The organism is Antribacter gilvus, from assembly GCF_003946865.1.
GTDB classification, from domain to species: domain Bacteria; phylum Actinomycetota; class Actinomycetes; order Actinomycetales; family Cellulomonadaceae; genus Antribacter; species Antribacter gilvus.
Genome location: NZ_QXTH01000012.1, coordinates 57672 through 145525, shown reverse-complemented (window position 1 = coordinate 145525; position 87854 = coordinate 57672). Strand labels below are relative to the sequence as shown.

Below are 87854 nucleotides of genomic sequence, written 5' to 3'. Positions count from 1 at the left end.
AACCGCACCCGCAGCTGATCTGCGTCCGATGAAGACGACACGGTCCTCGCAACCCCCAAAAACTCTGGGTGTTGCGAGGACCGCTAGATAGCCCCGGAGGTCGGGGGCCTTCTGTGTCGCTGTCTCAACGAGTGTCCGGAGGGGGACTTGAACCCCCACGCCCGATAAAGGGCACTAGCACCTCAAGCTAGCGCGTCTGCCATTCCGCCACCCGGACAGGTGGAACCCTCGCGGCGTTTCCGCCGTTCCGGTGCGTGGAAAAAGATAGCACGGTGGAGGGGTCGAACGTGAATCGGCCGGGTTGTGACCGCGCCCACCCCGCGCCCACCCCGCGCCCGCCCGAGTCCCGGCGCGGGACCCGCGACAGTCTGCGGAAAACGCACGCGCGGCCCGTCCGCCCTGCCTCCGCGAGGGCCCTGCGGCAGACTGGGCGCACGGACGGGGTGCCCGGCCGGGATCTGCGGAGGTGGCCTGGTGGCGAGAGGCGAGCAGGGCGTCGTCGGGCACGGGCCCGGGCCCGCGCCCGGTCATGTCACGCCCCCACCCGACCAAGCCACGCAACCTGACCGGCCCGCCCGGGAACGGAAGCCCGGCAAGGACGGTGCTCGCGCATCCGCGGCGCCGGCCACCCTGACCAAGCCCCTCCACGTCGCCACCCTCGCGCTCCCGGCCCCCGTGCCGGACGGGGTGCCGGCGTGGCTGCGCACGTCGGCCGGCTACTCGTGGCGCCTGATCGCGGTCACCGCGGGCGTCGCCCTCGTGTTCTGGGGTGTCAGCCAGGTGCAGCTCGTCTTCGTGGCGGTGTTCCTCGCGCTGGTGTTCACGTCGGTCCTCAACCCCGTGGCCGACTTCTACTCCCGCATCATGCCGAGGCCCCTCGCCACGGTCCTCGCGCTCCTGTCGAGCGTGGTGGTCATCGGAGGTCTGCTCACGTACGTCGTCGCGTCGGTGGCTGGGCAGTGGGAACGGCTCGCCGAGCAGTTCAACACCGGTATCGACCAGCTGGTGGTGCTGGTCGAGGGCCTCCCGTTCAACATCGACCTGGACCAGCGGGAGCAGTGGCTCGGCGACGCCCGCACCTGGATCCAGCAGAACTCCGACTCGCTGCTCTCGCGGGCCGCGCAGAGCGCCGGGTCCTTCGCGGAGGGCTTCGCGATCCTGGCGCTGTCGATCTTCTGCACGGTGTTCTTCGTGTCGTCGGGCAAGTCGATGTGGGCCTGGTTCCTCGGCCAGATGCCCGCGCGGCAGAGGCCGCGGTGGCAGGCCTCCGCGGGCGCCGGCTGGTACACGTTCTCCGGCTACGCGCGTGGGACCGTGATCGTCGCCCTCGCCGACGGGCTCCTCGCCGGCATCTTCCTCGCGATTCTCGGGGTGCCTCTCGCGGCGCCGCTGGCGGTGCTGGTGTTCATCGGTGCGTTCATCCCGATCATCGGCGCACCCCTGGCGATGATCATCGCCGCGGTGGTGGCGCTGGCGGCAAACGGCTTCTTCACCGCGATCATCGTGACCATCGGCATCGCGGGCATCGGCCAGCTCGAGGGGCACGTGCTGACGCCGCTCATCATGGGCAAGCAGGTGGCTCTGCACCCGGTCGTGGTGGCCCTCGGCGTCACCGCCGGCACGGTGGTGAGCGGCCTGCTGGGCGCGGTCATCGCTGTGCCGCTCATCGCGGTGGCCTGGGCGGTGTACAGCACGCTGCGTCGCATCGAGTCCGAGGAGGACGACACGGAGCAGGCGGCCGACGCCGGACCCGCACCTCCCGGCACCACCTCGCCCTGACCCCGGGTCGCCCGGGTTCGGCTGGCGCAAATCTGCAGGTCGCAGCCCCTTTCGGTATGGCAGAGTGGGTCCATGGAGCCCTTCGTCCTGGCGAACGAGACGGTCCGTCTGTCCGTGCCCACGCTGGCCGACGTCGACGACGTCTGGAAGGCCTGTCAGGACCCTCAGATCGAGGCCTGGAACACCGTGCCGACCCCGTACGCGCGCCAGGATGCCGTGGCGTTCCTCGAGGGCGTGGTGGCTCCCGGGTGGTCCGCAGAGCGGTCGTTCACCTGGGCGGTCCGCGCACCGGGGGAGTGCGACGGCCCGGTCCTCGGCATGGTCGGGCTGGACGTCGAGGACGCGACTCCGGGTGTCCGGTCCGCCGGGCTCGGCTTCTGGATGGCTCCCGCCGCGCGCGGCCACGGCCTCGTGACCGCGGCCTGCCACCTGGCTCTCGACTGGGGCTTCGACCCGGAGGGTCTCGAGCTGTCGCGGGCCACCTGGCTCGCCTATGTGGGCAACTGGCCGTCGCGGCGCGTGGCCTGGAAGCTCGGGTTCCGGGTCGAGGGCACCATCCGCGGCCAGGGGGTGCAGCGGGGCCGACGACGCGACGCCTGGTTCGGCACCCTCCTGCCGGGCGACCCGCGGGAACCGAACGAGGCGTGGCCGGCGGAGGCCCCGGCGTCGGCTGAGGCTGTGCTGCCGCGTACCTAGCCGGGTCGCGGACGCGCCGCCGCACCCACCCCGGGACTTGTACGGTTGCCTCCATGCGACTGGCGGTGCTCGATATCGGCTCCAACACCGGGCACCTGCTCGTGGTGGACGCCCACGGCGGCGCGGCTCCTCTGCCCGCCCACTCGTACAAGGAGCCGCTGCGGCTCGCGGAGCACCTGGACGAGAGCGGCGCGGTGTCGGCGTCGGGCGTCGACGCCCTCTCCGCGTTCACCGCCGAGGCCGTCCGCCTCGCCGACGCCCGCGGCTGCGCCGACCTGCTCGCCTTCGCGACGTCGGCGATCCGGGACGCCGTGAACTCGGACGAGGTGCTCGCGACGGTGCAGGAGCGCACTGGGGTGCGCCTGTCGGTGCTGAGCGGCGAGGACGAGGCACGGCTGACGTTCCTGGCGGTCCGCCGCTGGTTCGGGTGGTCGGCGGGCCGCCTCGCCGTGTTCGACATCGGCGGCGGCTCGCTCGAGATCGCCGCGGGCGCGGACGAGGCGCCCGACGTCGCGTGGTCCCTCCCTCTGGGTGCCGCCCGGCTGGCACGTGAGCTCCAGCAGCCCATCGCCGGCGCCGACCTGGCAGCCGTGCGGCGCCGGATCCGCATCGAGATCGCGCACGACGCCGGCAACCTCCTCCGCGGCGGCCCGCCGGACCGTGCCACGGCCACGTCGAAGACGTTCCGGTCGCTCGCGCGGATCTGCGGTGCGGCGCCGTCGTCGGACGGGGTGCTGGTGCGGCGCGTCCTGACGCGCGACGCCTTGCGGGAGTCGATACCGCGGCTCGTCGCGATGGCCCCCGCGGAGCTCGCCCACCTGCCGGGCGTCTCGCCGAGCCGCGCGCACCAGGTGGTGCCCGGCGCGCTCGTGGCCGAGGCCTGCTTCGACATCTTCGAGCTCGCGGACCTGGAGATCTGCCCGTGGGCGCTGCGCGAGGGCATGATCCTCGAACGCCTCGACGTGATGCCGCTCCGCACGGCCGAAGCCGGGGCCGTTACGGGATAACCCTGATGTGCCGGACGTCGCTCCAGCCGTACGTTCTCCTTACTTACCGGCCTGAAAGTACGGGGGGACGATCATGCACTCACACCCGCGGCGCCGCACCCTCGGCGCCCTCACCGCACTGCTCACGGCACTCCTGACCACCGTCGCGCTCCTGGGCGGGAGCCTGCCCGCCCAGGCGGCCACAGGCGCCATCACCGGCTACGGCGGCAAGTGCGTCGACGTCGCGGCGGCCAACAGCGCGAACGGCACGCAGGTACAGCTCTACACCTGCAACGGGACCAGCGCGCAGTCCTGGGACGTCCGCGGCGACGGCACGATCCGCGCGCTCGGCAAGTGCCTGGACGTGGCGTCGGCCAACAGCGCCAACGGCACCCGCGTCCAGCTCTGGGACTGCAACGGCACCCCGGCGCAGGCCTGGACGGCGGGCTCGGACGGCACGCTGCGTGCCCTCGGCAAGTGCCTCGATGCGACCGGGCCCAGCTCCGCCGATGGCACGCCCCTGCAGATCTGGGACTGCTTCGCCGGCGAGAACCAGCGCTGGAGGCTCCCGTCCGGCGGTGGCACCACCAACCCGGCGAAGATGCCGGGCTCGCCGTACCTCTACCTGGGCTGGGGCAACCCGCCGAGCGCGACGTCGGTCATGAGCCAGACCGGCGTCCGATCGTTCACCATGGCGTTCATCTTGTCGTCCGGCGGCTGCAACCCCGCGTGGGACGGCAACCGGCCGCTCACCGGAGGCGCCGACCAGCAAACGATCAACGCGATCAAGGCGGCGGGCGGCCAGGTGCAGATCTCGTTCGGCGGCTGGTCCGGCAACAAGCTCGGGCCGGCGTGCTCCACCCCGGCCGCCTACGCCGGTGCCGTGCAGCAGGTCATCAACGCGCACCAGCCGAACGTGGTGGACTTCGACATCGAGAACACCGACGAGTTCGAGAACTACACCGTCCAGGACCGCATCCTGCAGGCGCTCGTCATCGTCAAGCAGAACAACCCGAACGTGAGGATCGCCGTCACGATCGGCACCGGGCAGAGCGGGCCCACGGGCGCGGGGACGCGGCTCATCAACCGCGCGGCCGAGCTGCGCGTGCCGATCGACAACTACACGATCATGCCGTTCAACTTCGGCTCGTCGAACGTGGCGCAGTCCACGATCAGCGCGGCCGAAGGACTCAAGGCGCAGCTCAAGGCCGCCAACGGCTGGACCGACGCCCAGGCCTACGCACGGATGGGCATCTCCGGCATGAACGGCCTGTCGGACTCGGGGGAGGTCACCACGACCGCGGCCTGGACCCAGATCCGCGACTACGCCCGTGCCAACGGTCTGACGCGGCTGGCCTTCTGGTCGGTGAACCGCGACCGGCAGTGCGCCGGCGGGCTCACGGACTCGTGCAGCGGCATCTCGCAGCCATCGTTCGAGTTCACGCGGATCACGGCGGGCTTCTGAGCCGGGGCCATCACGGCGGGGGCGCTACGGCGCCTCCGCCGTGAGGTACCTCTGCACGGTGGGCGCGAGCCAGTCCACGATCTCCTCGCGCTCGAGCCGTACCGCCGGCTCGAACCGCAGCACCAGCCGGGTGAGTGCCAGGCCGAGCAGCTGCGACGCGATCAGCGCTGCCCGCGCCGGGGCCTGCGCCGGGTCCGGCACCGCCTGCAGCACCGCGGGCAGCACCTGGGCGGCGAAGATCTCCTGCATCCGCACGGCCCCGGCGGGGTGGGTGACACCCACCCGCAGCAGCGCCGTGAGCACGCCCCGCAGGTGGTCGTCCTCCCACAGGCCGAGGAAGTGGACCACGACGGTCCTCCCGAGCGCATCGGTCGGGACGTCCGAGAGGTCCGCGAGCCGGAGGTCGACGTCGACCGCCGCCGCGAACAGGCCCTCCTTGGAGCCGAAGTACCGCATCACCATGGCCGGGTCGATGCGCGCGTCCTGCGCGATGGCACGCACGGTGGCACGGTCGTAGCCGTCGGCGGCGAAGCGTTCGCGGGCGGCCGCGAGGATCGCGGCCCGGGTGGCGTCGGAGCGGCGGGCCGGGGCGGCCGGGGCGGCCGACGGCGGAGGTGCGGTGGCATCCATGTCAACAACTGTAGGCCAACAAGCGTTGACATGCCTGCACGCCCGCGCCTACGCTGTCAACAAGTGTTGGCCAACAGTTGTTGACATGCCCCGGAGCGGGGCGAGGAGGAGGCCCGGATGAGCGAGCACGCACAGCAGCCCGAGGCGGACGTCGTCGTGGTGGGAGCAGGCCCCACGGGCCTGCTCCTCGCCGGCGATCTCGCGACGGCGGGCGTCCGCGTCACTCTCGTCGACCGCCGACCGCCGGGCATCAGCAACCTGTCGCGGGCGTTCGCCGTGCACGCCCGCAGCCTGGAGCAGCTCGACGCGCGCGGCCTCGCCGACGACCTGGAGGCCCGGGGGAGGGCGCTCAGCACCCTCCGCCTCTTCGGTTCCCTGTCCCTCGACCTCGCCACCCTCCCGTCGCGGTTCGCCCACGTGCTGGTGGTCCCGCAGTACGAGGTGGAGCGCGCCCTGGAGGCGCGTGCGGTCGCGGCCGGCGTCGCGTTCCGCCACGAGACCGAGGTGACGGGCCTCGAACAGGACGCCGGGGGCGTCGTCGTGCACGGGACGACGCCGGACGGCCCGGTCTCCCTGCGCGCCGCCTACGTGGTGGGCTGCGACGGGCACCGGTCCGCGGTGCGCCGGCTGGTGGGGCTGCCGTTCCCCGGACGCGCGGTGATCCGGTCCATGATCCTGGCCGACGTGCGGCTCGCCGAGCCGCCCACGGACGTGATCACCGTCGCCGTCGAGGACGACGCGTTCTGCTTCGTGGCCCCCTTCGGCGACGGCTACCACCGCGTGATCGGCTGGCGCTGGGGCCACGACGTGGCCGAGGACACCCCGCTGGGGCTCGACGAGGTGCGCGACACGATGCGCCAGGCGCTCGGTACCGATCTCGGCCTGATCGATGCGCGCTGGACCTCGCGCTTCCACTCGGACGAACGGCAGGCGCCGTCGTACCGGGTGGGCCGGGTCTTCGTCGCCGGGGACGCCGCCCACGTGCACTCGCCCGCGGGCGGGCAGGGCATGAACACGGGCCTCCAGGACGCGGCGAACCTGTCGTGGAAGCTGGCCGCGGCGGTGCGCGGCGACGTGGCCGATGCCGAGGCGTTGCTCGACTCCTACCAGTCCGAGCGGCACCCGGTCGGCCGCCTGGTGCTCCGGATGAGCGGCGGCCTGGTGCGGGCCGCCCGGTCGCGCGGGCTGGTCTCCCGCCTGCTGGAGCTCGGGATCTCGGGCGTGGCGGGCCACGTCGCCCCGGCACGACGCCGGGCGATGGGCCTGGTGTCGGGCATCGGCCTCGCGTACGGGCGCCCCCGGGGTGCGCACCCGCTGGTCGGGCGCCGTGCGGCCGACGTCCCCCTGGTCGCGGGGCCCGCGGGCGAGCGCCTCTACGAGGCGTTGCGGTCGGGCCGGTTCGTCCTGGTCCTGCCGCCCGACGTCCTGCCGCCCGACGACGGTCCGGGGTCGCCTGCCCGCCCGACGCCCGGATCGCAGTACGCGAGGTGGGCCGACGGCGCCGTCGTCGTGCGCCGTGCGGACGGCGAGGGCACCGCCCTGCTGGTGCGGCCGGACGCCTACGTGGCCTGGGCCGCCTGACCGCCGAGGGGTGCGCGGCCCGGCGCAAATCATGTTGCGCCAGGTCCGGGGCCCGTGGCACCGTGGGGACGTCCCCGCGGGTGTTCCGCGCGTGTCAGGGATGACCAGAAGGACTGTGATGACAGACGTCGCCGGCGGTCTCGAGACCCTCACGCGCTGACGCCTGCCTGGGCGCCGGCGCTCCGTCGCCACCCCGGGAGTCCTTCCACATGCAGAACCCCTCCGTCGTGCTGCACGACGTCACCTTCGCCTGGCCCGACGGCACCGTCGCGCTCGACCACCTCAGCGGCGCCTTCGGCCGCGGGCGCACCGGCCTGGTCGGCCTGAACGGCGCGGGCAAGTCCACCCTGCTGCGCCTCGTGGCGGGGGCGCTGCGCCCCACGAGCGGCACGGTCACCACCTCGGGGATCGTGGACTACCTGCCGCAGCGCCTCACGCTCGACACCGCCGCGACGGTCGCCGACCTGCTCGGCCTGCGCGCGGTGGTCGACGCGGTCCGCGCCATCGAGTCGGGCGACGTGCGGCCCGAGCACTTCGACACGGTCGGCGACGACTGGGACATCGAGGAGCGCGCGGTCGCCGCGCTCGGCGCGACGGGCCTGCCCGAGGGCCTCGACCGCCCGGTCGGCACGCTGTCGGGTGGTGAGGCCGTGCTCACCGCGCTCACCGGGATCCGGCTGCGCGGCGCCGCCGTCGCCCTGCTCGACGAGCCCACCAACAACCTCGACGGCGACGCCCGCGAGCGCCTCCACGACCTCGTCCGCGGCTGGCGGGGCGCGCTCGTCGTGGTGAGCCACGACCTGGCCCTGCTGGAGCTCGTGGACGACACGGCCGAGCTGCGCGGCGGGACGCTGACGACGTTCGGCGGCCCGTACAGCGCGTACCGCGAGTGGCTGGGCGTGCAGCAGGAGGCTGCCGCGCAGGCGCTGCGCACCGCCGAACAGGTGCTGAAGCGGGAGAAGCGGCAGCGGATCGAGGCGGAGGAGCGCATCGCGCACAGCGAGCGCCAGGGCCGCAAGGACAAGGCGAACAGCCGGTACGTGGCGGCGGTGATCAACGACCGCCGTAACTCGGCGGAGAAGTCGCAGGGCGCGCGCCGCAACCAGCTCGACGACAAGGTGGCCGCGGCCCGCTCGGCGGTCGACGTGGCGGAGCGGGCGGTCCGCGACGACGACCGCATCGTCGTGGACCTGCCCGACCCCGGCGTCCCCGCGGGCCGCCGGCTCGCCGTGCTGACCGGGTCGGACGGGCGCGAGCACGTGGTCCAGGGTCCGGAGCGGGTGGCCCTGACGGGCCCGAACGGCGTGGGCAAGACGACGCTCCTGGAGCGCCTGGTCGGGTCGGCCACCCCGGGCGGCGAAGGAGGTCCGGGCGGCCCGACGCCGGACGGCGCGCCCCAGGCGCAGCTCCTCACCGACCGTGTGGCGTACCTGCCGCAGCGGATCGACGTCCTGGACGACGACGCCACGGTGCTCGACGCCGTCCGCGAGGGCGCACCGGACGTGCCGCCGGGCGAGCTGCGCAACCGCCTGGCACGGTTCCTCGTGCGTGGCGCGGCGGCGGACCGTCCCGTGGGGACCCTGTCCGGCGGCGAGCGGTTCCGGGTGGCGCTCGCGCGGCTCCTCCTCGCCTCCCCGCCGGCCCAGGTGCTGGTGCTGGACGAGCCCACGAACAACCTCGACGTGGCGAGCACCGAGCAGCTCGTCGACGCGCTCACGGCGTACCGCGGGGCGCTCGTCGTGGTGAGCCACGACCGGGTGTTCCTCGACCGGATCGGCCTCACCACGGAGCTGCGGCTCGAAAAGGAGGGCAGGTTGGTGCCCGTGAGCAGGTGAAGATAGGGGGATGGACAACCCCATGACCTTGCCCAGCACGCTCCCGTACGAGCTCCCCGACTACACCGCCATCCGCGAGGAGCACTTCGAGCCCGCGATCCTCGCCGGGATGGCGGAGCACCGGGCGGAGGTGGAGGCGATCGCCACCCACCCGGACGCCCCGACCGTCGAGAACACCCTCGAGGCGCTGGAGCGCTCCGGTTCCCTGCTCGGCCGCGCAGCCCGGGCCTTCTACAACCAGCTCTCGGCCGACGCCACCCCGGGACTGGAGGGGGTCGAGGAACGCCTCGCGCCGCAGTTCGCCGCGCACGAGGACGCGATCTACATGGACGCACGCCTGTACGCCCGCGCCGTCGCGATCGACGAGGCCGCCCGGGCGGGCGAGGTGACGCTCGAGCCCGACACCGCGTTCCTGCTGGAGAACCTGCTCAAGAAGTTCCGCCGGTCGGGCATCGAGCTGGACGCCGCCGCGCAGGACCGGCTGCGGGAGCTGAACGCCGAGATCACCTCGCTGCAGGCTGCGTTCGGCCGCAAGCTGCTGGCCGGGGCCAACGCCGCGAGCGTGCTGGTCACCGACGAGGCCGAGCTCGAGGGCCTCGCCGCGGACGCGAAGGCGGGCGCCAAGGCCGCCGCCGAGGCGCGCGGCCAGGAGGGCTGGCTGCTCGAGATGCAGCTGTTCAGCCAGCAGACGGTGCTGTCGTCGCTCGCCCGGCGCGACGTGCGCGAGCGCGTCCAGCAGGCGTCGGAGTCGCGCGGGGCCGACGGCGGCGAGCACGACACCCGGCAGATCGTCCTCGACCTCGCCCGCCTGCGCGCCGAGCACGCGACCCTGCTCGGCTACGAGCACCACGCCGCCTACATCGCTGCCGACGCGACCGCCGGTACCACCGCGGCGGTCAACGAGATGCTGGGCCGGCTCGCCCCCGCCGCCGTCGCGAACGCCCGCAAGGAGGCGGTGGACCTCGAGGGTGCGCTGACCGCGGACTCGTCGTCGGCCGGCGAGGGCCTGCGCGCCTCCGACTGGTCGTACCTGTCCGAGGCGGTCCGCAAGGAGCGCTACAACCTGGACGACGCCCTGCTGCGCCCCTACCTCGAGCTCGAGCGCGTGGTGCACGAGGGTGTGTTCAAGGCCGCGAACCTGCTGTTCGGCCTGTCGTTCGTCGAGCGTGCGGACCTCGCCGGCTACCACCCCGACGTGCGCGTCTTCGAGGTGTTCGACGCGCCGGAGCCCGGCGAGCCCGGCGAAGGGCTCGGCCTCTTCCTGGCCGACTGGTACACCCGCGAGTCGAAGCGCGGCGGCGCCTGGATGAACAACCTCGTGGACCAGAACACCCTGCTGGGCCAGAAGCCCGTCGTGGTGAACAACCTCAACATCGTCAAGCCGCCGGCGGGCGAGCCCACGCTGCTCGTGTGGGACGAGGTCATCACGCTCTTCCACGAGTTCGGGCACGCGCTGCACGGTTTGCTGTCCGACGTGCGCTACCCGTCGCAGTCGGGCACGGACGTGCCCCGCGACTTCGTCGAGTACCCGTCGCAGGTCAACGAGATGTGGGCGTGGGAGCCGGTGATCCTCCGCAGCTTCGCCGCCCACCACGAGACCGGCGAGCCCATGCCCGCCGAGTGGGTCGGGACCATGCTCGCCTCCCGCCAGTTCAACGAGGGCTTCTCCACCACGGAGTACCTGGCCGCGGCCCTCCTCGACCAGGCCTGGCACCAGCTCACGCCCGAGCAGGTGCCCACCTCCGTGGACGACGTGCTGCCGTTCGAGGCGGCGGCGCTCGCGGCCGCGGGCGTGGACTTCGCGCCCGTGCCGCCCCGGTACCGCACCACGTACTTCAACCACATCTTCGGTGGCGGGTACTCGGCCGGGTACTACTCGTACATCTGGTCGGAGGTGCTCGACGCCGACACCGTCGAGTGGTACCGCGAGAACGGCGGCCTCACGCGGGAGAACGGCGAGGCGTTCCGGCGTCGCCTGCTCGCCCGGGGAGGGTCGCAGGACCCCTTGACGTCGTTCCGGGAGCTGCGCGGCCGTGCCGCGGACATCACGCCGCTGCTGACCCGCCGGGGACTGCTCGTCTGAGCGACCATTACGGTGGGGGCATGACCGACATGCATGCCCCCACCGTGCCCTCCTCGGCCGCCCCCGTACCGTCGTCGGCCGAGGACGAGGTCGCTCGCATCTGCCAGGACCTGATCCGCTACGACACGTCCAACTTCGGCACCGACGAAGGGCCGGGGGAGCGGGCCGCCGCCGAGCACGTCATGGGCCTCCTGCAGGAGATGGGCCTGGACCCGGAGCTGTTCGAGTCGTCCCCGGGGCGGGCGTCGGTGGTGGTCCGCCTCGCGGGCGAGGACCGGTCGCGGCCGGCGCTCGTGCTGCACGGCCACCTCGACGTGGTGCCGGCCCAGGCGGCGGACTGGTCGGTGGACCCGTTCGCGGGCGAGGAGATCGACGGGCTGCTGTGGGGGCGCGGCGCGGTCGACATGAAGGACATGGACGCCATGATCCTGGCGGTCGTGCGGCAGATGGCCCGCGAGGGACGCAAGCCCGCCCGGGACGTCGTCGTCGCCTTCTTTGCCGACGAGGAGGCCGGCGGCAGGTACGGGGCGTCCTGGGCGGTGGACAACCGCCCCGACCTGTTCGAGGGCGCCACCGAGGCGATCAGCGAGGTGGGCGGCTTCTCCGTGGAGCTCGGCGGGCGCCGCGCCTACCTGCTCCAGACCGCCGAGAAGGGCATCGCGTGGCTGCGCCTCGTGGCCGACGGCCGCGCCGGGCACGGTTCCCAGGTCAACACGGAGAACGCGGTCACCGAGCTCGCTGCCGCGGTGGCGCGGATCGGGGCCTACTCCTGGCCGATGACGCTCACGCCCACGGTCGACGCGCTGCTGCGGGGCGTCGCCGACCTCACGGGACTCCGGTTCGACCCGGAGGACCCGTCGACGGTGGACGCCCTCGTCGCCGCCCTCGGCCCCGTGGGCAAGTTCGTGGGCGCCACCGTGCGGCACACGTCCAACCCGACGCAGCTCGACGCCGGCTACAAGGCCAACGTGATCCCGGGGTCGGCGTCGGCCGTCATCGACGTGCGGCTCCTGCCCGGCCACGAGGAGTCCGGGCTGGCGACGCTGCGCGAGCTCGCCGGCCCCCGCGTACGGATCGAGCCGGTCCACCAGGACGTGGCGCTCGAGGTGCCGTACACGGGGACGCTGGTGGACTCGATGGTCGACTCGGTGCTGGCCGAGGACCCCGAGGCCACGGTGCTGCCGTACACGCTGTCGGGCGGCACGGACAACAAGTCGCTGTCACGGCTCGGGATCACGGGCTACGGGTTCGCGCCGCTGCGCCTCCCCGGGCACCTCGACTTCGCGGGCATGTTCCACGGCGTGGACGAGCGGGTGCCGGTCGACTCCCTGAAGTTCGGCACGCGCGTGCTGGACCGCCTGCTGCGTACCTGCTGACGCCCTGGGCGGGCCGCGGTCCTCAGTCGCTGTCCAGGGTCGACGCGACGCGGATCACCTTGCGGCGCAGCCACACCTTGCGCTCGCCGCCCACGTAGAGCCGGGTGCGGGCGAGCTCCCAGCGGCCGTACTCGGCCTCGTCGGTCAGCATCTTCCGGGCGTCCGGGACGCTCGTGGTCCGGTCGATGGTCATCACCCGGTACTCGTAGTGGCCGTGCTTGCGCCAGGAGGATCCGCTGTTCGCCATGGTGCACACCGTCCTTCGTCGCATCCGTACGTCCCGCGAGCAAAGCCCGCGTCACCGGTCTCCAACAGATCACAGCCGACATATCGTCCGGGATCAAGTGTGAATTACCCACACCGCGGGCCAGGGCCCGGCGGTACAGTTCAAGGCATGACCGTTGATCCGCGTGCCGCGCTCGACCGCCTCGTCGCTGCCCTCGAGGCTCACTACCACGCGGTCGCCACTCGAAGGAGTGACGACGACCCCGCTGTCGACGACGCCTACGACGTGCTCGCAGACGCCTACGAGGTGTACGAGGACTCGCTGGCGCAGGTGTTCGGCGAGGTGACGCCGTTCTACCTGGCCGAGGACCTTGACGACGAGGACGACGAGGACGAGGACGACGACGAGGAGGAGTCCGACCTGGAAGAGGTCGACTTCGACGACGACCTGGCGCAGGCGGAGACGGCCGACAGGTGACACCGCCGGGCGCTGCTCACCAGCGCTCGGGATAGCCGATCTCGGGGGCGGAGACGTCGTCGAGCGCCGCGTGCACCTCGTACGGGAGATCCAGGTCGAGGGCAGCGATCGACGTGCGGAGCTGCGCGGGCGTCCGCGCGCCCACGATCGCTGACGCCACCGTCTCGCGCGCGAGCAGCCAAGCGAGGGCCACCTCCAGCGGTGCGCGCCCCAGCCCGTCCGCCGCCGTCGCCACGGCCTCCACCACCGCGGAGGAGAGGCCGTCGAGGTACGGCTGCACGAAGGCGGCGAGGTGTGGCGACGCGCCCCGCGAGTCGGCGGGCAGGCCGCGCCGGTACTTGCCGGTGAGCACGCCGCGCCCCAGCGGCGACCAGGCGAGAAGGCCCATGCCCAGGGCGTCCGCCGCGGGCAGCACGTCCCGCTCCACGCCGCGCTGGAGCAGCGAGTACTCGAGCTCCAGGGCCGCCAGGCCCACGTCGCCCTCCAGCAGCGAGGCGGCACGGGCCGCTGCCCAGCCCGGCTGGTTGCACAGGCCGACGTAACGGGCGCGACCCGACGTGACGGCCAGCCGCAGCGCGGAGCAGGTCTCCTCGAGCGTGGTGTTCGGGTCCGGGCACGCCACGAGGAACAGGTCCACGTGGTCGGTACCCAGGCGAGCCAGGGACGCGTCGAGAGAGTCCAGGAGCCCGGCCCGCGAGGCGTCGACGACGTGGCCGTTGCCCGGGCGTGGCGACGCCCCCGGCCGGCTGTCGTGACGGATGCCCGCCTTGGTGGCCAGCACGATGTCCGAGCGGTCCACCTTGCCCTGCAGCAGGGACCCGATGATCCGCTCGGCGTCACCCTCCGCGTACGACGCCGCGGTGTCCACGAGGGTGCCGCCGGCGTCGAGGAAGTCGCGGACCTGTTCCGCCGCGTCGATCTCGTCGGTGTCCCGGCCCCACGTCATGGTCCCGAGGCCGAGCTCGGAGACCCGCAGGCCTGACCTGCCCACCCGACGACGCTCCATGTCCCGCAGAGTACCGGCGGGGCCCCCGCTCGGCGCGGAAGCGCTCCCGGGCGTGGCGGTACGCGCCGTGTGACGTTCTGCACCCGGGCGTGTCGGCCGTGCTGTAACGTGACGGCCCGTGACTGCGTGGGAAGCCATCCTCCTGGGCCTGGTCCAGGGCCTGACCGAGTTCCTCCCGATCTCTTCCAGCGCGCACCTGCGCATCGTGAGCGAGCTCATCGGGGCCGGGGACGCGGGTGCCGCCTTCACGGCGATCACGCAGCTCGGGACCGAGACCGCCGTGATCATCTACTACCGCACGAAGATCGGCCAGGTCCTGGTCGCCTGGTGGCGCGCGCTGCGCGGCGCCAACGGGACCGGGTGGCGGGCGCGGGCGGGCCTCGACCCCGCAGGCGGGTCCACGGACGTGCGGCACCGCAGGGCCACGATGGGGATCGCCGACCCCGACGCCGCGATGGGCTGGTACATCATCCTCGGCTCGATCCCGATCGTCGTGCTCGGGCTGCTGTTCGAGGACGCCATCGAGACGTCGCTGCGGAACCTCTGGATCACGGTGACGATGCTCACCGTGTTCGGCGCCATCCTCCTGTGGGCCGACCGCACCGCCCGCCAGCAGCGCGTGCTCTCCGACCTGGCGCCCCGCTCCGCGATCACCTTCGGCTTCGCTCAGGCGCTCGCCCTGATCCCTGGCGTGTCCCGGTCGGGCGGCACCATCACGGCGGGCCTGTTCATGGGGTTCACCCGCGGCGCGGCCGCCGACTACTCGTTCCTGCTCGCCATCCCGGCGGTCTTCGGCTCGGGCATGTACCAGCTCCTCAAGACCGTCGGCGAGCCGATCCCGGAGGGAGCCCCCGGATGGGGCGCCACGATCCTCGCGACGATCGTGGCGTTCGCCGTGGGCTACGTGGTGATCGTCGCCTTCCTCAAGATCGTGCACAAGTACTCGTTCCGGCCGTTCGTCTACTACCGGTTCGCGCTCGCCGCCGTGGTGGTCGTGCTGCTGCTCACGAACACGATCCCGGCGGAGGGTGGGCTCGTCGTCCCCGGCAGCTAGGGTGGGGGCGTGCACAGCTGGCCTGCCCCCCAGATCCCCGAGCTCCCCGGACCGGACGGCCGCCCGCCGATCCTGGTGCACGACAGCACCACCGGTGCGCTCGCCGAGGCCGCTCCCGGGAAGACGGCTCGTCTCTACGTCTGCGGCATCACCCCGTACGACGCGACGCACATCGGCCACGCAGCCACGTACGTCGCGTTCGACCTGCTGGTGCGCGCTTGGCGCGACGCCGGCAAGGCGGTGGTCCACGCCTCCAACGTGACCGACGTCGACGACCCGCTGCTGGAGCGCGCAGCCGCCACCGGCGTGGACTGGCGCGACCTCGCGCTCGAGCAGGAGGCCCTGTTCGCCGAGGACATGACGGCGCTCGGTCTCGTCCCGCCCGCCACCTACACCGGCGCGGTGGAGTCCGTGCCCGCCGTGGTGCGCGCCGTCGAGGCGATGGTGGAGGCCGGCGCGGCCTACCGCGTGCCGGTCGAGGCCGGCGCCGGCGGCGACACCGCCCACCTCGGCGACGTCTACGCGGACCTCTCCGCGGACCCCGACTTCGGCTCGGTCTCCGGCCTGGCCCGCGACGAGATGCTGGCGCTCTTCGCCGAGCGGGGCGGCGACCCCGCCCGCGAGGGCAAGAAGGACCCCCTCGACCCGCTCCTGTGGCGCCGCGAGCGCCCGGGCGAGCCCTCCTGGGACGGCGGCGAGCTCGGCACCGGGCGGCCCGGCTGGCACGTCGAGTGCGCGGTCATCGCGGCCGACGGCCTCGGGCTCTGTACCGACGGCGGCCAGGTCGGCGAGCGGTTCGACGTCCAGGGCGGCGGCGCGGACCTCCTCTTCCCGCACCACGAGATGTCCACGTCGCACCTCCGCGTCCTGTCAGCCATCGGGGCGCTGGTGCCGGGCGGTGTCCGGCTGCCTTCCGCCGGGGCCGCGCGCCCGGCGTCGCGCACCGGGGCACGCGTGCACCTGCACGCCGGGCTGGTCGCCTACCAGGGCGAGAAGATGAGCAAGTCGCGCGGCAACCTGGTGTTCGTGTCGGCGCTGCGCACCGAGGCCGACCCCATGGCGATCCGCCTGTCCCTCCTCGCCCACCACTACCGCGACACGTGGGAGTGGACGGCCGGCGACCTGCCGGGCGGCGTGGCACGGCTGGAACGGTGGCGGTCTGCCGTGTCCGGCAACGGCGGACCGGACGCGACGCAGACCCTGGCGGAGGTGCGTGCGGCCCTGGCCCACGACCTGGACGCGCCGCGGGCGCTCGCGGCCGTGGACACCTGGGCCGACACGGCGCTGGCACCCGGGCGCGACACGTCCGCAGACCAGGAGGGCGCGCCGGGCGTGATGTCCCGAACGGTCAACGCGCTGCTGGGCGTGCGCCTGTAACGCTCCCTCGGCGCGGGCTCAGGAGGCGCGGGCTCAGGACTTGTCGGGTCCTGGCTCGCGCCCGGGTCCGCCGGGTCCGCCCGGACCACCGGACCCGCCCGGCCCGCCGGAGTCCCGCCCGCCGCCGTTGATGTCGCGGCGGCGCAGGTAGCGCTCGAACTCGCGCGCGATCGCGTCGCCGGACGCCTCGGGCAGCTCGGCGGTGTCCTTGGCCTCCTCGAGCTGCTGCACGTACTCGGAGATCTCGGTGTCCTCGGCGGCGAGCTCGTCCACGCCGTGCTGCCAGGCGACCGCGTCGTCGGGCAGGGCGCCCATCGGCACCGGCTCGCCGAGCAGCTCCTCGATCCGGGTGAGGATCGCGAGGGTGGCCTTGGGCGACGGCGGGTTCGCGACGTAGTGCGGCACCGCGGCCCAGAGGGACACGGACTGCAGGCCGCGCTGGGACGCCTCGTGCTGCAGCACGCCCACGATCCCGGTGGGTCCCTGGTACGTGTTGGGCTCCACGTCCAGGACCGACTGCAGGCCCACGCTCTCCGACGTGGCGGTCATCGGGATGGGGCGGGTGTGCGGCACGTCGGCCAGCAGGGCGCCCAGGGTGACGACCGTGCGGACGCCCAGCTCGTCGGCGATGCCCAGCAGCTCCTCGCAGTAGTGGCGCCAGCGCATCGACGGCTCGATGCCGTGCACCAGCACCACGGTGCGCTCCGCGAGGCGGCAGACCGACACGGACGTGGTGGGCCACGTGATGACGCGCTGCCCGTCGTCGCCGACGCTGACGTAGGGGCGGTTCACCTGGAAGTCGTGGTACTCCTCGGGATCCAGCTCGCGCAGCTTCTCCGAGCCCCACACCTCGCCGAGGTGGGTCAGCGCCGAGGTGGCGGCGCTGCCCGCGTCGTTCCAGCCCTCGAACGCGGCGATCATGACGGTCTGGCGCACCGAGGGCCGCGGCACGGGGTCGCCCGCCTCGGGCCCGGGACGCAGGTTCGGCTCCTGTTGCGCGTCGGTCATCTGCCCAGCCTAGGGCGTGGTGGGCTGGGCGCGTGGCGCGCCGGGGGCGAGTTCTGCGACCGGCTGAAACTCCGTCGCTCAGGATCGGTAGCGGGGTGGACACCCTGTTCAGCGCGACGCCCGCGGCCCTACCGTTGGCCCGAGCATCGCCGAAGGAGGCTGGATGACCGGCATCAGGACCGTCCCGAGGACGGCCGCACCGTGACGCCCCAGCGGGTCGGGGTCGTGGGCGGCGGGATCGTCGGGCTCGCGGTGGGCCGGGAGCTCGCCCGCCGGCACGGCGTGCACGTCACGGTGCTCGAGAAGGAGCAGGCTCTCGCCATGCACCAGACCGGGCACAACTCCGGCGTCGTGCACGCGGGGATCTACTACCGGCCGGGATCGCTCAAGGCGACCCTGTGCGCGCGGGGCCGGCACCTGCTGCGCGACTTCTGCGCCGAGCACGGCATCGCGTACGACGAGTGCGGCAAGCTCGTCGTCGCGCTCGACCCGTCCGAGACCGGCCGGTTCGACGCCCTCGAGAAGACCGCGCACGAGAACGGCGTCCCCGGGCTGCGCCGGCTCGACGGCGCGGAGATCGCCGACGTCGAGCCCTACGCGACCGGGCGCGCCGCGCTGCACTCGCCGCGAACGGCGATCACCGACTACCCGGCGGTGGCGCGGGCGCTCGGCGCGCAGATCGAGGCGGCCGGCGGGGAGGTGCTGCTCGGCCGGGAGGTGACGGGCATCCGGCAGGGGGTGAGCGGCGTCGTCGTGCGCTGGGCCGGTGGCCCGGACCCGGCCGAGCGGGTCTTCGACCGCGTCGTGGTCTGCGCGGGCCTCCAGTCCGACCGGGTGGGCGTGTCGGAGCGCGGACCGGTCGTCGTCCCGTTCCGCGGCGAGTACATGCGCGTCGCCGCGGGCAAGCAGGACCTGGTGCGCGGGATGGTCTATCCCGTGCCGGACCCGCGGTACCCGTTCCTCGGCGTCCACTTCACGCGGCGGGTCGACGGCACGCTCGAGGTGGGGCCCAACGCCGTCCTCGCCCTGGCCCGCGAGGGCTACGGCAGGTGGGGTCTCGACCTGGGCGACGTGGCCGACGTCGTGCGCTGGCCCGGGTTCTGGCGCGTCGCCGCGGCGCACTGGCGCACCGGGGTGCGGGAGCTGGCGGGCTCCCTGTCCGTCCGCGCATACATGCGCGCCGCGAGCCGGTACGTCCCGGCGATCGGGGCCGACGACGTGGTGCGGGCCGGGTCGGGCGTGCGCGCACAGGCCGTCGACCGGGACGGGTCTCTCGTGGACGACTTCCGCATCACGACCTCGGACGACGTCACCTGCGTGCGTAACGCACCTTCACCCGCGGCGACGTCGAGCCTCGCGATCGCGGAGCACGTGGCGGGCCTGCTGCGGTAGGACGGCGCCCGCCGGGCCGCGCCGAACTTCACCCGTTCGGCGCGCCGGACCAGGCGTGTCGTGGTCAGATGGGGCAGACGACGCACCCCGTACCCCCGCTGGAGTCGGCCTCATGCACGGTCCCCGCCCCGGAGTCTCGCTCCGCCGACGTGTCGCGGCGACCGCGGCCCTCACCCTCGTCATCGTCTCAGGGGTGGGGGCCTTGCCCTGGGTCGTCCCGCCCGCGTCGGCCGCCGAGCCGACCCCGACCACGTCGGTCATCCGGATCACCACGGGAGGCGACCGGCTGGCGAACGGCACGGTGGCGCCCCTGGCGGGGGTGACCCTGGTGGCCTACCGGGACGCGGCCAACTCCTCGCCGTCCGACCCGGCGCAGGCCACTGTCGAGGTGGCCCGCTGCGTGGCGGACGCCACGGGGACCTGCGACATCGTGATCCCCGACACGCGCGGCCCGGACGGCGCCAACTTCAACAAGCGCCTCTGGGTCAAGCAGATCCACTCCGTGGAGGGCTGGCACCCCAACTACACGTTGCGCACGGGCGGGAACAGCGCGACGCCGGCCTACGTCACGCCCTACGCGTTCCGGACCCCCGCGCTGGTGGCGAACACGCTGTACCGCAGCGGCAGCGCGCAGTTCATGGACTCGAGCGGCGTGAACCGCAACGAGCGCCTGGCCTCGACGGGCACGTGGCAGAAGTCGCGCAACAACCCGGCCCTGGCCCCGCAGTGCGGGCTCGACGTGGCGCTCATCGCCGACTGGTCGTCGTCGGTCGCCGTCGGGGACCCCACCTACAGCCGGCTCAAGGGTGCGCTGGACTCCGTGGTCGACGCGCTGACGGGCACGCCCTCGCGCATGTCGTACTTCGCCTTCGGCTACTCCTCGCCGCTGAGCAGCACGAACCCGCGCCTGTCCAACCTCCCCACGCCCGTGGGCGTGTCCACGGCACAGAGCGCCGCCACGCTCAAGGCGCACTGGGCCCCGTGGGCGTCGCCCGGCGGGGTCTCGGTGGGTACCCAGGCCACCAACTGGGACGCCGGCCTCTACGCCGCGATGGCCGCGCCGACGGACTACGACCTCGCGATCGTCATCACTGACGGCAACCCGACCGTGCACGGCGGGACGTCGTACGAGGGCTACGCGTTGACCAACCAGCTCGCCGACGTCGAGGCGGCGATCTTCAGCGCGAACGGGCTCAAGGCGGAGGGCACGCGCGTGGTGGCGCTCGGCGTCGGCGACGGCGTGGCCCCCGCCTCGCACGCCGACCTCAACCTGGCGGCGGTCACCGGCACGACCAGGTACGACGGCACCAACCCGCTCGTCGCCGACTACTACCAGGAGACGTCGTACACGGCCGCGGCGACGGCGTTCCGCCAGCTCGCGGCGGCCTCCTGCGAGGGGCAGCTGACCATCGTCAAGCAGGTGGTGCGGCCGGGCGGGTCGATCAGCCACGCCGACACCGTGGTCGCAGGGCCCGGCTGGGAGATCACCGTCACGGGCGAGGGGGTGGGCGGCACGCAGACCACCACCACCGACCAGACCGGTGCGGTCCAGTTCGACCTGAGCTCCTCGACGGCGGAGGCCCTCGACCTCGGCGTGCACGAACGGCAGTTCCCGGGATACCAGCTCCTGGCTGTGGACGGGACGGCGACCGGCCCACGGGCGGACTGTCGCAACATCGGTACCGGGGCCGCGTACACGGTGGTCAACGACCCGGACGACCCGGACGGGTTCACGGTCCAGGACGTGGAGCCCTTCGGCGCGACCACGTGCACCATCTACAACCAGGCGCCCGAGGGAACCACGTCCGTCCAGGTGGACAAGCAGTGGGTCGTCAACGGGGGAGACCCCGTACCGGACGGCTCCCAGCCCTCCGGCGTCCACGCGGACCTGACTCTGGACGCCAGGCCCGGCGCCACCGGGCAGGAGGTCTCGATGGGGGCCGTGACCTGGGGCGACCGGTACACGCAGTACGGCACCGAGGGCGAGGCGCTGGTGCCAACGGACGAGGTGGTCATCAACGAGACCACCGGCGTCAACGGCCGGCCGTACTGCACCGTCGACGAGGACGCCGCGACCATCCACGGCCTCGACGAGGACCTGGAACCGACCACCCCCGTGCCGCTCCAGCCCGACCACACGGTGAGCCTGCGCCTGCAGCCGGAGTTCAACGAGTACGTCGTCACCAACTACGTGACCTGCGAGTCCCGCCTCAGCCTGCACAAGGAGGTCGTGGGCGGCGACGCCGCTCCCGAGGACTGGACCCTGTCCGCGACCGCGAGCACGGCCGGGGCGCTGCCCGGGTTCTCGGGCACGGCGGGCGGCGCCGCGGTGACGGAGCAGCCCGTCACCGGCGAGGCGGTGTACGTGCTGAGCGAGTCGGGCGGCGACCCGCTGTACGTCCAGGACGACCACCGGGCCGTCGGCCCCGACGGACAGCCCGTCAACCCGGAGGCGTCGGGGTCGTGGGTGTGCGGTTACGCGGACGAGCCGGGCGGGTCGGCCGGGACGGCCGACGTCTCGGGAGGCGACGGGGTGGTGCAGGTCCCGGTGGGCCGGCACGTGGAGTGCACGGCGACGAACCGCACCGCCACCCTCGTGCTGGGCAAGGACGTGACGAACGACGACGGCGGCACGCAGGGCCCGGGAGCCTGGGAGCTGACGCTCACGCCGGAGGGCGACGACGTGCCCGCCGGCCTCGAGCCGGTGACGGTGACGGGCTCCGCCACGGGTGTGCCGGTGAACCTGCGGCCCGGCACCGTGTACCGGGTCAGCGAGACGGGACCGGACGGTTACCACCAGGCCTCCTTCACCTGCAACACCGAGGGCGTGGTGGGCCCGGACGGCACCACCGTGACGCTCGCCCCCGAGCAGTCGGCGGGCGCGGGCGTGGAGTGCCGCATCACGAACGACGACGACCCGGCCACGCTCACCCTGGTCAAGGAGGTGGACCCGGGCGACTCCGGCTCCACGGCCGGGCCCGCGGCCTGGACGCTCACCGCGACGCCGCAGGGCATCGCCGGGCAGGACCCCGTGTCGGGGCCCGGCGACCCGGCGGCGGAGGGCGGCGTCAACGCCGTCGAGGTGGAGCCGGGCGCCTACGCGCTGGGTGAGACGGGTCCGGCGGGCTTCACCGCGGGGGCGTGGTCGTGCTCGGACGCCTCGGGCGGGGTCCCGGTGGTGGCCGACGTCGTCACGGTCGCCCCGGCCTCGGACGTCACCTGCACGATCGTCAACACGGCGGTCACGCCGAGCCTCACGCTCGTCAAGCAGGTGGCCGGCGGCCCGGCGTCGGCCGGGGACTGGACGCTCACCGCGGACGGCCCGGCGGACCTCTCGGGTGCGAGCGGGAGTCCGGCAGTGTCGGGGGTCGAGGTGCCCGTGGGCACCTATTTCCTCGGCGAGTCCGGCGACGTGGAGGACTACGTCCCCGGGGGGTGGGCCTGCCTGGACGCAGAGGGTGCCGACGTCCCCGTGACGGACCCGGCGACGAACCCCGTGATCACGCTGGCGGAGGGCCAGGACGTCACCTGCACCGTGGTCAACACCTGGACGCCACCGGGCACGCTGACGCTCGTCAAGGAGGTGGACCCCGGCACGTCGGGCTCCACCGCCGGCCCCGCCGACTGGACGCTGACGGCCACGCCGCAGGGCATCGAGGGCCAGGACACGGTGTTCGGCCCGGGCGACCCCGCCGCCGAGGGCGGCGTGGCCGCGGTGGAGGTCGAGCCGGGCGCGTACGCGCTGAGCGAGACGGGCCCCCCGGGCTTCACCCCCGGCGCGTGGGCGTGCGCCGACGCGGACGGGGCGCTCGCGGTGGTCGACGGCGTCGTCGAGGTCGCCTCGGGGGCGGACGTCACCTGCACGATCGTCAACACGGCGGTCGCGCCGCGCCTGACCCTGGTGAAGGAGGTCGCGGGCGGTCCCGCGACGCCGCAGGACTGGACGCTGAACGCGACGGGCCCGGTCACGATCTCGGGTGCGTCCGGGTCGACCGCCGTGAGCGGCGTGGCGGTCCCGGTCGGCACGTACGTCCTGAGCGAGAGCGGCGGGACGCCGTCGTACGTGCGGTCGGGTGTGCACTGCGAGCAGGCGGACGGCAGGCCCGTCGACGTGACCGACCCGGGTGGGACGCCGTCGGTCACCCTCGCGGAGGGCGACGACGTGACCTGCGCCATGGTCAACACCTGGATCCCGCCGGGCACGCTGACGATGGTCAAGGTCGTGGACCCGGGGGTGTCCGGCACGCCCGAAGGCCCCGCGGACTGGACGCTCACGGCGACGCCGCAGGGCCTCCCTGCCCAGCCGGTGGTGAGCGGCTCGGGCGACCCCACGGCGGACGGCGGCGTGAGCGCCGTCCCGGTCCTGCCGGGCGACTACACGCTGTCCGAGACCGGCCCGGACGGGTTCACGGCCGGGGAGTGGGCCTGCGAGGGCGGCACGGTGACCGGTTCGGTCGTCACCGTCACGCCCGGCGCCGCGGTCCGGTGCCAGGTGGTCAACACCGCCATTGCGCCGAGTCTCACGCTGGTCAAGGTGGTCGACGGCGGGCCTGCGGTGGCGCAGGACTGGACGCTCACGGCGTCCGGCCCGGTCACGGTGACCGGCGTCTCGGAGGCGCCCGAGGTGACCGGCGTCGAGGTGGCCGTGGGCGAATACCTCCTGGCCGAGACCACAGGGGTCGAGGACTACGTGGCGGGGACCTGGAGCTGTGCGGACGCCCAGGGCGTGGACGTCCCGGTGACCGACGGTGTGGTGAGCCTGGCCCTGACGCAGGACGTCACGTGCACCATCGTCAACACGTGGGCGCCGCCCGCGGTCCTCACGCTGGTCAAGCAGGTGGACCCCGGCAGCACGGGCGCCACGCAGGTGGCGGCCGACTGGACCCTCACGGCGACGCCGCAGGGGGTCGAGGGCCAGGAGACCGTCACGGGGAACGGCGACCCGGCGTCGGGCGCGGGCGTCAACGGGGTCGAGGTGGTCCCGGGCACGTATGCGCTGGCGGAGGCAGGACCGGAGGGGTTCGTCGCGGGCGGCTGGGCGTGCGAGGACGCCGTCGACGGCCCGGTCGACGCGAGCGGCGGCGCCGTGACGCTGTGGCCCGCCGCCGACGTGACCTGCACCATCGTGAACACGGCGGTCCAGCCCGAGCTGTCGCTCGTGAAGGTCGTCTCGGGCGGCGGACCGGCGGACGCGTCCGCCTGGACCCTGACCGCGGACGGCCCGGTGACGCTCACGGGGACCACGGGCGGCACGGAGGTGACCGACGTCCCCGTCCCGGTGGGCTCGTACACCCTGTCCGAGGCGGGCGACCAGCCGCAGTACACCGCGGCTGCGTGGACCTGCGTCGACGGCGAGGGCGCTTCCGTGCCGGTGACGGACGGCGTGGTGGCCGTCGGGCTGGGGGACGACCTGGTCTGCACGGTCGTGAACACCTGGATCCCGTCCGGGACGCTGACGCTGGTCAAGCAGGTGGACCCCGCCGGCACCGGTTCTCAGGCCGTGCCCGTGGACTGGACGCTGTCCGCGACGCCGCAGGACGTCGTCGACCAGGGGGACGTCAGCGGTCCGGGTGACCCGGCCGCCCCGGGCGGCGTGCTGGCCCTGCCGGTCCGGCCGGGTGGTTACCTTCTCGCCGAGACGGGCCCGGCGGGCTTCGCGGCGGCGGCCTGGGCGTGCGCCGACGCCTCAGGTGCTCTGCCCGTGACCGACGGTGTCGTCACGGTCGCCCCGAGCGCGGACGTCACCTGCACGATCGTGAACACCGCGGGGATGCCGCACCTGACCCTCCTCAAGGAGGTGGACGGCGGGCCCGCCGACCCCGCGGAGTGGAGCCTGTCCGCGACCGGCCCGGCGACCGTGAGCGGCACGTCGGGAGTGGGCGCCGACGTGCCCGTCGGGTCGTACGAGATCACCGAGACCGGCAGCCGCACCGACTACACCTTCGCGGGCGTGGTGTGCTCCGACGACGCCACGGGCGAGCCTGTCGCCGTCGACGGCGCCACCGTCACGCTGACCGAGGGCGTCTCGGCCACCTGCACCCTGGTCAACAGGTGGATCCCTCCGGCGCTGCTCACGCTGGTCAAGCAGGTCGAGGCGGGCGACTCCGGCGCCACGGAGGGGCCGGCCGACTGGACGCTCTCCGCGACGCCGCAGGACGTCGAGGGCCAGGACGCGGTGTCCGGCCCGGGTGACCCGGCCGCGGAGGGCGGGGTGGACGGCCTCCCCGTGCGCCCAGGCTCCTACGCCCTGGCCGAGGCCGGGCCGTCCGGCTTCACCGCGGGTGGGTGGGCCTGCGCGGACGCGCAAGGCACGCCGCTGGACGTGACCGACGACGTCGTCGCGCTCGCCTCGGGCGCGGACGTCACCTGCACGATCGTGAACGCGGCGGTGGCACCGCGGCTGACGCTCGTCAAGGTGGTCGACGGCGGCCCGGCCGAACCCGCCGACTGGACGCTGGCCGCCGACGGACCGGTGGCGGTGTCCGGTGTCTCCGGGTCCCTGGAGGTGACCGGCGTGCCGGTCGCGGTGGGGACCTACGCGCTCTCGGAGGTCACGGACGTCGCCGAGTACGCGGACAGCTACCTCCCGGGTGTGTGGGGCTGCACGGACGCCGGGGGCGAGACCGTGCCGGTCGAGGACGGGACCGTCGTGGTGGGTCTCGCGGAGGTGCTCACCTGCACCGTCACGAACGTCTACGGCCCGGGGCCCGAGCCGACGCCCACGCCGGAGCCGAGCCCGACGCCCACGCCCGAGCCGACGCCGAGCCCGTCGCTCACGCCCGAGCCGAGCCCCACGCCCAGCCACGCCCGCCCGCCGGGCCTCCCGGTGACCGGGGCGCAGGGGACCGGTCTGCTGATCGGCGCCGCGGTCCTGGCGCTCGTGGTCGGCGGGACGCTCCTCCTGCTACGCCGCCGGCGGGCCTGAGCGGTGGCGCCGGGGCCGGACGGCGCCACGTAGGCTGCGCCCGTGACTGATCTCCCCGCCGCCGTCCTGTTCGACATGGACGGCACCCTGGTCGACAGCGAGCCCTACTGGATGCAGGCGGAGCACGAGCTCGTCGCCCAGCACGGTGGAGCCTGGACGCACGAGGACGCGCTGGGCGTCGTGGGGCAGACCCTCCTGGTGACGGGCGCCCGGCTGCAGGCCGCGGGCGTCCCGATGGAGCCCGCCGAGATCGTGGCGTGGCTGGTCGACCGGGTCAACGCGCGGCTCCGCGTGGAGGTGCCGTGGCGCCCGGGCGTCCTCACGCTCCTGGGCGACCTCCGGGCGGCGGGCGTGCCGTGCGCCGTCGTGACGATGTCGTACCGCAGCCAGGCCGAGGCCGTCGCGGCGGGCGCGCCCGCGGACACGTTCTCGTACCTGGTCACGGGTGACGAGGTGACCCACGGCAAGCCGCACCCTGAGCCCTACCTCACCGCAGCGAGCCTGCTCGGCGTGCCGGTCGAGGAGTGTGTCGCGATCGAGGACTCGCCCGTCGGCATCTCGTCGGCCGTGGCGTCCGGTGCGCGCACGCTCGGCGTCGAGGCCGTGGTCCCCGTCGAGGAGCGGCCCGGCCTCAGCCGGGCGCGGTCCCTCGAGCAGGTGGACCTGGGCGTGCTCGCGCGGATCGCCTCGGGCGAGGTCGTGGACCTCCTCGCCTGAGCGAGGTCAGCCCGCGTCGATCCCCAGCCGCAGCCGCACCGCGCCCTCCGGGATCTCGGGCGGCGTGCCGCCGAACTCTGGGCACACGTCCTGGTGGGCGCACCAGCCGCAGAGCTTGCTCTTGCGGGTGGGCCACGAGCCGGTCCGGGCGGACTGCTCGATCGCCGACCAGACGGCGCGGATCTTCTGCTCCGTGTGCCGCAGGTGGTCCTCGGTGGGCTCGCCACGCAGCACCTGACCGTCGCCGAGGTAGACGAGCTGGAGCATCTTGGGCAGCACCCCGCGCTCGCGCCACAGCACCAGCGCGTAGAAGCGCATCTGGAACAGGGCCGAGCCCTCGTAGCCCGGCCGCGGCGACTTGCCCGTCTTGTAGTCCACGACCCGCACCGCCCCGTCGGGCGCCACGTCCAGCCGGTCCACGATGCCGCGGAGCAGAGGCCCGTCCTCCAGCCGGCTCTCGACCAGGAGCTCCCGCTCGCGCGGCTCCAGCCGGTTCGGGTCCTCCAGCGTGAAGTAGGTGCCGAGCAGCGCCCCCGCGCCGGCGAGCCAGCCCGCGAGGTCCTGCCCGTCCGGGCCCACACCGTCCGTGAACAGCTGCGTGTACCGGTCCTCCGCCTCGAGCAGGCGGTCCCACTCGCCCGGCAGGAGCGCCTGCGCGGCGGCCAGGGTGCGCTCGCCCAGCGGCGCGTCGTACAGCCGCTCGAGCACCGAGTGGACGAGGGTGCCACGGGCGGCGGCCGCGCTCGGTGGCTCCGGCAGCCGGTCCACCGTGCGGAACCGGAAGAGCAGCGGGCACTGCATGTAGTCGTTCGCCCGTGAGGGGGACAGCGCCGGCGGACGGGAAGGCGCAGCGACCTCACCCGGCACGGCGGCCGCCGGCCCTGCGGTGCTGCCCGGCGTCCCGCCGGCGAGTTCCGTCCCCACGGTGATCGTCATGCCCGCAACCCTACGGCGGTCCACCGACAGTCCCGGGGATCTCTCCACAGGCGGCTAGCCTGAGCGGTGTGACCTCCGACGACACCGGCCCCGCCGCGCGCCCGGCCGCCACGCCGACCCCCGCCCCCTTGCCGGGCCGCTCCCGTGGGTGGGTGGTGGGCCGTGTCGCGGGTGCCCCCGTGGTGATCACCCCGTCCTGGTTCCTCGCCGCCGCGGTGCTCACGCTGCTGTTCGCGCCGAACGTGCAGGCCATCGCCCCGGAGCTGGGGGCAGGCGTGTACGTCGTGGCCTTCGCGTTCGTGCTCCTCCTGTTCGGCTCCGTGTTCCTCCACGAGACCTCGCACGCCCTCGTGGCGCGCGCCCGGGGCCAGCAGGTCACGGAGCTGGCGGTCACGCTGTGGGGCGGCCACACCGCCTACACCGGCGGCCTGTCCCGGCCGCGCGACGGCTTCCTCGTCGCCGTCGTGGGACCGCTGACCAACCTGGCGCTCGCCGCGGTCTTCTGGGCGCTCTACCTTGCTCAGCCCGTGCTCTCGGTGCCCACCCTGCTGCTCTACGCGGCGGCGCTCTCCAACACCTTCGTGGGCGTCTTCAACCTGCTGCCCGGCCTCCCGCTCGACGGCGGCCAGATCCTGGAGTCGGCCGTCTGGGCCGCGACGGGCTCCCGCTCCCGCGGCTCCGTCGTGGCGGGGTGGGCCGGCCGGGTGGTGGCGGTGGCCGTGCTGGTCTGGGCCATCCTGTGGCCGTACGTGGAGGGCCGGAGCCCCAGCCTGACCACCGTCCTGTGGTCGGCCCTCCTCTCGGCGTTCCTGTGGTCAGGGGCCGGGGCGGCGATCGTCAACGGACGGCGGCGGGAGGTCGTGGCGGGTTTCACCGCGGCGGGCTTCGCGGTCCCTGCGACCACCGTCCCGCTCGGCTCGTCGGTGGCGCAGGCCGCAGCCCTCGCGACGTCGGGCACCGCGGTGGTCGTGGTGGACGAGGACGGCACGGCGATCGCCGTGGTGGACGACGACGCCGCGGCGCAGGTGCCGCCGGCCACCGCCACGACCACGGGCGTCGAGGCGGTGGCGGTGCCGTTCGTCGCGGGCTCGGCCGTCGACGCGGGCCTGGCGGGCCAGGCCCTGCTCACGCACCTCGCGGCGACGTCCGGGGGAGCTCGTCTGGTCCCGGTGACCGACGGCGGCCGGGTCACCGGGGTGCTCGACCTCTCGACCGTCGCGCGCGCCCTCCGCGGCAAGGGCTGAGCGGCCCGCAGCAGGGGGCAGAGCCGGGGCGGGCAGCCGCCGGTAGACTGGTCCGTCGTGACTTCCGAGACCGACACGCCCACCGAGACTCCCAGCGAGACTCCCCCTGCGCCGCTCGCCGCACCTGAGCCACGGGGCGGCGCGACCGGTGCCGAGCTGCGCCGCGGACCGTTCCGCGTGGGCGACAAGGTCCAGCTGACCGACCCGCGCGGGCGGCTGCACACGATCCGCCTCGCACCCGGGGCCACGTTCCACACGCACAAGGGCTACTTCACGCACGACGACCTGATCGGCAAGCCCGAGGGCTCCGTGGTCACCAACACCGCGGGCATCGAGTACCTGGCGCTGCGCCCGCTGCTCAGCGACTACGTGCTCTCCATGCCGCGCGGCGCCGCGGTCGTCTACCCCAAGGACGCGGGCCAGATCGTCACGATGGCCGACATCTTCCCGGGTGCGCGCGTGGTCGAGGCCGGCGTCGGCTCCGGCGCGCTCACCATGTCGCTGCTGCGGGCCGTGGGCGACGCGGGCGAGCTCCACTCGATCGAGCGGCGCGAGGACTTCGCGGCGATCGCGCGGGGCAACGTGGAGATGTTCTTCGGCGGGCCGCACCCTGCCTGGCAGCTCTCCGTGGGAGACCTCGCCGACGTGCTGCCAACGGTCGCGGAGCCGGGCAGCGTGGACCGCGTCGTGCTCGACATGCTCGCGCCGTGGGAGAACGTGGACGCCGTCGCCACGGCGCTCGCGCCCGGCGGCGTGCTGATCTGCTACGTCGCGACCACGACCCAGCTGTCGCGCACCGCCGAGGACTTGCGGCTCGACGGACGCTTCGCCGAGCCCCAGGCGTTCGAGACCATGGTGCGCGGCTGGCACCTGGAGGGCCTGGCCGTGCGCCCGGAGCACCGGATGATCGGGCACACCGGCTTCCTCATCACGGCCCGCCGGATGGCCGACGGTGTCGAGGCGCCCGAGCGCCGCCGTCGGCCCGCCAAGGGGGCCTACCCGACCACGCCGGACGCCGAGTGGTCGCCGGAGGACCTGGGGGAGCGTGCCGTGTCGGACAAGAAGCTGCGCCGCGTGCGCCGCGACGTGGGTCAGGCGCCGGAGTAGCGCACGGGCCGCCCGGCGTCCGGCGCGCCGCGGGCGCGGATGTTCGCGCTGGGAGAACGCCGCCCGTCCACGGGGCTGGACGCGGCGGACGCGTTGTCACGATCGGCTACCCCTTTCGCCTCGGACGCGTGTTCCACAGGCTCGACTGTCAGTGACTGCGCCTAGAGTGCTGTTCTCGGAGGCGGTCCTGTCGTAGGGTCGCCTCCCGGGCCCTGACGATTGGGGAAGTCATGACCGACAACACATCTGGGTACAACCTTCCCGATACCGGATCGACACCTCACCGCGACCATGAGCGTCAGATCGCGCTTCTCTCGGCCAAGAACGAGCGACTCGCAGACGCCCTCAGGGCGGCGCGCGACCAGATCGTCGAGCTCAAGAAGCAGCTCGACGACCTGGCCAAGCCGCCGGGAACCTACGCCACCTTCCTGTCGGCGCACGGTGACGGGACCATCGACATCTCCACGGCCGGTCGCAAGATGCACGTGGCCGCGAGCCCTGGTCTGGACACGGCCCGGCTGCGCCCCGGCCAGGAGGTCAAGCTCAACGAGGCCATGACCGTCGTCTCCGCGGGCGGGTACGAGCAGACCGGCGAGCTCGTCACCGTCAAGGAGGTGCTCGAGGGAGACCGTGTGCTCGTCGTCGGGCGCGCGGACGAGGAGCGCGTCGTGCGCCTCGCCGGCTCCGTGGTGGGCGCTCCGCTCCGCGTGGGGGACTCCCTCACGGTGGACGTCCGCAGCGGGTTCGTCTTCGAGATCGTGCCCAAGTCCGAGGTCGAGGAGCTCGTCCTCGAAGAGGTCCCCGACATCGACTACACGGACATCGGCGGTCTGGGCCCCCAGATCGAGGCCATCCGGGACGCTGTCGAGCTCCCGTTCGCGCACCCCGACCTGTTCCGGGAGCACGGGCTGCGGCCGCCCAAGGGCGTGCTCCTGTACGGCCCGCCCGGTTGCGGCAAGACCCTCATCGCCAAGGCCGTTGCGCACTCGCTCGCCGCGATGGTCGCGAAGAAGAACGGCGACCACCCGGGGGCGAAGAAGAGCTACTTCCTCAACGTCAAGGGCCCGGAGCTGCTCAACAAGTACGTGGGCGAGACCGAGCGCCACATCCGCCTGATCTTCGCCCGTGCGCGGGAGAAGGCGTCGCAGGGCATGCCCGTGGTGGTCTTCTTCGACGAGATGGAGTCGCTGTTCCGCACCCGCGGGACCGGCCTGTCGTCCGACGTGGAGACCACGATCGTCCCGCAGCTCCTCGCCGAGATCGACGGCGTCGAGCGGCTGGACAACGTGATCGTCATCGGCGCGTCCAACCGTGAGGACATGATCGACCCGGCGATCCTGCGCCCGGGCCGTCTCGACGTGAAGATCAAGATCGAGCGGCCGGACGCCGAGGGCGCCAAGGAGATCTTCGCGAAGTACCTCACGGACGACCTGCCGATCCACCCGGAGGACATCGCCGAGTACGGCGGCAGCATCGATGCCGCCCTCGACGGGATGATCACCTCGGTGGTGGAGCGCATGTACGCGGAGGACGAGGAGAACCAGTTCCTCGAGGTCACCTACGCGAGCGGTGACAAGGAGACCCTGTTCTTCAAGGACTTCAACTCGGGCGCCATGATCCAGAACGTGGTGGACCGGGCGAAGAAGTCCGCGATCAAGGACTTCCTCGCCACCGGGCAGAAGGGCATCCGCGTGGAGCACCTGCTGTCGGCGTGCGTGGACGAGTTCAAGGAGAACGAGGACCTGCCCAACACCACGAACCCCGACGACTGGGCGCGGATCAGCGGCAAGAAGGGCGAGCGCATCGTCTTCATCCGCACGATCGTCCAGAAGAAGGGCGAGGGTGCCACGCCGCGCACCATCGACACCGTCCAGAACACGGGCCAGTACCTCTAGGACGCCGACCGAGGCCCGCGCCCGCCGGAACCGGCGGGCGCGGGCCGTCACCGACCAGCAAGAGGTCCCAGGCTTAGGGTGGTGCGTGTGAGCGTGCGTCGCGTGATGGGCATCGAGACCGAGTACGGGGTGCTGCAGCCGGGGCGCCCTCTGGCCAATCCCATGCTGCTGTCGAGCCAGGTGGTGACGACCTACCGGGCGCTGGCGGCGCGGGACGACGGGGCGCGCTCCAAGGCCCGGTGGGACTACGACGACGAGGACCCGCTGCAGGACGCGCGGGGCTTCCACCTCGACCGGGCGTCGGCGCACCCCTCGATGATCACCGACGACCCGGCCCGGCCGGCGCCCTCCGGGCCGTCGACGGGCGAGATGCCGGCTGTCGCGCGCGGTGGCGGCGGCCTGACGAACCGGACGCGGCGTCGCGGCCCGCTGCAGGACGTGGAGCGGCCCGCCACGTCGGACGAGCCGTACGACGACCCGAGCGCGGCCAACGTCATCCTGACGAACGGTGCGCGCCTGTACGTGGACCACGCCCACCCCGAGTACTCGTCGCCCGAGGTCACCAACCCCCTCGACCTCGTGCGCTGGGACGTGGCCGGAGAGCGCGTCATGCTGGCCGCCGCACGCGAGCTCGCGAACGTGCCGGGCAGCGAGGTCGCGCTCTACAAGAACAACGTGGACGGCAAGGGGGCCAGCTACGGCACCCACGAGAACTACCTCGTCGACCGCGCCCTGCCGTTCACCGTGCTGGCCGAGCTCATCACGCCGTTCCTCGTGACGCGTCAGGTCTTCGCCGGGTCCGGCCGGGTCGGCCTGGGGGTGGCCGGCGGCGACGCGGGGTTCCAGCTGTCGCAGCGGGCCGACTACATCGAGGCGGAGGTGGGCCTCGAGACCACCCTGCGGCGGCCGATCGTGAACACGCGCGACGAGCCGCACGCGGACCGGCAGCGCTGGCGCCGCCTCCACCTGATCCTCGGCGACGCGAACCTCTTCGAGGTGGCCACCTACCTCAAGACGGGCAGCACGTCGCTGGTGCTGTGGGTGCTGGAGCACCTGGACGAGCTGGCCGAGGCGGGAGTTCCGGCGCGTTCCGAGCTGGCCGCCCTGCGCCTGGCCGACCCGGTGAGCGACGTCCAGAAGGTCTCCCGGGACCTGACGCTCGGCGAGCCGCTCGAGCTCGCGTCGGGCGGCACCATGACCGCGCTGCAGCTTCAGGACGCCTACGTCGACGTGGTCCGCCGGGCGCTCAAGGTGCTGGGCAGCGACGACGACTCGGACGCCGTCCTCGGCCGCTGGAGCTCGGTGCTCGAGCGGCTCGCGGTGGACCCGCCGTCGTGCGCCCGCGAGGTCGAGTGGGTCGCCAAGCTCCGGCTGCTCGACGGGTTCCGCTCGCGGGACGGTCTGGACTGGTCGCACCCCCGGCTCCACGCCATGGACCTGCAGTGGTCCGACGTGCGGCCGGAGCGGGGCGTCTACCACAGGCTCCTGGCGCGGGACGCGGTGGAGCGGCTCGTCGACGAGCGCAGCGTGGGGCACGCCGTGCACCACCCGCCCACGGACACGCGCGCCTACTTCCGCGGCGAGGTGATGGCGCGGTACGGCCACGAGGTCTCGGCCGCGAGCTGGGACTCGGTCATCTTCGACGTGGACGGCTCGCAGACGCTCCAGCGGGTGCCGATGCTCGACCCGACGCGCGGCACGCGGCGCCTGATCGGCGCCCTGCTCGACGCCAGCCCCGACGCCCGCACGCTGCTGGCCGGACTCTCGGGTCCCGGCTAGGGCGCAATGTCGGCGTCTCGTCCTAGGCTTACCGGACCAGCGGCTCGCAAGGTCGCTGGCAGTACCACCAAGGAGGCGATCATGGCAGGTCAGGAACGCATCAACCCCTCGAACGAGGACCGTACGCCGGACGACGACGACCAGGCACCGGCAGCAGCCGCCGGTCAGCCGCAGCAGCGTGACGCTGAGGTGGACGCGCTGCTCGAGGAGATCGACGAGGTGCTGGAGACCAACGCCGAGTCGTTCGTCCGTGGCTTTGTGCAGAAGGGCGGTCAGTAGTTGCACCGCGCGGGTGAGGGCACCTCGGGCCGGCTCCCGGACGCGTTCCTGCGGCCGGGGTCGGCGTCCTTCGTCGACTTCCTGGCCGACCATGCCCCGGAGATGCTGCCGGGCCGTCGCGCCACGGCGCACGGGACGGCGGGCGCGGTGAACCCGGCAGAGCTGGCGCCGCACGCCACCACGATCGTCGCGGTCACGTTCGGCGAGCCGGGCGCGCCCGCGTCCGGCGTCGTCATGGCGGGCGACCGGCGCGCCACGATGGGCTCGATGATCGCCAACCGGGACATGGAGAAGGTGTTCCCGGCGGACGAGTACTCGGCGGTGGGCATCGCCGGGACGGCGGGCATCGCCGTCGAGGTGGTGCGCCTGTTCCAGCTCGAGCTGGAGCACTACGAGAAGATCGAGGGCTCGCTGCTGTCCCTGGACGGCAAGGCCAACCGGCTCGGCACCATGATCCGGGGCAACCTGCCCCTGGCCATGCAGGGCCTGGCGGTGGTGCCGCTGTTCGCGGGCTACGACCTGGACCGCGGCAACGGCCGCATCTTCTCGTACGACGTCACAGGCGGCCGGTACGAGGAGCGGGACCACCACAGCGTGGGCTCGGGCTCGATCTTCGCCCGGGGCGCGCTCAAGAAGCTCTGGAAGCCGGGCCTGTCGGCCGAGGACGCCGTGCACGTCGTCGTGGAGGCGCTCTTCGACGCCGCTGACGACGACTCGGCGACGGGCGGCCCGGACACGATGCGGCGCATCTTCCCGGTCGTGGCCACGGTCACGGCCGACGGGTACCGCCGGGTGCCGGAGGACGAGCTGGAGCAGCTCGTGGAGCAGATCGTCGCGCAGCGTCGTGAGAGGGGGTCGGTCGCATGACCATGCCGTTCTACGTCTCGCCCGAGCAGCTGATGAAGGACCGGGCGGACTTCGCGCGCAAGGGCATCGCGCGCGGCCGGTCCGTCGTGGTCCTCGCCTACGACGAGGGGATCGCGTTCGCCACGGTCAACTCGTCGCGGGCGCTGCACAAGATCTCGGAGATCTACGACCGCATCGGGTTCGCGGCCGTCGGCAAGTACAACGAGTTCGAGAACCTGCGCGTGGCCGGGGTCCGGTACGCCGACCTGCGCGGGTACTCGTACGACCGGTCCGACGTCACGGCCCGCGGCCTGGCGAACGCCTACGCGCAGACCCTCGGCACGGTCTTCATCACGGAGTCCAAGCCGCTCGAGGTCGAGCTCGTCGTCGCCGAGGTGGGCGTCACGAGCGCACAGGACCAGATCTACCGCCTCACGTACGACGGCACGGTCGCCGACGAGCACGGGTTCGTGGTCATGGGCGGTCAGGCCGAGCAGCTGGGCCGGCGCGTCGAGGAGGCCTGGCGTCCCGAGATGTCGCTCGGCGAGGTCCTTCGCCTCGCGGTCGGCGTGCTGGGTGCAGGAGAGGGTGGCGGACCCGCCGCCCCGGCGGGCGCGGCGGGCGCGGCGGGCGCGGGTCCCTCGGCCGGCAAGGGAACCACGGCGGCAGCAGGCAAGGCCGGTGCTGCGGGTGCTACGGGCGCCGGAGGGGCCGGGGCCGGAGCAGCCGGCGCTGCGCCGCTGGAGGTCTCCCAGCTCGAGGTCGCGGTGCTCGAACGGTCCCGCCCGCGGCGGTCCTTCCGGCGGCTGACCGGCCAGGTCCTGGCCGGCCTCCTGGCCGACGGCGACGCTCCGTCGGCGGACGCTCCGTCGGCGGACGCTCCGACCGCCGGGGAGCCGGCGGCCGGAGCCTCGGGCAAGCCGAAGGGCACGGACAAGCCGAAGGCCTCGGCGAAGCCGATTGCCCCGGAGGAGCCGGAGACCCCCGAGGAGCCGGACGACGGCCCGGACCCCCAGCAGGGCGACTGACACGTACGAGCAGCATTCGAGGGCGACCCACGGCACAGCACGAGGAACGGGGAGGGCAGTCATGGACCGCAGGATCTTCGGGCTCGAGACCGAGTACGGCGTGACGTGCGCGGCGGACGACGGGCGTGGTCTGTCCGCCGACGAGGTGGCGCGCTACCTGTTCCGCAAGGTGGTGGCGTGGGGCCGCTCCTCGAACGTGTTCCTGAGAAACGGCTCGCGGCTGTATCTCGACGTGGGCTCCCACCCCGAGTACGCCACAGCGGAGTGTGACGACGTGCGGCAGCTCGTCGCGTACGACCGTGGGGGTGAGCGCATCCTCGAGGGCCTCGTCGCGGACGCGCAGCAGCGGCTCGAGCACGAGGACCTGCCGGGCAAGATCCACCTCTTCAAGAACAACACCGACTCGGCGGGGAACTCGTACGGCTGCCACGAGAACTACCTGGTGCGCCGCAACGGCGACTTCTCGCGCCTGTCGGACGTGCTCGTGCCGTTCCTCATCACCCGGCAGGTCCTGGTCGGCGCGGGCAAGGTCCTGTCGACCCCGCGTGGTGCGGTGTTCTGTCTCTCGCAGCGCGCCGACCACATCTGGGAGGCGGTGTCGAGCGCCACGACCCGGTCGCGCCCCATCATCAACACCCGCGACGAGCCGCACGCGGACGCCGAGCTCTACCGCCGGCTGCACGTGATCGTGGGCGACTCGTCGATGGCAGAGCCCACGACGATGCTCAAGGTCGGCACCACGGACCTCGTCCTCCGCCTCGTCGAGGCGGGCGTGCCGATGCGCGACCTCACGCTGGAGAACCCGATCCGCGCGATCCGCGAGATCAGCCACGACCGCACCGGCCTGCACCCCGTGCAGCTGGCGAACGGCCGCACCATGACCGCGGTGGACATCCAGACGGAGTACTACCAGCGCGCGCGGGAGCTGGTGGAGCAGAACACGGACCCCACACCCGTGGTCAAGCAGGTCCTCGACCTGTGGGAGCGGGGGCTGCGCGCGCTGGCCTCGGGCGACATGACGCTCGTGGACCGTGAGCTGGACTGGGTCATCAAGCTCCGTCTCATCGAGCGCTACCAGGCCAAGCACGACCTCTCGCTGGACGACCCGCGGATCGCCCGCCTCGACCTCGCGTACCACGACATCTCGCGGACCGAGGGTCTGTACAACCTGCTCGCCGCCCGCGGCATGGTGGAGCGGGTCACCACGGACCTGGAGATCTTCGAGTCCACGGCCGTCCCGCCGCAGACCACCCGCGCCAAGCTCCGGGGCGACTTCGTGCGCGCGGCGCAGGAGGCGCGCCGCGACTACACGGTGGACTGGGTGCACCTCAAGCTCAACGACCAGGCCCAGCGCACCGTCCTGTGCAAGGACCCGTTCCGTTCCGTGGACGAGCGGGTGGAGCGCCTCATCGAGTCGATGTGAGCACCGGCCGGGGGCCGCGCGGAGACGGTCGCCGCGCGGCTCCCCGGCCCGGTCGTGGGAGACTGTCCGGCGTGAAGCCGGTCCGGGTCCTCGTCGCGCTGGTCGTGGCGTTCGCCGTCCTGACCGGGTGCGCGCCCGGCTCGATCCCCACGCCGCTCGACGACGCGGCGGGCCCGCCGCCGCAGGCGCCGGTCACGGTCTCGGGCCCGGCGGGCCTGCCCCCCACGCTGCAGTACGACGTCCCGTTCGCGGTGACCGAGCCGGGGTCGCGCACCATCTGGCCCGGCACGGGTGATCGCGTGGAGCGCGGGGAGCCCCTGCTGCTGAACCTCTACGCGCAGGACGGCCGCGACGCCACGGCCCTGCAGAACACGTTCGCGGACGCCCCGGTGGCGTACACCATGACGGAGACGTCCCTGGGCCACAACCTGTACGAGGCCCTCGACGGCGTGCGCGTCGGCGCACGCCTCCTCGTGATCGACGAGGCCGACGGCGTCCCGGTGCTGCTGGTCGTCGACGTGCTGCCGACCCGGGCGGCCGGGACCGAGGTGCAGTCCCCGGAGGGCCTGCCCCGGGTCACCCGGCACCAGGACGGGGAGCCGCAGATCAGCGTCCCGTGGGAGACGGAGCCGCCGCAGGAGCTGGTCGCGCTGCCGCTGGTGCGCGGGACGGGCGCGCAGGTCGAGGCCGGCCAGATCGTCACCGTCGAGTTCACCGCGGTGGCGTGGAGCACCGGCGAGATCTTCGAGACCACCTGGGAGCCGGGGGAGCCGCCGCAGTCGAGCATGGTCGGCATCGGCCAGCTGGTCGAGGGCTGGGACCAGGGCCTGCTGGAGAAGACGGTGGGCTCGCAGGTGCTGCTGGTGGTGCCGCCGAACCTGGGCTTCGCCGACACGGCGAGCCCGCTCGCGGGCGAGACCCTCGTGTACGTCGTCGACATCCTCGACTCGCACTACCCCGTCGCGCCCGAGCAGGAAGCCCAGGAGGGGTAGCAGGCGTTCCCCAAGGAGCACGTGCTCCCCGTGAAGGAGGCAGAAGCATGTCCGTAGCAGTCCGTGTGATCCCGTGCCTGGACGTCGACGCAGGTCGCGTCGTCAAGGGCGTCAACTTCGAGAACCTCCGCGACGCCGGGGACCCGGTCGAGCTCGCCTCCCGCTACGACGGGGAGGGCGCGGACGAGGTGACGTTCCTCGACGTCTCGGCGTCGTCGGGCGAGCGGGAGACGATGGTCGACGTGGTGCGCCGCACGGCCGACCAGATCTTCGTCCCCCTCACGGTGGGCGGCGGCGTGCGGTCCGCCGACGACGTGGACCGCCTCCTGCGGGCCGGTGCCGACAAGGTGGGTGTCAACACGGCCGCGATCGCCCGGCCGGAGCTGATCGCCGAGATCGCGGGCCGCTTCGGCTCCCAGGTCCTCGTCCTGTCCGTGGACGCCCGGCGCGTCACGGGCGACGTCACCACGCCGTCCGGCTTCGAGGTCACCACGCACGGCGGGCGCCGTGGCACGGGCATCGACGCCGTGGAGTGGGCCGAGAAGTCCGCGGCCCTCGGCGCCGGCGAGATCCTCCTCAACTCCATGGACGCGGACGGCACCAACGCCGGCTTCGACCTCGAGATGCTCGCCGCCGTACGCGACCGGGTCGGCGTGCCGCTCATCGCGTCGGGCGGCGCGGGCACGCCCGAGCACTTCGTCGAGGCCGCGCGCGCGGGCGCCGACGCCGTCCTGGCGGCCAGCGTCTTCCACTTCGGGGTGCTCACCGTCGGCCAGGTGAAGGACGCGATGCGCGCCGCGGGGCTCGACGTCCGCTGACCTGCCCGGGCGGCCCCTCCGGGCCGTCCGTCTGCCCGGAGCAAAACCCGTCGAATCGTTTCCCGAGGCATGAGATGATCGCGTCATCCCACGAACCGCGGAAGCGAGGCCCCTCCATGCCCCCAGGCTCCCGAGACGCCGTCGGCCCCCGGAGCCGTCCCGAACGGGTGCGGCCCCGCGTCGAGTACCGGCCGATGATGCTCTCCGGTCCCCGGTGGCGACGGTCCCTGACCCTCATGGGGCGCGGCATCCGCGCGCAACCCGGGCTGTACGTCCTCGCCATCTCCGCGTCGGCCGCCTTCGGCGCCCTGACCGTCGGCGTGAGCCGGGCGGTCGGCTGGGCCACGGACGCCGTCGTCGTCCCCGCGATCGCCGGTGACCCGGCCGCGCGCGACCGCATCTGGGTCGCCGGCCTCGCCCTGGCGGGCGTGGCGCTGACCCTCGCGCTCGCCGTGGCCGGGCGCCGCATCTGGGCCGGGTTCGGCTACGTCAACAACCTCGCCGACCACCGCACCCTCCTGACCCGCCAGTACCTGCGCCTGCCGGTCTCGTGGCACCGCGCCCACCCGGCGGGCCAGCTGCTCAACCACACGACGTCCGACGTCGAGGCGGCGAACAACCTCTTCAACCCGCTGCCCTTCGCCCTCGGCGTCGTCGTCATGATCGGCGTGGCGGTCGGCATGCTCCTGGCGACCGACCCGTGGCTGGCGCTCGCGGCGCTCATCGTCGTCCCGGTCACGGTGGCCGTCAACGCCTACTACCAGAAGCACATGTCGCCCGCGGTGACCCGGGCGCAGCAGCTGCGCGGCGACGTCGCCGACGTGGCGCACGAGTCCTTCGAGGCCGCCCTCCTGGTCAAGTCGCTCGGCACGGAGAACCGCGAGGAGGAGCGGTTCGCCGCGACCGCCGACGCGCTGCGGGTGGCGAACGTCCGCGTCGGCGTCGTGCGCGCGATCTTCGACCCGGTCATCCAGAACCTGCCCGCGATCGGCACGCTCGCGGTCCTCGCCGTCGGCACGTGGCGCGTCACCTCCGGCGACATCGCCCCGGGCGACGTGGTCACGGCCGCCTACCTGCTGACCATGATGACGGTCCCGCTGATGGCGTTCGGCTGGGTCCTCGGCGAGCTCCCGCGCGCGCTGGTGGGCTACGAGCGCATCGCCAAGGTGGTCGACGCCGAGGGCGCGCTCGTCTACGGCGACGGCCGGCTCCCGGACGGCGACGCCGGCCTGGAGGTCCGCCTCGAGGGCATCGGCGTGGACGTCGAGGCCGAGGGCGGCGGCCGGACGATCACGCTGCTCGACCGCGTCGACACGGTGGTCCCCGCGGGTGCGACCGTCGCGGTCGTCGGCACCACCGGCTCGGGCAAGACGACCCTTGTGTCGCTCCTCGCCCGGCTGTCCGACCCCTCGCGCGGCCGGGTGCTGCTCGACGGCGTCGACCTGCGCACCCTCGCCGAGGGCGAGATCCCGTCGCAGGTCGCGCTCGTCACGCAGACCACCTTCGTCTTCGAGGACTCGGTGCGGGCGAACGTGACGCTCGCCGACCGCGAGGAGGCCGGCACCAGCTCGGCCACCGCGCTCACCGACGACGAGGTGTGGGAGGCGCTGCGCCTCGCCCGCCTCGAGGAGACGGTGCGCAAGCTGCCGGGCGGCCTCGACGCGCCCCTCGGCGAGCGCGGCGCCAACCTCTCCGGCGGCCAGCGGCAGCGGCTCGCCATCGCGCGCGCCCTCGTGCGCAAGCCCCGGCTCCTCGTGCTCGACGACGCGACGAGCGCCGTCGACCCGCGGGTCGAGCAGGAGATCCTGCGCGGCCTCGCGGTCCGGACCGGGCCCGACGGAGCCCGGCGCACCACCGTCGTCATGGTCGCCTACCGCATGAGCTCGGTCGCGCTCGCGGACCGGGTGGTCCACATCGAGGGCGGCCGCGTGGCCGACGTCGGCACGCACGACGAGCTGATGGAACGCGACCCCGGGTACCGCGAGCTGGCCACGGCCTACCAGGACGAGGCCGAGCGCCGCGAGCAGGAACGCGCGGACGAGGCGGCGGCCGAGGGCCTCGAGCCCGGCGCGAGCGACACGGACACCGACGAGCTGGAGGGGGCTGCCCGATGACCACCGTGACCGAGGCTCCGGAGACCACCGAGGTACCCGAGGACGAGCTCGACGCCAACGGCGCCCGCATCGAGTCCGCGAGCAGGCTGGGCGTGCTCGCCACGCTGCGCCGCGGCGTGCAGCTCTCCCCGCAGATCACCGACGGGATCTGGCTCACCCTGGGCCTCGCCACCCTCGCGGCCGCAGGCCGCGTGGTGGTGCCGCTCACCGTCCAGCGCACCATCGACGACGGCATCCTCGCCGCCACCGGGCCCGACGCCGGCCGCGTCGCGCTGCTCGCCGGTCTCGCCGCCGGTGCCCTGCTCCTCGCCGCCGTCTGCGCGGCGATGGTCAACGTGCGCCTGTTCCGCTCCACGGAGGCGGGTCTCGCTGCGCTGCGCGTGCGCGCGTTCCGGCACGTGCACGACCTGTCGACCCTCACGCAGAACACGGAGCGCCGCGGCGCGCTCGTGTCGCGCGTGACGAACGACGTCGACACCGTGTCCCTGTTCGTGCAGTGGGGCGGCATCATGCTGCTCGTCTCGGTGCTGCAGATGGCGGTGGCGACGATCCTCATGGCGGTGTACTCGCCGATCCTCACCGCCGTCGTCTGGGCGTGCTTCATCCCGATGTTCCTGCTCATCCGGTTCGGGCAGAAGCGCGTCAACGCCGCCTACACGCTGGTGCGGGAGCGCGTCGGCGCCATGCTGGGCGCCATCAGCGAGTCGGTGGTGGGGGCGGAGACGGTCCGGGCCTACGGCGTCTCCGGGCGTACCGGGCGGCGCGTGGCCGAGTCCGTCGACGACACGCGCCGGGCGCAGGGGCGCTCGCAGGTCCTGGTCTCCGCGGTGTTCTCCTCGGGCGTGCTCGTGTCGAACCTCGTGCTGGCCGTCGTCGTGGTGGTCGGCGCGTACCTGGGCGTCGGCGGGTCGCTGTCCGCCGGCGAGGTCGTCGCGTTCCTCTTCCTGGTCCAGCTCTTCACCGGCCCGGTGCAGATGGCCACCGAGATCCTCAACGAGCTCCAGAACGCCGTCGCGGGCTGGCGCCGCGTGATCGCCGTGGTGGAGACACCGGTCGAGGTGACCGACGCGCCTGACGCGGTGCGCCAGGCCCGCGGCCCGGCGGCGGTGTCGTTCCGGGACGTCCGCTTCGCCTACGGCGACGGCCCCCAGGTGCTGCACGGCGTGACGCTCGACCTGCCGGCGCGCACCAAGGTCGCCGTCGTGGGCCAGACCGGTTCCGGCAAGACGACGATCGCGAAGCTCGTCACGCGCCTCATGGACCCCACGGCCGGCGCCGTCCTGCTGGACGGCGTGGACCTGCGCCAGGTGGCGCTCGAGAGCCTGCGCGAGCGCGTTGTCCTCGTGCCGCAGGAGGGCTTCCTCTTCGACGGGACCGTCCTGGAGAACGCGGCCTACGGGCTGCGCGAGCACGGGCTGGACGAGACGGCGGTCCGCCGCGCCGTCACGGACGCCTTCGCCGAGCTCGGGCTCAGCGACTGGGTGGCCGACCTGCCGGACGGCCTCGACACCCGGGTGGGCCAGCGCGGCGAGGCCCTGTCGGCGGGGGAGCGGCAGCTCGTCGCGATCGCCCGCGCCTACCTCGCCCAGCCGGACCTGCTGGTGCTGGACGAGGCGACGTCGGCTGTGGACCCCGCGACCGAGGTGCGCATCGCGCGGGCGCTCGACTCCCTGACGAACGGCCGGTCCACGATCACGATCGCGCACCGCCTGTCGACCGCGGAGGCCTCCGACCTGGTCGTGGTGGTCGACGCGGGCCACGTCGTCGAGGTGGGGCCCCACGCGGAGCTGGCCGCCGCGGGCGGGCTCTACGCGTCGATGCACGCGAGCTGGGTGTCCCAGACGCGCTGACCGGATCCCGGTCCGCCGTCCGGCGGGCGGGGCGGACGTGGGAGGATTCTCGGGTGCCAGATCCGCGTCCCGACACGCCGTCCCGCCTCGACCCGGAGGTCGCCGCACGCCTCAAGCACGACGACGACGGCCTGGTCGCCGCCGTCGTGCAGCAGCACGACACGGGCGACGTCCTCATGGTCGGCTGGATGGACGACGAGGCGGTGCACCGCACCCTCACGGAGGGCCGCGTGACCTTCTGGAGCCGGTCCCGCCAGGAGTACTGGCGCAAGGGCGACACGTCGGGGCACGCGCAGTACGTGAGGTCCGTCGCGATCGACTGCGACGGTGACGCCCTGCTCGTGCGCGTCGACCAGGTGGGCGCCGCCTGCCACACCGGCGCGCGCACGTGCTTCGAGGCCGGGGGAGACCTGGGGGCGGTGGTCGGGCAGCGGCCCGGCGTCGCGCCGGGCACCCCGGCGTCCGACCACCCCGAGGAGAACCGGTGAGCCAGACCACTGCCCCGTCCCCTGCCTCCGACGTCCAGCACGGCACGCCCGCCGTCCCGGCGGACCTCGCGTGGGGACGGACCTGGCCGGGTCTCGACGACTTCCGCGCGATGGCGGCCACGCGCCGCGTCATCCCCGTGGTCCGCCCCCTCCTGGCCGACGACGTCACCCCGGTCGGTCTGTACCGCACCCTCGCGCAGGGCCGGGCCGGCACGTTCGTCCTCGAGTCGGCGGAGTCGGCCGACGCGTGGTCGCGGTGGTCGTTCGTGGGCGTCGCGTCGCGCGCCGTGCTCACCTCGGCGGGCGGGCAGGCCGTCTGGACGGGCGACGTGCCGGCCGGCATCCCGACCGAGGGCGACGTGGTGGACGTCCTGGAGGTGGCGCTGGAGAAGCTCCGCACCCCGGGGATCCCCGGCCTGCCGCCGTTCACCGGCGGGCTCGCGGGCGCTCTCGGCTGGGACGTGGTGCGGCACTGGGAGCCCACGCTGCCCGCGAACGCCCCCGACGAGCTGGGCGCTCCCGAGGTCGCGCTCTGCCTCGCCACGGACCTGGCCGTGGTCGACCACCGCGACGGCACGGTGTGGCTCGTCGCGAACGCGATCAACATCGACGGCACGGACGAGCGGGTCGACGAGGCGCACGCGGAGGCCGTCGCCCGCCTCGACGAGATGCAGGCGCGGCTCGTCGCGGGCGCGCCGCGCGTCACGACCGTCGTCGTGGCCGACGACCCGGTGCCCGAGGTCAAGGCCCGGTCCAGCGAGAAGGAGTTCGAGGACGCCGTCCTCGCGGGCAAGGAGGCGATCCGCGACGGCGAGGTGTTCCAGGTGGTCCTGTCGCAGCGCTTCGACATCGACTGCCCGGCCGACCCGCTCGACGTGTACCGGGCCCTGCGGACCGTGAACCCGAGCCCGTACATGTACTTCTTCCACCTCACGGATGCCGGCGGCCGCGACTTCGCGGTGGTGGGCTCCAGCCCCGAGACGCTCGTCAAGGTGACCGACGGGCACGTCACGACCTACCCGATCGCCGGCTCGCGGCCGCGCGGCGCCACGCCGGAGGAGGACGTGCGCCTCGAGGAGGAGCTGCTGGCCGACCCCAAGGAGCGGGCCGAGCACATCATGCTCGTCGACCTGTCGCGCAACGACCTCGTCAAGGTGTGCGAGCCCACGTCGGTCGAGGTCGTGGAGTTCATGCGGCCGCGCCGGTTCAGCCACATCATGCACATCTGCTCCACGGTGGTGGGCCGCCTGCGCGAGGGCCGCACCGCGCTCCAGACGTTCAAGGCGACGTTCCCCGCCGGCACGCTGTCCGGCGCCCCGAAGCCGCGCGCCATCGCGCTGATCGACGAGCTCGAGCCCGCGTCGCGAGGCATCTACGGGGGAACGGTCGGCTACTTCGACTTCGGTGGCAACATGGACATGGCGATCGCGATCCGCACCGCGGTGATCCGGGACGGGCGCGCGACCGTGCAGGCCGGAGCGGGGATCGTCGCGGACTCCGTGCCGGTGGCCGAGTTCGAGGAGTCGCGGAACAAGGCGGCCGCGGCCGTGCGGGCGGTCCAGCTCGCCGCGCGGCTCCGGTCGCTGTGAACCTCGTCAGCAAGGAGACCGTGTGACGTTCCCCGCACTGCGCTCGCGCTCCCGCGCCCTCGCGCTTCTCCTTGCGCTCGGCGTGCTTGCCTTCGGGACCGGCGCCGCCACCTGGCTGACCACCACCGTGGCCACCGCCCTCGAGCCCGAGGTGACCGTGACGGCGTCGGGCACCGCTGCGGCGCCCGGGGTCGGGGCGGGCGCGCTCGTGCTGCTCGCCGCGGGCGTGGCCCTCGCCCTCGTGGGCCGCGTGGCGCGCTGGGTGGCGCTCGCCGTGGCGGCGGCGGCCGGCGTGCTGGTCGCGGCCTCGGCCTCGGCCGTCCTGGCCGACCCGGTGCCCGCCGCGACCGCCGCGGCGGGTGAGGCCACGGGGGTGACGGACCTCACGTCGGCCGTCGCGGTGTCGGTCTGGCCGTGGGCGGCCGTCGCGGTGGGGGTGGCGGCCGTCGTGGTCGCGGCGCTCGCCGCGCTGGGCGCGCGCGACTGGACCGCCGCCTCCGGGCGGCACGAGCGGGCCGTGGCTCCCCGGACGGACGCGGAGGCCGACGGCGGCGCGGCCGCGGACCGTCCCGAGGGGGAGCTGGACACCCACGACGCCTGGGACTCGCTCACCCGCGGGGAGGACCCTACGGGCCGCTGACCTCCGGCCCGGCAGATAGGCTGAGACTCACGTCGTACGAAGAAAGGTCAGCACCCCCATGGTCGACAACACGCCGCAGGCTGCCGAGCTCGCCTACCTGCCGCCCGCCACGCCTCCGACGAACCACGGTCACACCGTCGCCGCGTGGGTGACGATGATCGGGATCTCCCTCGGGGTCGTGATCTCGGCCGTGGGCGTCACCCTCATGGTGGCGCTCTGGTTCTGGGCCGGCCTCGTGGTGGTGGGTGCGGGCCTCGTCGCCGGCCTCGCGCTGCGGAACATGGGCCTCGGCCAGAAGAAGGTCGACCGGTGAGTCAGCCGCCGTCCGAGGGCGGGCAGCAGCCCGCTGACGGGCAGCAGCCGCCCTACGGACCGGGCCCGCAGGGCCCGGCCGGGGGCGAGCCGGACTACCGGGGCGAGCCGGACTACCGGGGCGAGCCGGACTACCGGGGCGAGCCGGACTACCGGGGCGAGCCGGACTACCGGGGCGAGCCGGACTACCGGGCCCAGCCCGGCTACCCGGCCGAGCCGGGGTACGGGTACCCGCAGGGAGGCTCGCCGTACGGGACCCCGCCGGCGGCGCCCGCCCCGGGGCCGGCGAAGGTCTATCCCAAGAACGACCTGGGGATCTGGGCGCTGGTGCTGGGCCTCGCGTCGATCGTGCTCAGTTGCTCGATCCTGACCGGTATCCCCGCGATCGTCGTCGGCAACGCTGCCCGCCGGGCCGTCCGGGCAGGCGACGCGGACAACGACGGCATGGCCCTCGCCGGCGTGATCCTGGGCTGGGTCTCCGTGGGCCTGTTCGTGCTCGCGATCCTCGCCTTCGTGATCCTGCTCGCGGTGGGTGGCGGTGCCGGCCTCCTGCACGAGCTGAACCAGTACTCGGCTCCCGCCCGCCCCGCCCTCGGCGTCGTCTGAGGCTGCCGTGCGAGCCGCCCGGCACACGCTCGCCGCGCCGCTCCTCACCGGCGCGGCCGTGGCCGCGGCCACGGCGGTCCTCGCGGTCCACGACCCGCACCGTGCCGGGAGCTACGGGTTCTGCCCGCTCCTCGTCCTGACCGGGTTCGCGTGCCCCGCGTGCGGAGGCCTGCGGGCCACGCACGACCTCGTCCACCTGGACCTCGCGGGCGCCTGGTCGGCCAACGCGCTGTGGGTGCTGCTCGTCCCCGTCCTCGTCGCACTGTGGACGGTCTGGACGATCCGCGCCGCCCGCGGCCTGCCCGCGCCCCGGTTCCCGGTGTCCGTAGGGGTCGCAGGGCTCGTCGTCCTCGTCCTGTTCGGCGTCGCCCGCAACCTCCCGCCGCTCGTCCCCCACCTGACCCCGTGGCTCGCCTGAACCGCCACCGTGGGTATGGCCGCGGCGTGAATTCCCGCCGAATTCTCGCCCCGGTCACACCCACGGCGCCGGGCGGACGCGGGGGACACGCCGGAAAGAAGTGACGGCGTGTCGTCTCGATCCCCGGGCGCGTGCGCAGGGCAGTCCGCGTGGCGTCCTACGATGGCTGATGGTCCGGGGCGCAACCGCCGGGCGGGGCAGGTAGCCCGAGGGGTACGGGGAGGCACAGCTATGACCGTCCTGGAGGACATCGTCGCGGGGGTCCGGGAGGACCTCGCAGTGCGCGAGGCACGCACGTCGCTCGACGACCTCAAGGAGCGGGCGTCCCGCGTCCCGGGTGCCGTCGAGTGCGTGGCTCGGCTTCGCCCTGACGACGCCGTGGCCGTCATCGCCGAGGTGAAGCGGTCGAGCCCGTCGAAGGGCGCGCTCGCCACGATCGACGACCCGGCCGCGCTCGCGGCCGAGTACGAGCGCGGGGGCGCCTCGGCGATCTCGGTGCTCACCGAGCAGCGCCGCTTCGGCGGCAGCCTCGCCGACCTGGACGCCGTGCGCGCGAGGGTCGACGTGCCGGTGCTCCGCAAGGACTTCGTCGTCTCGCCCTACCAGGTGTGGGAGGCGCGGGCCCACGGGGCCGACCTCGTGCTCCTCATCGTCGCCGCGCTGGAGCAGACGGTGCTCACGTCGCTCGTGGAGCGCGTGCACTCCCTGGGCATGACCGCCCTGGTCGAGACGCACACCCTGGAGGAGGTGCGGCGCGCGCTCGACGCGGGCGCCCGCGTCATCGGGGTCAACCACCGCAACCTCAAGACGCTCGAGCTCGACATGACGCTGTTCCAGCGTCTCGCGCCCTACATCCCGGACGACGTGGTGCGCATCGCGGAGTCGGGCATCAAGGGCCCGCACGACGTCATGGAGATGGCTCGCTCCGGCGCGGACGCCGTGCTCGTGGGGGAGACCCTCGTCAAGAACGCCACCCCCCGCGCGACCGTCGCGGACCTGGTCGCAGCGGGCTCCCACCCGTCGCTGCAGGGCCGCCGGCCGGCTTGAAGGAGAAACCACCGATGACTGACGAGACCCGGGCTCCCGGCACCACGTCGGGCACCAGCGCAGCGCTCACCGCGCGCCTCGCCGACGTGCAGGGGCCGTACTTCGGCGAGTTCGGCGGCCGGTTCGTGCCCGAGGCGCTGATCGCGGCCCTCGACGAGGTCGAGACCGAGTACCGCAAGGCCCTGGGAGACCCGGCCTTCACGGACGAGCTCGCGCGGCTGCACCGCGACTACGTGGGCCGCCCGAGCCCGCTCACCGAGGTCCAGCGCTTCGCGGCCCACGCGGGCGGCGCGCGCGTGTTCCTCAAGCGCGAGGACCTGAACCACACCGGCTCGCACAAGATCAACAACGTGCTCGGCCAGGCGCTGCTCGTGAAGCGCATGGGCAAGAAGCGCCTCATCGCCGAGACGGGGGCGGGCCAGCACGGCGTCGCGACCGCCACGGCGGCCGCGCTCATGGATCTCGAGTGCGTGATCTACATGGGCGAGGAGGACACGCGGCGCCAGGCGCTGAACGTGGCGCGGATGCGCCTGCTCGGCGCCGAGGTGATCCCGGTGACCATCGGGTCGCGCACCCTGAAGGACGCGATCAACGAGGCCCTCCGCGACTGGGTCGCGAACGTGGAGACCACCCACTACCTGCTGGGCACGGTCACCGGACCGCACCCGTTCCCCGAGATGGTGCGAGAGTTCCACCGCATCATCGGCGAGGAGGCGCGCGGCCAGGTCCTGGAGCGCACCGGTCGCCTGCCCGACGCGGTCGCCGCGTGCGTGGGCGGCGGGTCCAACGCGCTCGGCATCTTCAACGCCTTCCTGGACGACGACGGCGTGGCCCTCTTCGGCTTCGAGGCCGGCGGCGAGGGCGTCGAGACCGGGCGGCACGCCGCCCGCTTCTCGGGCGGCGCACCGGGCGTGCTGCACGGCGCCCGGTCCTACCTCATGCAGGACGACGACGGGCAGACGCTGCCGAGCCACTCGGTGTCCGCCGGCCTGGACTACCCCAGCGTGGGCCCGGCCCACTCCTGGCTGCACGACCTCGGCCGTGCCACGTACGAGCCGGTGACCGACGTCGAGGCCATGGACGCGTTCCGGCTGCTGTGCCGCACGGAGGGCATCATCCCGGCGATCGAGTCCGCCCATGCCCTCGCGGGCGCCCTGCGCGTCGGCCGTGCGGCCGAGGCCGAGGGACGGACCGGCCCGGACGGCCTGCCGTACACGATCCTGGTGAACCTCTCCGGCCGGGGCGACAAGGACGTGGCGACCGCCGCCCGCTGGTTCGGGCTCCTGGACGCCGACGCGGGCGAGGATCTCGAGAACAAGGAGGGGCGGGCATGACGGTGACCGCGACGACCCCGGGCTCTGCCGCCACCCTCGCACGGCTGCGTGACGAGGAGGGCCGCCCCGCCCTCGTGGGCTACCTGCCCATCGGCTTCCCCGACGTGCAGCGGTCCGTCGAGGCGCTGAACACCCTCGTGGACCACGGCGTCGACATGATCGAGCTGGGCCTGCCGTACACCGACCCGGTGATGGACGGCCCCACGATCCAGGCGGCCGCGCAGCAGGCGCTCGACTCCGGCACGCGCGTCCGCGACCTGTTCCCCGTCGTCGAGGCCGTCGCCTCGCGCGGCGTGCCGGTCCTCGTCATGACCTACTGGAACCTGGTGCTGCGCTACGGCGTGGACGCGTTCGCGAGCGACCTCGCCGGTGCGGGCGGTGCCGGGCTCATCACGCCGGACCTGATCCCCGACGAGGCCGGCCGCTGGATCGCGGCCAGCGAGGCGCACGGTCTCGACCGGGTGTTCCTGGTGGCGCCCAGCTCCACGCCCGAGCGGCTCGCGCTCACGGCACGCGCCTCCCGCGGCTTCGTCTACGCGGCCTCGACCATGGGCGTGACGGGGGAGCGCACGCAGGTGGGCGCCCGCGCCGAGCAGCTGGTGGCCGACACGCGCGCCGCCGGCGCCGAGCACGTCTGCGTGGGCCTCGGCGTCTCGACCGGTGTGCAGGCGGCCCAGGTGGGCCGGTTCGCCGACGGCGTCATCGTGGGCTCGGCCTTCGTGCGTCCCCTGCTCGGGGACGCGCCCTGGACGGACCGTCTCACCGCGCTCGCCGCCGTGACCGAGGATCTCGCGTCCGGGGTACGGTCGGCTCGCGCCGGCAGCACCGGTGACTCCTCCACCACCTCCGGAGAGACCTCGTGACCTCCCTCCTCCAGGCGGCAGCAGCGCTGCCCGCCTCGATCCCGAGCCCGTCCCAGCACACCTGGTACCTCGGGATCTTCCCGCTGCGCGCCTACGCGCTGGCGATCCTGCTCGGCATCATCGCGGCGATCCTCATCACGCGCCGGCGCTGGGTGGCTCGTGGCGGCGACGCGGACGACGTGCTGGACGTCGCGTTCTGGGCGGTCCCGTTCGGTATCGTCGGCGGCCGGATCTACCACGTGCTCTCGTCGCCGGACGCGTACTTCGGTGAGAACTTCTCGGGCGGCGGCGAACCCATCAGGGCGCTGTACATTTGGGAGGGCGGCCTCGGCATCTGGGGTGCTGTCGCGCTCGGAGCGGTGGGTGGGTGGATCGGCTGCCGGCGCCTGGGGATCAAGTTCTCCTCGTACGCGGACGCCCTGGCGCCCGGCCTGCTCGTGGCCCAGGCGATCGGCCGCCTCGGCAACTGGTTCAACCAGGAGCTCTTCGGCGCGCCCACGACGCTGCCGTGGGGGCTCGAGATCTCGCCGGGCGTGCTGGAGCAGCTCGCCGTGGACACGGGCCAGGCGTACCCCGAGGGCACGCTGTTCCACCCCACGTTCCTCTACGAGCTGGTGTGGAACCTCGCCATGGCGGGAGTGCTCATCTACCTAGACCGTCGGTTCCGGCTCGGTCATGGGCGGGTATTCTGGGCGTACGTATTGGTCTACACTCTCGGCCGGGTCTGGATCGAGATGCTGCGGATCGACACGGCCGAGCACATCCTCGGTCTGCGGCTCAACGTCTGGACCTCGATCCTCCTCGGCCTCGCGGCAGTGGTGGTCTCGGTGATCCTGGCGCGGAAGTATCCCGAGCGGGAGAAAACTGTCCGGCTGCGGCCGGCGGACCCCGGCCCGGACCCGGAGAAGGGCGTCGAGCAGGACGCCGAGAAGGATGACGAAGGCTCGTCGAAGGACGAGCCGAACGCTGCGGCGGAGCCCGACCAGGGCGCTACCGCGCGCACCTAAGGGGGCGCAGGCTCCGGGACAACCGGACGTCGTGCCCCTGTCAGAACGGGCCGACGGCGTCCCGACCCAACGCAAGGAACCGCGCCCGGCTCGACCGGGCGGCTGTGAGGACACATGAGCATGCCGCTGCACAGGCCCGCACAGGGCTTGTACGACCCGTCCGCCGAGCACGACGCGTGCGGCGTGGCGTTCGTCGCCACTCTCCGCGGGACCCCCGGTCGCGACATCGTCGACGCGGGGCTGACCGCGCTCCTCAACCTCGACCACCGCGGCGCCGTCGGCGCCGAGGAGGACACGGGCGACGGCGCGGGCATCCTGACGCAGATCCCGGACGCGTTCGTGCGCGACGTGGTGGCGGCCGAGCTGCCTCCCGCGGGGCACTACGCCATCGGCACCGCGTTCCTGCCGCAGGACGAGGCGGAGCGCGACCGGGTGGTGCAGCGCATCGAGGCCCTGGCCGCCGAGGAGAAGCTCGACGTCCTCGCCTGGCGCGACGTGCCGGTGAACGCCGACATCGTCGGCCCGTCCGCGCGCGCCACGATGCCGGTGTTCCGGCAGCTGGTCGTGGCCGACCCGTCGCGCGAGCTGCGCGGCATCGACCTGGACCGCCGCTGCTACCGGCTGCGCAAGCGGGCCGAGAACGAGCTGGAGCTGTTCTTCGCCTCGCTGTCGGCGCGGACGCTCACGTACAAGGGCATGCTCACCACCGCTCAGCTCGAGCCGTTCTTCCCGGACCTCTCGGACCCGCGCTACGCGTCCGAGCTCGCGCTGGTGCACTCGCGGTTCTCCACCAACACGTTCCCGTCCTGGCCGCTCGCCCAGCCGTTCCGGCTGGTCGCGCACAACGGCGAGATCAACACCGTGCGCGGCAACCGCAACTGGGTGGCCGCGCGCGAGGGCACGATGTCGAGCGACCTCCTGGGCGACCTGGCTCCGCTGCAGCCGGTGTGCTCGCCCGGCTCGAGCGACTCGGCCAGCTTCGACGAGGTGCTCGAGCTGCTGCACCTCGGCGGCCGGTCGCTGCCGCACGCCGTGCTGATGATGATCCCGGAGGCGTGGGAGAACAACGCCGAGATGGATCCCGCGCGCCGCGCGTTCTACGAGTACCACGCCAACCTCATCGAGCCGTGGGACGGCCCGGCCGCGCTGACGTTCACGGACGGCACGCTCATCGGCGCGGTCCTGGACCGCAACGGCCTGCGCCCCGGCCGCTACTGGGTCACGGAGGACGGCCTGGTCGTCCTCGCCTCGGAGGCCGGGGTCCTGGACCTCGACCCGGCGTCGATCGTGCGCAAGGGCCGGCTGGAGCCGGGCCGCATGTTCCTCGTGGACACCGGCTCGGGCCGGATCGTCGAGGACGACGAGGTCAAGTCGCACCTCGCCGCCAAGCGCCCCTACGCGCAGTGGATCGCCGAGCACTCGGTGCACCTCGACGCGCTCCCGGACCGCGAGCACGTGGCCCACAGCCCGGCGTCGGTGCGTCGTCGCCAGCGGGCGTTCGGCTACACCGAGGAGGAGCTGCGCGTCATCCTCTCGCCGATGGCGACGGCCGCGGCCGAGCCGCTCGGCGCCATGGGCACGGACACGCCGATCGCGGTGCTCTCGTCGCGCCCGCGCCTGCTCTTCGACTACTTCACGCAGATGTTCGCCCAGGTGACGAACCCGCCGCTGGACGCGATCCGCGAGGAGCTCGTGACCTCGATCGGCGGCGCGATCGGCCCGGAGCCGAACCTCCTGTCCGACGTCCCGGAGCACGCCCGCAAGCTCGTGCTGCCGTTCCCGGTCCTGGACAACGACCAGCTCGCCAAGATCATCCGCGTGGACCGCGACCCTGCGCTGGAGGGCATCTTCCGCGCGGTCACGGTGCGCGGCCTCTACGACGTCAGCGGCGGCGGCAAGGCGCTGCTGGAGCGTCTCGAGGAGATCTTCGCCGAGGTCGACGCCCACATCGAGGACGGCGCGTCCTTCATCGTGCTGTCCGACCGTGACTCGAACTCCGAGCTCGCGCCGATCCCGTCGCTGCTCCTGACGAGCGCGGTGCACCACCACCTGGTCCGCAAGCACACCCGCACCCAGGTGTCGCTCGTGGTGGAGGCGGGCGACGTGCGCGAGGTCCACCACGTGGCCCTCCTGATCGGCTACGGCGCGGCGGCGGTCAACCCGTACCTCGCCATGGAGACCGTCGAGGACCTGGCCCGCCGCGGCTACCTCGACCTCGCCCCGGAGAAGGCGGTCACCAACCTCATCAAGGCCCTCGGCAAGGGCGTGCTCAAGGTGATGTCCAAGATGGGCATCTCCACGATCATGTCGTACCGCGGCGCCCAGATCTTCGAGGCGGTGGGCCTGTCCCACGAGCTCGTCGACGACTACTTCACGGGCACCACGTCGCGCCTGGGCGGCGTCGGCCTGGACGTCATCGCGGCCGAGGTCGCGGCCCGCCACGCCGAGGCGTACCCGCCGTCGGGCAACCACCAGCCGCACCAGCGGCTCACCACGGGCGGCGAGTACCAGTGGCGCCGCGACGGCGAGGAGCACCTCTTCGACCCGGAGACGGTGTTCCGCCTGCAGCACGCGACCCGCAGCGGCCGGATGGACATCTTCCGCCAGTACACGCGGCGCGTGGACGAGCAGTCGCAGCGCCTCATGACGCTGCGCGGCCTGCTGCGCTTCAGCCCGGACCGCGAGCCGGTGCCGATCGACGAGGTCGAGTCCGTCGCGGACATCGTCACGCGCTTCAACACGGGCGCCATGTCGTACGGCTCGATCTCGGCCGAGGCGCACGAGACGCTCGCCATCGCGATGAACCGCCTGGGCGGACGGTCCAACACCGGAGAGGGCGGCGAGGACCCCGAGCGGCTGTACGACCCCGAGCGCCGCTCGAAGGTCAAGCAGATCGCGTCCGGCCGGTTCGGCGTGACCAGCGAGTACCTGACCCAGGCCGACGACATCCAGATCAAGCTCGCGCAGGGCGCCAAGCCCGGCGAGGGCGGTCAGCTGCCCGGGTCCAAGGTGTACCCGTGGGTGGCGAAGACGCGGCACTCCACGCCGGGCGTGGGCCTCATCTCGCCGCCGCCGCACCACGACATCTACTCGATCGAGGACCTGGCGCAGCTGATCCACGACGCCAAGAACGCCAACCCGTCGGCGCGCATCCACGTGAAGCTCGTCTCCGAGTTCGGGGTGGGCACGGTCGCCACGGGCGTGTCCAAGGCGCACGCCGACGTCGTCCTCATCTCGGGGCACGACGGCGGCACGGGCGCCTCGCCGCTGACGTCGCTGAAGCACGCCGGCACCCCCTGGGAGATCGGCCTCGCCGAGACCCAGCAGACGCTCGTGCTCAACGACCTCCGCGACCGCATCGTGGTCCAGGTGGACGGCCAGATGAAGACGGGCCGCGACGTCGTCGTGGCCGCGCTGCTGGGCGCCGAGGAGTTCGGCTTCGCCACGGCGCCGATGGTGGTCTCGGGCTGCATCATGATGCGCGTCTGCCACCTCGACACCTGCCCGGTGGGCGTGGCCACGCAGAACCCGGAGCTGCGCTCGCGGTTCACGGGCAAGCCCGAGTTCGTCGTGAACTTCTTCCAGTTCATCGCGCAGGAGGTGCGCGAGCACCTGGCGGCGCTCGGCTTCCGCAGCATCGAGGAGGCCGTGGGCCAGGTCCAGGTCCTCGACACGCGCAAGGCCGTGGACCACTGGAAGGCTCAGGGCCTCGACCTCGGACCCATCCTCGCCGAGCCGCAGGGCCGGCCGGGGGCGGCGCTCCACCAGACCAGGATCCAGGACCACGGGCTCGCGAAGGCGCTGGACAACCAGCTCATCGCGAAGGCCGCCCCGGCGCTGGAGCGTGGCGAGCGCGTCGAGATCGCCCTGCCGATCCGGAACGTGAACCGCACCGTCGGCACGATGCTCGGCCACGAGGTGACCAAGCGGTACCGCGGCGAGGGGCTCCCGGACGGCACCATCGACGTCACCCTGACCGGCTCCGCCGGCCAGTCGCTCGGCGCCTTCCTGCCGCGCGGCATCACGCTGCGCCTGTTCGGCGACGCCAACGACTACGTGGGCAAGGGCCTGTCGGGCGGCCGCATCGTCGTCCGTCCGGACCGGGCCGCGGTGCTCGACGGCGCCACGAACGTGATCGCGGGCAACGTCATCGGCTACGGCGCCACGTCGGGCGAGGTCTTCCTGCGCGGCCGGGTGGGCGAGCGTTTCGGCGTCCGCAACTCCGGCGCCACGCTGGTGGTCGAGGGCGTGGGCGACCACGGCTGCGAGTACATGACCGGCGGCACCGTCCTGGTGCTCGGCCCCACGGGCCGCAACTTCGGCGCGGGCATGTCGGGCGGCACGGCGTACGTCCTGGACCTGCGCCCGACGGCGATGAACGCGGCCGCCGTGCGCGACCGCGAGCTCGAGGTGGGCCGGCTGGACGACGCCGACTGGGAGACCGTGTCGCAGCTCCTGACGCGTCACCACGAGGAGACCGGCTCGCCCGTGGCGGCCGAGCTCCTGGCAGACCCCTTCGCCCGCGCGCGCCTGAGCCGCGTGCTCCCGCTCGGCTGGGCCCGCGTCCGCGCGGCCCTCGCCGAGCATCCCCTGGACAGCAACGAGTGGGACCCGGCCCGTTGGGACCACATCATGGAGGTGGCCCGTGGCTGACCCCCGCGGATTCCTGAAGGTGCGGGAGCGCGAGCTCCCGCCGAACCGTCCGGTCGAGGTGCGCCTCCGTGACTGGCGGGACACGCACGAGCACCGCGTCGAGGGGCAGCCGTTCCTCAAGGAGCAGGCGGGCCGCTGCATGGACTGCGGCATCCCGTTCTGCCACCAGGGCTGCCCGCTCGGCAACCTGATCCCCGAGTGGAACGACCTCGTGTGGCGCGGCCAGTGGGCCGACGCCATCGACAGCCTGCACGCCACGAACAACTTCCCGGAGTTCACCGGCCGGGTCTGCCCCGCGCCGTGCGAGTCGTCCTGCGTGCTGGGCATCAACCAGCCCGCCGTGACGATCAAGAACGTCGAGGTGTCGATCATCGACGAGGCGTTCGAGCGGGGCCTGGTGCAGCCCGTCGTCCCGCAGCGCCTGACCGGGTCCACGGTGGCCGTCGTCGGCTCCGGCCCCGCGGGGCTGGCCGCGGCGCAGCAGCTCACGCGCGCCGGGCACACGGTCGTGGTGTACGAGCGCGACGACGCCGTGGGCGGCCTGCTGCGCTACGGCATCCCGGACTTCAAGCTGGAGAAGGTCCACATCGAGCGCCGCCTGGCGCAGATGGAGGCCGAGGGCACGCGCTTCCGGACAGGCGTGGAGATCGGCAAGGACATCTCGTGGGACGCGCTGCGCCGTCGGTTCGACGCCGTCGTGGTCACCACCGGGGCCACCGTGCCGCGGGACCTGCGCCTCCCGGGGCGTGAGCTCGCGGGCGTCCACTTCGCGATGGACTTCCTCACCCCGGCCAACAAGGCCGCGGCTGCGGGACACCCTGTCGACGGCGCGCCGACGGCCGAGGGCAAGCACGTCATCATCATCGGTGGCGGCGACACGGGCTCCGACTGCCTGGGCACGGCGCTGCGCCAGGGCGCGGCGAGCGTCACGACGCTCGCCATCGGCAAGCGCCCACCGACGGAGCGCCCCGCGAACCAGCCATGGCCGACCGACCCGATCCTGTTCGAGGTCTCGACCTCGCACGAGGAGGGCGGGGAGCGCACGTACCTGGCATCGACCGTAGAGTTCGTGGACGACGGTACGGGCGCCCTGCGTGCCCTGAAGGTCGCCGAGACCGAGTACCTGCCGGACGGGCGCCGTGCGCCCAGGTCCGGGACCGAGCGGGTGATCCCGGCGGACCTGGTCCTGATCGCGATGGGCTTCACCGGCCCGGAGACGCGCCTGCTCGAGGAGCAGACCGGTATCGAGGTGACGGACCGTGGCCTCGTCGCCCGGAGCGACGACTACGCGGCGAGCCTGCCGGGTGTCTTCGTCGCCGGCGACGCCGGGCGCGGGCAGTCCCTCATCGTGTGGGCGATCGCCGAGGGCCGCGCCGCGGCCGCGGCGGCCGACACCTACCTGCAGGGCGGGACCGAGCTTCCCGCCCCCGTGCGGCCCAGGACGGTCGCGCTGCGGGCCTAGATTTCATTCCCTGGTCTCGGCTCGCGCCGGGACTGCAATTCAATGAGGCTGGAGACATGCGCAGAGCAAAGATCGTGTGCACCATCGGACCCGCCACCGAGTCGCCGGAGCAGCTGCGTGCGCTCGTGGCCGCCGGTATGGACGTCGCACGCATCAACCGGAGCCACGGCGAGCAGGAGGCCCACGCGGCCGTGTACCACGGGGTGCGCGCCGCCGCGAAGGAGGCGGACCGTTCGGTCGCCGTCCTCGTGGACCTTCAGGGGCCCAAGATCCGGCTCGGCCGCTTCGCGAACGACGAGAAGCACTGGCTGAACGAGGGTGACGTCTTCACCATCACGACCGAGGACGTCGTGGGCACCAAGGAGCTCGTCTCCACCACCCACAAGGGCCTGCCGGGCGACGCCCGCGTGGGCGACCCGATCCTCATCGACGACGGCAAGGTCCTCGTCCGCGTCACCGCGGTCGAGGGACCCAACGTGGTGACCCGTGTCGAGGTGGCCGGGCCCGTGTCGAACAACAAGGGCCTGAACCTCCCGGGCGTGGCCGTGTCGGTCCCCGCCATGTCCGACAAGGACGAGGAGGACCTCCGCTGGGCCCTCAACCTCGGCGCGGACTTCATCGCGCTGTCCTTCGTGCGCTCCGCCAAGGACTACGAGGACGTCCGCCGGGTGATGGAGGACGTGGGCCGCACGGTCCCCGTCATCGCCAAGATCGAGAAGCCCCAGGCGGTCGAGCAGCTTGACGAGATCATCGCGGCCTTCGACGGCGTCATGGTGGCCCGTGGCGACCTCGCCGTCGAGCTCCCGCTCGAGCAGGTGCCGCTGGTCCAGAAGCGCATCGTGGAGATCGCGCGCCGCAACGCCAAGCCGGTCATCGTGGCGACGCAGGTGCTGGAGTCCATGACGACGTCACCGCGCCCCACGCGCGCCGAGGCGTCCGACTGCGCCAACGCCGTCCTCGACGGCGCCGACGCGGTCATGCTCTCGGGCGAGACCTCGGTGGGCGACTACCCGATCCTGACGGTCGAGACGATGGCCCGGATCATCGAGGTCACGGAGCAGATGGGCCGCGAGCGGATCGCGCCGCTCGGCTCCACGCCGCACACCCGTGGTGGCGCCATCACCCGCGCCGCCGCCGAGATCGGCGAGACGCTGGGCGTGAAGTACCTGGTGACGTTCACGCAGTCGGGCGACTCCGCCCGCCGCATGTCGCGCCTGCGCTCCGGCATCCCGCTGCTGGCCTTCTCCCCGGAGGAGGGCGTGCGCAACGCGCTGTCCCTCACCTGGGGTGTCCAGACGGCGCTCGTGCCCAAGGTCGACAGCGTCGACGCCATGGTCGAGCAGGTCGACTCCACGCTCCAGGCCAAGGGCCTCGCGGAGAAGGGCGACCTCGTGGTGGTCGTCTCGGGCGCCCCCGTGGGCGTCCCCGGCACCACGAACTCGATCCTCGTGCACAAGATCGGCAGCCAGGCGGACGGCCGCGGCCGCTCCTGACCTGACCTGACGGTGCCCGACGCCGTGCGATCGCCCCCCCGGGGCGGCGCCGGCGCCGGGCACCGTCGTATCCGGGCTGGTCAAGGGGAGATCTCCCCGTCGACGTACGCGCCGCGTTCGCGTACGTTCCTCCCAGCCCGGCGCGATCCTGTTCCGGTGCTCGAACGCGCGGCAGTCGGAGGGCAGGATGGACCAGCTGTGGGGCGCTGACGTCGCGCAGCTGCGCGCTCTGGCGAGGTCGTTCCAGCGGGACGCGCAGTCCCTCTCGGACACCCGGTCACAGCTAGGGGCCCTGCTGTCGACAAACCTGGCGTGGCTCGGGCCGTCGGCCGGGCGGTTCCGTGCCGAGTGGTCGGGGTCGACCGGTCCGGGGCTCGCGCGGGCGGCGTCCGCCCTCGAGCAGGCAGGTGACCAGCTGGTGCGCAACGCGGCCTCGCAGGAGCGCACGAGCGACTCAGGGTCGGGCTCCGCCGGTGGCGGCGGGGGTGGTCCGGCAGGCGCGCCCGGCCCCGGCGCCCCGAACGTCCCGTCCGCAGACGCCTACCTGGCCATGACCGCGGCAGAGCGCGACGCCTGGCTCCGCAGCGCCTCGGACGCCCAGGTGGCCGCGTTGTACGAGTCGCTCACGGCGTCGGGTGCCCAGCCGGGCAGCCCGGGGTACGGCGACGTCGTCTCGGAGCACTGGACGCGGGTCGCGGCAGGCGACGCCGGGATCGACTACCGGTCCTGGGACCCGACCCAGGGCGCGCAGGCGAACAGGGGCAACATCGAGGCGGTCTACTCGTACTACTCACAGCTGTTCCTCGACAACCCGGACCTGCAGTGGGCGGGCATGGCGGCGATGATCGGACCGTCCTTCGCCGCCGGCTTCCTCGATCTCGCCATGATGCGCGACATCGCCCAGACGGTCGGCGCCGCGGGCACGGTGCTGCCGCCGGGCGTCGGTGACATGCTGGAGATCGTCTCCGCGATGAGCGACGCGGAGCTTGCGTTCTACGAGACCACGTTCCTCGAGATGCAGAAGGAGATCTTCGAGGACCAGGCCCGGATGCACGCCGCGTACACGCACGGCGGGATGAACGAGATCACGCGGCTCCACGAGTCGGGAGAGATCAACCGGCGCACCCTCGACGCCTGGTCGGACATCGACTCGGGCGACCCGGAGCGGTTGGCCGCGGGAAACACGGAGCTGCTCCGCCGCGAGCAGCTCGACATCATCGCGGACGACTACGGCGCCATGACCGACCGGCCTGTCACGGGCCCGGCGATGACCTACATGATGACGCTCGTCGGTGAGGCGTCGATCCCGGGCACCCAGACCTACGCCCAGTTCGACCCGCTGAAGGTCACCATCGAGACGCCAGGTCCGGAGCGGCTGGGCCTCCCGTTCACGCCCTTCTCCGTGGACAACCCGGTGCAGGGCGAGATCGTCACGACCACTCCGCTGCCGGGTGGCAACATCGCAGACACCGGTGAGCGCTGGGCCTACGTCACCGCCGACACGCTTCCCGCGTACCAGGAGCTGCTCGCCTCCGACCCGGACCGTGCGGCTGCCATCGTCGGCTCCGACGTGAGCGACCGGATCGACGACTACCGGCTCACGAACCCCGACCGCGTCGGGCGCATCGTGGAGAGACTGACCGAGTGGGACGTCGAGGTGAACCAGTGACGGGTACGGGAGTCACCCGGCGGGCGTCGTGGTCGTCGCCCGTGAGAGGTGCTCCCGGTGCAGTGACGGTCGTGGTCGCCCTGGCGCTCGCGCTGGCGGGCTGCAGCGTCCGGATCGACGGCGGGCCGGACGGTCCGGCCGAGGACGGCACCGTCCAGGCGGTGGAGGAAGGAGATCCTATGCAGTGGGACCTGACACGTCCGGTGGACGCGGGGTCGGTCGGCCTGCCGGCGGACGAGATGGTGATCGTCGACGTCCCGGAGGGGGGGTCCGACGTGGAGCTGGTGCTCCCGTCGGGCACGTGGTCCGCCCGTGCGGAGCAGCTCACCGTGACCACGAGCGGCGGCTACGTGCTCTCGGTGGACGTGTTCCGCACCGAGGCCGACGGCGACGCGGCCTACGCGCGGATGAGTGACGAAGCCACCCTGCTGGGCATCGACAGCGTGCTGCTCGACGACTGGCACGCGGGCCTGCCTGCCGTGGCCGGCGGCGATGCGGGGGACCGGGTCAAGCAGACGTTCAACGGGTACAGCGGTGACGTCGCCACCTCGGTCCAGGCCGGTGTGGAGGCGGGCGAGGGTGCCGGCGCGCCGGTTCGCCTCTGGTACGCGTTCTACCTGCGTGACCTGCTGGCGAACCAGACGGGACGCTGACGAGCGGCCCGCCTGCCGTGCCCCGGGAGGGACTCGAACCCTCACTGGACCGATTTTGAGTCGGTTGCCTCTGCCAATTGGGCTACCGGGGCGGTGACGCACGGCACGCCGTGCAGCGAACATCGAACCACACCACAGGTGTGCGGCCCAAGCCGCGGCCCTTAGGATGGGGGACGTGACCGACGAGAACACCGACTCGAACGCGGCGTCGCTGCCGCTCGACCTCCCGCCCATGATCGACGCCGAGCCTGCGGCGAACCCGAACCGTCCCGCTCGCCGCGCCATCGTGGCGGAGGACGAGGCGCTGATCCGGATGGACGTCGTGGAGACGCTCCGCGAGGCGGGCTTCGACGTGGTCGGTGAGGCGGGTGACGGCGAGACGGCCGTGAACCTCGCGCTCGAGCTGCGGCCCGACGTCGTGGTGATGGACGTGAAGATGCCCGAGCTGGACGGCATCTCCGCTGCTGAGCGCATCGCCAAGGCGCACGCCGCCCCCGTCGTGCTGCTGACCGCCTTCTCCCAGACGGAGCTCGTCGAGCGCGCGCGGGACGCGGGCGCCATGGCGTACGTGGTGAAGCCCTTCACCCCTGCCGACCTGCTGCCGGCCGTCGAGATCGCGATCTCCCGGTACGCGCAGATCACGTCGCTGGAGTCGGAGGTCGCCGACCTGCAGGAGCGGTTCGAGACCCGCAAGCGCGTGGACCGGGCCAAGGGCCTGCTGCAGACCAAGATGGGCCTGTCGGAGCCGGAGGCGTTCCGCTGGATCCAGAAGACGTCGATGGACCGCCGCCTCACCATGCGTGAGGTCGCGGACGCCGTGATCGAGCAGGTCGGCGGCGCCTGACCGGAAACATCCCGCACCCGGGCATCCCGGGCACGAGCGGGTGATCTTCGTCCCCTGCAGCATTGTGTGCTGCGGGGGACGGGTCTATCGTCTGCCGCTAGTTGGACGATCGTCCGGATCGGCCGCAGGCCGGCCCGGACCAGACACTCAGGAGGTGTGCCGGTGCGAACAGTCGAGGTACGGCCCGCGAGCCGTGAGGATCTCCTGGCCGTCGTGGCCCTGAGCAGCGAGGCGCGAGACGAGTCGCCGGCGGCGGCTCAGCTGGGCACCGCGGACCAGGACCGCCTGCTGGAGCACCTGAGCGTGCTCCTGTCGGTCGACGGCCACGTGCTCGTGGCCCTGGTCGCCGACGAGGTGGTCGGGGTCGTCGTCGCCCGCGTCGTCGGTCCGTATCTGTTCGCGGGGACGCCCAGCCTCTACATCGACCTGGTGTACGTCGTCCCAGCCGCGCGGCGCCGTGGCGTAGGTCACGCGCTCCTGCGCGGGGTGGCCGACCTTGCCGCCGCCCACGACTGTGCCGAGGTCTACGCGGCCCCGGTCCCGGGCCACCGCGGGATCCAGCGGTTCCTCGCCCGCCTGGGCTTCGCGCCCACCGCGGGCCATCGCGTCGTGTCGTGCACCACGCTCCACCGCCGTCTCGTGGAGGCCGCTGCCGCCGCGCGGGAGACGGCCGCCGCTGGTAGCCGCGGCCGCCTCCGGCAGGGCGCACGGGGCCTCGAGGACCTCATCGCACGCCGCCGCCGCGCCCGGTCGGTGGCCGAGTCGGGCCCGATCGACCTGCGCGAGCTGCGCGCCGTGTACCGCGAGGACCACCGCGCCGAGGTGGGCTGACCCGGTCGGTCCCGCGGCTCGTCAGCCCAGGATCATGCAGGTGAGGCGGGCCGTGCACACGCGCCGGCCCTGGTCGTCCGTGACGACGATCTCGTAGCTCGCCGTGGTGCGACCGAGATGGATCGCGGTCGCCACACCCTGGACCACGCCGTCACGCACCCCGCGGTGGTGCGTGGCGTTCAGCTCGATCCCCACGGCCTGACGGCCCTCGCCGGCGTGCTCCTGTGCCGCCACCGAGGCGAGCGTCTCGGCGAGCACGGCGGACGCGCCGCCGTGCAGCAGGCCCGCCGGCTGGGTGTTCCCGTCCACGGGGAGCGTGCCCGTGGTGCGCTGGGCGGAGACCTCGGTGAGGTCGATGCCCATCCGCTCGATGAGCGTGCCGCGGGAGGCCGCGGCCCAGCGGGCGGCAGGGGCGTCGGGTGCGGCGGACGGGGTCTCCGTGCCAGGGTGCGTGTCAGTCATGGGCGCTAGGTTTGCACCCGTGAGCACCTCCGCGCGACCCCGCCTCCTCCTGATCGACGGCCACTCGATGGCGTACCGGGCCTTCTTCGCCCTGCCTGACACGCTGGCCACCACCTCCGGTCAGGTCACGAACGCGGTCTACGGCTTCACGTCCATGCTGACGAACCTGCTCCGCGACGAGCAGCCCACGCACCTGGCCGTGGCGTTCGACGTGGGGCGCGTCACGTTCCGCACGGAGCGCTTCCCCGCGTACAAGGCCACGCGCAGCGAGAGCAAGCCGGAGTTCCGCAGCCAGGTGCCACTCATCCTCGAGGTGCTGGAGGCGCTGCGCGTCCCGGCGCTGTCGAAGGAGGGCATCGAGGCCGACGACATCCTGGCCACGCTCGCCCAGTCCGCCGAGGCGGCGGGGATGGACGTGCTCGTCTGCTCGGGCGACCGTGACTCGCTGCAGCTCGTCACGGAGCACATCACGGTCCTGTACCCGGTCAAGGGCGTCTCCGAGCTCGCACGCATGACGCCCGAGGCCGTGGTGACCAAGTACGGCGTGCCGCCGGAGCAGTACCCCGACCTCGCGGCCCTCGTGGGCGAGACCAGCGACAACCTCCCCGGGGTCCCGGGCGTCGGACCCAAGACGGCCGCGAAGTGGGTCACCACGTACGGCGGCCTCTCGAACCTCCTCGACCAGGCCGCCGAGGTGAAGGGCAAGGCGGGCGAGAACCTGCGGGCACACCTCGACCAGGTCCGGCTCAACCGCGAGCTCAACGCCCTCCTCCGGGACGTCCAGCTGCCGTTCGGCCCCGACGACCTCGCCCTGGCCGGGTTCGACCGCGAAGCGGTCCACCGCGTCTCCGACGCCCTGCAGTTCGGTCCGCTCCGCGACCGCCTCCTCGCCGTCGACCCGTCGGTCGACGCCGACCCCGAGCGCCCCGCCGAGGGCGTGGACGTCGACCTGGCCGACGTCGCCCCGGGCGGCCTCGGCGCCTGGCTCGCGTCCCGTTCGGGCCGCCTCGGGCTCGACGTGTCCGGCCAGGCGGTGCCCGGCGGCGGCGACGCGTGGGGCGTCGCCGTGTCCGACGGCGAGGGCGAAGCCGTCGCGCTGGACCTCGTCGAGATCGCCGCCGACGACGAGAAGGCGCTCGCCGCGTGGCTCGCGGACCCCGGGGCACCCAAGGTCGTGCACGGCGCCAAGGCGGCCTGGCACGCCCTCGGCTCCCGAGGCCTCGACCTCCAGGGCGTCGTCTTCGACACGGAGCTGGCCGCGTACCTGTGCCACCCGGACCAGCGCGGGTACGACCTCGGCGACCTCGCGGTCCGCCACCTCGGCCGAGAGCTGCGCGTCGAGGAGCCCGAGGGCGCCCAGGGCGCCCTCGACCTCTCGCTCGACGGGCAGGGCCAGGGGCAGCGCGAGGCCGTGCGGGCGAACGCCGTCGTCCAGCTCGCCGACGCGCTGACGGGCGAGCTGGCCGACCGCGGGGCCGCCGAGCTCCTCACCGACGTCGAGCTGCCGCTCACGCGCGTCCTGGCGCGCATGGAGCACACGGGCATCGCCGCCGACACGGAGTACCTCACCGGCCTCGAGAAGGAGTTCGGCGAGGCCGTGGCCCGGGCCGCGGGCGACGCCTTCGACGTCATCGGCAGGGAGGTGAACCTCGGCAGCCCCAAGCAGCTGCAGGAGGTCCTGTTCGACCAGCTCGGCATGCCGAAGACGAAGAAGATCAAGACCGGGTACACCACCGACGCCTCGGCGCTCGCGGACCTGTTCGTCCGCACCGGGCACCCGTTCCTCGAGCACCTCCTCGCCCACCGCGACGCCAGCCGCCTGCGCCAGACGGTCGAGGGGCTGCTCAAGTCGGTGTCGCCGGACGGCCGCATCCACACCACGTTCCAGCAGACGATCGCGGCCACCGGCCGCCTCAGCTCGATGGACCCGAACCTGCAGAACATCCCGATCCGCACCGAGGCGGGCCGGCAGATCCGCCGCGCGTTCGTGGTGGGGGAGGGCTTCGAGACGCTCCTCACGGCTGACTACAGCCAGATCGAGATGCGCATCATGGCGCACCTGTCGGGCGACGAGGGGCTCATCGCCGCCTTCCGGTCGGGCGAGGACCTGCACAGCTATGTGGGCTCGCGCGTCTTCGAGGTGGCACCGGCCGACGTGACGCCGGCGATGCGCTCCAAGATCAAGGCGATGTCGTACGGCCTCGCGTACGGGCTGTCGGCCTTCGGCCTCTCGCAGCAGCTGAACATCGAGCGCAGCGAGGCGCAGGCCCTGATGGACGACTACTTCACGCGGTTCGGCGGCGTGCGCGACTATCTCGGCCACATCGTCGACGAGGCACGGGCCACGGGGTACACGGCCACGATCCTCGGCCGTCGCCGTTACCTGCCGGACCTCACGAGCGACAACCGGCAGCGCCGGGAGATGGCCGAGCGCATGGCGCTCAACGCGCCCATCCAGGGCAGCGCGGCCGACATCATCAAGCTCGCCATGCTCAAGGTGCAGGCCGAGCTCGACGCGCGGGGCCTGTCCTCACGCCTCCTGCTCCAGGTGCACGACGAGCTGGTGCTCGAGGTGGCGCCGGGGGAGCGGGCCGCCGCCGAGGAGGTGCTCCGCGAGCAGATGGGCGCCGCGGCGGAGCTGGACGTCCCGCTCGACGTCTCCGTGGGCGCCGGCCGCACCTGGCACGAGGCCGGGCACTGAGAGAGAGGCGGGCACCGAGATCCCGCCGGGCACCGAGATCCTGCCGGGCACAGCGCGGACCGGCAGCCGGGCCGTTCAGTCCTTCGTGGTGACGAACACCGCCGTGCCCGGGAGGTAGGCGCCCCGCTCGGGACCCCACCCGCCCCAGGTCTGCTCGTTCCAGGCGGGCCACTCGGGCTCGACGAGGTCACGCAGCCGCAGCCCGGCCGCCGCCACGTCGCGCACGTGGTCGCCGACGGTGCGGTGGTACTCCGCGTAGAGCACGGTGCCGTCGTCGGACGCCTCGACGTAGGGGCGCCGGTCGAAGTAGGACCGGGTCGCCGTGAGGCCGGCCCGGCTGGGGTCGTCGGGGAAGGCCCACCGGACCGGGTGCGTCACGGAGAAGACCCAGCGCCCGCCGGGCCGGAGCACGCGAGCGGCCTCGTGGTGGACCTGGACCGCGTCCGGCACGAAGGGGAGCGCGCCGAACGACGTGAAGACCACGTCGAAGGACGCGTCGGCGAAGGGCAGGGAGCGGGCGTCGGCCTGGACGACCGGCACCCGGACCCGGGTCGCGGCGTTGAGCTGGAGGGCGCCGGCCAGCATGCCGGCGGACACGTCGGTGGCGACGGCGTGCGCCCCCCGCACGGCGACGAGCCAGCGGGCGCACTGGGCGGCGCCGGCGCCCACCTCGAGCACGTCGCGGCCCGCGACCTCGCCCAGCAGGCCTGCCTCCGCCTCGGACAGGCCCTCGGGGCCCCAGCGGAACCCGGCGTCGCCCAGGAAGTCGCCGTGCTCCTCGAGGTACTCCCCGGCGTTGGCGTCCCACCAGGCGCGGCCCGCCGAGCCGCCGTCGGCCGGGGGGACGTCGCGGTATCCGAAGGACGTGGGCTTCGGCTGGTCCGGGGGAGCGGCGGGGGAGCTCATCGCCACATCATCGCCGGTGACGACGACGGGTGCCGCCCCGTACCGACCGTCACGAAATGGTCACGATTGCCCCGGAGTACTCGGCCGAAACACATATGCAACCTCTGCGTCCTTACAGTCGGGGCCAACGTCATGCACGAGCGGTCCTCGATCGGGGATCCGCCGTGCCCGAGGAAGGAGAGTGCCATGCGTCTGCGCGCACCAAGCCGACTGACCGGCACCGTCGCACTGGCCGCTGCGCTCGCGGTCGCCCTCACGGGCTGTGTCGCGAGCGAACGTGAGCAGGGATCCGGCGAGGAAGCCACCGGCAAGGACACGTTCGTGTTCGCCGGCTCGTCCGACCCGGCAACGCTCGACCCCGCGTTCGCCAGCGACGGCGAGACGTTCCGGGTCGCGCGTCAGATCTTCGAGGGCCTCGTCGGCGTCGAGCCGGGCACGGCCGACCCCGCCCCGCTGCTTGCCGAGACCTGGGACATCAGCGAGGACGGTCTGGAGTACACGTTCCACCTCAAGGAGGGCGTGACGTTCCACGACGACACGGACTTCGACGCCGAGGCCGTGTGCGCCAACTTCGAGCGCTGGAAGAACTTCACCGGTCTTGCCGCGACCGAGAGCCTCTCGTACTACTACAACGCCGTCTTCGGCGGCTGGGGCGAGGACAGCAAGTACGAGTCCTGCGCGGCCTCCGAGGCCACGACCGCCGTCGTCACGCTCAACGCACCGGTCCCGGAGCTCGTCGCTGCGCTCTCGCTCCCCGCGTTCTCCATGCAGTCGCCCACCGCGCTCGAGGAGTTCGCGGCGGACGAGGTGCAGGGCACCGAGGACGCTCCGCAGCTCACCGAGTACGGCAAGGGCCACCCGGTCGGTACCGGCCCGTACACGTTCGTCGAGTGGAAGACCGGCGAGAGCGTCACGCTCGAGGCGTTCGACGGCTACTGGGGCGAGATCGCGGACGTCAAGAGGATCGTCTTCACGGTCATCCCCGACGGCACGGCTCGCCGCCAGGCGCTCGAGGCCGGTGACATCGACGGCTACGACCTGGTCGCCCCTGCCGACGTCGACGCGCTCACCGAGGCGGGCTTCACGCTCCACCAGCGTCCCGCGTTCAACATCCTGTACCTGGGCATGAACCAGGCGGCCCCGCCGCTCGACAACATCAAGGTCCGCCAGGCGATCGCGCACGCGGTCGACCGGGAGGCCCTGGTCCAGGCGACGCTGCCCGAGGGCACCGAGGTCGCCACGCAGTTCGTGCCGGAGTCGGTCTCGGGCTACAGCGAGGACGTCACCACGTACGACTACGACCCCGAGAAGGCGAAGGCGCTCCTCGCCGAGGCCGGCGTCACCAACCTCGAGATCGAGTTCAACTACCCGACCGACGTGTCGCGCCCGTACATGCCGGACCCCGCCGCGTACTTCGAGGCGATCTCGGCCGACCTGGAGGAGGTGGGCATCACCGTCAAGGCCACCGCCGCCCCCTGGAACCCCACCTACCTGGACACCATCCAGGGTGGCGCCGGCCACGGCCTGCACCTGCTGGGCTGGACCGGCGACTACAACGACACCTACAACTTCATCGGCACGTTCTTCGGTGCCGCGTCGAACGAGTGGGGCTTCGACAACGCGGAGATCTTCCAGGTCATCGACGAGGCGCGCAACGCCCCCGTCGAGGAGCAGGAAGCCGCCTACAAGGAGGCGAACGAGGCGCTGATGGACTTCCTCCCCGGCCTCCCGATCGCGAGCCCGGTCCCGTCGCTGGCCGTCGCGCCCGGCGTCGAGGGCTACCCGATCTCGCCCGTGCAGGACGAGGTCTACAGCGTCATCACCTTCACGGAGTAACCTCCGCGAGGACGTAGCATCGATGCCCGTGCCCGGCGACCGCCGTCGGGCACGGGCATCGCTCGTCCCACCGGCGGGGCGCACACGCCCCGCAGACCCGAACAGCCGGGCCGCACCCCATGGCCCGCAAGACCGACAAGGACCCGACGACCACATGCTCAGACTCGTCGTGCAGCGGCTGCTGCTGCTGATACCGCTGCTACTGGGGCTCTCGGTGCTCCTCTTCGCCTGGGTCAGGGCCCTGCCGGGCGGGCCGGTCACCTCCATGCTCGGTGAGCGCTACACGCCCGAGGCCGCCGCGCGCATCGAGGCTGAGATGGGTCTGGACCAGCCGGTCTGGGTCCAGTACGGCAAGTACCTCGCCCGCCTGATCGAGGGCGACCTCGGCACGTCCCTCCGCACCGGCCGCCCTGTGCTGGAGGAGTTCCTCACCCGCTTTCCCGCCACGATCGAGCTCACCCTCGTGGCCCTCGTGCTCGCGATCGGCATCGGCATCCCCCTGGGCTACGTGGCCGCGCGCCGCGCCGGGTCGGTCGTCGACCACGCGTCCGTCGTGGTGTCCCTCATCGGCGTCACGGTGCCGGTGTTCTTCCTGGCGTTCATCCTGAAGTACCTGTTCGCCGTCGAGCTCGACTGGTTCCCCTCCGCGGGGCGTCAGTCGGTGACGATGGTGGCCACGCACCCCACGAACTTCTACGTGCTGGACGGACTGCTCACCGCCGAGTGGGACGCCGCCTGGGACGCGATGATGCACCTGGTCCTGCCGGGGCTCGCGCTCAGCTCGATCCCGCTCGCGATCATCGCGCGCATGACCCGTGCCGCCGTGTCCGAGGTGCAGAACGCCGACTACGTGCGGACCGCCCGTGCCAAGGGCATCAAGGCCTCGCGCCTGCGCTCCGACCACATCATCCGGAACGCGATGCTGCCGGTCCTCACGACGATCGGCCTCCAGGTGGGCCTGCTGCTCTCGGGCGCGGTCCTCACGGAGACGGTCTTCGCCTTCAGCGGCATCGGCGGCTTCCTCGCGGAGGCCGTCTTCAGCGCGGACTATCCCGTCCTGCAGGGCTTCGTCCTGCTCATCGCGGTGGTCTACGCCCTCGTGAACCTGATCGTCGACGTGTCGTACGGGCTGATCGACCCGCGGCTGAGGAGGCAGCAGTGACCGCCAACGAGCTTCCCCCTGTCGAGGGCGCGCCGGTCGCGCCGCTCAACATCCACGAGTCCGCCGTCGAGGGCGGCGACCACTCCGGCGAGGGCATCTGGGCCCGGGCCTGGCGCACGCTCCGCAAGAACCCGGTGGCCATCGCGGGCTTCGTCATCGTGGCGGTGTTCCTCGTCGTCGCGCTGCTCGCGCCCCTGCTGGCACCGTACGGCGCGCACGCGCTGCCCGGCCGCGGCGAGATCCGGCCCACGCTCATCCCCGGCCCGTCGGCCGAGTACCCGCTCGGTCTCGACCGCTACGGCGGCGACGTCCTGAGCAAGCTGATCTGGGGTGCCCGGGCGTCCCTGCTCGTGGGCGTGCTCTCCACGCTGTTCGGCCTCGCGGGCGGCGTCGCTCTCGGCCTCCTCGCCGGCTGGTTCGGCGGCTGGGTCGACGTGGCCGCGATGCGCCTGGTGGACCTGATGCTGTCCGTCCCGTCGCTGCTGCTCGCCGTGTCGATCGCCGCGATCGCGGGCCAGTCGCCGTCGTCGGTCATCATCGCCATCGCGGTGGTCCAGGTACCGATCTTCGCGCGGCTGCTCCGCGGGTCGATGCTCGCCCAACGAGGGCAGGACTACGTCCTCGCGGCCAGCGCGCTGGGCCTCACCCGTGGCTCCGTCACGATGAGCCACGTGCTGCCCAACAGCGTGGGACCCGTGATCGTGCAGGCGACGCTGACGCTCGCCACCGCCGTCATCGAGGCCGCCGCGCTGTCCTTCCTCGGCCTGGGCGGCGGCGAGCCGAGCACGGCCGAGTGGGGCCGCATGCTCACGGCCGCGCAGAACGAGCTGGCGGTCGCACCGCGCCTGGCGATCCTGCCGGGCATCTGCATCGCCGTCACTGCCCTCGGCTTCACCCTCGTGGGCGAGAGCCTGCGCGAGGCCCTCGACCCGCGGAACAGGACGCGCCGATGAGCGACACGACCACCACCACAGACGAGCTCGTCCTCCGCGTCGAGGACCTGTCCGTCGACTTCCGCACCGACTCCGGGCCCGCGCGCGCCGTGTCGGGCGCGTCCCTCGAGGTCCGCCGCGGCCAGACCGTGGCGATCGTGGGCGAGTCCGGCTCGGGCAAGACCACGCTCGCCATGGCGGTCCTCGGCCTGCTGGCGAGCAACGGCGAGGTGGCCCAGGGCCACATCTGGTTCCGCGGCGAGGACCTCGGCGCGGTGAGCCCGCAGCGCTTCGCGCAGCTGCGCGGCACCGAGCTCGGCCTCGTGCCGCAGGACCCGATGACCAACCTCGACCCGATCATGCGGATCGGCCGCCAGATCGACGAGGGCCTCATCGACAACGGGCTCCGCTCGCCCCGGGACGCGCGTTCCCGCACGGTCGAGCTCTTGGAGGAGGCCGGGCTGCCCGACGCCGCCCGGCGCGCCTCCCAGTACCCGCACGAGTTCTCGGGCGGCATGCGCCAGCGGTCGCTCATCGCGATGGGCCTGTCCGGACGCCCTGCCCTCCTCGTCGCGGACGAGCCCACCTCGGCGCTCGACGTCACGGTGCAGCGGGGCATCCTCGACCAGCTCGCGGGGCTGACCCGCGACCTCGGCACCGCGGTGCTCCTCATCACGCACGACCTCGGCCTCGCGGCCGAGCGCGCCGACGTCGTGGTCGTCATGTACCGCGGCGAGATCGTGGAGCAGGGGCCCGCCCGCCAGGTCCTGACCGCGCCGCAGCACGAGTACACCAAGCGCCTCATGGCGGCGGCCCCGTCGCTCGCCTCGCGGCGCATCGAGATCGCGCGCGAGCGCGGGCTCGACGACGTGCTCGACGACGCCCTGCTCACCCACGGCGCCGAGGCGACGGACGAGCCCGGGGCGACCACCCCGTCGTCGGGCAGCGCGGAGGCGCCCCTCGTGTCCGTGCGGAACGCGACCAAGGTGTTCCGCATCCGTGGCCACGGGCTCCTGAGCCGAGGGCGCGACTTCACCGCCGTCCAGGACGTGACCCTCGACGTGCCGCGCGGCGGCACGGTCGCCGTGGTGGGGGAGTCCGGGTCGGGCAAGTCCACGCTCGCGCGGATGATCCTGGACATCGAGAAGCTGACGTCGGGGACCATCGAGTTCGACGGTGCCCCCGTGGGTGGCACGGACGCGCGCTCTCGGATCGCGTACCGCCGGCGCGTGCAGCCGGTGTTCCAGGACCCGTACTCGTCGCTGGACCCGATGTACTCGGTGTTCCGCGCCATCGAGGAGCCGCTGCGCGCCCACGGGTACGGCGACGCCGCGACCCGGCGGGCGCGTGTCGAGGAGCTCGCGGAGCAGGTCGCGCTCGGGAAGGGCGTGCTGCGCCGGTTCCCGTCCGAGCTGTCGGGCGGGCAGCGTCAGCGCGTCGCGATCGCGCGGGCGCTCGCGCTGTCGCCGGAGCTCGTGGTCTGCGACGAGGCCGTGTCCGCGCTCGACGTGGTGGTCCAGGCCCAGATCCTGCGGCTGCTGGCGCAGCTCCAGGAGGACCTCGGCCTCACCTACCTGTTCATCACGCACGACCTCGCGGTGGTCCGCCAGATCGCCGACCGGGTCGTCGTGATGCAGGACGGGCGGGTGGTCGAGGAGGGCACCGTGGACGAGGTTTTCGACGCGCCGAAGACGGCCTACACGCGCGCTCTGCTCGACGCGATCCCGGGCAGGGACCTGGAGCTCGCGCTCTGATCCGGAGGGGCGTGCGCGGTCGACGTGACATGGCGCACGCCCTCCGGAACGCTTTCACGTTGACCCGCGCAACGGAGTCTCGTTAGGATGTTCCGCGGTGCAGTGCGCCCGCGCCTACTCGTCTTCCAGGCCCGGTCTTCCTCGGTGCTGCGGACCAGATTCCCCGGTTCGTGCCTCTCAGGACTTCTTCGTCGGACGTCGGGACGCAGCGTACTCGCCGTGACCCTGTCCGCACTACGTCCTGTCCGCATCGGAGCATCTACTCAATGACCATCTCCACCCCTGCGAAGTCCGCACCCCAGGTTGCCATCAACGACATCGGCACCGCGGAGGACTTCCTTGCTGCTGTCGACGCCACCATCAAGTACTTCAACGATGGTGACATCGTCGAGGGCACGATCGTCAAGGTTGACCGCGACGAGGTTCTCCTTGACATCGGTTACAAGACGGAGGGTGTCATCCCGTCCCGGGAGCTCTCCATCAAGCACGACGTCGACCCCGGCGAGGTCGTCTCCGTCGGTGACGCCGTCGAGGCCCTGGTCCTCCAGAAGGAGGACAAGGAGGGTCGCCTGATCCTGTCCAAGAAGCGCGCTCAGTACGAGCGTGCCTGGGGCACGATCGAGAAGATCAAGGAAGAGGACGGCGTCGTCACCGGCACCGTCATCGAGGTGGTCAAGGGCGGCCTCATCCTCGACATCGGCCTGCGTGGCTTCCTGCCGGCCTCCCTCGTGGAGATGCGTCGTGTCCGCGACCTCCAGCCGTACGTCGGCAAGGAGATCGAGGCCAAGATCATCGAGCTCGACAAGAACCGCAACAACGTGGTCCTGTCGCGTCGTGCGTGGCTCGAGCAGACCCAGTCCGAGGTCCGCTCCACCTTCCTGCAGACGCTGCAGAAGGGCCAGGTGCGCCCCGGTGTCGTCTCCTCGATCGTCAACTTCGGTGCGTTCGTGGACCTCGGCGGCGTCGACGGTCTCGTCCACGTCTCGGAGCTGTCCTGGAAGCACATCGACCACCCGTCCGAGGTCGTCGAGGTGGGCCAGGAGGTCACCGTCGAGGTTCTCGACGTCGACTTCGACCGCGAGCGTGTCTCCCTGTCGCTGAAGGCGACGCAGGAGGACCCGTGGCAGACGTTCGCCCGTACGCACGCCATCGGTCAGGTTGTGCCCGGTAAGGTCACGAAGCTCGTCCCGTTCGGTGCGTTCGTTCGCGTCGAGGACGGCATCGAGGGCCTCGTGCACATCTCCGAGCTCGCTGTGCGTCACGTCGAGCTGCCCGAGCAGGTCGTCACCGTCGGTGCCGAGGTGTTCGTCAAGGTCATCGACATCGACCTGGAGCGTCGCCGCATCTCGCTGTCGCTCAAGCAGGCCAACGAGGGCGTGGACCCGGAGTCCGAGGACTTCGACCCCGCGCTCTACGGCATGGCTGCCGAGTACGACGAGCAGGGGAACTACAAGTACCCCGAGGGCTTCGACCCGGAGACCAACGAGTGGCTCGAGGGCTTCGAGACCCAGCGCGAGGCGTGGGAGGCGGAGTACGCGAAGGCGCACGAGCGCTGGACCGCGCACCGCAAGCAGGTCGCCGAGGCGCTCACCGCCGACACGGAGGCCACGAGCGAGGGTGCTCCGGCTGCCGCTGGCGGCGGCGGCGGCGGGGGCGGCGGCTCCACGACGTACTCCTCGGCTCCGGCCCAGGAGGCGACCGGCACGCTGGCCTCGGACGAGGCGCTCGCCGCGCTTCGCGAGAAGCTCACCGGCAACTGAGTCCCGTCGCACCTGCGGAGGTCTGACCGCCGCGGGACGTGACCGCTCATGACGGACGGCCCGTCACCCTTCGGGGTGGCGGGCCGTCTCGTCGTGCGGTGACGCTAGGGCGCGACGAGAAGATCCACCACCCCGCGCGTGTGCGCGGTGACGTCCGTGATCTCGTCGAAGATGGTCCCGTCGAGCGAGCCGCCCAGCACGAGCGTGAACCGGGTCAGGTACCGGACGCCGTCCAGGTCGACGTGGGGCAGGCGGGCGGCGACGTCGTGTCGCGCGCGGACCGCGACGTCCCTCATGCCCCGCAGTGCCGTGGCCTCCAGCGGCCGGGTACTCATCGCCACGACGTCGACCTCGTGTTCCGCGAGCGTGCTCCGGCAGGCGGCGACCAGCAGGAGCTGACTCGTGCAGCCGGCGAGGTCGGGGTAGGTCTCGCCCACGCCGACCCCCGGGTACGCGAGGACGAGGCAGGGCGCCGCGGGGTCGAGGGCGCGGCCCGAAGCGCGGACGGCCTCGCGCGCCGCGTCGAGCTCAGCCGGTGTGGCTCGGCGGCGTCGTGCGTGCAGGTCTTCCTCCGCTGCGTTGGCGCTGGTGGTGCCCATGACTGACCTCCCTGGCCGACGGCGGTGGACGTCGCGACTGTAGCGTCGGGGCATGACCTGGCGCACCGTCTCCTCCCGCACCGCCTACGAGAACCCCTGGATCAGGGTCCGTGAGGACACCGTGCTGCGGCCCGACGGCGGCGAGGGGACGTACGGAGTGCTGGAGGTCCGCCGGCCGTCGGTGTTCGTCGTCGCGCTGGACGACGACGACCGGCTGCTCCTCGTGACCGTCGACAGGTACACCACGGGGCCGGGATCGCTCGAGGTGCCCGGTGGCGGCACCGACGGCGACGCCCCGCTGGACGCCGCGCGACGCGAGCTGCTGGAGGAGACCGGACTCGAGGCCGCCGAGTGGACGCCGGTGGGCCGCATGGAGGCCCTCAACGGGATCGCCGAGGCGCCGGAGCACGTGTTCCTCGCACGCGGCCTGCGTCCGGCGGTGACGCCGGCGGGTGCGGTGGCCGCGAGCCAGGAGGAGGAAGGGATCTCGGACGTCCGCTGGGTGCCCTTCGGTGAGGCGCTGGGCCTCGTCGCCGCGGGCGAGGTCCGGGACGGCGAGACGATCGCCGCCCTGGCCCTCGCCGGGATCCACCTGGGGCGGTTCGCCTGAGGCCGTGCGCCGTGACCTCACGGCAGCGCTGCGGTCCCCGCCTCGGCCCGGGGTGACTGGTCCGCGAACTGCGTGCGGTACAGGTCGGCGTAGAGCTCGTTGCGCGCGAGAAGCTCGGCGTGGGTGCCCTGCTCGGCGATCTTCCCGTCGTCGAGCACGACGATGAGGTCCGCGTTCCGGACCGTCGACAGCCGGTGGGCGATGACGAGCGAGGTGCGGCCGGTGAGGGCGTGGTCGAGGGCGTCCTGGACCGCTGCCTCGGACTCGGAGTCGAGGTGCGCGGTGGCCTCGTCGAGGACCACGACGTCAGGTGCCTTGAGGAGCAGCCGGGCGATCGCCAGCCGCTGCCGCTCGCCGCCCGAGAGGCGGTAGCCGCGGTCGCCGACGACCGTGCGCATCCCCTCGGGGAGCGACGACACCAGGTCCCAGATGCGGGCCTGGCGCAGCACCTGCTCGAGCTCCGCGTCGGTGGCCTCCGGGCGGACGTAGCGCAGGTTCTCCGCGACGGAGTCGTGGAAGAGGTGAGCCTCCTGGGAGACCACGCCGACCGTCCCGCGGAGCGAGGCGAAGCTGACGTCGCGCAGGTCCTGGCCCGCGATCCGCACGCTCCCCGACGTCGGGTCGTACATGCGGGTCACCAGCTGGGAGACCGTGGTCTTGCCGGCTCCCGACGGGCCCACGAGCGCCACCATGGCCCCGGCGGGGACGGTGAAGCTGACCCCGCGGAGCGTGTCGGTGCTCGGGTCGCTGCGTACCGTCGCGACGGACTCGAGGGAGGCGAGCGAGACCTCGTCGGCGCCGGGGTACCGGAACGTCACGTCCGCGAGCTCGACGCTCGCGCCGTGCGCGGTGACGGCTGCGCGCAGGTCGGCCGCGTCGTCCTTCTCGGCGACGGTGGGCTCCAGGTCGAGGACCTCGAGCACCCGCTCGAAGCTCACCAGGGCCGTCATGATGTCGACCTGGACGTTCGACATGGCCGTGAGCGGGCCGTAGAGGCGGCCCAGGTACGCGGTCATGGCGACGACGACGCCGATGGTCAGGGTTCCGGCGATGGCCTGCAGACCGCCCAGGCCGTAGACCGTGGCGATGGCCACCGAGGCCACCGTGGTGAGGCCGACGCGGAACCAGGTGGAGTAGAGCGCCGTGCGGACCCCGAGGTCGCGCAGCGAACGTGCGTGGTCCGCGTACTGGGCGGACTCGCGTGCCGGGTCGCCGAACACCTTGACCAGGTGGGCGCCCGCGACGTTGAACCGCTCGTTCATCAGCTGGCCGAGGTCGGCATTGAGCTCGTACCCCCGGTGCGTCAGCGCGGCGAGCCTGCGGCCGAACCATCGTGCGGGGAGCACGAAGACCGGTACCAGCACGAGCGAGAGCAGAGTCAGCTGCCACGACATCGAGAACATGGCGGCGAGCGTGAAGACGATGGTCAGGGCGTTGGACACCACGGTCTGCAGGGTCGACGTGAAGGCGCGCTGCGCGCCGAGCACGTCGCCGTTGAGACGCTGCACGAGGGCGCCGGTGCGGGTGCGGGAGAAGAAGGCGAGCGGCATGCGCTGCACATGGTCGAAGACCGCGGTGCGCAGGTCCAGGATGAGTCCCTCGCCGACCTTGGCGGAGATCCACCGCTCGGCGACGGAGAGCCCGGCTGCCACCAGGGCGAGCGCCACGGCGCCACCGGCCATGGTGAGGACCACGCGGGTGTTGCCCTGGGCCACGCCGTCGTCGATCAGGTGCTTGAAGAGGAGGGGGGTCGCCGCGCCGGCCGCGGCGTTGATCGCCAGCAGGACCAGGAAGAAGGCGAGCTGCCCGCGGTAGGGGCGGGCGAAGGTGAGGATGCGGCGCAGGGTGCTGCGGCCGAGGTGGTGGTCCCTGACGGACGAGTCCTGGGTGAAGGACCGCATCGAGCGACCGCCACCCATCCCGCCGCCACGACCGCCGCCGTGGGTCATGTGTTCCATGCTCATGTGTGTGCCTCCCGGGCGTGGGGAGCGAATGGATCGCCGGGCACCGGGGCGCCGCGACGATAGTGAGCATAACTCATCATGTGGTTGGCTCACAAGAATGATATCGTGTGCCCATGGACACAACCTCGGTGCACCCGACGGCCCGGGACGAGGCGGGGGAGCTGGTCGAGCTGCTCCACCTCGCGTCGCGCCGCATGCGCCGTCAGGAGGACTCGGAGGACCAGCGGCCGGGCACCTCGCCCGGCCAGCTGCGGCTCCTGCGGTTCCTCGCGCACACGCACGGGCCCGTCCGGGCGGCGGACGTCGCGGCGCGGCTCGAGATGGCGCCTCGGTCGGTGACCTCGAAGGTGGACCAGGCGGAGGCCGACGGCTACGTGCGCCGGGTCCCGGACCCGGGCGACCGCCGGGCGCGGCTCCTGGAGCTGACGGAGGCGGGGCGCGAGGTCGTGGAGAGCCAGTGGCAGCGGCGGCGCGCGGGGATCGCGGGCCGGCTCGACCGGCTGAGCCCCGTCGAGCGGGCGATGCTGCTGCAGCTGCTGCGGGTCGTCGTGGACGACCCGCGGCCAGGGGCCGCCGAGCGTCGCTAGTGGGTGCGGTTCGCCCGCAGGATCTCCTCCTGATAGGGGGCCACGACGGAGGACGAGATGCGGCAGTCGAGCAGCAGGAAGCGACGGTCCTCGACCGGCTCGGCGGTCCAGCCCGCGACGCGGTCCAGGTCGCTGAGGGACCGCACCACGACCCCCTCCGCCCCGACGGCGGCGGCGAGCGCGGCGAAGTCCGTCTCGGGGATGCGCATCGGCTCCTCGGTGATGCCCTGCCGTCCGTAGACGTGCACCTCGGCGCCGTACGCGGCGTCGTTCCACACGACGGCGATGCCGCGCCCGCCCGCGGTGCGGACCGCGGTCTCCAGGTCGGCGAGCGCCATGAGCCCGCCGCCGTCGCCGGTGGTGAGCACGACGGCGTCGTGCGGGCGCGCCGCAGCGGCCCCGGCCACGCTGGGGAAGCCGAGCCCGATGGACTGGTAGGCGGTGCCCACCATCACCATCCGGTCCGGGGAGGCCACAGGCCAGTACATGTTGGCCCAGCCGATGAAGTGCCCGCCGTCGGAGACGACGACGCGGTCGGCGGGCAGCAGCCCGGCGAGGTGGTGCGCGACCGCCCTCGGGTCCAGGCGTCCGTCGGGCGCCATCCCGTCCGCCGGGCCCACCTCGTAGGCGCGGGCCACGGAGAGGTCCACCGACTCGCGCCAGCCGGACGGCGTCGCGTCGAGCGTGCGGAGCTCGTCCATGAGGCCGCGGGCCACGATCCCGGCGTCGCCCCGGACGAACCCGCCCACGTGCCGGTGGGTCGCGGCGGGGGCGATGTCCACCTGCACCACGTGCGTCCCGGGGGAGAAGAGCTCGCCGAAACGCATGGTGAACTGGTTGAGCGACGCGCCGAGCACGACGGCGACGTCGGCCTCCCGCACCAGCGCCATCGCCCCCTCGGCGCCGAACCCGCCCGCGACGCCGAGGTCGTACCGGGCGTCGGGGAAGACGCCGCGACCCAGCGCCGTCGTCACTGTCAGGGCCCCCGTCGCCGCCGCGAGCTCGCCGAGGGCCTCTCCCGCGCCCGCGAGCCACGCGCCGCGGCCCGCCAGCAGGAGGGGCCGCTCGGCGGCCGCGAGGTGTTTGGCGAGGTCCGTGATGGCGGCCGCGTCGAACGGGCCCGCGGGCGACATCGGGCCGGGCAGCGAGGGCGTCGGGGCGTCGGGGACCGGTCCGGCCTCCAGCGCGGCGACGTCGTAGGGGATGGCCAGCACCACGGGGACCCGGTAGGTCAGCGAGTGCTCGATGGCGATGATGCTGGTGGCCGCCGCGTCCGCGCGGCCCACCGTGTACGTCCGGGCGCCCACGGCGGCCGCGAGCGCGATCTGGTCCACGTCCCAGGGGCGCGGGCCCGACGTCGGCTCGTCGCCGGCCAGCAGCACGAGCGGCACCCGGGCGGCCGCGGCCTCGGCGAGCGCGGTGAGCGTGTTGGTGAAGCCCGCGCCGTAGGTGGCCGTGGCCGCGGCGATCCGGCCCGACGCCCGGAAGTGGGCGTCGGCGGCGACCACACCGCCGGCCTCGTGGCGCACGGCGGTGAACCGCGCGGTCGTCGAGCGCGTCAGGTCGTCGAGGAACCAGGCGTTGCCGTTGCCCATGACGCCGAAGACGTGGTCGACGTGCTGGGCGAGGGTACGGGCGACGTGGGCGGAGACGGTGGGCACGGGTCCTCCAGGGAGAGGGTGACGGATGGTCAGTGGGTGGCCGCGGGCGGCGGCTCGAGCAGGGCTCCGGCGAAGAAGGCGCTGAGCCCGTCCCTGGCGCTGAGCGGCAGCACCGCGGCCACGTACTGGTCGGGGCGCACGACGACGACCGCCCCGCCGCGGTCGACGCCACGCAGCTCGAAGATGTCCTGCGCGGGGTCGGTGGCGTAGACCTTCTCGTAGTCGACCAGCCCGAACGGCCCGACGCGGGGCCGGAAGACCTCGGGCACGTCGCCGAGCTCCACGCCGAAGTGGTCCTGCTGGTAGACGACCTTGACATCGAGCACGGAGTCCGGGTCGGTCCCCTCCGGGGTGAACCGCAGCAGCGGTGAGCCGTCGTCGGCGGCCAGCCACGAGGCCCAGTCCCGGAGGGCCGAGGGCTCACCCGGCGCGGGGGAGTCGGCGAACGCGTAGACACGCCACCGGCCGTCGGCCCGGGCGTGGTGGCCCAGGTGGGCGGGGAGGCCGTCGGCCACCCGCTCGACCGGGGCCGACTTGAACCGCTTGCCCACCGGGAAACCCGTGGCGAGCTCCTGGTGGGCAGGCCCGGCCACGATCGTCGACGGCTGGTACTGGGTCATGAAGCCGCACGGGAACTCGGCGGTCTTCACGTAGAAGTCCTCGAGATAGGTCGGGTCGGGGAGGTCCTCCGGGGGCGTCGCCATGAGCCGCGACCACTCCCGGTCGAAGTCGATGAGGTCCTGGGCGACGACCTGCCGCTCGGCCGAGTAGGTGGCCAGCAGGGCCTCCGGCGCGCGGCCCGTGAGCACGTGCGCGAGCTTCCAGGCGATGTTCCAGCCGTCCTGCATCGACACGTTCATGCCCTGCCCGGCCTTGGCGCTGTGCGTGTGGCAGGCGTCGCCGGTGAGGAAGACCCGCGGGGTGCGCAGGCCGGTGAGCTCGCGAGGAACGTCGTCGAACCCGTCGGTGACCCGGTGGCCCACCTCGTAGACGCTGTGCCAGGGCACGTCCTTCACGTCCAGCGTGTACGGGTGCAGGATCCGGTTCGCCCGGGCGATGATCTCGTCCAGCGACGTCGCGCGGACGCGGCCGCCTTCGCCCGGGGGCACCTCGCCGAGGTCGACGTACCAGCGCGCGAGGAAACCGCCCTCGCGGGGGATGAGGAGGATCGACCCGCCGTCGTGCGACTGGATGGCGCACTTGGTGCGCACGTCCGGGAAGTCGGTCACGGCCAGGACGTCCATCACGCCCCAGGCGTGGTTGGCCTTGTCGCCCACCGGCTTGCGGCCGATCGCGTCCCGGACGGCGCTGTGCGCGCCGTCCGACCCGATGACGTAGCGGGCGCGCACCGTGCGCTCGCTGCCGGTGCGCGGTCCGGTCGTGTGCCGCAGCGTCACGGTGACCGGGTCGTCGTCGCTCGCGTCGCTCACGGTGAGGCCCACGACCTCCAGGCCGTAGTCCGGGGTCACGCGGGCGGGCGCGTGGGCCGCGACCTCGGCGAAGTAGTCGAGCACGCGCGCCTGGTTGACGATGAGGTGCGGGAACTCGCTGATCCCGGCGGGGTCGTCGGGCGGGACGGCGGCGCGCGCGATGTTCCCCGGGTTCTCCGGGTCGGGCTTCCAGAAGGCCATCTCGGTGATCCGGTACGCCTCGGCGGTGATCCGCTCGGCGAACCCGAACGCCTGGAACGTCTCGACGCTGCGCGCCTGGATGCCGTCGGCCTGGCCCAGCTCGAGCCGCCCGGCCCGGCGCTCGACGACGTGCGTGCGGATGCTGGGGAACTGTGCCAGCTGGGCCGCCGCGATCATGCCCGCGGGGCCGCTGCCGACGATGAGCACGTCGACCTCGTCCGGCAGCCCGGCGGGCCGCTCGAGCCCGTAGCCCGCAGCCCGCTGGACACGCGGGTCGCCGGACACGTAGCCGTGGTGGTGGAACTGCATCGTTCCTCCGTTCTGCTCGTGTGCCGCATCCTTGCCGCACCCTCCTCGACCATATACGATCTATGATACGAATGGCCAGCATCGTGGCAGGCCAGCGCAACGACGGGCGAGGGAGCTCCATGGGTACCGAGGCGCAGGCAGGGCCGCTCGCGTCGCGGCCGGGCAAGATCGTCGCCGTCCACCTCGCCTACGCGTCACGCGCCGACCAGCGCGGCCGGCGCCCCGCGGCGCCGTCGTACTTCCTCAAGCCGAGCAGCTCGCTCGCCGCTACCGGGGGTGTCGTCGAGCGGCCTGCCGGCACGGAGCTCCTGGCCTTCGAGGGTGAGGTCGCTCTGATCATCGGCGAACCGGCCCGGCAGGTGCCGGTCGAGGAAGCGTGGGGGCACGTCGCCGCCGTGACGGCGGCGAACGACCTCGGCGTCTACGACCTGCGGTGGGCCGACAAGGGCTCCAACGTGCGATCCAAGGGCCGCGACGGCTACACGCCGCTCGGCCCGGCCCTCATCGACGCCCGCGCGGTCGACCCGGCCGGGCTGCGGTTGCGCACCTGGGTCAACGGCGAGCTCGTGCAGGAGGACACCACCGGTGCCGACGCGCTGCTGTTCCCGTTCGCGCAGATCGTGGCCGACCTCTCCCACCACCTCACGCTCGAGACGGGCGACGTCATCCTCACGGGCACGCCCGCCGGGTCGAGCGTGGTGGCGCCGGGCGACGTCGTCGAGGTCGAGGTGGACGCGCCGACGGCGCCGGGCGCGCCGACGTCGGGCCGCCTGGTGACCACCGTGGTGCAGGGCGACGAGCCGATCGACGGGGCCGGCGCCGGGCCCCGGACCGACGACACCCAGCGTGCCGAGGCGTGGGGGAGCCGCGACGCCGCGGGCCTGGCGGCCGAGCCGGAGCCGGAGCCGGAGTCGTTCGTGCTCACCGACGAGCTCGCCGAGAAGCTGCGCCGGGCGCCGGTGGCCGGGCTCTCCGCCCAGCTGCGCAAGCGCGGGCTCGACAACGTGGTCATCGAGGGCGTTCGGCCGAACAGGCCCGGCGCCACGATCGTGGGCCGCGCGCGGACGCTGCGCTTCCTCCCGAACCGCGAGGACCTGTTCGCCGCGCACGGTGGCGGCTACAACGCGCAGAAGCGGACGTTCGACACCGTCGGGCCCGGCGAGGTCATCGTCATCGAGGCCCGCGGAGAGACCAGCTCGGCGACGCTCGGCGACGTGCTCGCGCTGCGCGCCCGGGTGCGCGGGGCCGCGGGCGTCGTGACCGACGGCGGCGTGCGGGACTTCGAGGCCGTGGCCGCCACCGGGCTGGCTGTCTTCTCCCGGGGCGCCCATCCCGCGGTGCTCGGCCGCCGGCACGTGCCGTGGGACACCGACGTGGCCGTCGCCTGCGGCGGGGCGACGGTGCTGCCCGGCGACGTCGTCGTGGGCGACGCGGACGGCGTCGTCGTCGTGCCGCCGCACCTGGCCGAGGAGGTCGCCGACGCGACCCTCGCCCAGGAGGAGGAGGACACCTGGGTGGCCGAGCAGGTGGCCGCAGGCCACCCGATCGACGGGCTGTTCCCCCCGGACGCGGGGTGGCGGGCGCGCTTCGAGGCGTGGAGGGACGGACGGTGAACGCCCCCGGGACGACGGCGACCACGTCCAGCAAGTCCCAGCTCGCCTACACCCACCTGCGCGACCGCATCGCGCGCCACGAGCTGAGCCCGGGATACCGCCTGGTGCTCCAGAGCATCGCCGACGAGCTCGCGATGAGCGTGGTGCCGGTGCGCGAGGCCATCCGGCGGCTGGAGGCCGAGGGGCTGGTGACCTTCGAGCGCAACGTGGGCGCCCGGGTCGCGATGGTCGACGCGCACGGGTACGTCGACGCGATGCAGGCCCTCGGCGTCGTCGAGGGGGCCGCCACCGGGCTCTCGGCGACCGGGATCTCCGCAGCGGACCTCGCCCGGGCCACCGAGGTGAACGACCACCTCCGGTCCCTCCTGGACCACTTCGACCCGCACGCGTTCACCGCCCTGAACAGGCAGTTCCACTCGGTGCTGTTCGAGTCGTGCCCCAACCGGCTGCTCCTCGACATGGTGCACCGCGGATGGGCCCAGCTGTCCGGCCTGAGGGACTCCACGTTCGCGTTCGTCCCCGGGCGGGCCCAGCAGTCCGTGGCCGAGCACACCCACATCCTCGACCTGATCGCCCGGCGGGCGGACCCTCTCGAGATCGAGATCGCCGCGCGCAACCACCGGTGGGCGACCATGCAGGCCTTCCTGGACGCTCGCGCCGACGGGGCAGTGCCCCACCAGACCCGACCCAGGGAGACACGATGACCGACCAGACGATCCGCCACGTGCCCGCCGACCTGCCCGGGCGGATCCAGCACTACATCGGCGGAGCGTTCGTCGACTCGGTCGACGGTGACACGTTCGACGTGCTCGAACCGGTGACCAACGATGTCTACCTGCAGGCGGCGGCGGGCAAGGCGGCCGACGTCGACCTCGCCGTCGCCGCGGCGCGCGACGCGTTCCTCACCGGGCCCTGGCCCCGGCTGCTGCCGCGCGAGCGCTCGCGGGTGCTGCACCGGATCGCGGACCTCGTGGAGTCCCGCGACGCCCGGCTCGCCGAGCTGGAGAGCTTCGACTCGGGCCTGCCGATCACGCAGGCGCTCGGTCAGGCGCGCCGGGCCGCGGAGAACTTCCGGTTCTTCGCGGACCTGGTCGTGGCCCAGTCGGACGACACGTTCAAGGTGCCCGGCCGTCAGCTCAACTACGTCAACCGCAAGCCCATCGGCGTCGCCGGCCTCATCACGCCGTGGAACACGCCGTTCATGCTGGAGTCGTGGAAGCTCGCTCCCGCGCTGGCGACCGGCAACACGGTGGTGCTCAAGCCCGCCGAGTTCACGCCGCTCTCTGCCTCGCTGTGGGCGGGCATCTTCGAGGAGGCAGGGCTGCCCGCCGGGGTGTTCAACCTGGTCAACGGCCTGGGCGAGGAGGCGGGGGACGCGCTGGTCAAGCACCCGGACGTCCCGCTGATCTCGTTCACCGGAGAGAGCAGCACGGGGCAGGTCATCTTCGCCAACGCCGCCCCGCACCTCAAGGGCCTGTCGATGGAGCTGGGCGGCAAGTCACCGGCCGTCGTCTTCGCCGACGCCGACCTGGACGCCGCCGTCGACGCGACGATCTTCGGGGTGTTCTCCCTCAACGGCGAGCGCTGCACCGCCGGGTCGCGCATCCTCGTGGAACGGGCGGTCTACGAGGAGTTCGTCGAGCGGTACGCCGAGCAGGCGAAGCGCGTCGTCGTCGGCGACCCGCAGGACCCCCGGACCGAGGTGGGCGCGCTGGTGCATCCGGAGCACTTCGACAAGGTCATGTCGTACATCGAGATCGGCAGGACCGAGGGCCGGCTCGTCGCGGGCGGCGGGCGCCCGGAGGGGTTCGACACCGGCAACTACGTGGCGCCGACGGTCTTCGCGGACGTGCCGTCGTCGGCCCGGATCTTCCAGGAGGAGATCTTCGGGCCCGTCGTGGCGATCACGCCGTTCGACACCGAGGAGGAGGCCCTCGCCCTGGCCAACGGCGTGAGGTACGGCCTCGCGGCCTACGTCTGGACCAACGACCTGAGGCGCGCGCACACCTTCGCGCAGGCCGTCGAGGCGGGCATGGTCTGGCTCAACTCGAACAACGTGCGCGACCTGCGCACGCCGTTCGGCGGGGTCAAGGCCTCCGGGCTCGGGCACGAGGGCGGCTACCGCTCGATCGACTTCTACACCGACCAGCAGGCGGTGCACATCACGCTCGGCGCGGCGCACAACCCGACCTTCGGCAAGGCAGAGGAGTCCCGATGACGACGACCGACCCGATCCCCACCGCCGGCTCGATCCCCACGCCCGCTGCGCCGCCGCCGGACATCCTGCGGTCCGCGTACATGGAGCTGGTCGTCACGGACCTGGCGGCCTCCCGGGCCTTCTACGTCGACGTGCTGGGCCTGGTCGTCACCGAGGAGGACGACGACGCCGTCTACCTCCGCAGCCTCGAGGAGTTCATCCACCACAACCTGGTGCTGCGCAAGGGGCCGGTGGCCGCCGTCGCCGCCTTCTCCTACCGGGTGCGCAGCCCTGAGGAGCTGGACCGGGCCGTCGCGTTCTACACGGAGCTGGGCTGCCGCGTGGAGCGCCGCGCGGACGGCTTCACCCGGGGCGTCGGCGACTCGGTGCGGGTGACCGACCCGCTCGGGTTCCCCTACGAGTTCTTCTACGACGTGGAGCACGTCGAGCGCCTGGCCTGGCGGTACGACCTGCACACACCCGGCGCCCTGGTGCGCCTGGACCACTTCAACCAGGTGACCCCGGACGTCGCGCGCGCCGTGCGGTACATGGAGGACCTCGGCTTCCGCGTCACGGAGGACATCCGGGACGACGAGGGCACCACCTACGCGGCGTGGATGCGCCGCAAGCCGACGGTGCACGACACCGCGATGACGGGCGGCGACGGCCCCCGCATGCACCACGTCGCGTTCGCCACGCACGAGAAGCACAACATCATCGCGATCTGCGACAAGCTCGGCGCGCTGCGCCTGTCGGACCGCATCGAGCGCGGTCCGGGCCGGCACGGGGTGTCCAACGCCTTCTACCTGTACCTGCGCGACCCGGACGGGCACCGCGTCGAGATCTACACGCAGGACTACTACACGGGCGACCCCGACAACCCCGTGGTGACCTGGGACGTGCACGACAACCAGCGCCGCGACTGGTGGGGCAATCCCGTGGTGCCGTCCTGGTACACCGAGGCGTCGCTCGTCCTGGACCTGGACGGCGACCCGCAGCCGGTGGCCGCCCGCACGGACACCTCGGAGATGGCCGTCACCATCGGGGCGGACGGGTTCTCCTACACCCGTCCCGAGGACGACGCCGACGCCCTGCCGTCCTGGAAGCAGGGCGAGTACAAGCTGGGGCACCAGCTGTGACGGGCGAGCGCAGGCTCGACGACGCCACGGTCGCCGCCATCGCCGACGAGCTCGCTCGCGCCGAGGCGGAGAGCACCATGGTGCCGCTCCTGACGGCCCGGTACCCCGGCATGACCGTCGAGGACTCCTACGCCGTGCAGAACACCTGGCGCCGTCGCGGCATCGAGGCCGGTCGCCGGCCGGTGGGCCGCAAGATCGGGCTCACGTCGAAGGTGATGCAGGCTGCGACGGGGATCACGGAGCCCGACTACGGCGCGATCTTCGCCGACATGGTCTTCGAGAACGGGTCGGTCATCGAGCACCGGCGGTTCTCGAACGTCCGGATCGAGGTGGAGCTCGCCTTCGTGCTGCGTGACGGCCTGAAGGGGCCCGACGTCACGGTGTTCGACGTGCTCCGCGCGACCGAGTACGTGGTGCCGGCCCTCGAGATCCTGTCGTCGCGCATCGAGATGCCGGGGCGCACCATCGTCGACACGATCAGCGACAACGCGGCGATGGGGGGCATGGTCTACGGCGGCAACCCGGTGCGGGTCGGGGAGACCGACCTGCGCTGGGTCTCCGCGCTCCTGTACCGCAACGAGAGCATCGAGGAGTCCGGCGTCGCCGCCGCCGTGCTCAACCACCCGGCCGCCGGCGTCGCCTGGCTGGCGAACAAGCTCGCCCAGCACGGCGACGCGCTGCAGCCGGGCGAGATCGTCCTGGCCGGTTCGTTCACCCGGCCCGTGTGGGTGGAGCGGGGCGACACCGTGCTGGCCGACTACCGAGAGCTGGGGACCGTCTCGTGCCGATTCGTCTGACCCTTCCACCCACGTTCCGGGACCGTCTCGGCGCGGCCGACCGACCGCAGATCGGCATGTGGGTCTGCTCCGGCAGCCCGCTGGTGGCCGAGATCTGCGCGGGCGCCGGCCTCGACTGGCTGCTGATCGACGGCGAGCACTCACCGGTCGGCCTGGAGACCCTGACGGCGATCCTGCAGGCGGTGGCGCCGTACCCGGTCACCCCGCTCGTGCGGGTGCCGTCCGACGACGCCGTGCGGCTCAAGCAGGTCCTGGACCTGGGCGCCCAGAACGTGCTGGTGCCGATGGTCGAGACGGTCGAGCAGGCGCGGGCTGCCGTGCGGGCCGTGCGCTACCCGCCGCACGGCGTGCGGGGCGTCGGCAGCGCGCTCGCCCGCGGCGCACGCTGGAACCGCGTCGAG

The 87854-nt window shown here is 73.0% G+C and carries 68 protein-coding genes and 2 tRNA genes (1 of these 70 only partly in view); 57 read left to right on the top strand and 13 right to left on the bottom strand.

All coding sequences use genetic code 11. The features are described from left to right. Positions 1-132: 132 nt before the first annotated feature. A tRNA-Leu gene (locus D1350_RS19535) sits at positions 133-217 on the bottom strand. Positions 218-474: 257 nt separating this feature from the next. Here D1350_RS19535 and D1350_RS19530 point away from each other — a divergent pair. The 4 genes from D1350_RS19530 (at position 475) to D1350_RS19515 (ending at position 4926) form a co-directional block, all read left to right on the top strand. Continuing rightward, positions 475-1779 carry an AI-2E family transporter gene (locus D1350_RS19530; RefSeq protein WP_338068188.1) on the top strand — a complete coding sequence of 435 codons (1305 nt, stop codon included), beginning with the start codon at positions 475-477 and terminating at the stop codon, positions 1777-1779. Between the two features lie 72 nt (positions 1780-1851). Next, entirely contained in the window at positions 1852-2475 is a 624-nt protein-coding gene (locus D1350_RS19525) for a GNAT family N-acetyltransferase (protein ID WP_125777711.1), read from the top strand. 53 nt (positions 2476-2528) lie between these two features. Then, positions 2529-3482 carry a Ppx/GppA family phosphatase gene (locus D1350_RS19520; RefSeq protein WP_125777710.1) on the top strand — a complete coding sequence of 318 codons (954 nt, stop codon included), beginning with the start codon at positions 2529-2531 and terminating at the stop codon, positions 3480-3482. A 73-nt stretch (positions 3483-3555) separates the two neighbouring features. Further along, entirely contained in the window at positions 3556-4926 is a 1371-nt protein-coding gene (locus D1350_RS19515; protein WP_125777709.1) for a chitinase, read from the top strand. Between the two features lie 24 nt (positions 4927-4950). Here D1350_RS19515 and D1350_RS19510 read toward each other — a convergent pair whose 3' ends face one another. Then, positions 4951-5556: a TetR/AcrR family transcriptional regulator gene (locus D1350_RS19510; RefSeq protein ID WP_125777708.1), complete on the bottom strand. Its 606-nt coding sequence runs from the start codon at positions 5554-5556 to the stop codon at positions 4951-4953. Positions 5557-5673: 117 nt separating this feature from the next. Between D1350_RS19510 and D1350_RS19505 the strand changes: the two genes are divergently transcribed. The 4 genes from D1350_RS19505 to D1350_RS19490 all read left to right on the top strand — a co-directional run bounded on the left by D1350_RS19505 (position 5674) and on the right by D1350_RS19490 (position 12431). Then, positions 5674-7137 carry an FAD-dependent oxidoreductase gene (locus tag D1350_RS19505; RefSeq protein WP_125777707.1) on the top strand — a complete coding sequence of 488 codons (1464 nt, stop codon included), beginning with the start codon at positions 5674-5676 and terminating at the stop codon, positions 7135-7137. A gap of 209 nt (positions 7138-7346) precedes the next feature. Then, positions 7347-8972, top strand: coding sequence for an ABC-F family ATP-binding cassette domain-containing protein (locus tag D1350_RS19500; protein ID WP_125777706.1), 1626 nt, complete (start codon positions 7347-7349; stop codon positions 8970-8972). A gap of 22 nt (positions 8973-8994) precedes the next feature. Continuing rightward, entirely contained in the window at positions 8995-11055 is a 2061-nt protein-coding gene (locus tag D1350_RS19495; protein WP_125777705.1) for a M3 family metallopeptidase, read from the top strand. A gap of 20 nt (positions 11056-11075) precedes the next feature. Beyond that, entirely contained in the window at positions 11076-12431 is a 1356-nt protein-coding gene (locus D1350_RS19490) for a M20/M25/M40 family metallo-hydrolase (protein ID WP_125777704.1), read from the top strand. A gap of 22 nt (positions 12432-12453) precedes the next feature. Here D1350_RS19490 and D1350_RS19485 read toward each other — a convergent pair whose 3' ends face one another. Continuing rightward, on the bottom strand, positions 12454-12678 hold the full coding sequence (locus tag D1350_RS19485) for a DUF5703 family protein (protein ID WP_125777703.1): 225 nt from the start codon (positions 12676-12678) through the stop codon (positions 12454-12456). A gap of 147 nt (positions 12679-12825) precedes the next feature. On the opposite strand from D1350_RS19485, the gene D1350_RS19480 reads away from it, so the two are divergent. Beyond that, complete coding sequence (locus tag D1350_RS19480; RefSeq protein ID WP_125777702.1) at positions 12826-13134, top strand: primosomal protein; 309 nt, start codon at positions 12826-12828, stop codon at positions 13132-13134. Positions 13135-13150: 16 nt separating this feature from the next. Here the strand turns inward: D1350_RS19480 and D1350_RS19475 are convergent, their stop codons facing one another. Then, the gene (locus D1350_RS19475) at positions 13151-14140 is read right to left on the bottom strand and encodes an aldo/keto reductase (protein WP_125777701.1); all 990 of its coding nucleotides are present in this window, start codon (positions 14138-14140) and stop codon (positions 13151-13153) included. 118 nt (positions 14141-14258) lie between these two features. Here D1350_RS19475 and D1350_RS19470 point away from each other — a divergent pair, with 118 nt between their 5' ends. Together D1350_RS19470 and D1350_RS19465 are read left to right on the top strand one after the other, a co-directional pair. Further along, positions 14259-15194 (top strand): undecaprenyl-diphosphate phosphatase, encoded by a 936-nt coding sequence (locus D1350_RS19470; RefSeq protein WP_125777700.1) that lies wholly within the window; start codon positions 14259-14261, stop codon positions 15192-15194. A 9-nt stretch (positions 15195-15203) separates the two neighbouring features. After that, complete coding sequence (locus D1350_RS19465) at positions 15204-16571, top strand: cysteine--1-D-myo-inosityl 2-amino-2-deoxy-alpha-D-glucopyranoside ligase (RefSeq protein WP_125777699.1); 1368 nt, start codon at positions 15204-15206, stop codon at positions 16569-16571. Between the two features lie 33 nt (positions 16572-16604). On the opposite strand, the gene D1350_RS19460 is transcribed toward D1350_RS19465, so the two are convergent. Further along, positions 16605-17579 carry a PAC2 family protein gene (locus D1350_RS19460; RefSeq protein WP_125777698.1) on the bottom strand — a complete coding sequence of 325 codons (975 nt, stop codon included), beginning with the start codon at positions 17577-17579 and terminating at the stop codon, positions 16605-16607. A gap of 201 nt (positions 17580-17780) precedes the next feature. Between D1350_RS19460 and lhgO the strand changes: the two genes are divergently transcribed. From lhgO to D1350_RS19445, 3 genes are all read left to right on the top strand, one after another. Then, on the top strand, positions 17781-18971 hold the full coding sequence (gene lhgO / locus D1350_RS19455) for an L-2-hydroxyglutarate oxidase (protein ID WP_125777697.1): 1191 nt from the start codon (positions 17781-17783) through the stop codon (positions 18969-18971). 112 nt (positions 18972-19083) lie between these two features. After that, complete coding sequence (locus D1350_RS19450; RefSeq protein WP_125777696.1) at positions 19084-25896, top strand: VWA domain-containing protein; 6813 nt, start codon at positions 19084-19086, stop codon at positions 25894-25896. 42 nt (positions 25897-25938) lie between these two features. Further along, positions 25939-26613 carry an HAD family hydrolase gene (locus tag D1350_RS19445; RefSeq protein ID WP_240644212.1) on the top strand — a complete coding sequence of 225 codons (675 nt, stop codon included), beginning with the start codon at positions 25939-25941 and terminating at the stop codon, positions 26611-26613. Positions 26614-26619: 6 nt separating this feature from the next. On the opposite strand, the gene D1350_RS19440 is transcribed toward D1350_RS19445, so the two are convergent. After that, on the bottom strand, positions 26620-27549 hold the full coding sequence (locus D1350_RS19440) for a RecB family exonuclease (protein WP_125777695.1): 930 nt from the start codon (positions 27547-27549) through the stop codon (positions 26620-26622). Positions 27550-27617: 68 nt separating this feature from the next. Here D1350_RS19440 and D1350_RS19435 point away from each other — a divergent pair, with 68 nt between their 5' ends. From D1350_RS19435 to D1350_RS19300, 27 genes are all read left to right on the top strand, one after another. Next, on the top strand, positions 27618-28793 hold the full coding sequence (locus tag D1350_RS19435; RefSeq protein ID WP_240644211.1) for a site-2 protease family protein: 1176 nt from the start codon (positions 27618-27620) through the stop codon (positions 28791-28793). A gap of 57 nt (positions 28794-28850) precedes the next feature. Further along, entirely contained in the window at positions 28851-29900 is a 1050-nt protein-coding gene (locus D1350_RS19430) for a tRNA (adenine-N1)-methyltransferase (protein ID WP_125777694.1), read from the top strand. A gap of 230 nt (positions 29901-30130) precedes the next feature. Beyond that, on the top strand, positions 30131-31795 hold the full coding sequence (arc, locus tag D1350_RS19425; RefSeq protein ID WP_125777693.1) for a proteasome ATPase: 1665 nt from the start codon (positions 30131-30133) through the stop codon (positions 31793-31795). Positions 31796-31900: 105 nt separating this feature from the next. Beyond that, positions 31901-33574: a depupylase/deamidase Dop gene (gene dop, locus D1350_RS19420; RefSeq protein ID WP_125777725.1), complete on the top strand. Its 1674-nt coding sequence runs from the start codon at positions 31901-31903 to the stop codon at positions 33572-33574. Between the two features lie 81 nt (positions 33575-33655). After that, on the top strand, positions 33656-33853 hold the full coding sequence (locus tag D1350_RS19415; protein WP_125777692.1) for a ubiquitin-like protein Pup: 198 nt from the start codon (positions 33656-33658) through the stop codon (positions 33851-33853). Continuing rightward, positions 33854-34720 (top strand): proteasome subunit beta, encoded by an 867-nt coding sequence (gene prcB, locus D1350_RS19410; RefSeq protein WP_125777691.1) that lies wholly within the window; start codon positions 33854-33856, stop codon positions 34718-34720. Further along, positions 34717-35727: a proteasome subunit alpha gene (gene prcA / locus D1350_RS24560; RefSeq protein WP_240644210.1), complete on the top strand. Its 1011-nt coding sequence runs from the start codon at positions 34717-34719 to the stop codon at positions 35725-35727. The genes prcB and prcA overlap by 4 nt, the downstream gene beginning before the upstream one ends. A gap of 61 nt (positions 35728-35788) precedes the next feature. Then, positions 35789-37150, top strand: coding sequence for a Pup--protein ligase (gene pafA, locus D1350_RS19395; RefSeq protein WP_125777690.1), 1362 nt, complete (start codon positions 35789-35791; stop codon positions 37148-37150). A 71-nt stretch (positions 37151-37221) separates the two neighbouring features. Then, a complete protein-coding gene (locus tag D1350_RS19390) occupies positions 37222-38142 on the top strand; it encodes an FKBP-type peptidyl-prolyl cis-trans isomerase (RefSeq protein ID WP_240644209.1) in 921 nt (306 codons plus the stop codon). Positions 38143-38189: 47 nt separating this feature from the next. Then, the gene (gene hisF, locus D1350_RS19385; RefSeq protein ID WP_125777689.1) at positions 38190-38960 is read left to right on the top strand and encodes an imidazole glycerol phosphate synthase subunit HisF; all 771 of its coding nucleotides are present in this window, start codon (positions 38190-38192) and stop codon (positions 38958-38960) included. Positions 38961-39154: 194 nt separating this feature from the next. Then, positions 39155-41074, top strand: coding sequence for an ABC transporter ATP-binding protein (locus D1350_RS19380; RefSeq protein ID WP_420807826.1), 1920 nt, complete (start codon positions 39155-39157; stop codon positions 41072-41074). Continuing rightward, positions 41071-42924: an ABC transporter ATP-binding protein gene (locus D1350_RS19375; RefSeq protein ID WP_125777688.1), complete on the top strand. Its 1854-nt coding sequence runs from the start codon at positions 41071-41073 to the stop codon at positions 42922-42924. Before D1350_RS19380 ends, D1350_RS19375 begins: the two co-directional genes overlap by 4 nt. A gap of 53 nt (positions 42925-42977) precedes the next feature. Beyond that, complete coding sequence (gene hisI / locus D1350_RS19370; protein WP_125777687.1) at positions 42978-43412, top strand: phosphoribosyl-AMP cyclohydrolase; 435 nt, start codon at positions 42978-42980, stop codon at positions 43410-43412. Positions 43413-43522: 110 nt separating this feature from the next. After that, complete coding sequence (locus tag D1350_RS19365; RefSeq protein WP_206074610.1) at positions 43523-45001, top strand: anthranilate synthase component I; 1479 nt, start codon at positions 43523-43525, stop codon at positions 44999-45001. A gap of 22 nt (positions 45002-45023) precedes the next feature. Then, a complete protein-coding gene (locus tag D1350_RS19360; protein WP_125777685.1) occupies positions 45024-45641 on the top strand; it encodes a Trp biosynthesis-associated membrane protein in 618 nt (205 codons plus the stop codon). Between the two features lie 58 nt (positions 45642-45699). Beyond that, positions 45700-45954, top strand: a complete 255-nt coding sequence (locus D1350_RS19355; RefSeq protein ID WP_125777684.1) for an HGxxPAAW family protein — start codon at positions 45700-45702, stop codon at positions 45952-45954. Further along, entirely contained in the window at positions 45951-46559 is a 609-nt protein-coding gene (locus D1350_RS24775) for a DUF4190 domain-containing protein (protein ID WP_125777683.1), read from the top strand. The genes D1350_RS19355 and D1350_RS24775 overlap by 4 nt, the downstream gene beginning before the upstream one ends. A gap of 7 nt (positions 46560-46566) precedes the next feature. Then, positions 46567-46977, top strand: coding sequence for a DUF2752 domain-containing protein (locus D1350_RS19345; protein ID WP_125777682.1), 411 nt, complete (start codon positions 46567-46569; stop codon positions 46975-46977). Between the two features lie 231 nt (positions 46978-47208). Beyond that, positions 47209-48024 (top strand): indole-3-glycerol phosphate synthase TrpC, encoded by an 816-nt coding sequence (gene trpC, locus D1350_RS19340; protein WP_125777681.1) that lies wholly within the window; start codon positions 47209-47211, stop codon positions 48022-48024. Between the two features lie 14 nt (positions 48025-48038). Then, a complete protein-coding gene (gene trpB / locus D1350_RS19335) occupies positions 48039-49358 on the top strand; it encodes a tryptophan synthase subunit beta (protein ID WP_125777680.1) in 1320 nt (439 codons plus the stop codon). Further along, entirely contained in the window at positions 49355-50221 is an 867-nt protein-coding gene (trpA, locus tag D1350_RS19330) for a tryptophan synthase subunit alpha (RefSeq protein WP_125777679.1), read from the top strand. Before trpB ends, trpA begins: the two co-directional genes overlap by 4 nt. Further along, a complete protein-coding gene (gene lgt, locus D1350_RS19325) occupies positions 50218-51228 on the top strand; it encodes a prolipoprotein diacylglyceryl transferase (RefSeq protein ID WP_206074609.1) in 1011 nt (336 codons plus the stop codon). The genes trpA and lgt overlap by 4 nt, the downstream gene beginning before the upstream one ends. 114 nt (positions 51229-51342) lie before the next feature. Next, positions 51343-55881 carry a glutamate synthase large subunit gene (gene gltB / locus D1350_RS19320; protein ID WP_125777678.1) on the top strand — a complete coding sequence of 1513 codons (4539 nt, stop codon included), beginning with the start codon at positions 51343-51345 and terminating at the stop codon, positions 55879-55881. Beyond that, positions 55874-57343: a glutamate synthase subunit beta gene (locus D1350_RS19315; protein ID WP_125777677.1), complete on the top strand. Its 1470-nt coding sequence runs from the start codon at positions 55874-55876 to the stop codon at positions 57341-57343. Before gltB ends, D1350_RS19315 begins: the two co-directional genes overlap by 8 nt. A gap of 56 nt (positions 57344-57399) precedes the next feature. After that, positions 57400-58836 carry a pyruvate kinase gene (pyk, locus tag D1350_RS19310; RefSeq protein WP_125777676.1) on the top strand — a complete coding sequence of 479 codons (1437 nt, stop codon included), beginning with the start codon at positions 57400-57402 and terminating at the stop codon, positions 58834-58836. 187 nt (positions 58837-59023) lie between these two features. After that, positions 59024-60505, top strand: a complete 1482-nt coding sequence (locus D1350_RS24200) for a WXG100 family type VII secretion target (RefSeq protein WP_125777675.1) — start codon at positions 59024-59026, stop codon at positions 60503-60505. A gap of 62 nt (positions 60506-60567) precedes the next feature. Beyond that, positions 60568-61158 (top strand): hypothetical protein, encoded by a 591-nt coding sequence (locus D1350_RS19300; RefSeq protein ID WP_125777674.1) that lies wholly within the window; start codon positions 60568-60570, stop codon positions 61156-61158. Positions 61159-61176: 18 nt separating this feature from the next. On the opposite strand, the gene D1350_RS19295 is transcribed toward D1350_RS19300, so the two are convergent. Next, positions 61177-61250: transfer RNA gene (locus D1350_RS19295), tRNA-Leu, on the bottom strand. 74 nt (positions 61251-61324) lie between these two features. Between D1350_RS19295 and D1350_RS19290 the strand changes: the two genes are divergently transcribed. After that, on the top strand, positions 61325-62002 hold the full coding sequence (locus D1350_RS19290) for an ANTAR domain-containing response regulator (RefSeq protein ID WP_164545239.1): 678 nt from the start codon (positions 61325-61327) through the stop codon (positions 62000-62002). Positions 62003-62164: 162 nt separating this feature from the next. Next, positions 62165-62833, top strand: coding sequence for a GNAT family N-acetyltransferase (locus D1350_RS19285; protein ID WP_164545238.1), 669 nt, complete (start codon positions 62165-62167; stop codon positions 62831-62833). Positions 62834-62854: 21 nt separating this feature from the next. Here the strand turns inward: D1350_RS19285 and D1350_RS19280 are convergent, their stop codons facing one another. Then, positions 62855-63295 carry a hotdog fold thioesterase gene (locus tag D1350_RS19280; RefSeq protein WP_125777672.1) on the bottom strand — a complete coding sequence of 147 codons (441 nt, stop codon included), beginning with the start codon at positions 63293-63295 and terminating at the stop codon, positions 62855-62857. Here D1350_RS19280 and polA point away from each other — a divergent pair. Then, the gene (polA, locus tag D1350_RS19275) at positions 63294-65996 is read left to right on the top strand and encodes a DNA polymerase I (RefSeq protein WP_125777671.1); all 2703 of its coding nucleotides are present in this window, start codon (positions 63294-63296) and stop codon (positions 65994-65996) included. The genes D1350_RS19280 and polA overlap by 2 nt on opposite strands. Before the next feature lie 75 nt (positions 65997-66071). Here polA and D1350_RS19270 read toward each other — a convergent pair whose 3' ends face one another. Continuing rightward, positions 66072-66902: a class I SAM-dependent methyltransferase gene (locus tag D1350_RS19270; RefSeq protein WP_125777670.1), complete on the bottom strand. Its 831-nt coding sequence runs from the start codon at positions 66900-66902 to the stop codon at positions 66072-66074. Between the two features lie 186 nt (positions 66903-67088). On the opposite strand from D1350_RS19270, the gene D1350_RS19265 reads away from it, so the two are divergent. The 5 genes from D1350_RS19265 (at position 67089) to rpsA (ending at position 74346) form a co-directional block, all read left to right on the top strand. Continuing rightward, positions 67089-68738, top strand: coding sequence for an ABC transporter substrate-binding protein (locus tag D1350_RS19265; RefSeq protein WP_125777669.1), 1650 nt, complete (start codon positions 67089-67091; stop codon positions 68736-68738). Positions 68739-68892: 154 nt separating this feature from the next. Next, complete coding sequence (locus D1350_RS19260; RefSeq protein WP_125777668.1) at positions 68893-69900, top strand: ABC transporter permease; 1008 nt, start codon at positions 68893-68895, stop codon at positions 69898-69900. After that, entirely contained in the window at positions 69897-70853 is a 957-nt protein-coding gene (locus D1350_RS19255; RefSeq protein ID WP_125777667.1) for an ABC transporter permease, read from the top strand. Before D1350_RS19260 ends, D1350_RS19255 begins: the two co-directional genes overlap by 4 nt. Then, positions 70850-72586, top strand: a complete 1737-nt coding sequence (locus tag D1350_RS19250) for a dipeptide ABC transporter ATP-binding protein (RefSeq protein ID WP_125777666.1) — start codon at positions 70850-70852, stop codon at positions 72584-72586. The genes D1350_RS19255 and D1350_RS19250 overlap by 4 nt, the downstream gene beginning before the upstream one ends. A 266-nt stretch (positions 72587-72852) precedes the next feature. After that, positions 72853-74346, top strand: a complete 1494-nt coding sequence (gene rpsA / locus D1350_RS19245; protein WP_125777665.1) for a 30S ribosomal protein S1 — start codon at positions 72853-72855, stop codon at positions 74344-74346. Between the two features lie 104 nt (positions 74347-74450). Here rpsA and D1350_RS19240 read toward each other — a convergent pair whose 3' ends face one another. Further along, positions 74451-74945, bottom strand: coding sequence for a hypothetical protein (locus D1350_RS19240; RefSeq protein WP_125777664.1), 495 nt, complete (start codon positions 74943-74945; stop codon positions 74451-74453). Between the two features lie 52 nt (positions 74946-74997). Between D1350_RS19240 and D1350_RS19235 the strand changes: the two genes are divergently transcribed. Then, entirely contained in the window at positions 74998-75555 is a 558-nt protein-coding gene (locus tag D1350_RS19235) for an NUDIX domain-containing protein (RefSeq protein WP_125777663.1), read from the top strand. Between the two features lie 17 nt (positions 75556-75572). Here the strand turns inward: D1350_RS19235 and D1350_RS19230 are convergent, their stop codons facing one another. After that, positions 75573-77513 (bottom strand): ABC transporter ATP-binding protein, encoded by a 1941-nt coding sequence (locus tag D1350_RS19230; RefSeq protein WP_420807825.1) that lies wholly within the window; start codon positions 77511-77513, stop codon positions 75573-75575. 119 nt (positions 77514-77632) lie between these two features. Here D1350_RS19230 and D1350_RS19225 point away from each other — a divergent pair, with 119 nt between their 5' ends. After that, positions 77633-78106: a MarR family winged helix-turn-helix transcriptional regulator gene (locus tag D1350_RS19225; RefSeq protein ID WP_125777662.1), complete on the top strand. Its 474-nt coding sequence runs from the start codon at positions 77633-77635 to the stop codon at positions 78104-78106. Here D1350_RS19225 and D1350_RS19220 read toward each other — a convergent pair. Together D1350_RS19220 and D1350_RS19215 are read right to left on the bottom strand one after the other, a co-directional pair. Further along, positions 78103-79767 carry a thiamine pyrophosphate-binding protein gene (locus D1350_RS19220; protein ID WP_125777661.1) on the bottom strand — a complete coding sequence of 555 codons (1665 nt, stop codon included), beginning with the start codon at positions 79765-79767 and terminating at the stop codon, positions 78103-78105. The two genes, D1350_RS19225 and D1350_RS19220, sit on opposite strands and share 4 nt — an antisense overlap. A gap of 29 nt (positions 79768-79796) precedes the next feature. Beyond that, entirely contained in the window at positions 79797-81707 is a 1911-nt protein-coding gene (locus D1350_RS19215) for an FAD-binding monooxygenase (protein ID WP_125777660.1), read from the bottom strand. A 119-nt stretch (positions 81708-81826) separates the two neighbouring features. On the opposite strand from D1350_RS19215, the gene D1350_RS19210 reads away from it, so the two are divergent. The 6 genes from D1350_RS19210 to D1350_RS19185 all read left to right on the top strand — a co-directional run. After that, on the top strand, positions 81827-83320 hold the full coding sequence (locus tag D1350_RS19210) for a fumarylacetoacetate hydrolase family protein (RefSeq protein WP_125777719.1): 1494 nt from the start codon (positions 81827-81829) through the stop codon (positions 83318-83320). Then, positions 83317-84024, top strand: a complete 708-nt coding sequence (locus D1350_RS19205; protein WP_125777659.1) for a GntR family transcriptional regulator — start codon at positions 83317-83319, stop codon at positions 84022-84024. Before D1350_RS19210 ends, D1350_RS19205 begins: the two co-directional genes overlap by 4 nt. Next, positions 84021-85538 carry a 5-carboxymethyl-2-hydroxymuconate semialdehyde dehydrogenase gene (gene hpaE, locus D1350_RS19200; protein WP_125777658.1) on the top strand — a complete coding sequence of 506 codons (1518 nt, stop codon included), beginning with the start codon at positions 84021-84023 and terminating at the stop codon, positions 85536-85538. The genes D1350_RS19205 and hpaE overlap by 4 nt, the downstream gene beginning before the upstream one ends. Next, positions 85535-86656: a 3,4-dihydroxyphenylacetate 2,3-dioxygenase gene (gene hpaD, locus D1350_RS19195; RefSeq protein WP_125777657.1), complete on the top strand. Its 1122-nt coding sequence runs from the start codon at positions 85535-85537 to the stop codon at positions 86654-86656. Before hpaE ends, hpaD begins: the two co-directional genes overlap by 4 nt. A gap of 77 nt (positions 86657-86733) precedes the next feature. Then, entirely contained in the window at positions 86734-87453 is a 720-nt protein-coding gene (locus D1350_RS19190; RefSeq protein WP_240644218.1) for a fumarylacetoacetate hydrolase family protein, read from the top strand. Continuing rightward, positions 87438-87854: the 5' portion of an HpcH/HpaI aldolase family protein gene (locus tag D1350_RS19185; RefSeq protein WP_206074608.1), read on the top strand. Its footprint extends 363 nt past the window's final position; the window shows 417 of its 780 coding nt (coding positions 1-417); its start codon is at positions 87438-87440; the stop codon falls past the right edge of the window. The genes D1350_RS19190 and D1350_RS19185 overlap by 16 nt, the downstream gene beginning before the upstream one ends.

Excerpts from the sequence above, each read along its gene's own strand:
- D1350_RS19415 (WP_125777692.1), top strand. The coding sequence starts at position 33,656 with ATGGCAGGTCAGGAACGCATCAACCCCTCGAACGAGGACCGTACGCCG.
- D1350_RS19260 (WP_125777668.1), top strand. The coding sequence starts at position 68,893 with ATGCTCAGACTCGTCGTGCAGCGGCTGCTGCTGCTGATACCGCTGCTA.
- trpB (WP_125777680.1), top strand. The coding sequence starts at position 48,039 with ATGACTGACGAGACCCGGGCTCCCGGCACCACGTCGGGCACCAGCGCA.
- D1350_RS19485 (WP_125777703.1), bottom strand. The coding sequence starts at position 12,678 with ATGGCGAACAGCGGATCCTCCTGGCGCAAGCACGGCCACTACGAGTAC.
- prcA (WP_240644210.1), top strand. The coding sequence starts at position 34,717 with ATGACCATGCCGTTCTACGTCTCGCCCGAGCAGCTGATGAAGGACCGG.
- D1350_RS19490 (WP_125777704.1), top strand. The coding sequence starts at position 11,076 with ATGACCGACATGCATGCCCCCACCGTGCCCTCCTCGGCCGCCCCCGTA.
- D1350_RS19450 (WP_125777696.1), top strand. The coding sequence starts at position 19,084 with ATGCACGGTCCCCGCCCCGGAGTCTCGCTCCGCCGACGTGTCGCGGCG.
- D1350_RS19475 (WP_125777701.1), bottom strand. The coding sequence starts at position 14,140 with ATGGAGCGTCGTCGGGTGGGCAGGTCAGGCCTGCGGGTCTCCGAGCTC.
- D1350_RS19380 (WP_420807826.1), top strand. The coding sequence starts at position 39,155 with ATGATGCTCTCCGGTCCCCGGTGGCGACGGTCCCTGACCCTCATGGGG.
- D1350_RS19230 (WP_420807825.1), bottom strand. The coding sequence starts at position 77,513 with ATGGAACACATGACCCACGGCGGCGGTCGTGGCGGCGGGATGGGTGGC.
- D1350_RS19190 (WP_240644218.1), top strand. The coding sequence starts at position 86,734 with ATGGTGCCGCTCCTGACGGCCCGGTACCCCGGCATGACCGTCGAGGAC.
- D1350_RS19375 (WP_125777688.1), top strand. The coding sequence starts at position 41,071 with ATGACCACCGTGACCGAGGCTCCGGAGACCACCGAGGTACCCGAGGAC.
- D1350_RS19500 (WP_125777706.1), top strand. The coding sequence starts at position 7,347 with ATGCAGAACCCCTCCGTCGTGCTGCACGACGTCACCTTCGCCTGGCCC.
- D1350_RS19215 (WP_125777660.1), bottom strand. The coding sequence starts at position 81,707 with ATGCAGTTCCACCACCACGGCTACGTGTCCGGCGACCCGCGTGTCCAG.
- gltB (WP_125777678.1), top strand. The coding sequence starts at position 51,343 with ATGAGCATGCCGCTGCACAGGCCCGCACAGGGCTTGTACGACCCGTCC.
- pafA (WP_125777690.1), top strand. The coding sequence starts at position 35,789 with ATGGACCGCAGGATCTTCGGGCTCGAGACCGAGTACGGCGTGACGTGC.
- D1350_RS19225 (WP_125777662.1), top strand. The coding sequence starts at position 77,633 with ATGGACACAACCTCGGTGCACCCGACGGCCCGGGACGAGGCGGGGGAG.
- dop (WP_125777725.1), top strand. The coding sequence starts at position 31,901 with ATGGGCATCGAGACCGAGTACGGGGTGCTGCAGCCGGGGCGCCCTCTG.
- D1350_RS19240 (WP_125777664.1), bottom strand. The coding sequence starts at position 74,945 with ATGGGCACCACCAGCGCCAACGCAGCGGAGGAAGACCTGCACGCACGA.
- hisF (WP_125777689.1), top strand. The coding sequence starts at position 38,190 with ATGTCCGTAGCAGTCCGTGTGATCCCGTGCCTGGACGTCGACGCAGGT.
- D1350_RS19460 (WP_125777698.1), bottom strand. The coding sequence starts at position 17,579 with ATGACCGACGCGCAACAGGAGCCGAACCTGCGTCCCGGGCCCGAGGCG.
- D1350_RS19355 (WP_125777684.1), top strand. The coding sequence starts at position 45,700 with ATGGTCGACAACACGCCGCAGGCTGCCGAGCTCGCCTACCTGCCGCCC.
- D1350_RS19250 (WP_125777666.1), top strand. The coding sequence starts at position 70,850 with ATGAGCGACACGACCACCACCACAGACGAGCTCGTCCTCCGCGTCGAG.
- D1350_RS19520 (WP_125777710.1), top strand. The coding sequence starts at position 2,529 with ATGCGACTGGCGGTGCTCGATATCGGCTCCAACACCGGGCACCTGCTC.
- D1350_RS19480 (WP_125777702.1), top strand. The coding sequence starts at position 12,826 with ATGACCGTTGATCCGCGTGCCGCGCTCGACCGCCTCGTCGCTGCCCTC.
- D1350_RS19280 (WP_125777672.1), bottom strand. The coding sequence starts at position 63,295 with ATGACTGACACGCACCCTGGCACGGAGACCCCGTCCGCCGCACCCGAC.
- pyk (WP_125777676.1), top strand. The coding sequence starts at position 57,400 with ATGCGCAGAGCAAAGATCGTGTGCACCATCGGACCCGCCACCGAGTCG.
- D1350_RS19270 (WP_125777670.1), bottom strand. The coding sequence starts at position 66,902 with ATGAGCTCCCCCGCCGCTCCCCCGGACCAGCCGAAGCCCACGTCCTTC.
- trpA (WP_125777679.1), top strand. The coding sequence starts at position 49,355 with ATGACGGTGACCGCGACGACCCCGGGCTCTGCCGCCACCCTCGCACGG.
- D1350_RS19505 (WP_125777707.1), top strand. The coding sequence starts at position 5,674 with ATGAGCGAGCACGCACAGCAGCCCGAGGCGGACGTCGTCGTGGTGGGA.
- D1350_RS19235 (WP_125777663.1), top strand. The coding sequence starts at position 74,998 with ATGACCTGGCGCACCGTCTCCTCCCGCACCGCCTACGAGAACCCCTGG.
- D1350_RS24200 (WP_125777675.1), top strand. The coding sequence starts at position 59,024 with ATGGACCAGCTGTGGGGCGCTGACGTCGCGCAGCTGCGCGCTCTGGCG.
- D1350_RS19515 (WP_125777709.1), top strand. The coding sequence starts at position 3,556 with ATGCACTCACACCCGCGGCGCCGCACCCTCGGCGCCCTCACCGCACTG.
- arc (WP_125777693.1), top strand. The coding sequence starts at position 30,131 with ATGACCGACAACACATCTGGGTACAACCTTCCCGATACCGGATCGACA.
- D1350_RS19510 (WP_125777708.1), bottom strand. The coding sequence starts at position 5,556 with ATGGATGCCACCGCACCTCCGCCGTCGGCCGCCCCGGCCGCCCCGGCC.
- D1350_RS19440 (WP_125777695.1), bottom strand. The coding sequence starts at position 27,549 with ATGACGATCACCGTGGGGACGGAACTCGCCGGCGGGACGCCGGGCAGC.
- D1350_RS19265 (WP_125777669.1), top strand. The coding sequence starts at position 67,089 with ATGCGTCTGCGCGCACCAAGCCGACTGACCGGCACCGTCGCACTGGCC.
- D1350_RS19495 (WP_125777705.1), top strand. The coding sequence starts at position 8,995 with ATGACCTTGCCCAGCACGCTCCCGTACGAGCTCCCCGACTACACCGCC.
- hpaD (WP_125777657.1), top strand. The coding sequence starts at position 85,535 with ATGACGACGACCGACCCGATCCCCACCGCCGGCTCGATCCCCACGCCC.
- rpsA (WP_125777665.1), top strand. The coding sequence starts at position 72,853 with ATGACCATCTCCACCCCTGCGAAGTCCGCACCCCAGGTTGCCATCAAC.
- D1350_RS19525 (WP_125777711.1), top strand. The coding sequence starts at position 1,852 with ATGGAGCCCTTCGTCCTGGCGAACGAGACGGTCCGTCTGTCCGTGCCC.
- D1350_RS19290 (WP_164545239.1), top strand. The coding sequence starts at position 61,325 with ATGGGGGACGTGACCGACGAGAACACCGACTCGAACGCGGCGTCGCTG.
- D1350_RS19365 (WP_206074610.1), top strand. The coding sequence starts at position 43,523 with ATGGCGGCCACGCGCCGCGTCATCCCCGTGGTCCGCCCCCTCCTGGCC.
- trpC (WP_125777681.1), top strand. The coding sequence starts at position 47,209 with ATGACCGTCCTGGAGGACATCGTCGCGGGGGTCCGGGAGGACCTCGCA.
- D1350_RS19210 (WP_125777719.1), top strand. The coding sequence starts at position 81,827 with ATGGGTACCGAGGCGCAGGCAGGGCCGCTCGCGTCGCGGCCGGGCAAG.
- hpaE (WP_125777658.1), top strand. The coding sequence starts at position 84,021 with ATGACCGACCAGACGATCCGCCACGTGCCCGCCGACCTGCCCGGGCGG.
- polA (WP_125777671.1), top strand. The coding sequence starts at position 63,294 with ATGGGCGCTAGGTTTGCACCCGTGAGCACCTCCGCGCGACCCCGCCTC.